Origin of the sequence: Janthinobacterium sp. 17J80-10 (genome assembly GCF_004114795.1) — a bacterium.
Taxonomy (GTDB): domain Bacteria; phylum Pseudomonadota; class Gammaproteobacteria; order Burkholderiales; family Burkholderiaceae_D; genus Paucimonas.
Window position 1 is genome coordinate 3,661,521 of sequence record NZ_CP035311.1, and the last position, 113,442, is coordinate 3,774,962.

The 113,442-nt window shown below is 60.6% G+C and carries 112 protein-coding genes, 1 tRNA gene and 2 pseudogenes (1 of these 115 cut by a window edge); 59 read left to right on the forward strand and 56 right to left on the reverse strand.

Going from position 1 to position 113,442, the window contains the following annotated elements:
- Nucleotides 1-516, reverse strand: the 5' portion of a protein-coding gene (locus tag EKL02_RS16260; protein WP_128903007.1) for an ANTAR domain-containing protein. It extends 129 nt beyond the left edge of the window; the window shows 516 of its 645 coding nt (coding positions 1-516); its start codon is at nt 514-516; its stop codon lies off the left edge, out of view.
- A gap of 99 nt (nt 517-615) precedes the next feature.
- Between EKL02_RS16260 and tsaD the strand changes: the two genes are divergently transcribed.
- Both tsaD and EKL02_RS16270 read left to right on the forward strand, forming a co-directional pair.
- On the forward strand, nt 616-1,644 hold the full coding sequence (tsaD, locus tag EKL02_RS16265; protein WP_128903008.1) for a tRNA (adenosine(37)-N6)-threonylcarbamoyltransferase complex transferase subunit TsaD: 1,029 nt from the start codon (nt 616-618) through the stop codon (nt 1,642-1,644).
- Between the two features lie 51 nt (nt 1,645-1,695).
- The gene (locus tag EKL02_RS16270) at nt 1,696-2,958 is read left to right on the forward strand and encodes a putative Na+/H+ antiporter (protein WP_128903009.1); all 1,263 of its coding nucleotides are present in this window, start codon (nt 1,696-1,698) and stop codon (nt 2,956-2,958) included.
- A gap of 1 nt (nt 2,959) precedes the next feature.
- Here EKL02_RS16270 and plsY read toward each other — a convergent pair whose 3' ends face one another.
- Entirely contained in the window at nt 2,960-3,565 is a 606-nt protein-coding gene (plsY, locus tag EKL02_RS16275; RefSeq protein WP_128903010.1) for a glycerol-3-phosphate 1-O-acyltransferase PlsY, read from the reverse strand.
- A gap of 37 nt (nt 3,566-3,602) precedes the next feature.
- Nucleotides 3,603-4,094 carry a Cys-tRNA(Pro) deacylase gene (ybaK, locus tag EKL02_RS16280; RefSeq protein WP_128903011.1) on the reverse strand — a complete coding sequence of 164 codons (492 nt, stop codon included), beginning with the start codon at nt 4,092-4,094 and terminating at the stop codon, nt 3,603-3,605.
- Between the two features lie 58 nt (nt 4,095-4,152).
- Here ybaK and EKL02_RS16285 point away from each other — a divergent pair, with 58 nt between their 5' ends.
- Nucleotides 4,153-5,142: an endonuclease/exonuclease/phosphatase family protein gene (locus tag EKL02_RS16285; RefSeq protein ID WP_128903012.1), complete on the forward strand. Its 990-nt coding sequence runs from the start codon at nt 4,153-4,155 to the stop codon at nt 5,140-5,142.
- Nucleotides 5,143-5,159: 17 nt separating this feature from the next.
- Here the strand turns inward: EKL02_RS16285 and xerD are convergent, their stop codons facing one another.
- The 4 genes from xerD to EKL02_RS16305 all read right to left on the reverse strand — a co-directional run bounded on the left by xerD (nt 5,160) and on the right by EKL02_RS16305 (nt 8,194).
- Nucleotides 5,160-6,107, reverse strand: coding sequence for a site-specific tyrosine recombinase XerD (gene xerD, locus EKL02_RS16290; protein ID WP_128903013.1), 948 nt, complete (start codon nt 6,105-6,107; stop codon nt 5,160-5,162).
- Nucleotides 6,107-6,601: a methylated-DNA--[protein]-cysteine S-methyltransferase gene (locus EKL02_RS16295; protein ID WP_128903014.1), complete on the reverse strand. Its 495-nt coding sequence runs from the start codon at nt 6,599-6,601 to the stop codon at nt 6,107-6,109. The genes xerD and EKL02_RS16295 overlap by 1 nt, the downstream gene beginning before the upstream one ends.
- Nucleotides 6,602-6,979: 378 nt before the next feature.
- Nucleotides 6,980-7,405, reverse strand: a complete 426-nt coding sequence (locus EKL02_RS16300) for a universal stress protein (RefSeq protein ID WP_128903015.1) — start codon at nt 7,403-7,405, stop codon at nt 6,980-6,982.
- A gap of 45 nt (nt 7,406-7,450) precedes the next feature.
- Entirely contained in the window at nt 7,451-8,194 is a 744-nt protein-coding gene (locus EKL02_RS16305) for a TerC family protein (protein ID WP_128903016.1), read from the reverse strand.
- Between the two features lie 152 nt (nt 8,195-8,346).
- Here EKL02_RS16305 and EKL02_RS16310 point away from each other — a divergent pair, with 152 nt between their 5' ends.
- On the forward strand, nt 8,347-9,243 hold the full coding sequence (locus EKL02_RS16310) for an AEC family transporter (protein WP_128903017.1): 897 nt from the start codon (nt 8,347-8,349) through the stop codon (nt 9,241-9,243).
- Here the strand turns inward: EKL02_RS16310 and queG are convergent.
- Nucleotides 9,203-10,324 carry a tRNA epoxyqueuosine(34) reductase QueG gene (gene queG / locus EKL02_RS16315; protein WP_128903018.1) on the reverse strand — a complete coding sequence of 374 codons (1,122 nt, stop codon included), beginning with the start codon at nt 10,322-10,324 and terminating at the stop codon, nt 9,203-9,205. The two genes, EKL02_RS16310 and queG, sit on opposite strands and share 41 nt — an antisense overlap.
- A 68-nt stretch (nt 10,325-10,392) precedes the next feature.
- Here queG and tsaE point away from each other — a divergent pair, with 68 nt between their 5' ends.
- Genes tsaE through EKL02_RS16330 form a run of 3 tightly spaced genes read left to right on the forward strand, consistent with a single transcriptional unit; the run spans nt 10,393 to nt 14,013 of the window.
- Complete coding sequence (tsaE, locus tag EKL02_RS16320; RefSeq protein WP_128903019.1) at nt 10,393-10,878, forward strand: tRNA (adenosine(37)-N6)-threonylcarbamoyltransferase complex ATPase subunit type 1 TsaE; 486 nt, start codon at nt 10,393-10,395, stop codon at nt 10,876-10,878.
- A complete protein-coding gene (locus tag EKL02_RS16325; RefSeq protein ID WP_128903020.1) occupies nt 10,842-12,179 on the forward strand; it encodes an N-acetylmuramoyl-L-alanine amidase in 1,338 nt (445 codons plus the stop codon). The genes tsaE and EKL02_RS16325 overlap by 37 nt, the downstream gene beginning before the upstream one ends.
- 58 nt (nt 12,180-12,237) lie before the next feature.
- Nucleotides 12,238-14,013 carry a methyl-accepting chemotaxis protein gene (locus EKL02_RS16330; protein ID WP_128903021.1) on the forward strand — a complete coding sequence of 592 codons (1,776 nt, stop codon included), beginning with the start codon at nt 12,238-12,240 and terminating at the stop codon, nt 14,011-14,013.
- Nucleotides 14,014-14,053: 40 nt separating this feature from the next.
- Here the strand turns inward: EKL02_RS16330 and EKL02_RS16335 are convergent, their stop codons facing one another.
- On the reverse strand, nt 14,054-14,704 hold the full coding sequence (locus tag EKL02_RS16335) for a VTT domain-containing protein (protein ID WP_128903557.1): 651 nt from the start codon (nt 14,702-14,704) through the stop codon (nt 14,054-14,056).
- Nucleotides 14,705-14,838: 134 nt separating this feature from the next.
- Here EKL02_RS16335 and mutL point away from each other — a divergent pair, with 134 nt between their 5' ends.
- The 3 genes from mutL (at nt 14,839) to EKL02_RS16350 (ending at nt 17,799) form a co-directional block, all read left to right on the forward strand.
- Nucleotides 14,839-16,713, forward strand: a complete 1,875-nt coding sequence (gene mutL, locus EKL02_RS16340; RefSeq protein WP_128903022.1) for a DNA mismatch repair endonuclease MutL — start codon at nt 14,839-14,841, stop codon at nt 16,711-16,713.
- Nucleotides 16,714-16,729: 16 nt separating this feature from the next.
- Nucleotides 16,730-17,695, forward strand: coding sequence for a tRNA (adenosine(37)-N6)-dimethylallyltransferase MiaA (gene miaA / locus EKL02_RS16345; protein WP_128903023.1), 966 nt, complete (start codon nt 16,730-16,732; stop codon nt 17,693-17,695).
- 27 nt (nt 17,696-17,722) lie between these two features.
- Nucleotides 17,723-17,799: transfer RNA gene (locus tag EKL02_RS16350), tRNA-Met, on the forward strand.
- Nucleotides 17,800-17,897: 98 nt separating this feature from the next.
- Here the strand turns inward: EKL02_RS16350 and EKL02_RS16355 are convergent.
- Nucleotides 17,898-18,791 carry a LysR family transcriptional regulator gene (locus tag EKL02_RS16355; RefSeq protein WP_128903024.1) on the reverse strand — a complete coding sequence of 298 codons (894 nt, stop codon included), beginning with the start codon at nt 18,789-18,791 and terminating at the stop codon, nt 17,898-17,900.
- 109 nt (nt 18,792-18,900) lie between these two features.
- Between EKL02_RS16355 and EKL02_RS16360 the strand changes: the two genes are divergently transcribed.
- From EKL02_RS16360 to EKL02_RS18620, 5 genes and pseudogenes are all read left to right on the forward strand, one after another.
- Complete coding sequence (locus tag EKL02_RS16360; RefSeq protein WP_128903025.1) at nt 18,901-20,154, forward strand: MFS transporter; 1,254 nt, start codon at nt 18,901-18,903, stop codon at nt 20,152-20,154.
- On the forward strand, nt 20,151-21,041 hold the full coding sequence (locus tag EKL02_RS16365) for an alpha/beta hydrolase (RefSeq protein WP_241687746.1): 891 nt from the start codon (nt 20,151-20,153) through the stop codon (nt 21,039-21,041). Before EKL02_RS16360 ends, EKL02_RS16365 begins: the two co-directional genes overlap by 4 nt.
- A 2-nt stretch (nt 21,042-21,043) precedes the next feature.
- Nucleotides 21,044-21,268, forward strand: a complete 225-nt coding sequence (locus EKL02_RS18615; protein ID WP_241687747.1) for an alpha/beta hydrolase — start codon at nt 21,044-21,046, stop codon at nt 21,266-21,268.
- A 243-nt stretch (nt 21,269-21,511) separates the two neighbouring features.
- Complete coding sequence (locus EKL02_RS16370; protein WP_241687748.1) at nt 21,512-21,898, forward strand: cupin domain-containing protein; 387 nt, start codon at nt 21,512-21,514, stop codon at nt 21,896-21,898.
- 227 nt (nt 21,899-22,125) lie between these two features.
- A pseudogene (locus EKL02_RS18620) lies at nt 22,126-22,385 on the forward strand (hypothetical protein); the annotation flags it as partial.
- 209 nt (nt 22,386-22,594) lie between these two features.
- Here the strand turns inward: EKL02_RS18620 and EKL02_RS16380 are convergent.
- A complete protein-coding gene (locus tag EKL02_RS16380; protein ID WP_128903026.1) occupies nt 22,595-23,230 on the reverse strand; it encodes an SAM-dependent methyltransferase in 636 nt (211 codons plus the stop codon).
- Nucleotides 23,231-24,282: 1,052 nt separating this feature from the next.
- Here EKL02_RS16380 and EKL02_RS16385 point away from each other — a divergent pair.
- The gene (locus EKL02_RS16385; RefSeq protein ID WP_128903027.1) at nt 24,283-26,976 is read left to right on the forward strand and encodes an EAL domain-containing protein; all 2,694 of its coding nucleotides are present in this window, start codon (nt 24,283-24,285) and stop codon (nt 26,974-26,976) included.
- 102 nt (nt 26,977-27,078) lie between these two features.
- Here EKL02_RS16385 and maiA read toward each other — a convergent pair whose 3' ends face one another.
- The 12 genes from maiA to EKL02_RS16445 are packed head-to-tail and all read right to left on the reverse strand — an operon-like array spanning nt 27,079 to nt 37,302.
- Entirely contained in the window at nt 27,079-27,747 is a 669-nt protein-coding gene (gene maiA / locus EKL02_RS16390) for a maleylacetoacetate isomerase (protein ID WP_128903028.1), read from the reverse strand.
- Nucleotides 27,748-28,467, reverse strand: a complete 720-nt coding sequence (locus EKL02_RS16395; protein WP_128903029.1) for an ABC transporter ATP-binding protein — start codon at nt 28,465-28,467, stop codon at nt 27,748-27,750.
- 7 nt (nt 28,468-28,474) lie between these two features.
- The gene (locus EKL02_RS16400; RefSeq protein ID WP_128903030.1) at nt 28,475-29,227 is read right to left on the reverse strand and encodes an ABC transporter ATP-binding protein; all 753 of its coding nucleotides are present in this window, start codon (nt 29,225-29,227) and stop codon (nt 28,475-28,477) included.
- On the reverse strand, nt 29,224-30,249 hold the full coding sequence (locus EKL02_RS16405) for a branched-chain amino acid ABC transporter permease (RefSeq protein WP_128903031.1): 1,026 nt from the start codon (nt 30,247-30,249) through the stop codon (nt 29,224-29,226). Before EKL02_RS16405 ends, EKL02_RS16400 begins: the two co-directional genes overlap by 4 nt.
- Nucleotides 30,249-31,169 (reverse strand): branched-chain amino acid ABC transporter permease, encoded by a 921-nt coding sequence (locus tag EKL02_RS16410; protein WP_128903032.1) that lies wholly within the window; start codon nt 31,167-31,169, stop codon nt 30,249-30,251. The genes EKL02_RS16405 and EKL02_RS16410 overlap by 1 nt, the downstream gene beginning before the upstream one ends.
- 34 nt (nt 31,170-31,203) lie before the next feature.
- Nucleotides 31,204-32,376, reverse strand: a complete 1,173-nt coding sequence (locus EKL02_RS16415; RefSeq protein ID WP_128903033.1) for an ABC transporter substrate-binding protein — start codon at nt 32,374-32,376, stop codon at nt 31,204-31,206.
- A gap of 40 nt (nt 32,377-32,416) precedes the next feature.
- Nucleotides 32,417-32,731, reverse strand: a complete 315-nt coding sequence (locus EKL02_RS16420) for a non-heme iron oxygenase ferredoxin subunit (RefSeq protein ID WP_128903034.1) — start codon at nt 32,729-32,731, stop codon at nt 32,417-32,419.
- A gap of 7 nt (nt 32,732-32,738) precedes the next feature.
- Nucleotides 32,739-33,212, reverse strand: a complete 474-nt coding sequence (locus EKL02_RS16425; protein ID WP_128903035.1) for an aromatic-ring-hydroxylating dioxygenase subunit beta — start codon at nt 33,210-33,212, stop codon at nt 32,739-32,741.
- A 2-nt stretch (nt 33,213-33,214) separates the two neighbouring features.
- Nucleotides 33,215-34,480, reverse strand: a complete 1,266-nt coding sequence (locus tag EKL02_RS16430) for an aromatic ring-hydroxylating dioxygenase subunit alpha (RefSeq protein WP_128903036.1) — start codon at nt 34,478-34,480, stop codon at nt 33,215-33,217.
- 37 nt (nt 34,481-34,517) lie between these two features.
- Entirely contained in the window at nt 34,518-35,216 is a 699-nt protein-coding gene (locus EKL02_RS16435) for a fumarylacetoacetate hydrolase family protein (RefSeq protein ID WP_128903037.1), read from the reverse strand.
- Between the two features lie 21 nt (nt 35,217-35,237).
- Nucleotides 35,238-36,284: a gentisate 1,2-dioxygenase gene (gene gtdA / locus EKL02_RS16440; protein ID WP_128903038.1), complete on the reverse strand. Its 1,047-nt coding sequence runs from the start codon at nt 36,282-36,284 to the stop codon at nt 35,238-35,240.
- Between the two features lie 31 nt (nt 36,285-36,315).
- Nucleotides 36,316-37,302 carry a 2Fe-2S iron-sulfur cluster-binding protein gene (locus EKL02_RS16445; protein WP_128903039.1) on the reverse strand — a complete coding sequence of 329 codons (987 nt, stop codon included), beginning with the start codon at nt 37,300-37,302 and terminating at the stop codon, nt 36,316-36,318.
- Between the two features lie 111 nt (nt 37,303-37,413).
- Between EKL02_RS16445 and EKL02_RS16450 the strand changes: the two genes are divergently transcribed.
- On the forward strand, nt 37,414-38,316 hold the full coding sequence (locus tag EKL02_RS16450) for a LysR family transcriptional regulator (protein ID WP_128903040.1): 903 nt from the start codon (nt 37,414-37,416) through the stop codon (nt 38,314-38,316).
- A gap of 8 nt (nt 38,317-38,324) precedes the next feature.
- Here the strand turns inward: EKL02_RS16450 and EKL02_RS16455 are convergent, their stop codons facing one another.
- On the reverse strand, nt 38,325-39,110 hold the full coding sequence (locus EKL02_RS16455) for a 1,6-dihydroxycyclohexa-2,4-diene-1-carboxylate dehydrogenase (RefSeq protein WP_128903041.1): 786 nt from the start codon (nt 39,108-39,110) through the stop codon (nt 38,325-38,327).
- A gap of 276 nt (nt 39,111-39,386) precedes the next feature.
- On the opposite strand from EKL02_RS16455, the gene EKL02_RS16460 reads away from it, so the two are divergent.
- The 14 genes from EKL02_RS16460 to EKL02_RS16525 all read left to right on the forward strand — a co-directional run bounded on the left by EKL02_RS16460 (nt 39,387) and on the right by EKL02_RS16525 (nt 53,292).
- Nucleotides 39,387-39,764 (forward strand): hypothetical protein, encoded by a 378-nt coding sequence (locus tag EKL02_RS16460; RefSeq protein WP_128903042.1) that lies wholly within the window; start codon nt 39,387-39,389, stop codon nt 39,762-39,764.
- Nucleotides 39,765-39,788: 24 nt separating this feature from the next.
- A complete protein-coding gene (gene miaB, locus EKL02_RS16465) occupies nt 39,789-41,141 on the forward strand; it encodes a tRNA (N6-isopentenyl adenosine(37)-C2)-methylthiotransferase MiaB (protein ID WP_128903043.1) in 1,353 nt (450 codons plus the stop codon).
- A gap of 7 nt (nt 41,142-41,148) precedes the next feature.
- Nucleotides 41,149-42,213 (forward strand): PhoH family protein, encoded by a 1,065-nt coding sequence (locus EKL02_RS16470; protein WP_128903044.1) that lies wholly within the window; start codon nt 41,149-41,151, stop codon nt 42,211-42,213.
- Nucleotides 42,188-42,652: an rRNA maturation RNase YbeY gene (ybeY, locus tag EKL02_RS16475; RefSeq protein WP_128903045.1), complete on the forward strand. Its 465-nt coding sequence runs from the start codon at nt 42,188-42,190 to the stop codon at nt 42,650-42,652. Before EKL02_RS16470 ends, ybeY begins: the two co-directional genes overlap by 26 nt.
- A 108-nt stretch (nt 42,653-42,760) precedes the next feature.
- Nucleotides 42,761-43,645 carry a transporter associated domain-containing protein gene (locus EKL02_RS16480; protein ID WP_128903046.1) on the forward strand — a complete coding sequence of 295 codons (885 nt, stop codon included), beginning with the start codon at nt 42,761-42,763 and terminating at the stop codon, nt 43,643-43,645.
- Nucleotides 43,533-45,230, forward strand: coding sequence for an apolipoprotein N-acyltransferase (lnt, locus tag EKL02_RS16485; protein ID WP_128903047.1), 1,698 nt, complete (start codon nt 43,533-43,535; stop codon nt 45,228-45,230). The genes EKL02_RS16480 and lnt overlap by 113 nt, the downstream gene beginning before the upstream one ends.
- A gap of 55 nt (nt 45,231-45,285) precedes the next feature.
- Nucleotides 45,286-46,188: a glycine--tRNA ligase subunit alpha gene (glyQ, locus tag EKL02_RS16490; protein WP_128903048.1), complete on the forward strand. Its 903-nt coding sequence runs from the start codon at nt 45,286-45,288 to the stop codon at nt 46,186-46,188.
- A gap of 10 nt (nt 46,189-46,198) precedes the next feature.
- Entirely contained in the window at nt 46,199-48,295 is a 2,097-nt protein-coding gene (gene glyS, locus EKL02_RS16495; RefSeq protein WP_128903049.1) for a glycine--tRNA ligase subunit beta, read from the forward strand.
- A 31-nt stretch (nt 48,296-48,326) separates the two neighbouring features.
- Nucleotides 48,327-48,893, forward strand: a complete 567-nt coding sequence (gene gmhB, locus EKL02_RS16500) for a D-glycero-beta-D-manno-heptose 1,7-bisphosphate 7-phosphatase (protein WP_128903050.1) — start codon at nt 48,327-48,329, stop codon at nt 48,891-48,893.
- 27 nt (nt 48,894-48,920) lie between these two features.
- On the forward strand, nt 48,921-49,685 hold the full coding sequence (locus EKL02_RS16505; RefSeq protein WP_128903051.1) for a lysophospholipid acyltransferase family protein: 765 nt from the start codon (nt 48,921-48,923) through the stop codon (nt 49,683-49,685).
- A complete protein-coding gene (locus tag EKL02_RS16510; RefSeq protein WP_128903052.1) occupies nt 49,682-50,578 on the forward strand; it encodes a SprT family zinc-dependent metalloprotease in 897 nt (298 codons plus the stop codon). Before EKL02_RS16505 ends, EKL02_RS16510 begins: the two co-directional genes overlap by 4 nt.
- A gap of 315 nt (nt 50,579-50,893) precedes the next feature.
- Nucleotides 50,894-52,201: an MFS transporter gene (locus tag EKL02_RS16515; protein WP_128903053.1), complete on the forward strand. Its 1,308-nt coding sequence runs from the start codon at nt 50,894-50,896 to the stop codon at nt 52,199-52,201.
- Nucleotides 52,202-52,318: 117 nt separating this feature from the next.
- On the forward strand, nt 52,319-52,864 hold the full coding sequence (locus tag EKL02_RS16520) for an acyloxyacyl hydrolase (RefSeq protein WP_241687749.1): 546 nt from the start codon (nt 52,319-52,321) through the stop codon (nt 52,862-52,864).
- An 8-nt stretch (nt 52,865-52,872) separates the two neighbouring features.
- On the forward strand, nt 52,873-53,292 hold the full coding sequence (locus EKL02_RS16525) for a VOC family protein (RefSeq protein ID WP_128903055.1): 420 nt from the start codon (nt 52,873-52,875) through the stop codon (nt 53,290-53,292).
- Between the two features lie 19 nt (nt 53,293-53,311).
- Here the strand turns inward: EKL02_RS16525 and rsmA are convergent, their stop codons facing one another.
- The 4 genes from rsmA to EKL02_RS16545 are packed head-to-tail and all read right to left on the reverse strand — an operon-like array spanning nt 53,312 to nt 58,811.
- Nucleotides 53,312-54,085 (reverse strand): 16S rRNA (adenine(1518)-N(6)/adenine(1519)-N(6))-dimethyltransferase RsmA, encoded by a 774-nt coding sequence (gene rsmA, locus EKL02_RS16530; protein ID WP_128903056.1) that lies wholly within the window; start codon nt 54,083-54,085, stop codon nt 53,312-53,314.
- On the reverse strand, nt 54,082-55,140 hold the full coding sequence (pdxA, locus tag EKL02_RS16535) for a 4-hydroxythreonine-4-phosphate dehydrogenase PdxA (RefSeq protein ID WP_128903057.1): 1,059 nt from the start codon (nt 55,138-55,140) through the stop codon (nt 54,082-54,084). Before pdxA ends, rsmA begins: the two co-directional genes overlap by 4 nt.
- Complete coding sequence (locus EKL02_RS16540) at nt 55,140-56,546, reverse strand: peptidylprolyl isomerase (protein ID WP_128903058.1); 1,407 nt, start codon at nt 56,544-56,546, stop codon at nt 55,140-55,142. The genes pdxA and EKL02_RS16540 overlap by 1 nt, the downstream gene beginning before the upstream one ends.
- A gap of 33 nt (nt 56,547-56,579) precedes the next feature.
- Nucleotides 56,580-58,811, reverse strand: coding sequence for an LPS-assembly protein LptD (locus tag EKL02_RS16545; RefSeq protein WP_128903059.1), 2,232 nt, complete (start codon nt 58,809-58,811; stop codon nt 56,580-56,582).
- A gap of 142 nt (nt 58,812-58,953) precedes the next feature.
- On the opposite strand from EKL02_RS16545, the gene EKL02_RS16550 reads away from it, so the two are divergent.
- Genes EKL02_RS16550 through EKL02_RS16565 form a run of 4 tightly spaced genes read left to right on the forward strand, consistent with a single transcriptional unit; the run spans nt 58,954 to nt 63,182 of the window.
- Nucleotides 58,954-59,982 carry a phosphotransferase gene (locus EKL02_RS16550; RefSeq protein ID WP_128903060.1) on the forward strand — a complete coding sequence of 343 codons (1,029 nt, stop codon included), beginning with the start codon at nt 58,954-58,956 and terminating at the stop codon, nt 59,980-59,982.
- Nucleotides 59,982-60,701, forward strand: a complete 720-nt coding sequence (gene murU / locus EKL02_RS16555; protein ID WP_128903061.1) for an N-acetylmuramate alpha-1-phosphate uridylyltransferase MurU — start codon at nt 59,982-59,984, stop codon at nt 60,699-60,701. Before EKL02_RS16550 ends, murU begins: the two co-directional genes overlap by 1 nt.
- On the forward strand, nt 60,698-62,038 hold the full coding sequence (locus EKL02_RS16560) for an aminopeptidase P N-terminal domain-containing protein (protein WP_128903062.1): 1,341 nt from the start codon (nt 60,698-60,700) through the stop codon (nt 62,036-62,038). Before murU ends, EKL02_RS16560 begins: the two co-directional genes overlap by 4 nt.
- Before the next feature lie 4 nt (nt 62,039-62,042).
- Nucleotides 62,043-63,182, forward strand: coding sequence for a UbiH/UbiF/VisC/COQ6 family ubiquinone biosynthesis hydroxylase (locus EKL02_RS16565; protein ID WP_128903063.1), 1,140 nt, complete (start codon nt 62,043-62,045; stop codon nt 63,180-63,182).
- Between the two features lie 2 nt (nt 63,183-63,184).
- Here the strand turns inward: EKL02_RS16565 and EKL02_RS16570 are convergent, their stop codons facing one another.
- The 6 genes from EKL02_RS16570 to panD all read right to left on the reverse strand — a co-directional run bounded on the left by EKL02_RS16570 (nt 63,185) and on the right by panD (nt 71,910).
- Entirely contained in the window at nt 63,185-65,860 is a 2,676-nt protein-coding gene (locus EKL02_RS16570) for an FAD-dependent oxidoreductase (protein ID WP_128903064.1), read from the reverse strand.
- Nucleotide 65,861: 1 nt separating this feature from the next.
- Nucleotides 65,862-66,344, reverse strand: a complete 483-nt coding sequence (locus EKL02_RS16575; RefSeq protein WP_164932051.1) for a cyclic nucleotide-binding domain-containing protein — start codon at nt 66,342-66,344, stop codon at nt 65,862-65,864.
- Nucleotides 66,345-66,521: 177 nt separating this feature from the next.
- Nucleotides 66,522-68,156: a diguanylate cyclase gene (locus EKL02_RS16580; RefSeq protein WP_206732413.1), complete on the reverse strand. Its 1,635-nt coding sequence runs from the start codon at nt 68,154-68,156 to the stop codon at nt 66,522-66,524.
- A gap of 212 nt (nt 68,157-68,368) precedes the next feature.
- Complete coding sequence (gene pntB / locus EKL02_RS16585; protein ID WP_128903066.1) at nt 68,369-69,790, reverse strand: Re/Si-specific NAD(P)(+) transhydrogenase subunit beta; 1,422 nt, start codon at nt 69,788-69,790, stop codon at nt 68,369-68,371.
- Between the two features lie 24 nt (nt 69,791-69,814).
- Nucleotides 69,815-71,398 (reverse strand): Re/Si-specific NAD(P)(+) transhydrogenase subunit alpha, encoded by a 1,584-nt coding sequence (locus tag EKL02_RS16590; protein WP_128903067.1) that lies wholly within the window; start codon nt 71,396-71,398, stop codon nt 69,815-69,817.
- Between the two features lie 152 nt (nt 71,399-71,550).
- Nucleotides 71,551-71,910, reverse strand: a complete 360-nt coding sequence (panD, locus tag EKL02_RS16595) for an aspartate 1-decarboxylase (protein ID WP_128903068.1) — start codon at nt 71,908-71,910, stop codon at nt 71,551-71,553.
- Nucleotides 71,911-72,385: 475 nt separating this feature from the next.
- On the opposite strand from panD, the gene EKL02_RS16600 reads away from it, so the two are divergent.
- The 9 genes from EKL02_RS16600 to bfr all read left to right on the forward strand — a co-directional run bounded on the left by EKL02_RS16600 (nt 72,386) and on the right by bfr (nt 78,490).
- A complete protein-coding gene (locus EKL02_RS16600; RefSeq protein WP_128903069.1) occupies nt 72,386-72,874 on the forward strand; it encodes an NUDIX hydrolase in 489 nt (162 codons plus the stop codon).
- The gene (gene mnmA / locus EKL02_RS16605) at nt 72,867-73,970 is read left to right on the forward strand and encodes a tRNA 2-thiouridine(34) synthase MnmA (RefSeq protein ID WP_128903070.1); all 1,104 of its coding nucleotides are present in this window, start codon (nt 72,867-72,869) and stop codon (nt 73,968-73,970) included. The genes EKL02_RS16600 and mnmA overlap by 8 nt, the downstream gene beginning before the upstream one ends.
- Before the next feature lie 165 nt (nt 73,971-74,135).
- The gene (locus EKL02_RS16610; protein ID WP_128903071.1) at nt 74,136-75,335 is read left to right on the forward strand and encodes a globin domain-containing protein; all 1,200 of its coding nucleotides are present in this window, start codon (nt 74,136-74,138) and stop codon (nt 75,333-75,335) included.
- 97 nt (nt 75,336-75,432) lie between these two features.
- Nucleotides 75,433-75,630, forward strand: a complete 198-nt coding sequence (locus tag EKL02_RS16615; protein WP_128903072.1) for a hemin uptake protein HemP — start codon at nt 75,433-75,435, stop codon at nt 75,628-75,630.
- 55 nt (nt 75,631-75,685) lie between these two features.
- Nucleotides 75,686-75,889 carry a (2Fe-2S)-binding protein gene (locus EKL02_RS16620; protein ID WP_128903073.1) on the forward strand — a complete coding sequence of 68 codons (204 nt, stop codon included), beginning with the start codon at nt 75,686-75,688 and terminating at the stop codon, nt 75,887-75,889.
- A gap of 118 nt (nt 75,890-76,007) precedes the next feature.
- The gene (locus EKL02_RS16625; RefSeq protein WP_128903074.1) at nt 76,008-76,745 is read left to right on the forward strand and encodes an energy transducer TonB; all 738 of its coding nucleotides are present in this window, start codon (nt 76,008-76,010) and stop codon (nt 76,743-76,745) included.
- Nucleotides 76,746-76,754: 9 nt separating this feature from the next.
- Entirely contained in the window at nt 76,755-77,480 is a 726-nt protein-coding gene (locus tag EKL02_RS16630) for a MotA/TolQ/ExbB proton channel family protein (RefSeq protein ID WP_128903075.1), read from the forward strand.
- Nucleotides 77,480-77,899 carry a biopolymer transporter ExbD gene (locus EKL02_RS16635; RefSeq protein WP_128903076.1) on the forward strand — a complete coding sequence of 140 codons (420 nt, stop codon included), beginning with the start codon at nt 77,480-77,482 and terminating at the stop codon, nt 77,897-77,899. The genes EKL02_RS16630 and EKL02_RS16635 overlap by 1 nt, the downstream gene beginning before the upstream one ends.
- A gap of 120 nt (nt 77,900-78,019) precedes the next feature.
- Complete coding sequence (bfr, locus tag EKL02_RS16640; protein WP_128903077.1) at nt 78,020-78,490, forward strand: bacterioferritin; 471 nt, start codon at nt 78,020-78,022, stop codon at nt 78,488-78,490.
- Nucleotides 78,491-78,550: 60 nt separating this feature from the next.
- Here the strand turns inward: bfr and EKL02_RS16645 are convergent, their stop codons facing one another.
- Nucleotides 78,551-79,159, reverse strand: a complete 609-nt coding sequence (locus EKL02_RS16645; protein WP_128903078.1) for a glutathione S-transferase N-terminal domain-containing protein — start codon at nt 79,157-79,159, stop codon at nt 78,551-78,553.
- A 156-nt stretch (nt 79,160-79,315) separates the two neighbouring features.
- Between EKL02_RS16645 and purB the strand changes: the two genes are divergently transcribed.
- Nucleotides 79,316-80,683, forward strand: a complete 1,368-nt coding sequence (gene purB, locus EKL02_RS16650; RefSeq protein ID WP_128903079.1) for an adenylosuccinate lyase — start codon at nt 79,316-79,318, stop codon at nt 80,681-80,683.
- A 211-nt stretch (nt 80,684-80,894) separates the two neighbouring features.
- Here purB and EKL02_RS16655 read toward each other — a convergent pair whose 3' ends face one another.
- Both EKL02_RS16655 and EKL02_RS16660 read right to left on the reverse strand, forming a co-directional pair.
- A complete protein-coding gene (locus EKL02_RS16655; protein WP_128903080.1) occupies nt 80,895-82,295 on the reverse strand; it encodes a sensor histidine kinase in 1,401 nt (466 codons plus the stop codon).
- Complete coding sequence (locus EKL02_RS16660; RefSeq protein WP_128903081.1) at nt 82,292-82,969, reverse strand: response regulator; 678 nt, start codon at nt 82,967-82,969, stop codon at nt 82,292-82,294. Before EKL02_RS16660 ends, EKL02_RS16655 begins: the two co-directional genes overlap by 4 nt.
- A 325-nt stretch (nt 82,970-83,294) precedes the next feature.
- On the opposite strand from EKL02_RS16660, the gene EKL02_RS16665 reads away from it, so the two are divergent.
- From EKL02_RS16665 to EKL02_RS18300, 6 genes are all read left to right on the forward strand, one after another.
- Nucleotides 83,295-84,695, forward strand: coding sequence for a porin (locus EKL02_RS16665; protein WP_128903082.1), 1,401 nt, complete (start codon nt 83,295-83,297; stop codon nt 84,693-84,695).
- 158 nt (nt 84,696-84,853) lie between these two features.
- Nucleotides 84,854-85,954: an ABC transporter substrate-binding protein gene (locus EKL02_RS16670; protein ID WP_128903083.1), complete on the forward strand. Its 1,101-nt coding sequence runs from the start codon at nt 84,854-84,856 to the stop codon at nt 85,952-85,954.
- A gap of 67 nt (nt 85,955-86,021) precedes the next feature.
- Nucleotides 86,022-87,689 carry an iron ABC transporter permease gene (locus EKL02_RS16675; RefSeq protein WP_241687750.1) on the forward strand — a complete coding sequence of 556 codons (1,668 nt, stop codon included), beginning with the start codon at nt 86,022-86,024 and terminating at the stop codon, nt 87,687-87,689.
- A complete protein-coding gene (locus tag EKL02_RS16680; RefSeq protein ID WP_206732514.1) occupies nt 87,685-88,749 on the forward strand; it encodes an ABC transporter ATP-binding protein in 1,065 nt (354 codons plus the stop codon). The genes EKL02_RS16675 and EKL02_RS16680 overlap by 5 nt, the downstream gene beginning before the upstream one ends.
- Nucleotides 88,750-88,837: 88 nt before the next feature.
- Nucleotides 88,838-89,932 carry an AbrB family transcriptional regulator gene (locus EKL02_RS16685; protein ID WP_206732414.1) on the forward strand — a complete coding sequence of 365 codons (1,095 nt, stop codon included), beginning with the start codon at nt 88,838-88,840 and terminating at the stop codon, nt 89,930-89,932.
- 13 nt (nt 89,933-89,945) lie between these two features.
- Nucleotides 89,946-90,122 (forward strand): hypothetical protein, encoded by a 177-nt coding sequence (locus EKL02_RS18300; protein ID WP_164932052.1) that lies wholly within the window; start codon nt 89,946-89,948, stop codon nt 90,120-90,122.
- 356 nt (nt 90,123-90,478) lie between these two features.
- On the opposite strand, the gene EKL02_RS16690 is transcribed toward EKL02_RS18300, so the two are convergent.
- Together EKL02_RS16690 and EKL02_RS16695 are read right to left on the reverse strand one after the other, a co-directional pair.
- Nucleotides 90,479-91,237, reverse strand: coding sequence for a class I SAM-dependent methyltransferase (locus tag EKL02_RS16690; RefSeq protein ID WP_128903086.1), 759 nt, complete (start codon nt 91,235-91,237; stop codon nt 90,479-90,481).
- 11 nt (nt 91,238-91,248) lie between these two features.
- Nucleotides 91,249-91,713, reverse strand: coding sequence for a MarR family transcriptional regulator (locus EKL02_RS16695; RefSeq protein ID WP_128903087.1), 465 nt, complete (start codon nt 91,711-91,713; stop codon nt 91,249-91,251).
- 194 nt (nt 91,714-91,907) lie between these two features.
- Here EKL02_RS16695 and EKL02_RS16700 point away from each other — a divergent pair, with 194 nt between their 5' ends.
- From EKL02_RS16700 to EKL02_RS16715, 4 genes are all read left to right on the forward strand, one after another.
- Nucleotides 91,908-92,432: a cytochrome b gene (locus EKL02_RS16700; protein ID WP_128903088.1), complete on the forward strand. Its 525-nt coding sequence runs from the start codon at nt 91,908-91,910 to the stop codon at nt 92,430-92,432.
- Between the two features lie 48 nt (nt 92,433-92,480).
- Nucleotides 92,481-93,044 carry a YceI family protein gene (locus tag EKL02_RS16705; RefSeq protein ID WP_128903089.1) on the forward strand — a complete coding sequence of 188 codons (564 nt, stop codon included), beginning with the start codon at nt 92,481-92,483 and terminating at the stop codon, nt 93,042-93,044.
- A 54-nt stretch (nt 93,045-93,098) separates the two neighbouring features.
- Complete coding sequence (locus EKL02_RS16710; protein WP_128903090.1) at nt 93,099-93,674, forward strand: YceI family protein; 576 nt, start codon at nt 93,099-93,101, stop codon at nt 93,672-93,674.
- Between the two features lie 70 nt (nt 93,675-93,744).
- Entirely contained in the window at nt 93,745-94,191 is a 447-nt protein-coding gene (locus tag EKL02_RS16715) for a MarR family transcriptional regulator (RefSeq protein WP_128903091.1), read from the forward strand.
- A 66-nt stretch (nt 94,192-94,257) separates the two neighbouring features.
- On the opposite strand, the gene secF is transcribed toward EKL02_RS16715, so the two are convergent.
- The 5 genes from secF to queA form a co-directional block, all read right to left on the reverse strand.
- Nucleotides 94,258-95,202, reverse strand: coding sequence for a protein translocase subunit SecF (secF, locus tag EKL02_RS16720; RefSeq protein ID WP_128903092.1), 945 nt, complete (start codon nt 95,200-95,202; stop codon nt 94,258-94,260).
- Nucleotides 95,203-95,321: 119 nt separating this feature from the next.
- Complete coding sequence (secD, locus tag EKL02_RS16725; RefSeq protein ID WP_128903093.1) at nt 95,322-97,181, reverse strand: protein translocase subunit SecD; 1,860 nt, start codon at nt 97,179-97,181, stop codon at nt 95,322-95,324.
- Nucleotides 97,182-97,209: 28 nt separating this feature from the next.
- The gene (gene yajC, locus EKL02_RS16730; protein ID WP_241687887.1) at nt 97,210-97,476 is read right to left on the reverse strand and encodes a preprotein translocase subunit YajC; all 267 of its coding nucleotides are present in this window, start codon (nt 97,474-97,476) and stop codon (nt 97,210-97,212) included.
- 163 nt (nt 97,477-97,639) lie between these two features.
- Complete coding sequence (gene tgt / locus EKL02_RS16735; RefSeq protein ID WP_128903095.1) at nt 97,640-98,767, reverse strand: tRNA guanosine(34) transglycosylase Tgt; 1,128 nt, start codon at nt 98,765-98,767, stop codon at nt 97,640-97,642.
- A complete protein-coding gene (gene queA, locus EKL02_RS16740) occupies nt 98,761-99,786 on the reverse strand; it encodes a tRNA preQ1(34) S-adenosylmethionine ribosyltransferase-isomerase QueA (protein WP_128903096.1) in 1,026 nt (341 codons plus the stop codon). The genes tgt and queA overlap by 7 nt, the downstream gene beginning before the upstream one ends.
- A 136-nt stretch (nt 99,787-99,922) precedes the next feature.
- On the opposite strand from queA, the gene recG reads away from it, so the two are divergent.
- The 4 genes from recG (at nt 99,923) to EKL02_RS16760 (ending at nt 104,452) form a co-directional block, all read left to right on the forward strand.
- Nucleotides 99,923-102,076: an ATP-dependent DNA helicase RecG gene (gene recG, locus EKL02_RS16745; RefSeq protein ID WP_128903097.1), complete on the forward strand. Its 2,154-nt coding sequence runs from the start codon at nt 99,923-99,925 to the stop codon at nt 102,074-102,076.
- Nucleotides 102,077-102,178: 102 nt separating this feature from the next.
- Nucleotides 102,179-103,126 carry a hydrogen peroxide-inducible genes activator gene (locus tag EKL02_RS16750; RefSeq protein WP_128903098.1) on the forward strand — a complete coding sequence of 316 codons (948 nt, stop codon included), beginning with the start codon at nt 102,179-102,181 and terminating at the stop codon, nt 103,124-103,126.
- Nucleotides 103,127-103,134: 8 nt separating this feature from the next.
- Nucleotides 103,135-104,013, forward strand: coding sequence for a 4-hydroxybenzoate octaprenyltransferase (gene ubiA / locus EKL02_RS16755; protein ID WP_128903099.1), 879 nt, complete (start codon nt 103,135-103,137; stop codon nt 104,011-104,013).
- A 109-nt stretch (nt 104,014-104,122) separates the two neighbouring features.
- The gene (locus EKL02_RS16760; protein WP_128903100.1) at nt 104,123-104,452 is read left to right on the forward strand and encodes a DUF883 family protein; all 330 of its coding nucleotides are present in this window, start codon (nt 104,123-104,125) and stop codon (nt 104,450-104,452) included.
- Nucleotides 104,453-104,537: 85 nt separating this feature from the next.
- Here the strand turns inward: EKL02_RS16760 and EKL02_RS16765 are convergent, their stop codons facing one another.
- The 12 genes and pseudogenes from EKL02_RS16765 to EKL02_RS16820 form a co-directional block, all read right to left on the reverse strand.
- The gene (locus tag EKL02_RS16765) at nt 104,538-104,960 is read right to left on the reverse strand and encodes a VOC family protein (protein ID WP_128903561.1); all 423 of its coding nucleotides are present in this window, start codon (nt 104,958-104,960) and stop codon (nt 104,538-104,540) included.
- Nucleotides 104,961-105,112: 152 nt separating this feature from the next.
- Nucleotides 105,113-106,828 (reverse strand): PHB depolymerase family esterase, encoded by a 1,716-nt coding sequence (locus tag EKL02_RS16770; protein WP_164932053.1) that lies wholly within the window; start codon nt 106,826-106,828, stop codon nt 105,113-105,115.
- 347 nt (nt 106,829-107,175) lie between these two features.
- Nucleotides 107,176-107,550, reverse strand: coding sequence for a YkvA family protein (locus EKL02_RS16775; RefSeq protein ID WP_128903102.1), 375 nt, complete (start codon nt 107,548-107,550; stop codon nt 107,176-107,178).
- Nucleotides 107,551-107,750: 200 nt separating this feature from the next.
- On the reverse strand, nt 107,751-108,335 hold the full coding sequence (locus EKL02_RS18625; protein WP_241687906.1) for a hypothetical protein: 585 nt from the start codon (nt 108,333-108,335) through the stop codon (nt 107,751-107,753).
- A gap of 19 nt (nt 108,336-108,354) precedes the next feature.
- Nucleotides 108,355-108,627, reverse strand: a pseudogene (locus EKL02_RS18630) (GFA family protein); the annotation flags it as partial.
- Nucleotides 108,628-108,726: 99 nt separating this feature from the next.
- Nucleotides 108,727-109,218, reverse strand: coding sequence for a GNAT family N-acetyltransferase (locus tag EKL02_RS16790; protein WP_128903103.1), 492 nt, complete (start codon nt 109,216-109,218; stop codon nt 108,727-108,729).
- Nucleotides 109,219-109,319: 101 nt separating this feature from the next.
- The gene (locus EKL02_RS16795; protein WP_128903104.1) at nt 109,320-109,955 is read right to left on the reverse strand and encodes a hypothetical protein; all 636 of its coding nucleotides are present in this window, start codon (nt 109,953-109,955) and stop codon (nt 109,320-109,322) included.
- 104 nt (nt 109,956-110,059) lie between these two features.
- A complete protein-coding gene (locus EKL02_RS16800) occupies nt 110,060-110,800 on the reverse strand; it encodes an alpha/beta fold hydrolase (protein WP_241687888.1) in 741 nt (246 codons plus the stop codon).
- 41 nt (nt 110,801-110,841) lie between these two features.
- Entirely contained in the window at nt 110,842-111,696 is an 855-nt protein-coding gene (locus EKL02_RS16805; protein ID WP_241687693.1) for an IS3 family transposase, read from the reverse strand.
- A gap of 11 nt (nt 111,697-111,707) precedes the next feature.
- Nucleotides 111,708-112,031 carry a transposase gene (locus tag EKL02_RS16810; protein ID WP_206732380.1) on the reverse strand — a complete coding sequence of 108 codons (324 nt, stop codon included), beginning with the start codon at nt 112,029-112,031 and terminating at the stop codon, nt 111,708-111,710.
- A gap of 138 nt (nt 112,032-112,169) precedes the next feature.
- Complete coding sequence (locus EKL02_RS16815; protein ID WP_128903106.1) at nt 112,170-112,496, reverse strand: hypothetical protein; 327 nt, start codon at nt 112,494-112,496, stop codon at nt 112,170-112,172.
- Nucleotides 112,497-112,605: 109 nt separating this feature from the next.
- Nucleotides 112,606-113,022: a DUF4279 domain-containing protein gene (locus EKL02_RS16820; protein ID WP_128903107.1), complete on the reverse strand. Its 417-nt coding sequence runs from the start codon at nt 113,020-113,022 to the stop codon at nt 112,606-112,608.
- Between the last annotated feature and the right edge of the window lie 420 nt (nt 113,023-113,442).

Here is a 113,442-nt window from a genome sequence, read left to right on the forward strand (position 1 = left end):
CAGGCCCTTGGCGCGCTCGATGGTCTTGCGCTCGGCCAGCTTGAGCTTGGTATCGGAGAGCTCGGCGCGCAGCTTTTGCTCGGCATTGAAGCGCGCCAGCGCCACGTCGAGCACGGGCTTGACGCGTTCCGCATGCAGGCCGGCCACCACGTAGGCCGACACACCGGCATCCATGGCCGCCTCCATGCTGGACTTGTCGTCATCTTCGGTAAACAGGACGATCGGCCGGCGCGCCTCGCGGGTCGCCACCACCACGTGCTCGAGCACGTCGCGCGCATCCGACTCGGCGTCGATGATGATCATGTCCGGCTGCAGCTGGGCGACCCGTTCCGGCAGGTGCATATCGGCCGGGAACACGGCGATGATGTTGTAACCAGCTTCGAGCAAGCCAATACGCAGAGCGCGCGCGCGCTCTGCCGCCGCCCAGGCGGCGTCGTTGTGCTCGTCTTCCGGCGGCACGACGCTATTGACCACGACAATGCGCAGCGATCGGAGTTCGTTGGATGAAGCCTGCATCTTTATAAATTACCAATAACCAGTACAACAGGGGAAAGCCGATCCCGGCATAATACGCTACAATCGCACGCAAGAATCGCACCAACCTCACCTCTTCCCATGCTTGTCCTTGGCATCGAATCCTCCTGTGATGAAACTGGCGTTGCGTTGTATGACACACAACGCGGCTTGCTCGGTCACGCCCTCCATTCGCAGGTCGCGATGCACGAGGCCTATGGCGGCGTGGTGCCGGAGTTGGCCTCTCGCGACCATATCCGGCGCGCCCTGCCGCTGTTGGAGCAAGTGCTGGAGCAAAGCGCCGAGCCGCTGACCGCCATCGACGCCATCGCCTATACGCAGGGCCCGGGCCTGGCCGGCGCGCTGCTGGTCGGCGCCTCGGTTGCCTGCGGCCTGGCGCTGGCGCTGGACAAGCCCATCCTCGGCGTGCACCACCTGGAAGGCCATCTGCTGTCGCCGCTTTTGGCGAGCGATCCGCCGGAATTCCCCTTTGTCGCGCTGCTGGTGTCAGGCGGCCACACCCAGTTGATGCAGGTCGACGGCATCGGCCGCTATACCCTGCTGGGAGAAACCGTGGATGATGCCGCCGGTGAAGCCTTCGACAAGTCGGCCAAGCTGCTGGGCCTGGGCTATCCCGGCGGGCCGGCGATTTCACGCATGGCCGAGTTCGGCGACCCGACCGCCTACAAGCTGCCGCGTCCGATGCTGCACTCGAAGAACCTGGATTTCAGCTTTTCCGGCCTGAAGACGGCAGTGCTGACGCTGGTGAAAAAGCACCCGGCCAACATCTGCGAGCAGGACAAGGCCAACATTGCGCGCGCCTTCGTCGATGCCATCGTCGATGTGCTGGTAGCCAAATGCATCGACGCACTGAAGCAGACCGGCATGAAGCGGCTGGTGATCGCCGGCGGCGTCGGCGCCAATGCGCAATTGCGCGCCGCCCTCAACGCCGCCGCGCAAAAGAAGCGCTTCCGCGTGTTTTACCCGGAGCTGCAATTCTGCACCGACAATGGCGCCATGATCGCCTTCGCCGGCGCGCAACGACTGGCGCGCAATCCTGCTGCCGCCACGCGCGACTATGCGTTCCAGGTGCGTCCGCGCTGGCCGCTGGACGAGTTGCCGCCAGCCTGAGCACCACCTATCTATGGGACAATGGCGGTCTCGTTTTTCAGGGATATCGCCATGCCTTCAGCCGAGCTGATCCAGTATGCCGGCGCCGCGCTTTTCGCACTGGCGGTGCTGCATACGTTTTCCACGAAATTTTTCGACCATCTGTCGCATGCCCACCCGCGCCACGCAGGCCTGTTTCATTTGCTGGGCGAGGTCGAGGCGGTATTCGGCTTCTGGGCGATGGTGCTGATCCTGTTCATGGCGGCCACCGCCGACCTTAACACCGCCATCGGCTACCTGGAGCGGCAAAATCTCACAGAGCCATTGTTCGTATTCGTGATCCTGGTCATGGCCGGCACGCGTCCCATCCTGCACCTGGCGCGGCGCCTGGTCGACTGGATTGCGGCGGCGCTGCCGCTGGCGCCATCGCTGGCCTACTACGTGACTTGCCTGACGCTCGTGCCCCTGCTCGGTTCCATCATTACCGAGCCTGCCGCCATGACGCTGGCCGCGCTGCTGCTGCGCGACCGCTATTACAGCCAGCCGATCTCGCCGCGCCTCAAATATGCGACCCTGGCGGTACTGCTGGTGAATGTATCGATCGGCGGCGTGCTGACGCCTTATGCGGCACCACCGGTGCTGATGGTGGCGGCAAAATGGGGCTGGGACTTTTCCTTCATGCTGGCCATGTTCGGCTGGAAGGCCGTGCTGGCCGTTGTCATCAATGCCGCGGGCGCCGCCTGGCTGTTTCGCCGGGAACTGGCCGGGCTGGCAGTGCCTTCCACAAATGCGGACCAACAATCCATGCCGGCGCTGGTAATCACCATCCACCTGCTATTTCTGGCAGGCGTGGTATTTTTCAACCACCATCCGGTCGTATTCTTTGGCCTGTTCCTGTTCTTCCTCGGTTTCACCGAAGCCTACAAAAAATACCAGGACACGCTGATGCTGCGCGAAGGCTTGATGGTGGCGTTTTTCCTGGCCGGCCTGGTGATCCTGGGCAGCCAGCAGCAATGGTGGCTGCAGCCCCTCCTGGCCGGCATGGATGCGACCGTGCTCTTTTTCGGCGCCACGGCGCTCACCGCCATCACTGACAATGCTGCGCTGACTTACCTCGGTTCGCTGGTGGAAGGCCTATCCGATACGGCCAAGTACGCGCTGGTCGCGGGCGCCGTCGCTGGCGGCGGCCTGACCGTGATTGCCAATGCGCCGAATCCGGCAGGCTTTGCCATCCTCAAGGGCAGCTTTGATGAAGAATCCATCAGCCCGCTGGGCCTGTTCGCCTGCGCGCTGCCGCCAACCATCGTCGCGATGCTGTGCTTTTTGCTGCTGTAAATTATTTTTTCTTGCTGCCGATCCGGCTTTCCTTGCCGGCCAGCAGATTGCCAATGTTGGCACGGTGCCGGTAAAGCAGCAGCGCACTCATCGCCAGCACCGCCAGCAGAATTTCATCGACGCCGAACAGCAAGCCATAGTAGAACGGCGCAAATACCGCCGCAATCAATGCCGCCAGCGAAGAATAGCGGAAGGCATAGGCGACGATCAGCCAGGTCGCCAGCGTTGCCAGGCCCAGCCAGCCATTGATACCCAGCAGCACGCCCAACGCCGTGGCCACGCCCTTGCCGCCGACAAACTTAAAAAAGACCGGCCACAGGTGGCCGACGAATACCGCCAGCGCAACCAGGGCAATGCCGCCATCGCCGAGACCATACTGCGGCCCGAACACCTGCGCCAGCCATACCGCCAGCCAGCCCTTGAATGCATCGCCCAGCAATGTCAGTACTGCCGCGGCCTTGTTACCGCTGCGCAGGACATTGGTGGCGCCGGGATTTTTGGAACCGTAGGTGCGCGGATCGGCCAGGCCGAAGACGCGGCTGACCACCACGGCAAACGACAGGGAACCGATCAGGTAGGCCGCCAGCGCAAATAACAAAACAGTCATTATTTCTCCTTGAAACTTTGATTAATTCTTCAAGCGCTCAATCTTCGAGCGCGCAATTCACCGGCTTGGCTTGCAGGCACGCCAGCAGCACTTGCGGATCCAGTCCCACCAGGTAACCGCGCCGGCCGCCGTTGATGTAAATCTTTTCCAGCGCCAGGATACTTTGCTCCACATACACGGGCATCGCCTTGCGGGTGCCGAAGGGCGAAGTGCCGCCGACCAGGTAGCCGGAGTGGCGGTTGGCCACTTCCGGCTTGCAGGGCTCGACCGACTTGCAGCCAATTTGCCGCGCCAGGTTCTTGGTGGACACCTTGCGGTCGCCATGCATGAGCACGATCAACGGCTTTGCCGTCTCATCCTGCATCACCAGTGTCTTGACCACGCAGTGCTCGTCCACCCCCAGCGCACGCGAGGACACTCCCGTGCCGCCATGCTCTTCGTAGGTGTACGGATGCTCGCTGAAAGCAATGCCCTGGCGGCGCAGGAATTGTGTCGCCGGCGTTTCGGAAACGTGTTCTTTTTTTGCCATGCCGTGTTACGCTAAACCCGTTCGCAGATTGTTTCGCAGATTCAAACCGGGGGCTATTATGCAACAAGAAATCCGCTTTGCGACCTTCAATGTATGCAATCTGGCGCCGCCGGGCATGACTTTCTACGACAACCTGCCGCCGTACACCCCGGAAGAATACGAGGACAAGCTGAACTGGCTGGCGCGCAAGATCGATGAAATCGATGCCGATATCATCGGCTTCCAGGAAATCTTTTCGCAATCCTGCCTCAGGACCGTGCTGGCGCGCACGCGCAATTACCGCGAAGCCCTGCATGCCGGCTTCGACCCGGATCCGGCAATCGAACCACTCACGCCCAGCGTGGCACTGGTGTCGCGCTTGCCGTTCGCAGCGCCGCCCGCCGCTTTCCATGCCTTGCCGCCTGCCCTGCTGGCAAGCCTGGCCAAACTGGACAGTCCCCTGACGCGCTTCACCCGTCCCCTGCTGCACGTGCAGGTGCAGGCAACGCCGCAATTGACCGTCAATGTCCTGGTGGTGCACCTCAAATCCAAGCGCCCGGACTATCTCGACGGCGAGGATGTGGCCGATCCGGCGCTGTTCGACCTGGCGTCGCTGCGCTCGCTCTACCGGCGTGGCACCGAGGCGCTGGGCCTGCGCCATGTCGTCGACGCCCTGATGCCGCAAGGCGGCCATGCGCCGCTGGTGGTCATGGGCGACTTCAACGACATCGCCGAGGCGGTGACGACGCAGCTGGTCACCGGTGCCGGGCGGCCGCCGGCGGAGGTGGACAGTTTCGGCCGGCGCCTGTTCGACAGTTACCGCATCCAGGCACGGCGCGATTTTTCGCGCGATGTCGGCTACAGCCACATGCACGAAGGTGTCTTCAACACCATCGACCATATCCTCGTGTCGAAGGAATTCCATCCGGACTGGCCGGATGCGCCGGGCGCGGTAACGGAAGTGATGTACCTGAACGACCACGTGCAACTGAACAGTGCGCAAGCTTCCGATCATGGCGCGGTGCTGATGCGGCTGGCATTGACCGACAGGGCGGTACCGCTTCTCTGAGGCAGCTTGTCGCGCGTTCAGCCGCGCGGATGGTGTTGCGCGTGCAATTGCTTCAGGCGCTCGCGCGCCACATGCGTATAGATCTGGGTAGTGGAAATGTCGGCATGCCCCAGCAGCAATTGCACCACGCGCAGGTCGGCGCCATGGTTGAGCAAGTGCGTGGCGAAGGCGTGACGCAAGGTGTGCGGCGACAGCGGCGCATTGATGCCGGCCTTGAGGGCGTGCTTCTTGATCAGTATCCAGAACATTTGCCGCGTCATGGCGCCGCCACGGCCGGTAACAAACAGCGCATCATCGCTCTGGCCATTCAGGATAGCCGCCCTGGCTTCTTTCAGGTAGCGCTCGATCCAGGCACGTGCTTCTTCGCCAAACGGCACCAGGCGGGTCTTGTTGCCCTTGCCGGTAATGCGCAGCACGCCCTCGTTCATGCCGACCTCGACCGACTTGAGCAATACCAGTTCGGACACGCGCAAGCCGCTGGCGTACATCAGTTCCAGCATGGTGCGGTCGCGCAAGCCCAGCGGCGTGGCGGTATCCGGCGCACCCAGGAGCGCCTCGACCTGCGCCTCGCTCAGGGTCTTGGGAAAGCGCGGCGGCTGCCTGGCCGACTGCATGTGCAGGCAGGGGTCGGCATCGATTCTTTTTTGCCGCAGCGCCATCTGGTAAAAGCGCTTCAGCACTGCCAGGCGCCGGTTGGCTGAAGTGGCCTTGGTATCGGCATGGCGGGCGGCGAAATAGGCGTGCAAATCCTCGGCTTGGGCGGCGTGCACATGACGGCCGCGTTCGATGCGCAGCCAGCCCGCGAACAGGCGCATGTCGCGCCGGTAGGCTTCGAGGGTATTTTTCGCCAGGCCGTCTTCCAGCCAGAGGCTGTCGCAGAATTCATCGATGGCGGCCAGATCGGCCGCCTCCAGGACAGGCGCCGCGGCAGGCCGGCCCCGGCGCGGAATGGGGACACCGGCCATCAGAGTTGCGCGCCTTCGTGCGCCAGCAGCCAGCGCTTGACGCCGACATGAAAGCCGGTCGCATCGCCATGATTGGAAAAACCGCCCAGGCCGCCGCTGGCAGTCACGCGGTGGCAGGGAATCGCCAGGGGAAACCAGTTCGCACCGCACGCCTGGCCGACCGCGCGCGGGGCCGAGCCGATCGCCCTGGCAACGGCGCCATACGTCAGCACCTGGCCGCGCGGAATGGCGCTGATCGCTTGCCAGACCTTGCGCTGGAAAGGCGTGCCCGCTTCCACCAGGGGCAAGTCAAATCGGAAATCGGGATCCTGCAGGTAGCACGCGATCTGGCGCATCGCCTTTTCGGCCAGGGCATTGACGGGCGCCTGCGCGGCAAAGGACGGTGGCAGGTAGACCAATTCCTGCACCCATTCTTTGCTGCAGCGGATGCCCATGAAACCGAAAGCGGCGGGGACAATGGCGGCAAACACTGTGCTGGTCTCTGGTGAATTCATGGCAAAAGAGCTTAGCGCAAAATCCACGGCAGCGGAACCGCCAATAAAAAGGGCGCGTCTTGCGACGCGCCCCAATCTTTGCTCTGACATTTCGGACCGCTTTGCCAGCGGCATTCTCAAAACGCCTGTCTCCTCGTCACACGGTGCAATCCGTCTTTATTATCGCTCCTGCGGTGCCGCTAGCGCTGGCACTGCGCTCCTTTGTTGCCTTCTTGCCAAAAATCAATTATCCGGCAGGATCATGCTGGGTGACCGAATGTGCGGTACCTAACACAAGAAAGCTACTGGGTTGAAACTTTATCAGCGAAAACCAAATCCGATCTGATAAAAATCAGAAGATTTAGAGTTTTACTTGGGTTTAATGCAACAATATTTGTGTTATTTCACCAGCAACACCGGCGCCCTCGCCAGATTCAAAATCTTCAATGACACCGACCCCAGCAGCAGGGTAGAAAGCTGGTTCTGGCCACGTGCCCCCATGACGATTTCATCGATCCCCTGTTCGTTGGCAAAACGGGCAACCACTTCGGCGGGGTCACCGACGAAAACATGCGGCATGTACGGAATGCCGGCATCGTCCAGTGTCTTGCTGGCAGAGGCGAGGGCCTTGGCGCCATCTTCCTGGTGCAATTGCCTGATCTGCGCAGCGTTGACAAAAGCGCTGACACCGCCATGTACCGGGTATTGCACGTTGATGAGGTGCAGTTCGGCCGTTTCCCGCCCGGTCTGGATTTTTTGCACCAGGTAGGCCAGCGCACGCAAGGCGCTAGGCGAATCGTCAATAGGAATCAGGATCTTGGACATTTGCCCTCCACAGTTAATAGCTTGGATTACTTGTTCTGGAATATATCAGGAAGCCTGGGGCGGCTGGCCCGGGCGTTTTCCCTCGGCCAGGTCGTCCAGTGCCGGTGCACGCCGCGCCTGCGTGCGGGCAGCCAGCGCTTTGCCGATGGCCACGACAAGAATGGCACCGACCACCGGCCCCACCCATTTCGCCAGCGGGAACGCCGCCATCACGGCATCGTGGACGGCCACGTCCGACACCAGCATGCCACCGGCAATCCAGCCAAGCAGGGCGCCGCCAGCCACAACCACGATCGGGAAGCGGTCCATCAGCTTGATCACCAGTTGGCTGCCCAAAAGGATGATGGGGATCGACAGCAAGAGGCCGAAAATCACCAGGCCCAGGTGGTCGCCTGCCGCGCCGGCAATGGCAATGACGTTATCCAGGCTCATCACCGCATCGGCGATGATGATGGTCTTGACCGCGGCAAACAGCGTCGTGCCGGCTTCGATGTTATGCCCACCCTCTTCCGGTTCCGGCTGCAAGAGCTTGGTGCCGATCCAGAACAGCAGCACGGCGCCGATAATTTTCAGGTAAGGGACCGCCAGCAGGCTGACAGCAAAAAAGATCAACACAATGCGCAAGCCGATGGCGCCCACCATGCCCCACAGGATGCCGAGCTTGCGTTCGCGCGCCGGCAGACGGCGGCACGCCAGGCCGATCACGACAGCATTGTCGCCGCCCAGCACGATATCGATGGCGACGATCTGCAACAGGGCGATCCAGAACTGCGGGCTGGTGAAATCCATGATTACCTTTCAAGTATTGCAATTGCATACATAATGCGAATCCGGCATTATGCGCTGTTCCGGGACCGCTGAAAATCATTGGCTTGCAGAAACATGGCATGCCGGGTATCTTTCCAGCTTCTTTTCTGTTGTTGCTCCCGCCTCCCGGTTTCATGTCCATCGCCTCCCTCCTGCTGCCCGACTTCACGCTCATCGTGCTCGGTTTTATTTTGTTCCGGGTGACCAACTGGGGCCAGGCATTCTGGAGCGGCGCGGAAAAGCTGGTGTATTACGTCCTCTTTCCCGCCCTGCTGTTTTATTCGACCACGCGCGCACCGCTGGATTTTTCCAGTACCGGCAAGCTCCTGCAGACGGCGATGCTGTCCCTGGCCGGCGGCATTGCGTTGGGCTGGCTTGGCAAGCCGCTGTTTCGGCCAGGGCCGATGCTGTTCGAGTCTGGTGTCCAGACCGCCTTCCGTTTCAATTCCTATATCGCCCTGGCGGTGGCCTCGCGCCTGGCAGGCGATGAAGGCGTCGGCCTGATGGCATTGATCATCGGTTTTGCCGTGCCGACCGCAAACATGGCGGCAGTCCATGCGCTCACCCGCAAGGATGGCGGCCTGCTGCGCGAAATGGCAAAGAATCCGATGCTGGTCTCGACCCTGTGCGGCGTACTGTTCAACCTGGCAGGCTTGCAGGTGCCGGAAGTGCTGGGCGCGAGTCTGTCGCGGCTGGGCAATGCCTCGATTGCGCTCGGGCTGATCATGGTCGGCGCCGGATTGCGCATGTCGGGGTTGCATGAAGCCAAGGGGATGGCGGCCTGGTTTACCACCGTCAAGCTGCTGGCGATGCCGGCGCTGGCACTGGTGATCGGCCATTGGCTGGCATTGCCACGCCTGCAGTTGCAGATCGCCGTCATGTTCGCGGCCCTGCCGACGGCGTCCAGCGCCTATGTGCTGGCGGCGCGCATGGGCGGCAACGGCCCCTTTGTCGCCTTCCTGATTTCGGCGGGCACCGTGCTGTCGATCCTTACCCTGCCGATGTGGCTGGCGCTGGCTGGCGGAGCTTGACCTGTCGGTGCTGCGCCAGCGCCCAGTCCACGTGCTCACGCACCACTTCCGAAGCATGCCCGATGCGCGCCTCGAGCGCCGCCACCATCGCCGGCTGAGGGCCAGCAGCGGCCGCGTTGCCTAGCGCAACCGCAATATTGCGCAGCCAGCGCTCATGACCGATGCGGCGGATCGGACTGCCTTCGAGGCGCTGGTTGAATTCGTCCTCGCTCCAGGCAAACAGTTCGACCAGGCTGGCGTCATCGAGGCCATTACGCACGGCGAAATCCGGCAAGACCGCGCGCTGGGCGAACTTGTTCCAGGGGCACACCAGCTGGCAATCGTCGCAGCCGTAGACGCGATTGCCGATCAGCGGGCGCAACTCTTCCGGAATACTGCCTTTCAGCTCGATGGTCAAATAGGAAATGCAGCGCCGCGCATCCAGCTTGTAGGGGCCGAGGATGGCCTGCGTCGGGCAGGCGTCGATGCAGGCATGGCAGGCGCCGCAATGGTCCGATACCGGCGCATCCACCGGCAGCGGCAAGTCGGTAAAAATCTCGCCGAGAAAAAACATCGAGCCCGCCTGCCGGTTCAGCAGCAGGGTATGCTTGCCGCGCCAGCCAAGGCCGGCGTGGCTGGCCAGCGCCACCTCCAGCACCGGCGCCGAATCGGTGAATACGCGATAGCCGAACGGCCCCGCGGCTTCCGCGATGCGATCTGCCAGGCGTTGCAGGCGGGATCGCAAGACCTTGTGGTAATCGCGTCCGCGCGCATACACCGACACCACGGCGGCACCCGGCTCTGCCTGGCGGCCATGCTCGCGTGCGCGCCAGCTTTCCGGCGCTTCTTGCGGCAGGTAATCCAGGCGGGCCGAAATCACCCGCACGGTGCCCGGCACCAGATCGGCAGGACGGGCGCGCTTCATGCCGTGGCTTGCCATATAATCCATTTCACCATGCATGCCGGCGTCCAGCCAGGCTTGCAGGCCCGCTTCTTCCTGCTTCAGGTCGATGCCTGCAATGCGCACCTCGGCCAGGCCCAGTTCGCGGCCCCAGGCGGGAATGGCTTGCGCGAGCGCGAAAAAGTCGGGTTGCGTGGTCATCTGGGCACAGGCCAATTGGGAAAATGAAAACGGAGCAATGTTGCGCTCCCTGATCCGGGATTCAAGAGATGCGCCATTTTAAAACCTTTCTGCATGACGAGGCCGGCACCCTGGCACTGGGCGAATCGCTGGCTCTGGCGCTGGCGCCGGGATTGACCATTTACCTGCACGGTGACCTCGGCGCCGGCAAGACCACCCTGACGCGCGCCCTGTTGCATGCGGCCGGCCACAGCGGCCATGTCAAAAGCCCAACTTACACCCTGGCCGAACCCTATACCGTCACCCTCGGCGGCAAGCCCGTCGAGGTGATCCATTTCGACCTCTATCGCATGGGTAGTCCGGAAGAGTTTCTGGATGCCGGTTTTCGTGAACATTTCAATCCTGACACCATATGCCTGGTGGAATGGCCAGAAAAAGCCGCTGGCGTGTTGCCCGCCCCCGACATTGAGGTGTTTCTTGGCATCAATGAAGACGGACGTGATGTAGAATTGCAAGCATTATCCGACCAGGGTAGCGCATGCCTCGAACGACTCCACTTCGCCCCCAACCTGTAAAACCAGCGACTCTTGCGTCGCAGAAGCGGCGTACTGTTCTCGGTGCCGGCGCCACCCTCCTGCTTTCCGTCCTGACACCCTTGCCGGCCCACGCCGCGCGCATTGTTGCCGTGCGTGTCTGGCCGGCCGAAGATTACACCCGTGTCACGCTGGAAAATGACAGTGACTTGAAAGTCAGCCACTTCCTGGTCAAGGATCCGGACCGCCTGGTGGTGGATATCGAGGGCGTCGAGCTGAACCCGACGCTCAAGGAACTGGTCGCCAAGATCCAGTCCAACGATCCCTACATCAAGCAGGTGCGGGTTGGCCAGAACCGTCCCGGCGTGGTGCGCCTGGTATTCGACCTGAAGTCGGCGGTCGACCCGCAGGTATTTACGCTGGCGCCGGTGGGCGCCTACCAGCACCGCCTGGTGTTCGACCTCTACCCGGTCAACCCGCCCGATCCGATTGAAGTATTGATTGCCCAGAGCAATGCCAAGGAAGCGGCGGGCAGCAGCTCGCGGCCGCAGGCCGAGCCTGTCCATGAGCCCAAGCCGGCTGAGCCGCGCATCGCCAGGGCAAAGCCGGAGGAACCGGCAGCGCCGCAACTCACGCGCATGATCACGATCGCGCTCGACCCTGGCCATGGCGGCGAAGACCCCGGCGCGATCGGGCGCGGCGGCAGCCGGGAAAAGGATGTCGTGCTGGCGATTGCCAAGCGCCTCAAGGCCAGGATCGAGGAGCAGCCCAACATGCGGGTGATGATGACCCGCGATGCCGATTTCTTCGTGCCGCTGCATGTGCGCGTGCAAAAGGCGCGCAAGGTGCAATCCGACCTGTTCGTCTCGATCCATGCCGATGCCTGGGTCGAACCGACCGCACGCGGCGCTTCGGTATTTACCCTGTCGGAAAAAGGCGCTTCGTCGACGGCGGCGCGCTGGCTGGCCAGCAAGGAAAATGCCGCCGACCTGATCGGTGGCGTCAATATCAAGGTGCATGACAAGCAACTGGCCAGCGTGCTGCTGGATTTATCGACCACCGCCCAGATCAATGACAGCCTCAAGCTGGGCAAGGCCGTGCTGCGAGAAATCGGCGGCATCAACCGCTTGCACAAGCCGCAAGTCGAACAGGCCGGGTTTGCAGTATTGAAAGCACCGGATATCCCCAGCATCCTGATCGAGACGGCATTCATCTCGAACCCGGAAGAAGAAGCCAAGCTGACCGACGACACGTACCAGGAACAGATGGCCGACGCCATCCTGACAGGCATCCGCAAGTATTTTGCGAAGAATCCGCCGCTGGCGAAAAACCGCCTGACGTAACAACCCTACCAACAACAAGCACCACACAAGCAACCATAAAAGAAACGAGGGAGAAAAATTGAATATCGCCACCACCCGGGTCGGGACCCGGCTCAGCATTGGCTTCGCGCTGGTCATGCTCCTGGCGGGCATGTTGACGGCGCTGGGGATCTTTCACATGGCGCAAATCCAGCATCGCCTGGAAAAAATCCTCACAGTCAATAACGTCCAGAGCCGTCTTACCGCGACGATGCAGGTCTCTGTGATGGACCGCATGGTTGCCTTGCGCAACATCGTGCTGGTCACCGATGCCAGCGAACTGGAGCAGGAAATCGAGCACATCCGTGAAATGAACAGGCAGTATCTCAGCGCTGAAGAGCAGCTGGAACAAATGCTTGCCGCCCCCGGAGAAGACGGCGCGGAAGGAAAGGCCTTGCTGGGGAAAATCAAGGAAGCCTCGTCTGCGGCCCTGCCATTGATGACCAAGGCCATGGAACTGGGACAGGCGCAGCAAACAGCCGAGGCGACCCGGATCTTGCTGGCAGAAGTGCGGCCGGTGCAAAAGCAATGGATTGCCGCCCTCGACGACATGGCCAAGCTGGTCAACAAGCAAAGCATCATGTACGGCTTCGACTCTGCCAACGAGTATGGCAAGACGCGCAACCTCATGCTGGCGCTGGCCGGCATCGCCCTGCTGATGGGCGTGGTCGCCGCTTTCCTGATTACCCGCAGCCTGCTGCGCCAGCTGGGCGGTGAACCTTCCCATGCCGTGCAGCTGGCCGAGCGCATTGCCGCCGGCGACCTGACCGTTGCCATCGACACCAAGGCCGGCGACCAGTCCAGCATGCTGCATGCACTGCGCGAAATGCGCGACAGCCTGGCGAGCCTGGTGGGCCAGGTGCGCAACGGCACCGATGCCATTGCCAGCGCCTCGCGCGAAATCGCCGCCGGCAACATGGACCTGTCCTCGCGTACGGAAGAACAGGCAAGCTCGCTGGAACAGACTGCGTCCTCGATGGAAGAACTCACCTCGACGGTCAAGCAGAACGCCGAAAATGCGCGCCAGGCCAACAGCCTGGCACTGTCGGCCTCGGACGTGGCAAGCCAGGGCGGCGCGGTGGTGTCGCAAGTGGTCGATACCATGGGCTCGATCAATGCATCGTCGAAAAAGATTGTCGACATCATTTCCGTCATCGACGGCATCGCTTTCCAGACCAATATCCTGGCGCTAAACGCCGCCGTGGAAGCGGCGCGCGCCGGCGAACAGGGGCGCGGTTTTGCCGTGGTGGCAGCCGAAGTGCGCACGCTGGCGCAGCGCTCGGCGGCGGCAGCCAAGGAAATCAAGGAACTGATCGGCGACTCCGTGGAAAAAGTCGATACCGGCGCCAGGCTGGTCGACCAGGCTGGCTCCACCATGCAAGCCATTGTCGACAGCATCCGGCGCGTCACCGACATCATGGGTGAAATCAGCGCCGCCAGCCAGGAACAGACTGCCGGCATCGAGCAGATCAATCTGGCCATCACGCAGATGGATGACGTTACCCAGCAAAATGCGGCGCTCGTGGAAGAGTCCGCCGCTGCCGCGCAAAGCATGCAATCCCAGGCCGACAGGCTGTCGCAGGTGGTGGGCGTCTTCAAGATCAATGGCGCGGCAAGCGCCGGCAGCGGCAAGCGCGCCCTGGCCAACGCAAAGGCGGCCAAGCCCCGATCGAGCGCGCCAGCGCTTGTCAGTGCGCCGGCAAAGGCAGTCAAGCCGGCCAGCCCGGCGGCAAGCGCCGCCGCCCGCGCCCCGGAGCCGGAACGCAAGCTGGCGCTGGCACGCGCCAAGGACAACGACGATTGGGAAGAGTTTTAAGGGCAGCCGCTGAACACGACTGCGCAACTGGCGCGGCGCCTCAGGATGGGCGGCGCGCCATTTTTTTGTAAAACTTCCACAGGCCGCCCAGAATCAGCGGCACCACTGCAGCACCGATACCGATCAGCACGATGGTATTGAGATGGTCGCGGATCAGCGGGATATTGCCGAAGAAATAACCGGCCGTCACCAGGCCCGCCACCCACAGGATCGCGCCAGTAAAGTTAAAGAGCTGGAACTTGGCGAAGGTCATTTCCGAGACGCCGGCGACAAATGGCGCAAAGGTGCGAACGATGGGCACGAAACGCGCCAGCACGATGGTCTTGCCGCCATGGTTTTCATAAAACATGTGGGTCTTTTGCAAGGCAGCCTTGTCCAGCCAGCGGTAATCATGCGTGAAGACCTTATGCCCGATGGCGCGCCCGATCCAGTAATTGAGGGTATTGCCGGTGACAGCGGCAATAATCAGCAATGTCATCAGCAACCAGGGATCCATATGCCCGGTCGCGCAAAAAGCGCCGGCGACAAACAGCAGGCTGTCGCCTGGCAAAAACGGCAAGACGACCAGGCCGGTTTCGCAAAATACGATGGCGAACAGCAGTACATAGATCAGGGTACCGTACTGTTCAATGACGAGGCCCAGTGATTTGTCGACATGCAGGATCATGTCGAGGAATTGCATGAAGTCCATAATCTCCCCTAAGTGCGGCGTCATGATACACCACCTTGCCGCAGCGGAAATTGCGCAGGACGCATTTACCAGCGTGCAAAATTACAAGCGCCGTGCCTGCAGTGCCCGGTACGCGCCCACGTTATAATCGCGTCATGAACGCACCGCAGATTGCCCCCCGCCCGATCCAGGCCTTGCCCGACCAGCTGATTTCGCAAATCGCCGCCGGCGAAGTCGTGGAACGCCCGTCGGCGGTGGTCAAGGAATTGCTGGAAAACGCCCTTGATGCCGGTTCGAGCCAGATCACGGTAAGGCTCGAGCAAGGCGGCGTCAAGCGCATTGCCATCACCGACAATGGCCGCGGCATCCCGGCGGAACAATTGCCGCTGGCACTGGCGCGCCATGCCACGTCCAAGATCGCCAGCCTGGCCGACCTTGAAAAAGTCGGCACTTTGGGGTTTCGTGGTGAAGCCCTGGCCTCGATTGCCTCGGTTGCGCAACTGACCCTGACCTCGCGCACGGCAGATGCCGAGCATGCCTGGCAAATCGATGGCGCCAGCCTGAAGGTCGCGCCTGCCTCGGGCGCTACCGGCACCACGGTCGATGTGCAAGACCTGTACTTCAATACGCCGGCGCGGCGCAAGTTCCTGAAGGCAGAACAAACCGAATTCGGCCATTGCGCCGAAGTCGTGCGCCGCATCGCGCTGTCGCGCCCGGACGTAGCGTTTTCGCTCACGCACAATGGCAAGACGGTCGACCACTGGAATGTCAGCGACCACGCCCGCCGCAGCGCCCAGGTGCTGGGCGAGGAATTCGCGCAGGCGCGCATGGCGCTGGAAGAAGCTGCCGGGCCATTGCGCCTGGCCGGTTATGTGGGCTTGCCGACGGCGTCGCGCGGGCGCGCCGACAGCCAGTATTTTTACGTCAACGGCCGCTTCGTGCGCGACAAGCTTTTGACCCACGCAGTGCGCGCGGCCTATCAGGACGTGCTGCACGGCGACCGCTATCCTTCTTACGCGCTGGCACTGGAACTGGATCCGGCCCAGGTGGACGTCAATGTGCACCCGGCCAAGATCGAAGTGCGCTTTCGCGACAGCCGCGCCGTGCACCAGTTCGTCTTCCATGCCGTTACGCGCGCACTGGCGCAGACTTCGGCCACCGCGGCAGGCAGCGTGCCGGCACCGCAGCCGGCAGTGTCCACTGCCCTGCCCTGGATGCGCGAGCAGCAGCAATCCTCCTTCCATGCCCAGTTTGCTGCTCGCCCGGCAGGCGGCCTGGGCGTTGCGCAAAATACGGCACAATACGGCGCCCTGTTTGCCCGTGACGGCGGCAATGCCGCGCCCGATGGCTTTGCCGGCCTGGCGGCCTCACCCTGGCCAGCGGCATCTACACCCGCGCCCTTCGCCGCGTTTGCCGCGGCGCCGTCTGCCGGCGCAGGCAATGACGATGCCCCCTTGGGATACGCGCTGGCGCAATTGCATGGCGTCTACGTGCTGGCGCAGAATGCCCGCGGCCTGGTGCTGGTGGACATGCATGCGGCGCACGAGCGCATCCTGTATGAACAATTCAAGACCGCGCTGGATGACGACGCGCTACAGGTGCAGCCGCTGCTGATTCCGGTGACCTTCCACGCCGACGCAGTGGAAGTCGGCACCGCTGAAGAAAACCGCGATACCCTGCGCTCGCTCGGCTTCGATATCGCCGCGCTGTCGCCCACCACGCTGGCGGTGCGCGCGGTGCCGGCCCTGCTGAAGAATGCCGATGCCCAGACCCTGGCACGCGACGTCCTGCGCGACGTGCGCGAATTCGGCGGCTCGCGCGTTTTGCTGGAACGCCGCAATGAAATGCTGGGCACCCTGGCCTGTCACACGGCGGTACGCGCCAACCGCGCCCTGACGCTGCCGGAAATGAATGCGTTGCTGCGCCAGATGGAACATACCGAGCGCGCCGACCAGTGCAACCATGGCCGCCCGACCTGGGTGCAACTGGCGCTATCCGACCTCGACAAGCTGTTCTTGCGCGGCCAATAGCCAGGTACACCCACCGATGGCTGCCGCTACTTCCCCACGCAAGCCGCTGGTGGTCGCCCTGATGGGGCCGACCGCCTCCGGCAAGACCGCCGCTGCGCTGGAACTGGCGCGCCACGTGCCTTGTGAAATCATCTCGGTCGATTCCGCCCTGGTGTACCGCGACATGGATATCGGCACGGCCAAGCCGACGGCAGCCGAACGTGCCAGCGTGCCGCACCACCTGATCGACATCCTCGACCCCACCGAAGCCTATTCGGCAATGCAATTTCGTCAGGACACGCTGAGGCTGGCAACGGAAATCCGCGCGCGCGGCAAGCTGCCGCTGCTGGTGGGCGGCACCATGCTGTACTTCAAGGCCTTGCAGGATGGCCTGGACGAGTTGCCGCAAGCGGACCCGGCATTGCGCGCTGAGCTGGATCGCGAAGCTGCCGAATTGGGTGTGCCGGCCCTGCATGCGCGGCTGGCAACGCTCGACCCGGAGACGGCGGCACGGTTGAAGCCCAACGATTCCCAGCGCATCCAGCGCGCACTGGAAATCATCACCCTCACCGGCCAGCCGATGTCGCAATTGCTGGCCAGGGCGCCAAAAATAGAATTGCCATTCGAGCTACTCTCGATTGCGCTGGAGCCGTCCGACCGCAGCGTCCTGCATGCCCGGATCGCAGCGCGCTTCGACGCCATGCTGACAGCGCCCGATGGCTTGCTGGAAGAAGTGCGGCGCCTGCGCGCGCGCGGCGACTTGCACCTGGGCTTGCCATCGATGCGCTGTGTCGGTTACCGCCAAGCCTGGGAATACCTGGATGGCGCATGCGACTACGCGGCCATGCGCGAAAAGGGCATCGCCGCCACACGTCAGTTGGCGAAACGGCAATTGACCTGGCTGCGCTCGATGCCGCAGCGGGTCGTGGTGGATTGCCTTGATGCGAACGCGACTGAACAGGTTTGGCAGCAAGTGGCCGCGGCCTTGCTTGACAAACCCTGAAAATCATCTCATACTAGAGGGCTAATTGGTGATATAGCTCAGTTGGTTAGAGCACAGCACTCATAATGCTGGGGTCGGTGGTTCAAGTCCACCTATCACCACCAGGAACACGGAAGGGTTACGCGCAAGCGTAACCCTTTTTTGTTTTGGCGCTTGTCTCGAATAAAATCAGCGACTTCAAATCGCATAGCGGATTCGATGTCTAACCTCGATATCTGAGCGCTTCGACAAATGCTGAAAATGCGGGGGACGCCTGGCGTCTGTTGGGATAGTACAAGTGGTAGCCCTGAAAATACGGGCACCAGCTAGTCAAAACCTGTGTGAGCCGTCCATCAGCCAGATATGGTGCAGCCAGCTCTTCAGGGACGTAGGCCAAGCCGATGCCATCGGCGGCAGCATTGAGCACGTGCATGATGCTGTTGAAAACCAGCTGCCCTTCGACCTTGACGGTAAATGCTTTGCCGTTCTTCTCGAACTCCCACGCGTAAATTGCACCGGCTGGCCGGTGCCGGATATTGACGCAAGCGTGCCTGGTCAGATCATGAGGTGTTTTTGGAATGGGATGCTGCTCGAAATAAGCCGGCGACCCCACCACGACCAATCGCCAGTCCGGCCCGATACGCACGGCGATCATGTCCTTGCTGATTGCTTCGCCCAGGCGTATGCCGGCATCAAACCGCTCTTCGACCACATTGGTGAAGCCGTAATCCACGTAGAACTCCAGCGTTACCTCAGGATAGCCTTTCAGGAATCCCGCCAGCATCGGCCTTACGCACAGTTCGATTTGGTCGTCCGTGCACGTAATGCGAATGGTGCCCCTCGGCTTGTCGCGCAATTCCCCCAGGGCTTCAACCTCTGCCGTGATCTGATCGAAAAGCGGCGCGATCGAGTGCATCAACCTTTCTCCCGCTTCTGTGGGCGCCACGTTGCGGGTGGTGCGCGCCAGCAGGCGCACGCCCAGTCTTTCTTCAAGTGAGCGGATCGTATGGCTCAAGGCCGAAGGGGTGACACCAAGCCTGGCGGCAGCCTTTGTAAAGCTCTGGTCCCGCGCCACAGCCAGAAAGGCCTGGAGATCGTCGACTTTGGTATGCGCCATTGATGAAATTTCCTCACAAGTACATGAAGATTGTACCCGCTAATCAAATGCTCATGAATCCTTCAAGATTGCCACCTGATCTTCGATGGCATCGCAAAAAAGACATTTCATGAGCGCTCAAGTAGTTGCAATCCATGCGGACAACAATTCCGCACATCATCAAGCCGGCAGTCAACCCGCTTTCTGGAGCGGCGTTTTAGCGATGACGCTCTGCGTGTTCGCGCTGGTGGCGTCCGAATTCATGCCCGTCAGCTTGCTGACCCCGGTTGCTGCCGATCTCAAGATCAGTGAAGGCCTCGCCGGGCAGGCGATTTCCGTGTCCGGCGTGTTTGCAGTGCTGACCAGCCTTTCCATTCCGGCACTCGCCTGCAAGACAAGCCGCAAGACGCTGCTGCTGTGGATGACAGGACTGATGTTTTTCTCGGGCCCGATCATCGCGCTGGCGCCGAACTATGCGACTTACATGGCCGGCCGGGTACTCATCGGCGTGGCCATCGGTGGATTCTGGTCCATGTCCGCGGCGACGGCCATGCGTCTGGTGCCGGCCCATCAGGTGTCCCGTGCATTGGCCATCTTCAATGGCGGCAATGCACTGGCAACCGTGGTTGCCGCTCCCCTGGGCAGCTATCTTGGTTCGGTCATCGGCTGGCGCGGGGCATTCTTTTGCCTGGCTCCGGTAGCGCTGGCTGCCTTTGCCTGGCTATGGTTCAGTCTGCCGTCCATGAAAGCAGACGTACGCACACCGGGTTCCGGCAACGTCTTCAGGCTGCTCAGGAATCCCGTGATCGCCTGGGGCATGGCTGCTGTCAGTATTTTCTTCATGGGACAGTTCACCCTGTTCACCTATCTGCGGCCATTCCTCGAAACGGTGACGCGTGTTGACGTCTCCACACTGTCGCTCATTCTGTTGACCGTCGGCGTGGCTGGTTTCATCGGCACCGCCCTGATCGGCGCATGGCTGAAGAAAAGTTTTTATGGAACCTTGATCGCCATTCCGCTCTTGATGGCCGTGATCGCCCTGGCCCTGACTGCTTTCGGTAGCTGGGTGGCGGGCACCACCGCACTTCTTGGCATCTGGGGCCTGGTCGCCACTGCGGCACCCGTCGGCTGGTGGAGCTGGCTGGCGAAAACGATGCCGGACAACGCAGAAGCCGGTGGCGGGCTGATGGTGGCAGTGGTTCAGCTGGCGATCGGACTGGGCTCCACTGCCGGCGGATTGTTGTTCGATCTGAGCGGCTACCGAAGCACCTTTGCGGTGAGCGCTGTTTTGCTGCTGGCTTCCGCTTTGCTGGCCTTCCTCGCTTCGCGTGCCGATCGCGCGCAAGACGTAATTCCTCAAATTCAGAATGGAGATGTGAAATGACTTTAAAAGCTTTCGGTGCCTATGCGTGCAGCAAGCCCCTGCCGGGTAACAAATTTATTCAAAGCGCCATCATTGTCTGCGCAGCGATGTTTTGCAGTTCACAACTCGTTTTTGCGCAAGCCCCCACACCGTCAATTAAGGAGAATGCGATGGGACTCACTCAAGAGTGGGATAAAACCTTCCCGAAAAGTGACAAGGTAGATCACCAAAAAGTGACATTCAAAAACCGCTACGGGATCACTTTGGCAGCCGACTTATATCTGCCAAAAAACCGGGGCGGCCAACGCCTGGCAGCACTTGCCATCAGCGGCCCGTTTGGTGCGGTGAAAGAACAATCCTCCGGACTGTATGCACAAACCATGGCAGAGCGCGGTTTTGCCGCGCTTGCTTTCGACCCATCCTATACCGGTGAGAGCAGCGGCGAGCCTCGCAACGTGGCCTCTCCTGACATCAACACAGAAGACTTCAGCGCAGCCGTTGATTATCTCGGTCTGCAGCCATCGGTCGACCGCGAGCGAATTGGCATCATCGGCATTTGCGGCTATGCCGGCATGGGCCTGAATGCGGCGGCCGTGGATAAGCGCATCAAGGCCGTCGCCACCACGAGCATGTATGACATGTCGCGCGTCATGTCCAAGGGGTACTACGACGCCCTTACGAAAGAGCAACGCACCCAGGCGCTGAACAAACTGAGCCAGCAGCGCTGGGTTGATGCCGAAAAAGGTTCTTCGACGCCAGGCGCGCGGATTCTGCCTGAGACCCTGGAAGGCGTCACCGATCCCGTCACGCGCATGTACTTCGATTACTATCGCACGCCTCGCGGCTTTCACAAGCGCTCGCCGAACTCGAATGGCGCCTGGACGGCGACCATGCCGTTGTCGTTCTGAATATGCCGCTGTTGACGTACATCGGTGAAATATCGCCGCGCCCGATCCTGCTGATCGCAGGTGAAAATGCCCACTCGCGCTATTTTAGTGAAGATGCATACAAGGCTGCAGCGCAGCCAAAGGAACTCATGATCATCAAGGCGGCCGACCACGTTGACCTTTATGACCGTATCAGTCTCATTCCTTTTGAGAAATTGACTTCCTTCTTTCGCGACAACCTGAAGTAGGTTAATAGAGGCGCCCTTTCGCTGTCGAAGCAAGTCGCCCTGTGCAGTCAAACTCCATAAGTGCAAGTACCTGACACACATGCATCCGGCATCACCATTTAAAATCTGCAAGGAGAAAAAATGAAGCTAACAACTGCATCAGTGCTCCCAGTCATTATGCTTATCGCCACTGCAGCTTATGCTCAAAGCGTTCAGCCGGGCGGGGTTTCCACGGCGGTTAGCGCCAAACAATCACAGGCCATCATGCGCGCTGGTTCTCAAGCCTCCAGCAAGGGACCGGTGGAATACTTTACCGGTAGCGTCCGGGTGTCTCCCCTGTTTCCGGCAAAGCCATCCACGCCCGTCAGCGGCGCCTATGTCAGCTTCGAGCCGGGAGCGCGGTCCGCATGGCATACCCACCCAGCCGGCCAGCATCTCATCGTGACCGCCGGTACGGGCTGGACGCAGGAATGGGACGGTTCCGTTACCGAGATTCGCGAGGGTGATGTGGTGTGGTGCCCACCGGGCGTGAAGCATTGGCATGGCGCTTCCCCTGACACGGCAATGACGCATATTGCCTTGACCGGAACACTCGATGGCAAAAACGTGGAATGGCTGGAAAAGGTCAGCGACGAACAATATCGAAAGTGACGAGAGAATAGCCAATAAAAATTTATGAAAAAAATTAATCAGAACAATGTGGGTTCTGCTTACATTGCTGGGCGTGCTATCGATGGGCGCATGCGCATACATTCAGCATCCTAAGTTTGGGCAACTTCCCGAGGGGAGCGGTTGAGCGTCATCCAAAAATCACCGAACCATGCTGAAGGCGAATTTCGGAACCTGATACCGACGCCCATCCTTACCGAAGATAGTGGATTTTTTAGGCCAGTCAGTACGACTGTCAGCCATGCCCCTTGAAGATGCAATGCTGTCCCAACATGCTGAGCCGTAAAATCGATCGCAGCCCGCATGAAGCAGCACGTGATGTGGCACGGGCTATTGCCAGTTGCGATTACGCGGCTTCAGCGGTGCGCACGATGAATTCCTGCTGGCTGCTACGGTGCAGAATTTGCGGCGCATGGCCCAATGGCTCTATAAAACTTGCGGCCTGAACAGGCAGCCATCCCCAGCATAAGAAAATCAAAGAAGAAGAATAAATCAAGCTCACTCTTTAATTCAATTCAACTGATACAGCAGCAAAACGACCTCATATAAACCCTTGCCTGATGACTATTTCAACAGAATTAGCCAACAACAGCCATCCAAGTCCTGGGTAGATCTTTAGCATACAAATCCGCCATGCCCTGGAGCGTTGCTCCAGGAATTTTCCTTCCGAAGCGCCTCTCAGCGCGGGTAGGTGAAGCCGGTGCGGATATCCATCGGTACCAGGCGAGTGCCCTCGCGCACCATCAGCCGCTGGGGCGGTTCGTCGCCTGCCAGCGCGCGCGGCCTGACGGACAGTCCTTCGCCCGTGCGCAACAGTGGATCGCAGCGTTCGTAAACGTTGCGGCAGCCCGTGGCATTGAGGAGCGCCTGCACTACAGGCACCTTCCACAGGTCGACGCCACCGGCATTGAACTGGCAAACCAGATAGCCTGCGCTGCCGCCATAGCTGTGCACCAGCAAACCCGGCAAGCCATCCTTTTCGCCATCGACCAACTGGACCAGCGCCTGCGGATCGGCGCTGCGAAGCGCATCGGCGCGGCGAAGCACGCTGGCCTGTACGCGCCGCTTTATCATCGCGTGGTCAACCGCCTCGTCCTCGCGCAACGTCCAGACGCGGGCGGCGATTTGCGATTTGGCGTTATAGGCCGCGCGTGCCAGGAACTGGCGAGCCGACGACTGAACGATCGCCGTGGCGCCCGGTTTGTTGCGCTCCCGCGGCTTGCCGTCGACCTTTTCGACGGCGGAGACGTAAATCCATGGGTCGCCCGAAAGCAGGCCTTTTTCCTTACCCTGTTTGATGGTGATGATGAGCATGCGCGGCTTTCGTTTGCAGGAACGCGATGATACAGCAAACCGCGGGCGCCCCCCTTTCGCTGCATACCGCTCCTGTCCAGTGCAGGTGAGACGAGGCGCAGCAGACTTAGGCGCACGATAGCCACCAACTTCCGAGCCTGCACGAGGCAGCATGAGTGTCCGCTTCGAGTCTTGGATTCAACTGGTCAAAAGCCAACGTTCGTCGTGACACCCCGGCATCTATTACGTCTCAAGCCGGACCAGGCGCTGGCCAGGTCGGAGCATCGGCAAAGTCTGTGACGGATACATCGACCAGCGCCAACGTCAAGTCGGGTAAATCGACCTCGATGTGGCATTTCAGCAATGATGCGACAGGTCCGTACACGGTGGAGGCAGTGGGTATATTGAAAGGAGGCGATGACTGGACCTGCATGGGCAAGAGATGCGATATTTTTTATGAGGGGAAGGACAAGCGATAGATGACGTTGTTAGCAATCGCGGGCATCCACTTAGGTGATAAAAATATGTAAAAAAGCGGGCTAATTCTCCGGAATCTTGGCTCACTGAATCAAAGCCAAGGGATAACAGAAAATGGACGATTGTAGAAAGCCGCTGATGCGTGGTGTGGAAAGATACCAACCTGCAAGATTGGTGCGTGTTCGCGACCAGGGCGGATGTAGTGAACGCGCATGCACGTTTGCGGCGTGCAGGCCATCCTTTTCGTCGCGCTGAGAATGACACAATTGCGCTGCCATTACCAGGCTGACAGGACATAGACGACGCCGATCTGGCGTCGCAGGAAGAACTTACAATCCGTGCAGTTGTCATATCCTGTTGCGATTAACCAGGACGAGCAAGCTGGCAACCATATCCCACTGCTGGACGGTCAATCGGACGGCTTGAACAGGCCGCGAAATGATTCGTTCAGCCGTCACCAGAAACGCTGTATAGTGTAGTCAATTAGACAAGTTCCAGAAGTGCTTTTATTTCTCGAGAGCACGCAAGCGGTTTCTCTTTAGGTGCAGAAGAATTGAATTACCTGCCTTGGTTGCAGTGTATTTGGAAGCATTAACATGGCAAGTTCGAAGTTGGCAGGGGAAGTACCAATCACGTGGCATCTCGGCAAAGGGGGCCCCGCCTCCAGCGTAAGCGATACCTTGCCGTTAAACCCCAGTACTGAAACTCCGCTGGCATCGCTGATCGATCTCCAATCCTTGCGGGCGCTGCTGAACGATTTTTCCGCCTTGGTCGGCATTGCGACCGCACTCCTGGATCTGGCCGGCAACGTCATCCAGTTTGCCGGTTGGCAAAAAGCCTGCACCGATTTTCATCGCCACAATCCACGTTCCTGCGCCAACTGTAACGAAAGTGACCTGTACCTGGCCAGCAACCTGAAAGAAGGCGATTTTATCGATTACAAATGCAAAAATGGATTGTGGGATGTCGTCACGCCAGTTTTTGTCGGCAAACAGCACCTCGCCAATCTCTATTGCGGCCAGTTTTTTTACGATGAGGACGTGATCGATGACGCTTATTTTGTCGCGCAGGCCGAACGCTTCGGCTACGACAAGGCAAGCTATCTGGCTGCAATCCATGCCATGCCGCGTTTTAGCCGCGAATTCGTGCGGCGCGTGATGGCGCATATCGTCAACCTGGCGTCTTATTTGTCCCACCTTTCGCTAACGAACCTGAAATTGAGCGAAAGCCGCGGTCAGATGGAGACGCTGCTCAACACCCTACCGGACCCAGTCTGGTTAAAAGATACGCAAGGTGTGTACCTGACTTGCAATCATGCCTTTGAACGCATCATTGGCGCACCCGCCAGCGCGATTATCGGCAAGACGGATTACGACCTCTTTCCGGCAACGCTGGCCGACTTCTTTCGCCAGAAGGATCAGGAAGCCATTCTGGCATCCGGGCCGAACACCAACGAGGAATGGGTAAACGTTGCCGGAAGCGAAAAGCAGGCATTAATGGAAACGACCAAAACTGCCTTGCCCGGAGCCTCAGGCCAGCCTATCGGCGTGCTCGGCATTGCGCACGACATTACCGAGCGCAAGCGATCGGAAGACTATCTGCACTTGATGTCCAAAGTGTTTTCCAACAGTGGCGAAGCAATCCTGATCACGGATGCCAACAAGCGGATCCTTGCCGTTAATCAGGAGTTTACCAAACTCACCGGGTATAGCGAGGCCGAGGCTCTCGGCAAAAATCCGAAGTTCCTGGCCTGCGGCGATACGCCCAGCGAGATCTACCAGGAAATGTGGGCCACGCTGGCTGAAAACGATTACTGGCAAGGCGAGCTGTGGGACAGGCGCAAAACCGGCGAAGCTTTTCCGAAACGCCTGTCTATTTCCGTCGTGCGGGATAGCGAAGGCAAGATCGTCAACTATATCGGCAACTTCGAGGACATCACCCAGCGCAAAGCTGCGGAAGACAGGATACGTTACCTGGCCCACCATGACGCGCTAACCGGCCTGCCGAACCGCTTTAGCTTGCATGAGCGCATGGAGCAATGCATCGCGTTCGCCAAGCGCGACGATCGCTCTCTCGCTGTCTTACTGATTGACCTGGATCACTTCAAGGCCATCAACGACACGCTCGGGCATGATGTCGGCGATCAGTTGCTGATCCAGGTGGCGAAACGTCTTCAACACTCTGTACGCGACAGCGATATCGTGGCGCGGCTGGGCGGGGACGAATTTGTGATGATCCTTTCCGGGATTGAAATGTCCACCGAAATTATTGAGGTCGCCGGCAAGATCATTGCGCAAGTCGCCGCCCCTTATTCCATTGGCAGCCATGAATTGCGCACCTCACCCAGCGTGGGGATCTGCTTCTATCCCGCCGACGCCACCGACACTGGCGAGCTGATCAAGAATGCCGATATCGCCATGTATCATGCCAAGGCGGTCGGTCGGTGCAATTACCAGTTTTATACTGAAAAAATGCGGGATGAAGTCGCACAGCGCGTGACCGTTGAACATGAGCTGAAGCTTGCGCTGAAAAATGGGCAGTTTGTCCTGCATTACCAGCCCCAAGTTGAACTGAGCAGCGGCAAAGTGACCGGCGTGGAAGCTCTTGTAAGATGGCAACATCCAGTGCGTGGACTAATTTCTCCTTGCGATTTCATTTCGATTGCTGAAGAAACCAAATTAATAATTCCGCTAGGAAAATGGATTTTGGAAGCGGCCTGCCATCAGCTGAAGCACTGGCACGAAGAAGGACTGTCTGACCTGCATGTCTCGGTCAACCTGAGTGCAATACAATTTCAAGATAAAAAGCTGCCTCAGATGGTCAGGCAGGCGCTGGCATCCTCCAATCTGGATGCCCGCTATCTGCACCTTGAGATTACGGAATCAATGGCGATGCAAAATCCTGACGAGAACATCGTCATGATGAAGACCTTGGCCAATATCGGTGTGAAACTTGCCATCGATGATTTTGGTACAGGGTATTCATCGCTGGCTTATCTGAAGATATTTCCAGTCGACATCATCAAAATTGACCGTTCCTTTGTCAAGGATCTTGAGACCGACGAAGACGATGCGGCTATTTGCGAAATTACCTTGTTACTGGCGCAAAAGCTGGGCGTGTTGGTAGTGGCAGAGGGTGTTGAAACAGCGCTGCAAAGCCAGTTCCTGTCGCGCCACGACTGCCAGTGGGTTCAGGGCAATCTCTACAGCAAGCCGCTTTCTGCCGGCCTGGTCGAAGAATACGTTCGAGAATTTGTTCCAGTTCACGCACACGCTGGCCATGGGACATGACAAGTTTCAGATTATCACGCGCCCACGTCTAGAAAATTCTATCGTTGATTCAAAAAAAGCCGGCGAACCGGCTGCGAAATACATCCTGTAATTACTACTGATTTATTCGCTGTCCGGCTGACGCCCCGGATGCGCATCCGCAAATGCCGGCAAGGCCTGGCAGGCGCGGTCGATTGCCATCAGGGTTGGGTACGGCGCCATGTCGACATTGAAGCGCTGGGCATTGAATATTTGCGGCACCAGGCAGCAGTCGGCAATCGTGGGCGTATCGCCAAAGCAGAATGTGCCGCGCAGAGGCGAAGCAGCCAGCTCGGTTTCCAGCGCTTGCAGGCCCAGCTCGACCCAGTGCTGGATCCAGTCATTCTTGGCTTCTTCACTAAGTCCCATCGGACCTTTCAGGTACTTCAGCACGCGCAGGTTGTTCAGCGGATGGATATCGCAGGCGACCGCCAGTGCCAGCGCACGCACATGGGCGCGATGCTCCGGCGTGGCCGGCAACAGCGGCACCTGCGGATATTTCTCTTCAAGGTATTCCATGATCGCCAGCGATTGGGACAACTGCACGCCGGGCTCCACCAGCACCGGCACCAGCGCATGCGGGTTCAGGGCCTTGAAGCCGGCGCCATACTGCTCGCCGCCGTTGCGGTTCAGGTGCACGGATGCATAGGTGTAATCCAGCCCTTTGAGGTTCAGGGCGATGCGCACGCGGTACGACGCCGAGCTGCGGAAATAATTGTGCAATACGCGTTCTTGGTTGGCTGCGGTAGACATTTACACTCCCAGATATTGTTCGATGACGTGCGGCGCGCTTTGCAGCGCCTTGGAATCGCCCTGCCACACTACTTGCCCCTTCTCCAGCACGTAATGGCGGTCGGTGAAGTCGAGCAAGGCGCGCACGTTCTTGTCGATGATGATCTGCGACAAGCCCTCGTGTTTCAGCTCCTTTAACGCCGCCCAGATTTCCGCACGGATGATCGGCGCCAGGCCTTCGGTGGCTTCGTCCAGCACCAGCAGTTGCGGATTGGTCATCAGGGCGCGGCCGATCGCCAGCATTTGCTGCTCGCCGCCGGAGAGTTGCGAGCCGAGGTTGTTGCGGCGTTCCTGCAGGCGCGGGAAAAATCCATACACGCGTTTCAGGGTCCAGGCGCTGCCGGCGCCGCTTGCGCGCGCCGGCGCACGGGCCGTCGCCACCAGGTTTTCTTCAACTGTGAGGTTGGGAAAAACCTGGCGCCCTTCCGGCACCAGGCCAAGGCCCAGGCGCGCGATGCTGTAAGACGGCAGCTTGTTGATCTGCTGCCCGCAAAAGCTGATGGATCCGGCCATCACCGGCAACAGGCCGAACAGGCACTTGATGGTGGTCGAGCGCCCCATGCCGTTGCGCCCCAGCAGGGTGATCGCCTCGCCCTGGTTGATTTCGAAGGACACGCCGAACAGCGCCTGGGCATGGCCGTAAGCTGCCTGCAAATCCTGCACTTTCAGTAAATTCGTCATCTGGCCCTCAATGCTCCGCTTCTTCACCGAGGTACACGGCCTTGACTTCCGGATGGGCGCGGATTTCGTCAGGGGTGCCGGTGAAAATGATTTTTCCATAGACCAGCACGCTGATGCGGTCCGCCAGCGCGAACACGGCATCCATGTCGTGCTCGACCAGCAGGATCGCGTACTGGCCCTTCAGGCGCTGGATCAGCGACACCACCGCGCTGGATTCCTGTACGCTCATGCCGGCCATGGGTTCGTCCAGCAGCAGGAACTTGGGCTTGGCGGCCAAGGCCATCGCCAGTTCCAGCTGGCGCCGCTCGCCATACGCGAGGTTATCGGCGAGCACGTCCGCGCGGTGTGACAACCCTGTCAGTTCCAGGGCTTCGTCGACAACGACGGCGAATTTTGCCCGGCCCAGCATCGGCTGCCAGAAGCGGAAAGCGTGCTCCTTGGCGCCGATGGCGGCGATCATGGTGTTTTCGCGCACCGTGAACTGCTCGAAAATCGAGGTGATCTGGTAGGAGCGCAACAGGCCGAGGCGCGCTCGCTCGGCAATATCCAGCGCCGTGACATCTTGCCCGGCAAACAGCACGCGGCCTTCGTCGGAGCGCAGCTCGCCGGAGAGCTGGTTGATCAGGGTGGTCTTGCCGGCGCCGTTCGGGCCGATCACCGCATGCACCTCGCCCGCGCGCACGTCGATGGACACGCCATCGGTGACGGTCAGGGCGCCGTAGCGCTTGAACAGCGATTGCGTGGATAAAAGGCTGGTCATGCTGCGGACTCCTTTGCTTGCGCCACCGGCTGCGCGGCTGTTGCGGCTGTTGCGGTAGCAGCGCCACGCTTGCGACGGCCATCGAATTTTTCCAGTACGCCAATGATGCCGGCCTTGCCCATCAGCGCCACCATCACGATCAGGGGCCCGAATACCGCCATCCAGTGCTCGGTGTACGCCTTCAATACTTCTTCGATGCCCAGGAAGGCCAGCACGCCCAGCAGCGGGCCGAATACCGAGCCGAGGCCGCCCAGCACCACCATCACGATCAGCTCGCCGGAAATCATCCACGACATGGTCGAGGGCGAGGCAAATGCGTTCAGATTGGCCAGCAGGACGCCAGCAATGCCGCACAACACCGACGACATTACGTACGCCAGCAACTGGTAACGCTTGCTCGGCAAGCCGACGGCGTTGATGCGGCGGGCATTTTCGCGGGCGCCGCGCAGCACCATGCCAAAAGGCGAGATGCGCAGCCTGGCCATCCACAGCAGCAGCGCCAGCAATACCGTGAAGGCCACCACGTAGACGGTCATGGTGTTGCCCAGGTCCAGGCCTGCCAGCTTGCTGGTGGATGCAATCGTGATGCCGTCATCGCCGCCATACTGCTTCAGGCTGACGAAGACGAAGTAGCCCATCTGCGCGAATGCCAGCGTAATCATGATGAAAGCGATGCCCGAGGTGCGCAGGCTGATGGCGCCCGTGACCAGGCCGACCAGGGCGCACACCACGATGGTGATGGCCAGGTGCGCCAGGCCGCTGTCGACTTCATGGAAGGCGGCGATGGCGACGCTGTAGGAACCCAGGCCCATGAAGAGCGAATGCCCCAGGCTCACCAGGCCGCCGTAGCCGAGCGCCAGGTTCAGCGCCGTGGCGGCGATGGCATAAATGATGATGCGGCCGAAAAACGTCAGGTAAAACGGCTGCTCGAGATAGCTGGCCGCAAACGGCACCACCGCCAGCAGCAGCAGGACGATGGCCGGCACGATCCGGGCCAGGCCGAAGGAAGATTTGGTTTGCATCAGGTTCTCCGGGCGGGAAACAGGCCCTGTGGACGCAGCGCGAGCACCACTGCCATCAGGATGTAGATCAGCATCGACGCCAGCGCAGGACCCGCGGCATTGGCAGCTTCGCGGCTCATCATGTCGCGCAACAGCGTCGGCAGGAAGGCGCGGCCCATGGTATCGACGATGCCGACGATCAGCGCCGCGTAAAATGCGCCGCTGACCGAGCCGATGCCGCCGATGACGATCACCACCAGGGTCGTGATCAGCACCGGCTCGCCCATGCCAACCTGTACCGACAGGATCGGGCCGGACATGACGCCCGCAAGACCCGCGAGCGCCGCGCCCAGGCCGAACAGGAAGGCATTCAGCAGCTTGATGTTGACGCCAAGGGCGCCGACCATTTGCGGGTTGACGGAACCCGCGCGGATCAGCATGCCCAGGCGTGTCTTGTGCATCAGCAGATGGGCGCCGACGGCCACGATCAGGCCCACCACGATGATGGCGAAACGATAGGCAGGATAGCTAATGCCCAGCAAATCCACCGTTCCCGACAGCATCTCCGGCACCGGCAGGAAGTAGGGCTGGACCCCCCAGATGATGCGCGCCATTTCATTGAAGAACATCATCATGCCGAAGGTGGCCAGCACATGGTCGAGGTGGTCGCGCCCGTACAGCCGGGACACGGCGATTCGCTCGAGCAGCATGCCGACGACGATGCAGCCTGCCAGCGCCGCCACCACCGCAAAGGTGAAGGATTCGGTGTGGTTGTAGGCGGTCGCGGCAAAATAGGCGCCCAGCATGTACAGCGAGCCATGCGCCAGGTTCACGAAACTCATGATGCCGAACACCAGCGTGAGTCCCGCGGCCAGGAGGAAAAGAAGGACTCCGAACTGGAGCCCGTTCAGGAGCTGCGAGAGGATGAGACTGAGGCTCACTTTGCTATCCTTGTTTCAGGGCTGATTTCGATGCTTACTTCAGCGCGCACTTGGCGCTGTAGGCATCGCCATGGTTTGCCAGCGCAACGCCCAATTGCTTGGTGACGACCTTGCCGCCTTCCTTGACCACGCTGAACGCATAGTAGTTCTGCACCGGCATGTTGTTGTTATTAAAGCGGAACGGGCCACGGACCGAAGTGATCTCGGCACCGGCAGCCTTGACGGCAGCGGCCAGGGCCTTCTTGTCATCCACCCTGGCGCCGACTTTTTTGAACGCCACATCCAGCACTTGCGCGGCATCGTAGGCTGCGGCCGCATACTGGCTCGGCGCCCGCTTGTACCTGGTTTCGAAAGCCTGGACGAACTTCTTGTTTTCCGGCGTATCCAGCACCGCATCCCACATCATGCCCGTCACGCTGCCCACGGCGGCGTCACGCAGCGCCGGCATGGTCGTGCCATCCACCATGAACACCGAGTACACCGGCAGCTTCGGCAAGAGCCCTGCCTGGCTCAGCTGCTTGACGAAGTTCACGCCCATGCCGCCCGGGTAAAAGGCAAACACGGCTTCCGGATTATTCGCCTGCAACTGGGCGATCTCGGCGGAGTAATCGGTCTGGCCTACCTGGGTATAGACTTCATCGATGATCTCGCCCTTGAAGTAGCGCTTGAAGCCGGTCAGCATGTCCTTGCCGGCCTGGTAGTTCGGCGCCATCAGGTAAGCCTTCTTGATGCCCTTGTCCTGCATGAACTTGCCCATGGCTTCGGGCGCGCCGTCATTCGGCCATGCGGTCGAGAAGACGTTGGCGGCGCAGTTGGCGCCTGCCAGCGGCGATGCGCCGGAATTGGTGGCGATGGCGACCGTGCCGGATTCGACGATCGGCTTGACGCTGGCCATGACAACGTTGGAAAAGCCGAGGCCGACGATGGCGTGCACGCGGTCCTTGTCGATCAGCTTGCGCACGATCTGGTTGCCCAGTTCGGGCTTCAACTGGTCATCTTCCTTCAGCACTGTGACCGCCTGGCCGCCGAGCTTGCCGCCGAGCTGCTCGACTGCCAGCATGAAACCGTCATACTGGTCCTGGCCGAGCAGCGCCACCGGGCCCGACATGGCGCCGGTCAAGCCAACCTTGACCTGGGCGGACGCGAGCGATGCGACACCCATCAGGGCGGTGGCGGCCAGCGCGGGGATGAATTTGGATAACTGCATGACGATCTCCTTTAATTATGATCTGGTGTTTGTTGCTGAATTACTCGAATGCCAGGAAGACGCGGCCGCCTTCAATCTTGACCGGATAAGTGCGGGTATTCTCGGTGATGGGCGCGCAGGTGGCGCGGCCATCGCGAATGTCGAATTTGCCCTGATGCAGCGGGCATTCGATTTCATGGCCATCCAGGAAACCGTCGCACAGGCGGGCATGGCCATGGGTGCAAATATTGTCGGTCGCGAAAATCTCGCCCTCGACCTTGTACAGCGCCACATCCTTGCCGGCGATTTCGACGCCGATCACGTCGTCTTGCGGCACGTCATCGGCGGCGATGACTTCAGTCCAGTTTTGGCTCATGTCTGTCTCAGATCGGGTAAATGATGGAATTGGGGATCATCTCGGTGTCATAAATGCACAGCCGCGATTCGAATTTCAGGCCTTCCGGGGTCTTGCGCAGGCGGTCCAGATAGCGGCCGACGCTGAAGACAGTGGATTCCTGGCTCAGCTTGGTGCGGAAGACCGCATAGTTGGCTTCGGCTTCGATGACGTCGCCCTCGACCTTGAGGATGCGCGGCAGGCCGACAACGTGGCGCTGGTAATACGGGTCGTGGAACAAGGTTTCGGTAATGCCGTAGACGCGGTCCTTCAGCATGGCGCGGCTGATCAGCGCCAGCGTGCAGAGCGGGAAGCCGCGTTCGTAATTTTCGCGCGGCTGCACCTTGTATTCGCATTCTTCAGAAAACAGGCTCACCCATTGATCCCAGTCTTCGCTGTCGATCGCGGCAGCGTAATCGGCATACAGCTGGGTCAATGCCTGATAAGTGGTGAAATCGATCATTGTCATACTCCCATGGCTTCACGCCAGTATTCGTACATGCCGCGGATCAGCGTCTCGGTGACCATGTGGTCGGTGTCGCCCACTTCGGTGCCGCCGAGTTCGGCCACGGCGCGGTGCGCCGGCTTTTGCTCGAAACCGAATTGCGACAGTTCGATCACTTCGCCGTCATCGGCAGAGACGAAGCCGGCAGGGCCGAACAGGTTGGCCTGGATCAGGCGGCGCTGCACCATTTCCGGGGTATCGTCCTCGAAAGCGAAATGGGTCCAGACGAAATCGAAGGAGCCGTTGCCGTTGGGCTGGATGTGGCGGGTCGAGACGCTGTTGACCTGCTGCTGGAAGATCACGCTGGGGAACAGCGTCATCATCACGGCGGTCGGGCCGCCCCACCAGTCTTCCTGGACGATGTCGAGCAGGCGCGGGTCGTTGACCTGCATGGATTCCTTGAAGCTGGTGACGCCGGCGGTGACTTCCTCGGACTTGACCTTGGCATTGTTGCGGGTCGAGATCATGGCGGCGTGGCGGTGGCGCGCATCCATCTTGAGTTCCGACTTGTTATCCGCGCGCCACAGGCCATAGGTGACGAACCAGGTATGCAGGAGCCCGGGGTGGTACGGGTCCTTGATGTTTTCCTGCATCAGCTTCCAGTTTCCGGGGATGCGCTGGCGGTTGTAGCCGAGGATCTTCAGCTGGCGGCCGTTGAACAGGCGGTCGAAGTACTTGATGATCTCCGGGCCCATGAAGTCTTCCAGCGATTCGATCTCGTGGTCGAACGAGGCGAACACGACGCCGCCGCGGGTGGCGACCTTCAGCTTGGTCAGGCCATGGTCTTCCACCTTGAAGTCTTTCGGCATGCCGCCGACGACCTTGCCGTCCTGCTTGACGCCGCGCCGGAAGGGCACGCCCTGCAGGTCGCCCTTGAGCGTGTAATTCCACTGGTGGTAGGGGCACACCAGTTCCTTCTTGTTGCCGTGGCGCTCGCGGCAGAATTGCATGCCGCGGTGGGCGCAGACGTTTTCCACCACGTGGATCGTGCCATCTTCGGTGCGCGTCATGATGACCGAGCGCTCGCCCACCACGGTGCGCTTGAAGTCGCCGGGGTTGGGAACTTCCGCTTCCAGGCCGACATAGCACCAGTGCTTGTTGTAGAACAGGCGGTCGAGTTCGCGCTTGTAGATTGCCGGGTCGGTATAGGCCCAGAAAGGAATGCGGCTGGTGCCCGTGCCTTCCCAGGCCGGATCAACCGGAAAAACGGAGGGATTGTTACGCATTGCTGTCTCCTCTAGTTCTGATAAATTGCAGGCCGTCTCAGGCGGCTACTTTGACGACGATTTCACCGAGGCCGGCGATGCTGCCGCGCATTTCGTCGCCGCGCTTGACTGCATTCACGCCTTCCGGGGTGCCGGTCATGATGATGTCGCCCGGCTCGATGGTTTCGTACTGCGACAGGTAGGCGATCGACTCGGCCACCGACCAGATCAGCTTGGCGATATCGGATGACTGGCGCGATTCGCCGTTGACGGTCAGGGCAATCGCCGCTTCATGCGGGTGGCCGATTTCAGCTGCGCGTTGGATGGCGCCGATCGGCGCCGATTGCGCAAACGACTTGCCGAATTCCCAGGGACGGCCCTTGTCGCGCGCATCCAGCTGCAAATCGCGGCGCGTCATGTCGAGGCCGACGGCATAGCCGTAGACGTGCTCGAGCGCCTGCTCGACGGGGATGTTCTTGCCGCCCTTGCCGATGGCGACCACCAGCTCGATTTCATGATGGAAGTTTTCCGTCATCGGCGGATACGGCACGGTGACGCCGGCTTCGCCCACGGCGACCGACGCGCAAGCCGGCTTCATGAAAAAGAAGGGCGGATCGCGGTCCGGGTCCTTGCCCATTTCGCGCGCATGGGCAGCGTAGTTGCGGCCGACGCAGTAGATGCGGTTGACGGGAAACTGCTCGCTGCGTCCGGCGACGGCCAGCGTATAGACAGGTGCGGGAGAAACGGCGTATTCCATGATCGGGTCCAATACGGTTGATTAAATTTTTTCTTCGCGCCACAGGCCCAGCGCTTGCTGGCAGGGACGGTCCGAGTAGCTGAACAGGATGGTGTCTTCTTTGGCGCGCAATTCCAGCGCGTGCCAGGACGGCACGACGAACACATCGTTGGGCGCAAATTCAAAGGTCTGGTCGCCGATCTGCGCTGTGCCGCCGCCTTCGAGACAGGCATACACGGTGCCGTCGGTGCTGCGATAGGGACGCGTGACGCAGCCCTTGGCCAGGCGCTGGGCGAAGGCCCCGATGGTCGGCATGGGAGATGCGCCCGTGGCCGGATTGACGAAACGGAATTTGTGGCCGAAGTGCGGATCGGCGGGCGTCTCGGCCACGGCCAGCAGCGAAGCGCGCGTCTTGGCGAACGGGTAGACAAAGACCTTGGTCGGCTGATCCGGGGTCTGGTAAAAATCGACCGGCACCATGTTGTTGCCAAAGCGCGCAAGTGCATCGCCTTCCGGACGGACGGCTTGCTGCGAAGCCGCCCTGCCCGGCTCGGCAAAGCCGGCGCCATAGAAACGCACGGTCGGGATGTCCAGGCCATCGAGCCAGACCACCGGCTCGTTGCCGAGGTTGCCGTGGTCATGGAAGGTCCACGACGGCGTGATGATGAAGTCGCCGCGGCGCATGGTGGTGCGCTCGCCGTCGACGGCCGTGTAGGCGCCTTCGCCATCGAGCACCAGGCGCAGCGCCGACTGGCTGTGACGGTGCGCGGGAGCGACTTCGCCCGGCAGGATCAGCTGCAGGCCGGCGTACAGGGACGAGGTGATCGCCGACTGCCCGCGCAGCGCCGGGTTTTCCAGGATCAAAACGCGGCGCTCGGCTTCCTCGGCCGTGATCAGGCGGCCCGCTTCCATGATCTGCTCGCGGATCTCGGCATAGCGCCAGCCGGCGGCGACGGCGTCGGTGCGCGGCGTCGGCGGCACCAGCGCGCCCAGCACTTCCCACAGCGGGGTCAGGTTGCTGGCGGAAATGCGCTGGTAAAACTGCTGGCGTTCATCGCGAACCGCCTGGGGCAAGGTCTGTGCATGCATTGGTTGGTCTTCCTCTTCTCGTCTTTTCTGTTCAGGTTGCGCTGGGATAGAAAGCGTCGGCGTAGACATGCTCGTGCGGGATGCCTTTTTGCCGCACCAGCATGGCTGCCGCATCCACCATGGGCGGCGCGCCGCACAGGTAGGCGCGCCAGCCTTCCAGGCTGTCCCAGTCCTGCGCCACGGCATCGGTCACCAGCCCGCTGCGATACGCCGGGTTGTCCGAGCCGGTGGCGACGACGACATGCACATGCAGGTTGGCATGGCGGGCCGCCAGGTCCTGCAGCCAGTCGAAGCCATAGATGTCGCGCGTCGAGCGCACGCCGAAATACAGGTGGATCGGATTGCTCATGCCGGCAGCGAGCGCGCCGCGCACGATCGACAGGACGGGTGCCAGCCCCGTGCCGCCGCCGATGCACAGCATTGGCCCGGCATGCTTCTGGCGCAGGTACGCCGTGCCCAGCGGGCCGGAGACGCGCACCGCATCGCCCACCTTCAGCTGTTGATCGATGTAAGTACTTACTCGGCCATTGGGCACGATGCGCACGTGGAATTCGAGTTCTTCGTCGCCAGCAATGCCGGCCATCGAATACGGCCGGATGTGCTCCGGCGAAAACTGCAGGGTGGCGTACTGGCCGGCAGAAAATGCCAGTGGCTTGGCCGGACGCAGGCGCAGACGCTTGATATCGTGGGTCATGTCCTCGATGGCCAGCACGGTCGCCTTGAGAATACGGGCGGGATGATTGACGACTTCATCCACATCAGGAATTTCAATAGTGCAACTTTCTGTCAGAACGCTCATGCAAGCCAGCACGTAACGGCCTTCATTCGGATTGGTCACTTTCGCTTCCGGCCCGGATTCGAGGATCTGGCCGTCGACCACCTTGCAGCGGCACGTGCCGCAGCGGCCCGACATGCAGCTGTACGACACCGGAATGCCGTTTTCACGCAGCGTTTCCAGCAAATTCGTACCGGCATTCACGGTCAATGTGCGGTCGAGAGGTTGTACGACGAGTTCCATGTCTTGCGGCAATCCTGCGTTGTGATCAGTTGAACAGGATTCTATTAACCGCACTAAAATTAATCTATAGAATATGGTGAATCTTATGTATCACTGAAATGAATATTACTTATGGACTTGAAAGACCTCGATTTGAACCTGCTGCTGGTATTTAACCAACTGCTCTTGCAGCGGCGCGTCTCCGCCGTGGGAGAAAAGCTTGGCCTGAGCCAGCCAGCCGTCAGCAATGCCTTGAAACGGTTACGCCTTTTGCTGAACGATGAACTGTTCCTGCGCACGTCCCGCGGCATGGAGCCCACGCCGTACGCGCTGCAACTGGCAGAGCCGATTGCGTATGCCCTGAACACCATCGAAACCAGCCTCAACCAGCGCGCCACCTTCGATGCCGCCAGCAGCAAACGGCGCTTCACGATCGGCATGAACGACATCGGCGAGATTTATTTCCTGCCCAGGCTGATGGACAAGCTGGCCAGCATCGCGCCAGGCGTCTCCGTCAACACCGTGCGCCATGCCTCGCTCAATTTGCGCGAGGCAATGGAGGCAGGCCAGGTGGACCTGGCCGTCGGCCTGTTGCCGGAACTGAAAGCGGGATTTTTCCAGCGCCGCCTGTTCAAGCAGCGTTATGTCTGCATGTTCCGCACGGGACATGCCCTGGACAAGGAGCAGATCAGCGCGGCGGAATTTTCCGGCGCCGAGCATGTGCTGGTGGGCGCCTCCGAGATCGGTCACGCCAGGATCGATGAAACCATTGCCGCCAGGGGCATCCGCCGCAACGTCAAGCTGACGGTGCCGCACTTTGTCGCGGTCGGCCATATCCTGTCGCGCACCGACATGGTGGCAACGGTGCCGGAACGCTATGCGCAGGAATGCCTGGCGCCGTTCGGACTGAAATCCGCGCCGGTGCCGGTGGAATTGCCGGAAATTGCCATCAGCCTGTTCTGGCATGCCAAGTACCACAAGGAACCCGGCATCCAGTGGCTGCGCGGCGTGATGTTCGATACGTTCGCCGATTGAGCGCAGGGTCAGCCCTGGTCGCCGCCGCCCACCGGCAGGATGGTGCCGGTGATGTAGGAAGCCTCGTCGGACGCCAGGAACAGGATGGCGCGCACCTGCTCGTCGATGGTGCCGTAGCGGCCCATCAGGGTGGATGCCTTGGTCTGGTCGATGATGCCCTGATACCAGACTTCTTCCTGCGGCGAAAGCTTGTTGGGGTTGCGCGGCACCTTGCGCGGCGGCGCCTCGGTGCCACCGGTAGCGACCGCATTGACGCGGATGCCATCGGCCGCGTGTTCCAGCGCCAGGCTGACCGTCATGGCATTGACGCCGCCCTTGGAAGCCGAGTAGGGAATGCGATAGATGCCGCGCGTGGCGATCGACGAGATATTGACGATGACGCCTGCCTTGCGCTCGATCATTGCCGGCAATACCGCACGGCACGACCAGAGTGTGGGAAACAGCGATCGGCGTACTTCCGCCTCGATCTCCGCTTCCTGGTATTCCTGGTAAGGCTTGGCCCAGATGGTGCCACCGACGTTATTGATCATCACGTCCACGCGGCCATGCGCGTCGAGCGCGGTTTGCACCACTTTCTGCGCGCCGGCATAGGTTTCCAGGTCGGCATGGACCGTCACGACGTGGCCGCCTTGCGCCGTGATTTCCGCCGCCACTTCCTGCAGCAGTTCAGAGCGGTCCGCCAGCACCAGCAGGGCGCCCTCTTCGGCGGCAGCCAGCGCCACGCCACGGCCGATGCCTTGCGCGGCGCCGGTAATGATCACAACTTTGTCGGTAAAACGGGTATAGGTACGCATGATGAGCAAGCCTCGCTGACAACAGCAAAATGGAATTGCTACGGACGATACCCCTGGCCAATTCACTGCGTCCAACACTGATTTGGTATTCATTTCATACCGGCAGGGTATAAACGATCGATTGCCTGTATGGCGAAGACAACATCTTTCACGCCAGGGAAATCTGCCAAATGCCGACGTGGCATTAATGGTACACTTCCACCCATCCGCGGGCCTTTTTCGCCGCCGCAAGCAATTGATTCTTTAGGGTTTTATTTCATCGCAACGGAGTTCGACATGAGGATTCAACGCTTTCTGACCGCCGGCCTGCTGGCGCTCCTGGCTACGTCCGCCTTCGCCCTGGAGCGACCGTTTCCGGCGATCGCCAAGCGCGGGGTGCTCAGCCTGGGCCCCTTCCCTGAAATCGTCCTGAACGGCAGGACGCGGCAGATGTCGGCGGGCGGGCGCATTTTCAACCAGCAAAACCTGATCCAGATGCCGGCTTCGGTCACTGGCAGCAACCTGGTCGTCAATTACACCGAGGATTTCCAGGGCAATGTCGACCGTGTATGGCTCCTGGACGAACGCGAAGCGGCGCAGACGCCGGCCCAGCAAAAAATCAACCCGGCCCAACCCGGTCAGCAGGTGCAAATCCTGATGGACCCGGTCCGGTAACACACCGTTTCACCACCAGATTCAATGCCAAAAAAAGTATTCATCAAAACCTTCGGCTGCCAGATGAACGAGTATGACTCGGACAAGATGGCCGATGTGCTTGGCGCGGCCGAAGGGCTGGTCAAGACCGATACGCCGGACGACGCCGACGTGATCCTTTTCAACACGTGTTCAGTGCGCGAAAAGGCGCAGGAGAAGGTCTTTTCCGACCTCGGCCGCGTGCGCGAACTCAAGCTCAAGAACCCCAACCTGGTGATCGGCGTCGGCGGTTGCGTCGCCTCCCAGGAAGGCGAAGCGATCATCAAGCGCGCGCCCTACGTCGATGTGGTGTTCGGCCCGCAAACCCTGCACCGCCTGCCGGACCTGCTGGCGCAGCGGCGCGCCAGCGGCCGCTCGCAAGTCGACATCAGCTTCCCCGAAATCGAAAAGTTCGACCACCTGCCGCCCGCCCGCGTCGAAGGCGCCACCGCCTTTGTCTCGATCATGGAAGGCTGCAGCAAGTATTGCAGCTACTGCGTGGTGCCCTACACCCGCGGCGAGGAAGTCTCGCGCCGCTTCGACGATGTGCTGACCGAGGTTGCCGGCCTGGCCGCGCAAGGCGTCAAGGAAATCACCCTGCTGGGACAAAACGTCAACGCCTTCCGCGGCGCCATGGGCACGGGTGCGGCGGATGGCGAAACCGCCGACTTTGCGCTGCTGATCGAATACATCGCCGAGATCGACGGCATCGAACGCATCCGCTACGTCACCAGCCATCCCAAGGAATTCACCCAGCGCCTGATCGACACCTATGCCAAGGTGCCCAAGCTGGTGAACCACCTGTACCTGCCGGCGCAGCATGGTTCCGACCGCATCCTGATGGCGATGAAGCGCGGCTATACCTCGCTGGAATACAAGTCGATCATCCGGCGCCTGCGCGAAGTGCGCCCCGACATCGCGATTTCCTCGGACTTCATCGTCGGCTTTCCCGGCGAGACCGAGGCCGACTTCGAGGCGATGATGAAACTCATCGACGATATCGGCTACGACAACAGTTTCAGCTTCATCTTCAGTCCGCGCCCCGGCACGCCGGCGGCCAACCTGGCCGACGATACGCCCTACGATGTGAAACTGGCGCGCCTGCAGCGCCTGCAGAAAGTCATCGGCGACAATACCCGCCGCTACAGCGACGCGCTGGTGAACACCACCCGGCGCATCCTGGTCGAAGGGCCGTCGCGCAAGGACCCGAACGAATTGCAGGGACGTACGGAATGCAACCGCGTGGTGAACTTTGACGGCGGCCCCCAGGCAGCGCGCCTGGTAGGTCAAATGCTCGACGTCAACATTACCGAGAGCTACTCCTATTCCCTGCGCGGTGCGCTGGTGCTGCAGGACTAAGGCAAACGTGAAAAAGACCCCGGTAGAACCGCAGTATTTCACCCCCCAACCGCTCGACAACCGGCGCCTTGCCAACCTGTGCGGGCCGATGGACGAGAACATGCGCCAGATTGCCGCGGCGCTCGACGTCACGGTGTTTCGCCGCGGCGAAAAATTCATCGTCAGCGGCGCCAAGGCGGCCGATGCGCTGGCCATCCTCGAGCGCTTCTACGCCCTGGCCGACAAGGCCATCTCGATCGACGACGTGCAACTGGCGCTGGTGGAACAGCGCGCCGGCCATAGCCAGGACTCGCGCCGCGCCGCGCGCGCATCCCGTGCGGATGCCGAAGCCGCCACCGCAGAAGCCGACGACGCCGCGATTGAAACCGCTGGCGAACCGCTGGTGCTCAAAACCCGGCGCCACGACCTGCGCGGCCGCACGCCCCACCAGAACCAATACCTCAAAGCCGTGCTGGAACATGACGTCACCTTCGGCGTCGGCCCGGCGGGCACCGGAAAAACCTACCTGGCAGTGGCATGCGCAGTCGATGCGCTGGAGCGCGACGCCGTGCAGCGCATCGTCCTCACCCGCCCCGCCGTCGAAGCCGGCGAGCGCCTGGGCTTCCTGCCGGGCGACCTGGCGCAAAAGGTCGATCCTTACCTGCGCCCGCTCTACGACGCCCTGTACGACCTGCTCGGCTTCGACCGCACGCAGAAGATGTTCGAGAAGCAGGCCATTGAAATCGCGCCGCTGGCCTACATGCGCGGGCGCACGCTCAACCATGCCTTCGTGATCCTGGACGAGGCGCAAAACACCACGCCGGAACAGATGAAGATGTTCCTGACCCGCATCGGTTTCGGCAGCAAGGCCGTCATCACCGGCGACGTCACCCAGATCGATTTGCAGCGCACCCAGAAAAGCGGCCTGGTCGATGCCATCCAGGTGCTCAAGAAGGTGCGCGGCATCGCCTTCACCCACTTCACCAGCGCCGACGTGGTGCGCCACCCGCTGGTGGGACGCATCGTCGACGCCTACGAAGCCGCCAACAAACCGGTTCGCATCAAGAATGACAAGAACGACCACAAAGCCTGAGCTTTCGCTTTCCGTGCAATATCCCGATCCGCGCCTGCGCGAGACGCTGCCGCGAGCGCAACTGCGGCGCTGGGTCCAGGCGGCCTTGCTTGCGCCGGCGCAGCTGACCGTGCGCTTCGTCGACGCAGACGAAGGCCGCGCGCTCAACCGCGAATACCGCGGCAAGGATTACGCCACCAACGTGCTGACCTTTCCCTACACGGAATCCGAAGACGAACCCACCTCGGCCGACATCGTGCTGTGCACGGATGTGCTGCAAAAGGAAGCTGCCGAACAGCGCAAGACCCTGCCGGAGCATGCCGCCCACCTGGTAGTGCATGGCGTACTGCATGCGCAGGGCTACGACCATGAAGACGACACGGAAGCAGCCGAGATGGAGCAGCTGGAAGTCGAGATCCTGGCGCGCCTGGGTTTTGCCAACCCTTATCTGGAAGCTTGAGCAGGGCGCCGCCTTGTCTTTCTCACAACCCTTGCCAACCCGCCAATTGTAGTCCCCACGGAATTTTGGTGTATTCTATTGAGTTCCAGAACAACGGCTCCCCGCCATATGCAAGAACACCCTAGTAGCGTCAGATCGTTCGACGCCAAACCGCACCGGTCCCTTTTCGAACGACTGACCGCACTGATTGCCCCCGAGCCCGACAACCGCACGGAATTGCTCGAAGTCCTGCAAGACGCCCACGAGCGCAACCTCATCGATGCCGACGCGCTGTCGATGATCGAAGGCGTATTCCAGGTATCCGACCTGTCTGCACGCGACATCATGGTGCCCTGCCCGCAGATGGACGTGATCGATATTGCCATACCCATCGAAGAATGGATGCCGCTGGTGCTCAAGGCCGGCCATTCGCGTTTTCCGGTGGTCGACGGCGACCGCGACAAGGTCGTCGGCACCCTGCTGGCCAAGGACTTGCTGCGCTATTACGCCGATGAATCCTTCGATGTGCGCCACATGGTGCGCCCCGCAGCGTTCATCCCGGAATCCAAGCGCCTGAACGTGCTGTTGCGCGACTTCCGCGTCAACCGCAACCACATGGCAATCGTCGTCAATGAATACGGCAGCGTTGCCGGGCTGATCACGATCGAGGATGTGCTGGAACAGATCGTCGGCGATATCGAGGATGAATTCGATATCGACAAGGAAGACGACAATATCCTGCGCGTGCGCGACGGCGAGCATGGCGCGCGCTGGCGCGTCAATGCCATCACCGAAATCGACCAGTTCAACGAAGCATTCGGCACCGCGCTTGCGGCCGAGTCGGTCGACACCATCGGCGGCCTGGTCGTCACCCACCTGGGCCGCGTGCCGCACAAGGGCGATGTGTTCGAGATCGGCGCGCTGCGCTTCCAGGTCTTGCGTGCCGACGCGCGCCGGTTGCACATCCTGCTGGTCGAAAAAATGCCGGCGCCGCCGGCCGACGCTGGCAACTGAGGCCCGCGTGACGGCCCGCGCTGGCGCCGCGCGCCGTCACGCCACTTCTCTCCTGCTGCCGGCCGCGCTGGCGGCAGGCGCCTGCAACGTTTTCGCCTTCGCGCCGTTTGGCTTCTGGCCGCTGCAGATCCTGTTGCTGGCAATACTTTTTCGCCTCCTGCATGGCGCCACTTCGGTGCGCCAAAGCGCGGCGCTCGGCATAGCCTATGGCTGGGGCTGGGCGGTGGCCGGCGTGCACTGGCTGTATGTCAGCATGCACCATTACGGCGGCATGCCATCGTGGATGGCGGCGCTGGCCGTGGCCCTGCTGGCGCTGTGGATCGGCCTGTTTGCGGCATTCGCAGGCGGCGCCACGCTATGGCTGCGCCGCCGCTGGCACCTCTCTGCCAACCTGAGCTTGCTGCTGGTGGCGCCGGCGCTGTGGGCGCTGGGCGAATGGCTGCGCGGCTGGATTTTCACCGGCTTTCCCTGGCTCGTCTCGGGCTACGCCCATAACACGGGCGCTCTGGCCGGCTTTGCGCCGGTGGTCGGCGTCTATGGCATCGGCTGGCTGGCGGCGCTGGCGGCCGGCGCCCTGGCCCTCTTGCCGGAAAACAGGAAGGCAGCGGCGCTGCCGGTGCTGCTGCTGGCAGCGGGCTGGGGATTGCAGGCGGTTTCCTGGACAGAGCCGCATGGCAGCCCGATTGCGGTGCGCCTATTGCAGGGCAACGTGCCGCAAGAGATGAAGTTCGAGCGCGAGCGCATCGCCGACACCCTGGCCGATTACGCATTCATGATCCGGCAACAGCCGGCCGACCTCATTGCCACGCCGGAAACGGCGCTGCCGCTGCTGTCGAGCCAGCTGCCGGAAGATTACCTGCCGCGCCTGGCGGCCTTTGCGCGCGACTCCGGCAGCCATGTCGTCATCGGCCTGCCCATCTCGGATGGCCCCGGGCGCTACGCCAACAGCGTGCTGGGCTTCGCGCCCAAGCCTGGCGCTGCCGGCACAGAAGCCCCGTACCGCTACGACAAGCACCACCTGGTGCCGTTCGGCGAATTCATCCCGCCGGGTTTTCGCTGGTTCGTCGACATGATGCGCATTCCCCTGGGCGACTTTACGCGCGGCACGCCGCTGCAAGCGCCCTTCCAGGTGAAGGACCAGTGGGTGCTGCCCAATATCTGCTACGAAGACTTGTTTGGCGAAGAAATCGCCGACCAGCTCGCAGCCGGCCATTTTGGCAAGATCCCGCAGGCCAGCGTGCTGCTGAACGTCTCCAACATCGCCTGGTTCGGCGACACCAACGCCCTGCCGCAGCATTTGCAGATTTCACAGATGCGCTCCCTGGAAACCGGCCGCCCCATGCTGCGCGCGACCAATACCGGCGCCACCGCGATCATCGACCACAAGGGGCGTGTAACTGCTCAATTGGTGCCGTTTTCGAAAGACGTGCTGGCCGCGCGGGTGCAGGGATACACCGGCGCCACGCCCTATATCCTGCTGGGTAACGGGCCGATCATGCTGCTGGCGTTGCTGGCGCTGCCCCTCGCCCGCTTCTTGCGCTGGAAAAAGGCTGGAAAGCCGCCGGAAGCAGGCAAAAACCGCTAAAATCTTGGGTTTTACCGATTTCATTTCTCCCCAAAGCGGGGAGGGAAAACCCACCATGCTCACATTTCAACAAGTCATACTGAAGCTGCAGGAATACTGGGATGCGCAAGGCTGCGCCCTCTTGCAGCCCTACGACATGGAAGTCGGCGCCGGCACCTCGCACACCGCGACGTTCCTGCGCGCGATCGGCCCGGAGCCGTGGCGCGCCGCCTATGTGCAGCCATCGCGCCGGCCCAAGGATGGCCGCTATGGGGAAAATCCCAACCGCATGCAGCACTACTACCAGTACCAGGTGGTGTTGAAGCCCGCGCCGGAAAACATCCTCGAACTCTATCTCGGCTCGCTGCAGGCGCTGGGGCTGAACCTGCAACAGAACGATGTGCGCTTCGTCGAGGACGACTGGGAAAACCCGACCCTGGGCGCCTGGGGCCTGGGCTGGGAAGTCTGGCTGAACGGCATGGAAGTCACCCAATTCACTTATTTCCAGCAAGTCGGCGGCCTCGATTGCAAGCCCACGCTGGGCGAAATCACCTACGGCATCGAACGCCTGGCGATGTACCTGCAGGGCGTGGAAAACGTCTACGACCTGGTGTGGACCGAGTGGGAAGAACATGGCGTCACCAAGCGCCTGACCTACGGCGACGTGTTCCACCAGAACGAAGTGGAGCAATCGACCTTCAACTTCGAGCATTCCAACACCGAATTCCTGTTTTCGCTGTTCGGCAACTACGAAGCCGAAGCCAAGCGCCTGATGGAAGTGCCCTTGGCGCTGCCGGCCTACGAAATGGTGTTGAAAGCCGCGCATACCTTCAACCTGCTGGATGCGCGCGGCGCCATTTCCGTGACCGAGCGCGCCGCCTATATCGGCCGCATCCGCAACCTGTCGCGCGCAGTCGCGCAGGCCTATTTCGAATCGCGCGAGAAGCTTGGCTTCCCGATGTGCGGCGACAAACAATAACGAGATTGCAATGAACCAGACCCTGCTAGTTGAACTCCTGACCGAAGAGCTGCCGCCGAAGGCGCTGGCCAAGCTGGGCGAAGCCTTCGCCGCCGGCATCGTCAACGGCCTGAAAGCGCGCGACTTCCTCGAAGCCGGCGCCGTCGCCACCGCCTACGCCACGCCGCGACGCCTGGCAGTCACCATTACGCAAGTGCGCGCCACCTCGCCCGACAAGGCCATCCGCGAAAAAGTGCTGCCGGTCAGCGTGGCGCTGGATGCCGAAGGCAAGCCAAGCGCGCCGCTGGGCAAGAAGCTGGCAGCGCTGGCGGCAGTCGCCAAGGTTGACGCGATCAGCCTGGAGCAGCTCGAGCGCGCCCAGGACGGCAAGGCTGAAAGCTTTTTCTTCAGTTATACCGCGCCAGGCGCGGCGCTGCACACCGGCCTGCAGGCTGCACTGGAAGAAGCCGTCGCCAAGCTGCCGATCCCGAAAGTCATGAATTACCAGCGCCCCGACGGCGCCGATGTGCAATTCGTGCGCCCGGTGCACAAGCTGATCGCCCTCTTTGGCGCCGAGGTCGTGCCGCTGGCGATTCTGGGTCTTGCCGCCGGCCGCACCACGCTCGGCCACCGCTTCCTGTCGCAAGGCGAAATCGCCGTGCCGAATGCCGAAAGCTATGCCGCGCTGCTGGAAGCGCAGGGCAAGGTGGTGCCGGGCATCACCGACCGCAAGGAAAAAATCCGCGCCGCCCTGCTGGACCGCGCCGGCCACGACAAGGTCCTGATGCCGGAAGCGCTGCTCGATGAAGTCAATGCCCTGGTCGAATGGCCGGTGGTGTACGAATGCCACTTCGAGGAAGAATTCCTTGCCGTGCCGCAGGAGTGCCTGATCCTGACCATGCAGACCAACCAGAAATACTTTGCCCTGACCGATGCCGGCGGGCGCCTGCGTTCACGTTTTCTGATCGTCTCGAATATTGAAACGGCCGATCCGCAGCACATCATCGGCGGCAATGAGCGCGTGGTGCGCCCGCGCCTGTCGGATGCAAAATTCTTTTTCGAGCAGGACAAGAAGAAAAAGCTCGCCGACCGCCTGCCGGGCCTGGCCAACGTCGTCTACCACAACAAGCTGGGCACCCAGGGCCAGCGCACCGAGCGCGTCCGGACGCTGGCCGGCGACATCGCCCGCGGCATCGGCGCCGATGCCGCGCTGGCCGAGCGCGGCGCGCTCCTGGCCAAGGCCGACCTGCTGACCGACATGGTGGGCGAATTCCCCGAACTGCAGGGCATCATGGGCACCTACTATGCCCGTCACGACGCCGAACCGGCCGAAGTCGCTCAGGCGATCTCGGAACACTACCAGCCGCGCTTTGCCGGCGACGCCCTGCCGGCAAGCAGCACGGGTACCGCGGTGGCGCTGGCCGACAAGCTGGAAACCCTGGTGGGCATCTGGGGCATCGGCCTCGCGCCCACCGGCGACAAGGACCCGTTCGCGCTGCGCCGCCATGCCCTGGGCATCTTGCGCATGCTGCTGGAAAAACGCCTGCCGCTGTCGATCAACCAGTTGCTCGCGCAAGCTGCGCAACTATTCGCCGGCAACGCGCAATTCAAGCAAGCCGACGCCGACATCCGGGTCTTCCTGTACGACCGCCTGCGCGGCCTGCTGCGCGAGCGCGGTTTCACCCAGAACGAAGTCGAAGCCGTGGTCGCGCAAGAACCGGATACGCTGGGCAATATCGTCGAGCGCCTGGAAGCGGTGCAAGCCTTCGCCGCCCTGCCCCAGGCAGAAGCGCTGGCCGCCGCCAACAAACGCATCACCAACATCCTGAAGAAATCCGAAGGCGCCGTCGGCGCCGTGCAGGCCGGCCTGCTGCAGGAGACCGCAGAGAAAGGCTTGCATGCGGCGATGACCGCGCTGGCGCCGAAAATCGATGCCGCTTTCGCCCAGGGCGATTTTGCCGGCACCCTTACGGCGCTGGCGCAGCTGCGCGATGATGTCGACGCCTTCTTCAACGATGTCATGGTGATGGCGGAAGACCTCGCCTTGCGCAACAACCGCATCGCGCTGCTGTCGCAACTGCACGGCATGATGAACCGCGTGGCCGACATTTCCAAGCTGGCGGCGTAATGGCCACCGGCCTTATCAGCGAACGTCAAGCATGAAACTGATCGTCCTGGACCGCAACGGCGTCATCAACCGCTACGCCGATGGCTACATCAAGTCTCCGGAAGAGTGGGAGCCGATCCCGGGGGCGCTGGAAGCGATCGCCCGCCTGAATCAGGCAGGCTACCGCGTGGTGGTGACCACCAACCAGTCCGGCATTGCGCGCGGCAAGCTTTCCATCGTCGCGCTCAACGCCATCCACCAGAAAATGCACCAGGCCGCGCAGATGGTCGGCGCCGACATCGACGCCGTGTTCTTTTGCCCGCACGCCGCCGAAGACAGTTGCGACTGCCGCAAGCCCAAGCCCGGCATGCTGCGCGCCATCGCCTCGCGCTACGAGCTCAGCCTGAAGGGCGTGCCGGTGGTCGGCGACTCGCTGTGCGACCTGCAGGCGGCATTCGTTTCCGGCTGCGCGCCTTACCTGGTCCTGACCGGCAATGGCGAACAGACCCGCGACAAGGGCGGCCTGCCGCCGGGCACCCTGATTTTTCCTGACCTGGCTGCGGCCGTCGATCACATTCTTGCGCAGGATGCGGCGCCTGCGCCCACCGGCACTCCCTGACCCCATTTTTGAAGATAGGCTGATTTTATGTCGCGCTTCTGGCTGTTCCTGCGTTCGCTCCTGTTTGTCTTGCTGATGGTGCTGGCCACCGTCATCTGGGCGCCATTCTGTTTCTTTTTTGCGCCGCTGCCTTATGCGCGCCGCTATTACTGGACGTCACGCTGGAACGTCTTCGTGATCTGGGCCGCCCGTGCCATTTGCGGCATTCGCTACGAAGTCAAGGGCTGGGAAAACCTGCCTGACGCCCCCGTGATCCTGCTGTCGAAGCATCAGTCTGCCTGGGAAACCATTTTTTACCTGGCCGCCATGCCGCGTCCGCTGGTATTCGTCTACAAGAAGGCGCTCGGCTACATTCCCTTCTTTGGCTGGGCCATTGCCCTCCTGCGCATGATCCCGATCGACCGCAGCAAGGGCCGCGACGCGTTCCAGCAAATCCTCGTGCAAGGCAAAAAGCGCCTGGCCGACGGCCAGTGGATCATCATGTTCCCGGAGGGCACCCGCATTCCCGTCGGCAAGCGCGGCAAGTACAAGGGCGGCGGTGCCCGCCTGGCAGTGGAAACCAATACCCTGGTGGTGCCGCTTGCCATGAATTCCGGCGAATGCTGGCCGAAGAATTCCTTCATCAAGAAGCCTGGACTGATCACGATCTCGATCGGCAAGCCAATCTCGCCGGAAGGACTGGACCCCACGCAATTGATGCAACAGGTCGAAAATTGGATAGAATCGGAAATGCGGGTGATTTCGCCCGCAGTGTATGCCCGCATGCCATCCCACCACGCGACTGAACCTTGAAACTGTTACGCCAGAGTTCACCAGATCCCCAGCAGCTCGCGCTGCAACTCGATTTTTTTGCTGCCGAAACCCAGCAGCCGACCGCACCCGGCACGGCTGCTCCGGCTGCGCCACCACCAGCGACACCGTTGGTGCAATCCATCACCGCACCTGCCGGCGCGCCAGCGCCAGGCAAACGTCGCATCCAGGTCGGTGAGCACCTGCTCGAATACACGCTGATTCGCTCCAAGCGCCGCACCATCGGCTTTTTGATCGGTGACGAAGGCCTGCGCATGACCGCCCCCAAGTGGGTCAGCATCGCCGAGATCGAGGGCGCCATCCAGGAAAAGCAACGCTGGATCCTGACCAAGCTGAACGACCGGCGCGAGCGCTCGGCGCGCCGCCTGCAGCCGCAAATGCAATGGCGCGATGGCGCCGCCCTGCCTTACCTGGGCGGCGATATCACTCTCAGGCTCGCCGCCGGCCGCACCGCCGGCATCGAATTTACCGAAACGACGCGCGAACTGACGGTGTGCCTGCCGGCCGACGCCGGCGAACAGCAATTGAAAGACCGCGTGCAAGGCTGGCTGCAAGGCGAAGCAAAACGCATCTTCGCCGAACGCTTGCCGCTGTATGCCGCCAGGCTGGAAGTCGCCTACCGGACATTTTCCCTGTCGTCGGCCACCACGCAATGGGGTTCGTGCACGGCGGATGGCCGCATCCGCCTGAACTGGCGCCTGGTGCACTTCGCCTTGCCGCTGATCGATTACGTCATTGCGCACGAGCTATCGCACCTGCGCGAAATGAACCATAGCCCGCGCTTCTGGGCCACGGTGCAATCGGTCTTCCCTGAATTCCAGTCCGCCAAAAAAGCCTTGCGCGACCATGCGCAGGAAACCCTGCCGATATTTTGAGGCGTCAAGCAGGCTTCACTAATATGTGAGAGAATTTAGGCGTGCGCTAGTTTTAGGCGCGGCAATTCGCCGATCCTGCCAACACCCCGGCCGCAGTCGACCAGTGGGGCGCCGCCAGCTTTGATCAGCCTGCGGACGCCTCGCTGCATTGCCTTTAGTCGCCATCCCTGCACACACTCCTGCCCGGTTTGCAGCCGCAGCGCCTGGGTGCAGCACGTTCCTCCCTCCCGCTGAATGTAATCCGCTGGGCCATTGGGTTTTGCCAATGCCGCCCTGGCAGCCGCATTTGACCACGAACTCCATACAAGGAAAGCAATGAGCACGCATCAAGACAATGCGGGGAACCTCAATTCTCCGGGCCGGGTATTGTTTGCCAGCCTGATTGGCACCACCATCGAATTTTTCGATTTTTACATCTACGCGACGGCAGCGGTCCTGGTCTTTCCCAGGCTGTTTTTCCCCTCGTCGGAGCCGACCGCCGCGACCCTGCAATCGCTGGCGACCTTCGCCATCGCTTTTTTTGCGCGTCCGCTTGGCTCGGCCGTTTTCGGCCATTATGGCGACCGCGTCGGCCGCAAGGTGACACTCGTGGCAGCCCTGCTGACCATGGGGATTTCCACGGTAGCCATCGGCCTTTTGCCAACCCATGCCTCGATCGGCGTGATGGCGCCAATCCTCCTGGCGCTGTGCCGTTTCGGCCAGGGCCTGGGCCTGGGCGGCGAATGGGGCGGCGCTGTGCTGCTGGCCACGGAAAATGCTCCGCCAGGCAAAAGCGCCTGGTATGGCATGTTCCCGCAACTGGGCGCGCCAATCGGGTTTTTCCTGTCCGGCGGCAGCTTCCTGCTGCTGGCCGAAATACTGACGGAACAACAATTCTTTGAATTCGGCTGGCGCATTCCGTTCCTGGCCAGCGCCCTGCTGGTGCTGATGGGCCTGTACGTGCGCCTGAAGATTACCGAGACGCCCGTATTCCAGAAAGTGCTGGACAAGCAGGAGCGCGTCAAGATACCAGTGCTGGCCGTGATGCGCGACCACACTCGCCCGCTGTTGCTGGGCACGGTGGGCGCGATGGCAACCTTCGTGCTGTTTTACCTGATGACCGTGTTTGCGCTCAGCTGGGGCACCTCGGCACTGGCGTATTCCCGCCATGACTTCCTGGTGGTACAGCTGTTTGCCGTGGTCTTTTTCGGCCTCGCCATCCCGATCTCGGCGGTGTTGGCCGACCGCCATGGCCGCCGCAAGACGATGATCCTGGTCACCGCCGCCATTGCCCTATTCGGACTGGTACTGTCCTCACTCTTTGTCGCCGGCAGCCTGCCCAAGGTCACGCTGTTCATGTCGCTCGGCCTGGCGCTGATGGGCCTGACTTACGGCCCGCTCGGTACCTACCTGGCAGAACTTTTTCCGCCCGAGGTCCGCTATACCGGCTCCTCGCTGACCTTCAACCTCGGCGGCATCCTGGGCGCTTCGCTGGCGCCCTATGCGGCAACTTGGCTGGCAAGCCACCTGGGCTTGCAGTATGTCGGCTATTACCTGGCGATAGCCGCCCTGCTGACCTTGGCCGCCTTGCTGCTGACGCAAAAATCCGAGGCGGATGCTGCCATGATGGCGAAAGCGGCCTGAAATCGCCAGTCTGAGGCAAACATCAAAAAAATAGAAACGTTATAATTTCTAATATGCAACGCGGCATGCAGCCGCGTTGCCCGGATCGTTCTCAATGCCGTTACAATCCTGACTATCATGAATGCAATCGCCTCCAAACTGGCTGCCATCGCTCTCGTCGCGGCCGCAACGCAGATGCCGGCCCAGGCCGTCGATTCCGTTTCCCTAGAGCTCGGCAACGGCAACAAGACCGACCTGGTGCGCGCAGGCGCGCAATGGAACTGGAATAACCGCTGGTGGCAATCCAACGGCACGCACATTGGCGGCTACTGGGATTTGAATGCAGGGCACTGGCGCGGCGACCGCCATCTGAATATTCCCGGCAATCGTCAAAGCATCTCGACCATCGGCGTCACACCGGTGTTTCGCTTTCAGAACGATCGCCTGCAAGGCTTGTATGGCGAATTCGGCATTGGCGCCAATTGGTTGAGCGGCTACTACGACAACAATGGCCGCCAGTTCTCGACCCGCTTCCAGTTCAGCGACCATATCGGCGTCGGCTACGTGTTCGCCAACAAGCTGGACGTGAGCTTTCGCTTCCAGCATTTTTCGAATGCCAGCATCAAGCAGCCGAATGATGGCGCCAATTTTTCCATCCTGCGGGTAAGCTACCCGCTCTTCTGACCATTCAGATGAAATATCTCCACACCATGGTGCGGGTCACCAACCTGGAAACATCGCTGCAGTTCTTTCGCGATGCGTTGGGCCTTGATGTTGTGCGGCAGCGTGAATATCCGCAAGGTCGTTTTACCCTGGTGTACCTGGCGGCCCCCGGCGACCACGCTGCGCAAATCGAGCTGACCTACAACTGGGATGCCGAAGTCTACACAGGCGGGCGCAACTTCGGCCACGTCGCTTATGCAGTGGACGACATCTACGCCACCTGTCAGCGCCTGATGGATCATGGCGTTCTCATCAACCGCCCACCGCGGGACGGCCACATGGCATTCGTTCGCTCACCCGACAATATCTCGATCGAGCTGTTGCAGGCAGGCGAGCCTCTTGCGCCTGCAGAGCCCTGGAGTTCAATGCCAAATACCGGCAACTGGTAATTGGCCCTCCCGATGGCGCTTACGCGCCGAGCCGCCGGGCCAGTTCGACAAACTGCGCCACCGGCACCGTTTCCGGCCGCGCCTGCGGATCGATGCCGGCATCGATCAGTTCAGCTTCGGTAAACATCCCCGCCAGACAATTGCGGATGACCTTGCGCCGTTGCGAAAACGCCTTGGTTACCACCTGCTCCAGCCGCGTCTGGTCGCAAGCCAGCGGATTTTGCAGCGGGATCATGCGCACGATGGCCGAATCGACCTTCGGCGGCGGATCAAACGCCGTCGGCGGCACCACGAACATGAGTTCCATGTGGTAGCGCCACTGCAGCATCACCGACAGGCGCCCGAAGGCCTTGCCGCCGGGTTCGGCGACCATCCGCTCCACCACCTCCTTTTGCAGCATGAAATGCTGGTCCTGCACCCGGGGGGCAACCTGCGCCAGATGGAACAGCAGCGGGCTCGAAATGTTGTAGGGCAGGTTACCCACCACGCGCAGCTTCTTTTCCGCCGGCACCGGGATGCTGGCAAAATCGAATTGCAGCGCATCGGCCGAATGCACGATCAGGCGCGCCGGGTCGAAATTCTTTTGCAGGCGCGCCACCAGGTCGCGGTCGAGCTCCACCACATGCAATTGCTGCAACGAGTCGAGCAACAACTTCGTCATTGCCGCCAGGCCGGGCCCGATCTCGACCATGGCATCGCCGGGCTGCGGATCGATCGCGCGGATGATGTCGTGCAGTACACCGTCGTCGGTCAGGAAATTCTGGCCGAAGCGTTTGCGGGGAATGTGTTTCATGACTTCCTTGAAGAGGCGGCAGCGGCCGCCATGTGCGCCGCCGTGCGGATCGCCTCGATCATGCTGCCGCAGTCGGCATGGCCGGGGCCGCGCGCAGCCAGGTCCAGCGCAGTGCCATGGTCGACCGACGTGCGGATGATCGGCAAGCCGAGCGTGATATTGACGCCGCGCCCGAAACTGGCATGCTTGAGCACCGGCAGTCCCTGGTCATGGTACATCGCCAGCACGCAATCGGCATCCTGCAGGTACTTCGGCTGGAACAGGGTATCGGCCGGATAGGGGCCGGTGGCATCGATGCCGCGCGCCTGCGCGGCTTGCAATGCCGGGGTGATGACGTCGATTTCTTCGCGGCCGAGATAGCCGCCCTCGCCCGCATGCGGGTTCAGGCCGGTCACCAGGATGCGCGGACTGGCAATGCCGAACTTGGTTTGCAGGTCGGCGTGAATGATGCCGATGGTGCGCAGCAAACCATCGATGGTGATCGCCGCCGGCACATCCTTCAATGGCAGGTGCGTGGTCGCCAGCGCCACCCGCAGCGGGCGCGGTTCAATGCCGCCGGCAGCCAGCATCATCACCACTTGTGCGGTGCCGGTCTTTTCCGCCAGGTATTCGGTATGGCCGGTAAAGGCAACACCGGCATCGTTGATCGTGCTCTTTTGCAGCGGCGCCGTGACCACCGCGTCAAACAGGCGCGCCTGGGCGCCGGCGATGGCGATATCCAGCGTCTGCAGCACGGCGCGGCCATTGCGCGCATCCAGGCGCCCCGGCACCACGACTTCGGCCAGCGGGCAATCGATGACGGCCAGCCGGTCCGCCGGAAACCGCGGCAAGCCGGCATGCGAGACCGCCATCCAGGACACTGCCGCCAGGCGCATTTCCGGGTCGATTTCCTCGGCCGCCTGCGCCAGGAATGCGGCGTCGCCGATCAGTACGCTGTTGACTTCAGCACGCAACTGCCACGCCGCCCGCAGGGAAATTTCCGGGCCGATGCCGGCCGGCTCGCCGACCGTGATGGCGATGGTCGGACGCCGTGGCGAAACTGCTTGCAGGGGCATTATTTTTCTTCGTTGCGATATTCGACGTAGGCGCGGTCGCGCACCTGGCGCAGCCACTCCTGGGTTGCTTCCTCCAGCTTGCGCTCGCGCAGGGCCTGGCGCGCGACAAGCCGCTTGCGTTCTTGCGAAACATCTTCGGTCTTGCGTTCGAGCACCTGGATCAGGTGGAAGCCGAAGGGCGACTCGATCGGCTCGCTGATCTGGCCAGGCTGCAAGGCATCCATCGCACGCTCGAATTCTGGCACCGTGTCGCCCGGATAAATCCAGCCCAGGTCGCCGCCCTTGGACGCCGTCAGGTCGTTGGAATGGGAGCGGGCCAGTTCCTCGAAGGTCGCGGCCTTGTTGTCCAGGCGCTGCTTCAGGTCTTGCAGCTTGCGCTGGGCGTCCAGCGAGGAAACAATCTGGTTGACCTTGATCAGGATATGGCGCACGCGTGTCTGCGTGATGGATGCCGGTGCCGCAGCAGTGCCGGTGCTGGCCCGCATGACACTTGGCGTGCGCTTGCCAATCAGCTTGAGGATATGGAAGCCGTTGGCGCTCTTGACCAGCGGCCCGACTTCGCCAGACTGCAAATTGGCGACCGCATCGACGAACAGTTGCGGCAGGCGGTCCTGGTTGCGCCAGCCGATTTCGCCGCCCTTCAGGGCATCGTCGGCATCGCTCGAAGCCGCTGCCACCTTGGCAAAATCGGCGCCGGACTTGAGCTGCTGGACAAGTTGCTCGGCACGCTGGCGACGCTGTTCGATCTGTTCCGGCGAGGCATTTTCCGGGATGCGCACCAGGATCTGCGCCAGGTTCCATTCCTGCTGCTGGCCTGTGCCGGCGCCTGCGGCCAGGTAGTTTTCGATTTCCGATTCGCTGATCTGGAGGCGGTTGTCGACTTCACGCTCGCGCAGCCGCTGCATGATGATTTCGCGGCGGATCTCTTCGCGGAATTTCGCAAACGTGATGCCTTCGCGCTCCAGCTGGTTGCGGAATTCCTGCAGGTTCATGCGGTTCTGCTCGGCGATGCGCGCAACAGCCCGGTCGAGCATCGTGTCATCGACCTGGATGTTCATTTCCTTAGCCAGCTGCAACTGTGCAACTTCAACGATCATGCGCTCCAGCACCTGGCGCTGCAGCTCGGCGCGCGGCGGCATGCCGCCTTGCCCCTGCCCCTGCGCAGCGATGCGCCGGGCGATCGACTCGGTGCGATCGTCCAGTTCCTTTTGCGTGATGACTTCATTGTTGACCACGGCAACAATGGCATCGATGGTGCGCACGCCAGCAGTGCCGGCCGCGACAGGCGCTACCGGACCCGCGCCTGGCTTGAACTGCGACCAGGCATTCGGCGTGGCGGCAATCGCCATGCACGACAGAATGCATGCAAGCGCGCTGCGGGAAAACGGTAGGCGGGTGTTTCGCATATTGTGCAGTGAATCCATAAGATTTGTTATGACCTAGCGGGAAGTGTTCGTCGGTTGGTTGATCATCTGGTAGCCTTGAATATTCTGACGCAGGGCATCGAGAGGGTTGGATCCGATGCGCGACAGGCCGTTCAGCTCGAGTTGGATAAAAAATCCCGTGGTGGCGGCATTCGACGCGGTCGGCGTGCGCTGGGCAACGACGCGAAAAATCCAGCAGTCCGCCTTGTATTCAAGGCCGAGTAGTGCTTCCGCCACCTTACCGTTTCGCAATGAATTATTCACATTGACGACGGCCGGCTGGTCGTTGCGCAGTGAATAATTGATGCGGCCGACGCCATACCAGCGCTGCGTCAATGGCCACTGCGCCGAAACGTCGAGCTGCTCGAGCGGCGACAGCAGGTTAGACACATCGCGCCGGTATTGCAGGTTCAGTACCCGCATCGGCCCTGGCTGCCAGCGCACGCCATAGTTATCACGCACCATGGTGCGCAGGCTCTGGCTGTACTGCATGTTGGCGTCGACGCTGATCTCTTTGGATACCCTGCCGGAGCCTGTCAGCAAAAGGTCGGAACGGGTCTGGCTATTCAACACGCCAGGCAAGGTGACCTTCTGGTCGGCGAGATAATAACGCTGACCAATTGCCAGGCGCGCCCGTTCGGCGCCGGAAGGCTCAATAAAGCGCGACACCAGTGCGGCCGTCAACTGATTGGCGTCGCTGACGCGGTCAGAACCAATGAAGCGATTTTCCGAAAACAGTTGCCCATAGTTGAAGTCGGCCAGGCCAGTGTCAAACAACGGGAACAAACTTTGATCGCGATACGGCGTATACACATAGAACAGGCGCGGCTCCAGCGTCTGGGTGACGGGCTTCCCCAAGAAACTGGCTTCGCGTTCGAAAATCAGACCGGAATCAAGCGAGGCGGTCGGCACCGCACGATTCAGGCTGCGCGGCGTGCCCGGCAATGGATTGTCGATCGCGTAACTGGATGCATGCAACGACACACTGGGCGTGATGAAAAAGCCGGGGCGGATGATCGGATAGGACAGTTTCGGAATAACCACCGCGCGATTGCCGACGACGGCCGTTGGATGCGCGAAACGCGTCGCATCGAAGACGGCTGACCAGTCAAACCCATTGACGTCTTGCTTGGCTGCGGAAAAAACAAACTGTGGCAGGCGATCGTAGGGCCGCGAAATCGGCACCAGGGGATCCTGCAGCACCTGGAAATTCGAGGCGGCAAGCGTGGCGGTCCAGAACGGACCGTTATAGGCCAGGCTCATGGCGCGGTTTAACAGGCGCTGCTTGCTGGTCGTGATCGTGCTGGCAAAGTCATCCGGATACTGGTCGTCCGAGGCGGCATTCAGATTCCAGTTGTAGGTCCAGGCCGGCGCAAATGTCTGGGTGTGAATCGAGGACAGCGCATAGCGGTCGGTTTTCGTTTGGCGGTCACCCGGCATATATTCGACCCGGGTGTCGCCTTTATAGGTCTCGCCGAGATAGCGCCCCTCCGCTCCCAGTTGCACGCCGCGCCGCGAAATGATTTTCGGGTACAGCGTCAAATCGCGGTTGGGGGCGATATTGAAGTAATACGGCACCGTGACCACAAGGCCACCCTTGTTGGTGCTGCCGATGGACGGCGGCAGCACGCCAGACTTGCGCTCGTCCGACAAGGGAAACGACATGGCCGGCGTGCCGAGGATGGGCACGCCCTTGAAATACACGACAGTGCCGCTGGCAAAGCCCGTATCGCGCTCGCGGTCCAGGCGCAGGCTGGAGGATTTCAGGTACCAGTCCGGATCGGGGCTTTCGCAGGTGCTGTAGGTGCCATTCGAAACAACCGCTTCGTCTTCCGACTGGAAGTCGATGCGCTCGGCGGTGCCATGGGCGTTGTTCTTTTGCAGCTTGTAGGTCGGCTGGGTGACAAAGCCTTCGCCGGAATCGATGCGCAGCCGGACCGACTCGCCGGTGTAATGGTCGCCCATGCGCTCCATGCGGATATTGCCGCTCGCATCCACCTCATCCTTGAGGATATTGTAGGTCGCGTGGTCGCCCAGGATGGTCGTCGTGCCCTGGATGATTTCGACATTGGTGTCGAACTGCACCTCGCGATCGGGACGCCCGGTCATGCGCTCGGCGCTGATGTTGACCGGCAGATCGCGCTCGCTGACCTGCGCCGCGGCGACGCCAGGCAAGGCTGCCGCCACGGTGGTTGTCACCACGCAAAAAATTACCGGCGAATCGGAAAAAGCGGGAAACCGGATCATGAAAAAAACAAAACCATGCTAGGGCCTGTTGACTATTGTTAGCGTTATCAGCATGCGTCATGCATGCAATAGCAGGGATTTTTTGAATCGAATCCCTTATTATATGGGAATCCGCTCCTACAACTGCATTCCTGCCCGTTCCATGTCGACATCAAATTCCCCTGACTTGCGTTTAATACAACTAAAACAGTGGATTGGCACGCTCGCCGAGCCCGCGCTGGCGCCCGATTCGCTGCGTGTCGCCTCGGCCGATGCCAGTTTCCGCCGTTATTTCCGCATCGACGGCGCCGGCAGCAATGCCACCTATATCGTCATGGATGCCCCGCCGCCCCAGGAAGACGTGCGTCCGTTCATCCACGTGGCGCAACTGTTCGGCCAGACCGGCGTGTCGGTGCCACAAATTCTGGCACAGGATGCCGAACAAGGCTTCTTGCTGCTGTCGGACCTCGGCAATACCACTTATCTGAACCAGCTCAATGCGGATACGGCGCACCAGTTGTATCTTGATGCCATCGACTCGCTGGTGCTGTTGCAAGTCCATAGCCAGCCGGGCGTACTGCCGGAATACGATCGGGCCCTGCTTTCACGCGAATTGCAGCTTTTCCCGGAATGGTATATCGGCAAGCACCTGGGCGCGACCCTGACTGCGGCCCAGCAAACCGACCTCGACAAGGTATTTGAAGTACTGCTGGCCAATAACCTCGCCCAGCCACAAGTGTACGTACATCGGGATTACCACTCGCGCAACCTGATGGTCCTGTCCAAAGGCAATCCTGGCATCCTCGACTTCCAGGATGCGGTCTATGGCCCGATCACCTATGACCTGGTGTCGCTGCTGCGCGACGCCTACATCCAGTGGGATGAAGAAATGGTGCTCGACTGGGCGATCCGCTACTGGGAGCGCGCGCGCCGCGCCGGACTGCCGGTGAATCCCGACATCGACGGCTTTTACCGCGATTTCGAATTCATGGGCGTGCAGCGCCACCTGAAAGTGCTGGGCATTTTCGCCCGCCTGTACCACCGCGACGGCAAGGATGGCTACCTGAAGGACCTGCCGCTGGTGATGGAATACACGCGCAAGGCCGCCGCCCGCTACCGCGAACTAATCCCGCTGATCCGCCTGCTCGACGTGCTGGAAGAGCGTGGCCCCAGAGTTGGGTATACCTTTTAATGAAAGCCTTGATTTTTGCCGCCGGACGCGGCGAACGGATGCGTCCGCTGACCGATGCCTGCCCCAAGCCGCTGTTGAAAGTGCGCGGCCGGCCGCTGATCGTCTGGCACATCCTCAATCTCGTGCGCGCAGGGATCACCGACATCGTCATCAACCATGCGCACCTCGGCCACATGATCGAGGAAGCGCTGGGTGACGGCAGCCAGTTCGGCGCGAAGATTGCCTATTCCCCGGAAGGCACGGCGCTGGAAACCGCCGGCGGCATTGCCCGCGCCCGCCACCTTCTGGGCGACGCCCCCTTCGTTGCGGTCGCCGCCGATATCTATTGCCCGCACTTTGATTTCAAGCAGGTCGTCGATGTACTGGAAGCCAACGACCCCTGGGGCAACCCGCATCCTGTCGACACGCGCGACATCGCCTGGCTCTACCTGGTCAAGAATCCTGCACATAACGCCAAGGGCGACTTTGCCCTGAATAATTTTACGATTGCCAATGACGGCGAAGCACGCTTCACCTTTTCCGGCATCGGCGTGTACCGTCCCGAAATGTTCGATGCCGTGACGCCGGGCGAGAAGGCGGCGCTGGCGCCTATCCTGCGCGAGTATGCCGCGCGCGGCAGGGTCGGCGGCGAAGTGTATCGCGGCGACTGGACCGATGTCGGCACGCCCGAACGGCTCGAACAATTGAATGCTCCCCTGATTCCTGCGAGGTCACAATGAAATCCTTTGCCGCCCGCCGCGCCGCGCTGATCGCGCACATGCAATCTCGCGGAGGCGGCGTAGCCGTCATCCCGACGGCGCCGGAAGTGCCGCGCAATGCCGATGCCGATTTCCCCTACCGCCACGACAGCTATTTCTATTACCTGTCCGGCTTCACGGAACCGGAAGCGGTGATCGTGCTGGTGGTCGGCAAGACCACGCAATCGATCCTCTTTTGCCGCGAAAAAAACCTCGAGCGCGAAATCTGGGATGGCTACCGCTATGGCCCCGACGCGGCGCGCACCAGCTTCGGCTTCGATGAAGCCCACCCCATCGCCGCGCTCGATGCGGAAATGCCGAAACTGCTGGCGAACGCCCCGGCCATCTTTTATGCGCTTGGCAGCGACAGCAAGCTCGATGCGCGCGTGCAAGGCTGGCTGCATGCGGTGCGCCAGCAGGCGCGCGCCGGCGTAGCCGCCCCCTCGGCAGCACATGACATCCATGGCCTGCTCAATGAAATGCGCCTGGTCAAGGACGCCGATGAAATCGCCACCATGCGCCGCGCTGCGGAGATTTCGTCGCAGGCGCATGAACGCGCCATGCGCGCCTCCCGCCCCGGCATGCGCGAATACCAGATCGAGGCGGAATTGCTGCATGAATTCCGCCGCCATGGTTCGCAATTTCCGGCCTATACCTCGATCGTTGCCGCCGGCGCCAACGCCTGCGTGCTGCATTACCGCGCCGGCGAGGCCATCATGAAGGATGGCGACCTGGTGCTGATCGATGCCGGCTGCGAACTCGACAGCTACGCTGCCGACATCACCCGCACCTATCCGGCCAATGGCAGGTTTTCCGGGCCGCAGAAAGAGTTGTATGAAATCGTCCTGGCGGCGCAATATGCCGCCATCGCCGAAACCCGGCCGGGCAAGCGCTTCCCCGACGCCCATGACGCCGCAGTCAGGGTGCTGGCGCAAGGCATGCTCGATACCGGCCTGCTCGACGCCAACAAGGTCGGCACGCTCGACGATGTCATTGCCAAGGGCGACTACCGGCAGTTCTACATGCATCGTACCGGCCACTGGCTGGGCATGGATGTGCACGATGTCGGCGATTACCGCGAACCTGGCGCACATGCCATCGAAGGTGAAAAGCCCTGGCGCATCCTGCGTCCCGGCATGGTCACCACCATCGAGCCTGGCATCTACGTGCGTCCGGCACAGGGCGTGCCGGAACAGTACTGGCACATCGGCATCCGCATCGAGGACGATGCGCTGGTGACTGAAGACGGCTGCGAGATCATGACTGCCGCCGCGCCCAAGACCGTGGCCGAGATCGAAGCAGTCATGCGCCAGGGGTAAGGCAATGACGGCCAGCGACTTCGACATCGCCATCCTCGGCGCCGGCCCCGTGGGACTGGCGCTGGCGTGCCTGCTGGTGGCGCGCGGCGCGGTGCCTTCGCGCATTGCCCTGATCGATGCCAAGACCCTCGAGCAGGTGGCGCACGACCCGCGCTCGATCGCGCTGTCGCATGGCAGCCGGCAAATCCTCGAGCGCATCGGCGCCTGGCCCCGGCTGGCCGACCCGATCCACCAGATCCATGTCTCGCGCCGCGGCCATTTCGGCCGCACCCTGATCGACCGCGAGGAATTCGGCGTACCGGCGCTGGGCTATGTCACCCGTTATGGCCAGCTGGTGACAGCGCTGTCGGACGCTGCCTATACGGCCGGCGCGCAAGTCATGCGCCCGGCCCATGCCGACGCCGTCACCGAAACCGCCGAGGGCGTCACGCTGCAACTGGAAAACGGGACGGAACTTTCCACCCGCATCCTGGTGCAGGCCGAGGGCGGCGTGTTCGGCGCGCAAACGGCAAAATCGCTGCGCCGCGATTACGGCCAGATTGCGATCATCGCCCATGTCAGGACTGCGGCGCCGATTGCGCATCGCGCCTTCGAACGCTTTACCGACGAGGGGCCACTGGCGCTGCTGCCGCAGGAGGATGGCTATGCGCTGGTGTGGTGCGCGCGCCCGGCCAGCACCGAGCGCCTGCTCGGCTTGCCGGATGCGGCTTTCCTGGGGGCGCTGGGCGAGGCCTTCGGCACGCGCCTGGGCCGATTTACCGATGTCTCGCAGCGCAACACCTTCCCGTTGGGCCTGAATGCCGGAGCGCCCGCATCGGCGCGCATCGTCGCCATCGGCAACGCTGCACAAACCCTGCATCCGGTGGCGGGGCAAGGCCTGAACCTGGGCTTGCGCGACGCCACCGTACTGGCAAAACTGCTGGCGCAGGATGCCTCGCCTGCCATGCTGGAACGGTTTGCCGCGGAACAGGGATCCGACCGCAACGTCACCATCCGCCTGACCGATGTGATGGCGCGCGTCTTTGCCGACACCCCGCAAACGCCTGCCGTGCAAGGCTTGCTGGGCCTGTCGCTGGGATTGTTCGATATTGTCAGGCCGGCCAAAAAAGCCCTCGCCGAACAAATGATGTTTGGCTGGCGCTAAGGCTAAGCTGCTGCAGATACTGCGCAAGCGAAGTAAGACCAGTCGCCGGCGCGAATCTGCGCTTCCGCACCGTCGAGGCGTTTGTGCGCCTTGACCGCCTTGCTCACCGGCTCGATCAGTTCCGGCCAGCCAATCAGGATGGCGCCGACCAGCACACCGTCGCGCAACACCAGCTTGCGGTAGCGATAGTTGGCGACATCTTCCTCCGACAGGCTGGTCTCCCCCTCTCCTACTTCGAATTTGCCGACCGACACCAGGTCAGCGCCGACCACCTTGAGCTGGGTCGACAGCACCGGCTCTTCATAGCTGCGCGTTTCGCCGAGTGCATTGCAGGCAGCCACCTCGGCCTGGCCGACGGCTACCGGCCACAAGCCGAGCACCTTGCCTTCGACCTCGGCGGCGTCGCCGGCTGCATACACATCGGCGATACTGGTGCGCATCTGCCAATCGACGACAATGCCGCGGTTGACATCGAGCCCGGCCACGCGCGCAAGCTCGATATTGGGCGCGATGCCGGCGGCGACCACGAACAGATCGGCGCGCCTCGGCGCGCTGCCATCGAGCTGCACCATCCGCAATCCATCCTCGCCGCGCGTCAGCGCCTTGATCTGCACTGCGGTGCATATGTGCAAGCCGAGGTTGGCGAGATAACTTTCCAGGAGTCGGCCGCCGCGCTCGTCGAGCTGGCGATGCAACAGCCAGCGATTGCGCTCGATCACGGCAACCTGCATGCCGAGCTTGTACAGGGCATAGGCTGCCTCCAGCCCGAGCAAGCCGCCGCCAGCGACCACGGCGTGCGTAGCGCCGCTGGTCTGCGCCTGGCTGCGCAGCCCCATGGCATCGTTGGCAGAGCGCAGCACATAGCAGCCGGGGCCGCCGTAGCCGGGCAGCTGCGGCACGAAACTGCTGCTGCCGGTGGCGAAGATGAGGCGGTCGTAGCGCAGGGTTTCGCCATCGGCAAGCAGCAGCTCACGTTTCTTCGCGTCGACTGAACGGACAGCGGTATTGAGCATGACTTCGATGTTGCGCTCGGCGTACCAGCTCTCCGGCATCAGGTACAGCCCCTGCATCGCCGAACGGCCATAGACCAGGCGCGTGATTGCCATGCGGTTGTACAGATGATGGTTCTCGTCGGCCACCACCACGATCCGGCATGCCGGATGGCGCCGGCGCAAATGGTCGGCGGCGGTCACGCCGGCGATGCCATTGCCAATCACCACCACCTGGCGGATCGCCGGATCGAAGGCGGCGGCGTTTGCCGAAATTCCCGCATCGCGCTTGTCCGGAACCAGCGCGATGGCGACTTCGCCTTTTTGAACCCGGGCGCGGCATGCCATGCGCGTATTGTCGGCATGGCCAAGGCGCGCCAGCGTGTTGCATTCGTCCTCGTCGGGCGGGGACAGATTATTCATGCCGCCAAGCACCGCTACCGGGTCGGCGCCGCACACGCCCATGCGGCAACCTGACTCGATGCGTGCGCCACAGCTTTCGACCAGTTCCAGCAGCGACTGCCCCTGCGTCGCCGCCACCTTCTGCAGCTCCGGCTCGATCACCAGCTGCATGCCGGGCTGTCCGGAGGCCTTGCGCAAGGCCGCCACCGCGCCCTGGCCGACCCCCGCCGCCTGGCTGGCCGACTTGCCGGCCAGTTCGCGGCGGAATACGCCCTCGGTGGCGAAGCCGTGCCAGATCCACATGGCGCTGGCAATCCACAACGGTACCCGGATCAGGTAAGGTGCGCCGACAGGCACCGCCCACTGCCCGCTCAGGGTGGAAAGCGCAGCAAACCAGCCCGAGGCGGCGAACCAGTAATAGATGTTGAAGGCAGCCGCGCCAAATAATACGTTCAGGCTGTTGACCGGCACCTTGAGGAAGGTCTCGCAGGTCTTGTACAGCGCCATGCCGACGCCGGCATACAGCAGGAAATGGGTGTAAATCGCACCGCCTTCCAGCGTTGCCGCAGTGGACGCCAACGGCGAGACGGCATTGGGCATGGTAAAAAAAGCCAGGATGAAACCTGGCAGCGCGGCCGCGAAAAAGCGCCGGTAACCCGCATGATAGCGATCGTCGTCGTACTGGTCGGCGAGGAATGCCACCTTGGGATTGAAATCGTAGCAATTCTTGGTGCATCCGACACAGGGCTGGCAATGGGCGTTGCCGATCAGCTTGAGCGGCGTCTGGCCGTAGATGCGCTGGATCGGCAGCAGCGGGCAAATGCTGCTGCACCAGCCGCTCTTCCCCTTGAAGACCAGGCCGCCGACAAAGGCTGCGCCCAGGCCGAACAGGATCAATGCGCCGCTGGCCACGCCATTCTGGTCGAACAGCCATTTGCGGCTGGAGACGAACAGGAAGAACAGGGCGATGCCTAGCACATAGCTGTATTCGCGGATGCGCGGCGTGTGCGCCAGGCCGCGGCTGAAGCCGAACAGGCGCGGCGTCTGGTTCAAGGCCGCCATCGGGCACAGGTTGCGCCACAGTCCCGGCGCAATCATGAACACCGCCGGCAACAGCGGCACGACCAGCATCCAGAACAGGGGCAGCGCCCACTTTGGTTGCGTTATCAGCAGCACCGCCATCGTCAGCGCCGCCAGCACTGTCAGGATGCGCAATACATGCCAGGCCCGCTGCGGCAGCAGCGGCGGAATCTGCAGGTAATTGGGAAAGCTGGTGCCTTCGCTCATCTCAGCGCCCTCCCTGCATGGCGATTATTGTCATCTCGCGCAAACGCAGGGAAACGATACGGCCCAGTTCCAGCAAAAGCTGCCGCGCCAGCTCCGGGTGGCGCACAGCAAGGCTGTCGAATGCGTCGCGCGAGAGCAAATGCACCTCGGCATCCGTGCGCGCACGCACGGATGCCGAGCGCGGCAAACCGTCGAGAAAGGCCTGTTCGCCGAATACCGACAGCGCATCAATGCTGGACACAAGCCGCTCGCGATTGTCGTCGCCGATGAACACGACATCCAGCTCGCCGCTGGCAACGATGTAAAGCGCCATCGACGTCTCTCCCTGACGCACCACACATTCGCCTGCTGCGTAGCGATGGCGCTGCGCGAAAGCCAGGATATGCTCCCAGTCTTCCACCGGAAGATTCGCCAGAAATACTAAGCTGTTCTTGACCGGGGCTTCCGCCTTGCCGTCGTAATTGAAAAAATCGGTGAATTTCACTCGCACCCCTCAGGCAGCTACCCATAGACCGGCACAGGCCATTGAAACGAATCGGCATGGTCTTGATTTGCATGCCGATATCGCCAACGCCCAACTTGATCGTTATCAAGTTGCTCATATTAGTCGATGATTGCAAGAATGCCAATGGTGCGCCGGACAAAGGATGCTCGGCAGGCGCTAGGGACGGGATTCGGATTCGGACTTGCCGCCCTGGCGCTTGTGCTGATACATGCGGCTATCGGCCAGGTGCAGCAACTGGCGCCGGTCGCCTGCCTCATGCGCATGCGCGGAACCGTAGCTGGCGCCGGCAAAGACAAAATCGTCCTTGCGCAACGCGGCCACCGCCTGTCCCAGCACATCCTCGAGCCAGTGAAGGTTGCCGCTGTGGCAGGTGATGGCAAATTCATCGCCGCCCATGCGATGCAGCAAGGCTTGCTGGCCCAGGCCGGATGCCAGGTGCGCCGCAAAGCGCTGCAGCAATTCGTCGCCGCGCGCATGGCCATGGGTATCGTTGTAATGCTTGAGGCCATCGAGGTCGATGATGGTCAGGCTGCCATCGTCCGGCAGCTTGTGCAGCTCCATCTCCAGCCTGAAGCGGTTCGGCAAGCCGGTCAGCGCATCGGTATGCGCCAGCTCGAAGTGCTTGCGCGCCGCTGTCAGCGCAACTTCCTTTTCATGATGCAGCTGGCCGAACTGGTAGGACAGCACCAGCGCCAGCAGGATCACCTCGACCGTCACCGCCAGCAAGCCGACGTGCTCGATATACACGGTATAGGCATCCAGCCGCGTGAGCGAAATGGCCGCCGCGCCGAGCACGAAAAAGGCGGCAATCGCCACCAGGTACAGGCGTGCCGAGCGGTTGCCCGCGCGCGCACAGGCGATGCCGGCGACCAGGCCATACGTGATGAAGACGCCGACGCCATAGCGGTCCAGTTCCAGCGACCAGTTTGGCCGCGCCAGCGCTGCAAGGATCGCCGCCGCCATGAGCGCCAGCATCGCGCATCCGGCCCGATAGAGGCGCGGGTGGTTGTCCAGGCGAATTTCCAGCAAGGCCATGACAAACACGATATAGGCGCAGTTGGAAAACAGGATGGCGAAACTCGACAGGTAGAACCAGCGCACGCCCAGCAGATCCGGAAACACCAGCAGGCACATGCCGTTCCAGATCAGGTTCCCGAGAATGAACAGGGCATACATGCGCTCGGCCATGCGCTGGCGCACCATGGACAGCGCAGCATAGTAAAACCCCAGGCCGATGAAAACGCCCAGGCACACCAGCACCAGCGCATTGCCGGCCTTGATGTTCTGGCGGTAGTGTTCCAGCGTGTCCAGATACGGTTCGGCCTGCGCCAGGAATACCGGCGAATCGAGTTGCGTAACGATGCGGTAGCGGCCCTTGACGAGATCCAGCTCGCGCCCGTGGCGCAGGAAAAACGGGTTTGGTTCCGGGCTTTGGATACCGCCGGACAGCGTCGCCACCAGCGCACCCTGCGCGTCGAATACCCGGTGATGAAAGACACCGATCAGGCTGGAGTTGCGCAAGTCGATGACGTAGCGCCCAGCGGCCGGCACGTCAACCTCGGCCTGGCGCCAGAAATTGCCGCCGGTGGCTGCCAGCCGCCCGACCGGCGTCAGGGCAGCCAACGCCGGATCGCCTGGTTGCCGGTACGTCCAGCCGGGCTCGGCGGCGTGCCACTGCCCGGGCAAGTCCACCGGCGCTGCGCCAAGCAGGCCTGGCCACAACAGGCCCAAGACCAGCCCGGCGCACAAGTTGCGCCACAATGCGCGGGAATAGGATAGCAATGGATTCAAGATGCGATGACTGCACACGTATCGCGGTCGCAAAGCGCAGCCGCCTGCCAAGCCTAAGCTCAGGCAAAACACATTGTAAAGTTACTTTTAAGCAAAAGCTAATTACAAATAGTTAATTCTGGCGGCGGCGTTATTCATCAACGGGAGCACGATCGCATGCGCGAAAAAAAACCGCGTGACACGCACGCGGCTGTTATCTGGCAAAAAGGCGGTCAGGCCGACTTCAGTGCCACCAGGACTTCATCCAGCATTTTCTTGGCATCGCCAAACAGCATGCGGTTGTTGTCCTTGTAAAACAGTGGATTGTCCACGCCCGCATAGCCGGACGCCATGCTGCGCTTCATGACGATGGAGGTCTTGGCTTTCCAGACTTCCAGCACCGGCATGCCGGCGATCGGGCTGGCCGGGTCTTCCGCCGCCGACGGATTGACGATGTCGTTGGCGCCGATCACCATGGCCACGTCGGTCTCCGGGAAATCGGCATTGACTTCATCCATCTCCATGACGATATCGTACGGCACGCGGGCTTCGGCCAGCAGCACGTTCATGTGGCCCGGCATGCGCCCGGCCACAGGGTGAATGCCGAAGCGCACATTGACGCCATTCTCGCGCAGGTGCTGGACGATTTCATTGACCACGTGCTGGGCCTGCGCCACCGCCATGCCATAACCTGGCACGATGATGACGTTCTTGGCTTCGCGCAGCAGCTCGGCGGTTTCTGCGCCGCTGACCGGCACCACTTCGCCTTGCGGCTCGGCTTCACCCTTGGCTGCCGCCGGCTTGCCGGCGCCGCCGCCGAAACCGCCGGCGATGACGCTGATGAAATTGCGGTTCATCGCGCGGCACATGATGTAGGAAAGGATCGCGCCGCTTGAGCCCACCAGGGCGCCGGTGACGATCAGCAAGTCATTCGACAGCATGAAGCCGGTTGCCGCCGCCGCCCAGCCGGAATAGCTGTTCAGCATCGACACCACGACGGGCATGTCGGCGCCGCCGATCGCCATCACCATGTGGATACCGAAGAGGAAGGCAATGGCCGTCATGACCACCAGCGGCAGCATGCCCGCTTCGATCGATTCGGCATGGACAAACTGGATGCCGAAGTAAATCACGACCAGCAAGCCGACCAGGTTCAGCAAGTGGCGCCCTGGCAGCAGCAGGGGCTTGCCGCCGATCCGCGCCGACAGCTTGCCAAAGGCGATGAGCGACCCCGAGAAGGTCACCACGCCGATCAGAATGCCGACATAGATCTCGATGTCGTGGATGGTCTTTTCAGCGCCGGCGTAATGGGCCGACGCCGCCGGGTCGATGTAGCTGGCGTAGCCGACCAGGGCTGCCGCCAGGCCGACCAGGCTGTGCATCAGGGCGACCAGTTCCGGCATCTGCGTCATCTTGACGGTGCGTGCAGCATACAGGCCGATGGTGCCGCCGGCCACCATGGCGCCGACGACCCAGGGGATGCCGGCAGCCGCCACGCGCGGGCCGAGCACGGTGGCCAGCACGGCAATCGTCATGCCGATGACGCCGTACAGGTTGCCGCGGCGCGAGGTTTCCGGGTGGGACAAGCCACCCAGGCTGAGGATGAACAGGATCGCTGCGCCCAGGTAGGCGACGATAGTGAGGCTTTCAGACATTTTGAGTTTCGCCTTTCTTTATACTTATTTGCGGAACATCGCCAGCATGCGGCGGGTCACGGCGAAGCCGCCGAACATGTTAATTGCGGTGAGCACGATGCCGATCACGGCCAGCCAGCGGATCCAGTCGTCAGGACGCCCGGCGCCGCCGTCCAGCGGTGGCGCAACCTGCACCAGCGCGCCAATGGCGATGATGCTGGAAATCGCATTGGTCACGCTCATCAGCGGCGTATGCAAGGCCGGCGTGACATTCCACACCACCATGTAACCGATGAAGCACGCCAGCACGAACACCGTGAAGTGGCCGATGAAGGCCGCCGGGGCAAACGCGCCGATAAGCCAGAACAGCGCTGCCGCAATGCCGAACGTGACGGCGATGCTGGTGGCCGAGGCCGGTGCGGCAGCGCCATGGCCGTGCGCCTTGGGCGGCGGCATGGCAGCCGGCTTGGCAGCCGCGGCAGGTGCCGCCGGCAGCTTGGGCGCCGGCGCCGGCCAGGTGACTTCGCCATTCTTGATGACGGTCAGCCCGCGAATGGCATCGTCCTCCATGTTGACGTCGATCTTGCCATCCTTGGTCTTGCACAGCTCTTCCGTCAGGCGCAACAGGTTGCTGGCGTACAGCGTGCTCGATTGCTTGGCCAGGCGGCTCGGCAGATCGGTGTAGCCGATGATGGTCACGCCATGCCTGACCACGGCTTCACCCGGCTCGGTCAATTCGCAGTTGCCGCCCTGCTCGCCTGCCATGTCGACGATCACGCTGCCCGGCTTCATGGATTGCACCATCTCGGCGGTGATGAGTTTCGGCGCCGGCTTGCCAGGAATCAGGGCGGTGGTGATGATGATGTCCGCTTCTCTGGCCTGCTTGGCGTACATCTCGCGCTGGGCTTGCTGGAAGCCTTCCGACATCACTTTGGCATAACCGCCGCCGCCGGAGCCTTCTTCTTCGTATTCGACCTTCACGAACTCGCCGCCCAGCGACTTGACCTGGTCCGCCACTTCCGGCCGGGTGTCGTTGGCGCGCACGATCGCGCCCAGGTTGGCGGCGGTGCCGATGGCAGCCAGGCCCGCCACGCCGGCACCGGCGATGAAGACCTTGGCCGGCGGGATCTTGCCCGCAGCAGTGATCTGGCCATTGAAGAAACGGCCGAAGGCATTGGCGGCTTCGATGACGGCGCGGTAGCCGCTGATACCGGCCATGGACGTCAGCGCATCCATCTTCTGCGCGCGCGAAAGCTGGCGCGGCAGCGCATCGATGGCCAGCACGGTCACGTTCCGGGCAGCGAGCTGCTGCATCAGGTCCGGGTTTTGCGCCGGCCAGATGAAGGAGACCAGCGTCGTGCCGGCGCGCACGAGGGCAAGCTCGTTGGCGTCCGGTGCGCGCACCTTGAAGACGATATCGGCGCCAGCCCACAACGCGGCGGCGCCATCGACAACTTGCGCACCAGCGGCACGATAAGCGTCATCGCTGAAATTGGCCGCGTCACCCGCGCCGGATTCGACGGTGACGGTAAAGCCCAGCTTGATGAGCTTTTCCACCACTTCCGGCACCGTCGCGACACGCTTTTCGCCGGGATAGGTTTCCCGAGGTATGCCGATCACTGAAGCCATAAGTATTTCCTCCTGATGATTTCATTTTAATTTTTGCCCCCCCGAATTCGCCGGGGGTCTGCCCCTAATGGCAGCAATCCCGCTGCGCCCTCTCAGGCGCAGCGGGATCGTGTGAATTCGCTGCTTGCGGCTGCCCTGGGGCGCCGCAAATATTATTTTTTCAGACCGGTCATGCGATTATTGTCATCAACGAAGACAATCTTCTGCTGATAGGTCGCAATTTCTTCGTCGCTCATCGGCGCGTAGGTGCAAATGATCAGCAAATCGCCCAGGTGCGCCAGGCGTGCCGCGGCGCCATTGAGGGAAATCTCGCCGCTGCCGCGCTTGCCCTTGATGGCATAGGTCGAAAACCGCTCGCCGTTGTTAACGTTGTACAGCTCGATCTTTTCAAACGGCTTGATATCGGCCGCTTCCAGCAATTCTTCGTCGATACCGCAGGAACCTTCATAGTTCAGGTCGCACTGGGTGACCGATGCGCGATGAATCTTCGCGCGTAACATAATACGTTGCATTTACTTCTCCTGACTGCCTTGCTACATCTTGCTGCCATCGCGCCTGCGAATTGACCGCATTGGAAAGAATGATACGAGCGCATCTGACGCCCGCGCGGATTTCGGCATCGTGCCGAAACGATGGGCTCCCCGAAAAACGAAAAACCAGCGAAATCTTACACGTAATCCCGCACCATCATCGGGAAAGGTACGCGAATTCCCTGAAAATTCCGTTAAACCGGCAAGCTCATTTTCTTTCCCGCATTAAAACATAATTTTATTGCAACGCTTCAATACTGACTTGTGACGCCCTATTTTCCAGTCACTTGCCCAAAAGAAGTTGCGAATAATCAATTTATTGCAAAATCTAAAATTTATTGCACTCATCATGCACCGCAATAAAATTCTTCCTGCCACGGTAAAATGACGCTTCTTCAAATCATGCCGCTCTTGCGCGCGCCGGTTCACGGCGCAGCGCTGCGCGGCCACGAACGTCATGAGTGCACAAAACTGGAAACCGTCCGTCACAGTCGCCGCCATTATCGAGCGCGACGGCCGCTTCCTGCTCGTTGAGGAAGAAACCAGCGACGGCATCCGCTTCAACCAGCCGGCAGGCCATCTCGATCCGGGTGAAACCCTGGCGCAAGCGGTCGCCCGCGAGACCATGGAAGAAGCCGCGCACGATTTCGAAGCCACCGCCCTGGTCGGCGTCTATATGGCGCGCTACCTGTCTTCCCGTACTGGCCTGGAAGTCACATACCTGCGCTTTGCATTTGCCGGCGAACTGGGCGCGGCTTACGACCAGCCGCTGGATGAAGGCATCCTGCGCACGGTCTGGATGGATTACGACGAGTTGCTGGCCAGCCGCGACAAGCACCGCAGCCCGCTGGTGCTGCAATGCATCGACGATTACCTGCAAGGCAAGCGCGCCCCGCTGTCGCTGCTGTACTCTCACCCGGATGCCATCGGAGCATTCAATGGCTAAGCGGGTGGTGATCGGCATGTCGGGCGGCGTCGATTCCTCCGTGTCGGCATGGTTGCTGAAGCAGCAAGGCTATGAAGTCATCGGCCTGTTCATGAAAAACTGGGAAGACGACGACGATTCCGAATACTGTTCGTCGCGCCAGGACTGGATCGATGCCGCCAGCGTGGCCGACGTGGTCGGCGTCGATATCGAGGCCGTCAATTTTGCCGCCGAATACAAGGAACGCGTGTTTGCCGAGTTCCTGCGCGAATACCAGGCCGGCCGCACGCCCAATCCGGATGTCCTGTGCAATGCCGAGATCAAGTTCAAGGCCTTCCTCGACCACGCCATGAAGCTTGGCGCCGACCTGATCGCCACCGGCCATTACGCCCGCGTGCGCGAAGCCGGCACAGGGGCCAACGCCGGCCGCTTCGAGTTGCTCAAGGCGCACGACGCCAGCAAGGACCAGAGCTACTTCCTGCACCGCCTGAACCAGGCGCAGCTGTCGAAAACCCTGTTCCCGCTGGGCGAAATCCCCAAGACCGAGGTGCGCAGGATCGCCGAAGAAATCAGCTTGCCCAATGCGGCCAAGAAGGATTCGACCGGCATCTGCTTCATCGGCGAACGCCCGTTCCGGGAATTCCTCAACCGCTACCTGTCCTACAAGCCCGGGCCGATGAAAACGCCCGAAGGCGACACCGTCGGCGAACATGTCGGGCTGTCCTTCTACACCCTGGGCCAGCGCAAGGGCATTGGCATCGGCGGCATGAAGAGCCACAAGAATGCCGCCGGTGACAGCGATCCCTGGTACGTGGCGCGCAAGGATGTCGAAGCCAACACGCTGTATGTGGTGCAGGGCCACGATCATCCGTGGCTGCTCTCCTCCAGGCTGGAAGCCGGGCAGTCCAGCTGGATCGCCGGCTCGCCGCCCGCGGACGGCGCCTTTTCGGCCAAGACACGCTATCGCCAGGCCGATGTCGCCTGCGCATTCCAGGCAGCCGGCGCTGCAGGCTTCGGCCTCGACTTCGACACGCCGCAATGGGCCGTCACGCCGGGCCAATCCGCCGTGCTGTACCAGGGTGACATCTGCCTGGGCGGCGGCATCATCACACGTTAAAAGAGTGGCAAGCAAGGGGAGCGCTCCCCTGCCGTGCCGCGAGATTAAACATGCATTTGAAAAGCACTTTTGATAGAATGGGTTTTGAAATGCCTGACCGCTCACCCGATGAGCTTGTTTTTTGTTATTTAAGATGCATTTAATATGCATCATATTGGAGAAAGTATGGTTTCACGCGCTTCACGCCCCTATATCGATGCCAGCGTCCCGGTCCTGCGCGAGCATGGCCTTGCCATCACGCGCACCTTTTACCGCAACATGTTTGCCGAACACCCCGAGCTGACCAACCTGTTCAACATGGGCAACCAGGCCAATGGCGTCCAGCAGCAGTCGCTTGCCTCCGCCGTGTTCGCCTACGCGGCCAACATCGACAATGCCCAGGCCCTGCAGCCCGTGGTCAAGCGCATCGTGCACAAGCACGCCTCGGTTGGCATTCGCGCCGAGCACTACCCGATCGTCGGCCGGCACCTGCTCGGCGCAATCCAGGAAACGCTGGGCGACGCGGCCACCGCGCCGCTGCTGGCGGCCTGGGACGAAGCCTATGGCGAACTGGCGGATGCCCTGATTGCCGCCGAGCGCGAGTTGTATGCGCAAGCCGGCACCGAGGCCGGCGCCTTGCGCGCAATGAAAGTCACGGGCGTGGAACGCCAGAGCGAAGACGTACTGTCATATACGCTGGCCGCTGGCGATGGCCAGGCGCTGCCGGCATTCAAGCCCGGTCAATATGTCAGCGTGGCCGTCAGCTTTGCCGACGGCAGCCGGCAGTTGCGCCAGTACAGCCTGTCGGATACGCCACTGGCGTCGCATTTGCGCATTTCCGTCAAGCGCGAAGCCGGCAACGCGCAGGCGCCGGCCGGCCAGGTATCGAACTGGCTGCACGAAAACGTCAAGGCGGACGATCTGCTCCACATCACCCATCCCTTTGGCGATTTTGCACCGGATGTGGCGTCGATTGATCCCGTGGTATTGCTGTCGGCAGGGGTCGGGATTACGCCGATGGTGTCCGCGCTGAACCACATCGCCCGGGTCAATCCGGCGCGCCACGTCATTTTCAGCCATGCCGCCCGTGACGCCAGTCATCATGCCCACCAGGCCGATATCGCCGCCGCCCAAAAGCGCATGCCCAACCTGCGGGTGGTGAGCTTCCACGAAACCCTGCTGGCTGACGCCCCTGCCGGCACGCATGCCGGGCTGATGGAAGTCTCCAGGCTGCCATCCTGGCCACGCACGGAAACCAATGTGTACCTGTGTGGCCCGTTGGGCTTCATGCGCGAGCAATGGCGCGCCCTGATCACTGCAGGCGTACCGGCGGCCCGCCTGCACCGCGAAGTGTTCGGGCCGGAGCTGCTCGACCACTTAGGCTAAGCAATGTGGAACAGGGATCTGCAAAGCGCTTGCATATTTCGGCGACTGCCCCCATAATCTAAATGCGAATCGTTATCATTCATATCAAGATTAACAAATGGACAGCGTTGTGGATCCCTTTAAGCAACAACAGACCGCCAGCCCGGCGCCCGCCCCAGCAGGCGCAACGGGTACGACCGTCCGTTTGCAGTCGCGCGACTTGTTTGCGCATGCGCGCGAAGTGGAAATCGACCATGGCGGCCGGATCTACAAGCTGCGCCTGACGCAACAGAACAAGTTGATCCTGACTGCGTGAATGCACGACCGGGTATTTCTGAAAAATTGCTTATCGAGCGTAGTGGGGTGAAAAGATGATCGTCTGTGTTTGCAACAATGTCTCCGACCACAAGATCCGCAAGGCGGCGGAACAAGGCATGTCCTCGCTGGCCGACCTGCGCACGCATCTGGATGTCGGCACCTGCTGCGGCAAATGCCACTCCTGCGCCAAGGAAGTGCTGCGCGAATGCCGCCAATCGGCAATCGCCTCGTTTTCCCTTGAGGCACTCGCTGCCTGAAAAGGCCGGCGACGTTTCCAGTATCATGAGAAGCAATACGGCACCGGCGGGCTTTATCCCTGCCGCCCCCGGCCCCGACCAACACTACTCGCGTGCAAAACCGCCGATTGCTTCCCCGATGACCACCAACGGACAGCGCCAGAACTGGCAGTTTTTCAGGCAGGCCGGACCGCTCGGGCTGGTGATACTGCTGCACGCCGCCTTTTTTTATGCCCTGCAAAGCGGCCTGGGACAACAGCCGCCGCGCCCCGAGCCCCGCGAAATCATTGCCACCCTGATTGCTGCACAGCCGGCACAGGCACCTGTCGTGCAAGCGCCGCAACCTCCCCAGCCGAAGCCGGAACCACCCAAGCCGCAAGTCAAGCCCAAGGCGGCAAAACCGGCACCGACGCCGCCTGTTCCCGTAGCCAAAACCGCACCCAGCCCGCAACCGACGCCCAAGTCGATCACGGCGCCGGCAGAGCCAGCTTCGGCAGCGCCAGCCGAAGCAACAGCCGCCACGGCAGCGCCAGCCAGCGCCGCGTCGGCCACGGCATCCGCTGGCCCGGCGGCGCCCGCCGCCCCCGTCCAGCCACGCACGGTGACCACCGGCGTCGAGTACCTGCAGCCGCCGCGCCCGGAATACCCGGCGCTGTCGCGGCGCATGGGCGAGGAAGGCACCGTGATGCTGCGCATCCTGATTACGGACCGCGGCCGGGCAGAGCGTGCCGACATCCACAAGTCCTCGGGCGTGCCGCGCCTGGACGAAGCCGCGCGCCAGGCGGCCCTGCGCGCCGTATTCAAACCCTATACGGAAAATGGCAGGCCCGTCCCGGTCTATGCGATTTTGCCGATCAGCTTTCAACTGGATAACTGAGGAATCATCATGCAAGCAAGCCCCTACGGATTGGCTAACCTGTGGCAGCAAGGCGATCTTGTCACCAAGAGCGTCGCTGTCCTGCTGATCGCCATGTCGATCGCGTCCTGGTACGTGATCGTCTCGAAGGCGCTGCAACTGCTGCAATACCGGCGCGCGGCCAGGGCCGCCGGCTACCAGTTCTGGGATGCCACCACCTTGCAGGACGGTCTGGCTACGCTGGGCAGCAACAATCCCTTTGCCGCGCTGGCAAACGCCGGCGTCGGCGCCATGCAGCACCATAGCGCCCACCAGGGGCACTTGCACGACGAATTATCGGTGAGCGACTGGGTGACCCTGTCGCTGCGCCAGGCCATCGATGAAGTCACCGGCAAGCTGCAGACCGGCATGGCCGTGCTGGCGTCGGTCGCCTCGAGCGCGCCTTTCGTCGGCCTGTTCGGCACTGTCTGGGGCATTTACCATGCCCTGGTGGCAATTGGCGCCTCCGGCCAGGCCAGCATCGACCACGTGGCCGGCCCGGTTGGCGAAGCGCTGATCATGACCGCGCTTGGTCTGGCCGTGGCGATTCCGGCATCCTTCGGCTACAACGCCCTGGTGCGCGGCAACAAGAATGTCACCGCGCGCCTGCACAAGTTCGGCTTCGACCTGCACGCCCTGTTCGTCACCGGCGCGCGCAGCAGCACAGGCAGGGATGGCGCAGGCAGCGGCAAGCTGGCAATCGTGGGAGCGGCATGATGGCAATGGGTTCCCTCTCCGACAGCAACGACGACGATTTCAACCCCGAGATCAATACGACGCCGCTGGTCGACGTGATGCTGGTGCTGCTGATTATTTTCATGATCACCATCCCCGTCATCAACCATACCGTCAAGGTCGACCTGCCGCACGCGGTCAACCAGAAGAACGAGCCCAAGCCGGATAACATCAACCTGGCAATCGATGCCCAGGGCAAGGTATTCTGGAACGCGGACCAGATCGACATGGGGCAGCTGAAGGTGCGCATCGACGCGGCGGCAAAACATGTGCCGCAACCGGAACTGCACTTGCGTGCCGAACGCACGACCCAATATGAAACGGTGGCGCAGGTAATGGCGGCAGCCCAGTCAGGCGGCCTCACCAAGATCGGCTTCATCACCGATCCGAATACGAAGTAATCCGCATTGACACGGCAGCGGGCGGCCAACGGCGCCGCAATCGGCCGCAACTAGTCGCCGCCGGTTTGCGTTATCATCCTGTTATTCTCAAACCGATTTCCCATTCTTGCCGAGGCGACCATGAAAGGCGATGCCAATATCATCAAGCTGCTGAATGCGCAGCTGACCAATGAATTGACTGCGATCAATCAGTATTTCCTGCATGCCCGCATGTATAGCCACTGGGGCTTGAAAAAGATTGGCAAGAAGGAATACGACGAATCCATCGGCGAAATGAAACATGCCGACAACCTGATCAACCGCATCCTGATGCTGGAAGGCTTGCCCAACCTGCAGGCGCTCAACAAAATCATGATCGGCGAAACCACGCCGGAAATGCTCGATTGCGACCTGAAGCTGGAACTGGCGGCCCATGCCACCGTCAAGGATGGCATCAAGGCTTGCGAAGCTGCCGGCGATTACGTCTCGCGTGAAATTTTCCAGGCCATCCTGGACGATACGGAAGAACACATCGAGTGGCTGGAAACGCAAATCGAGTTGATCAACAAGATCGGCTTGCCAAATTACCTGCAGTCGCAAATGGAAGAGTGAAGCGATACTGCCAATAAAAAACGGGGCTGCGCGCCCCGTTTTTTTATTATTGCGGCCGCATTATTGCGGAACAGTATCCTTGAACGCAGGACGCTCCGACAGTTTATTGTAGAGCCGTGCAAGCGTCGGATGCGCCTCGGCCCAATGGATTTCCGGGAAACGGAAGTTCAGCCAGCCGAGCGTGGCGCCAACGGCCACATCGGCAAGCGTATAGTGGTTGCCGGCGCAGTAAGGCTTGTCGCCCAGGCCAGTGGCAATGGCATTCAGACCCGCCTCCACCTTGCCCAGTTGCCGCGCGATCCAGGCCGGGCTTTGCTGCGCTTCCGGACGCAGGGTACGCTCCAGGCGCACCAGCACGCCGGCGTCCAGCACGCCATCGGCCAGCGCTTCCCAGCATTTGACCTCGGCACGCTCACGGCCCTGCCCCGGGATCAGCTTCCCCACCGGCGACATGGTCTCGAGGTATTCGACGATCACGCGCGAATCGAACATGGCGCCGCCATCTTCCATCACCAGGCAGGGCACCTTGCCCAGAGGATTGGATTGCTGGATGGCGGTATCTTCGCTCCAGACATTCTCGAGAATGAACTGGTAATCGAGCTTTTTTTCCGCCATGACGATGCGCACTTTGCGCACATAGGGGCTGGCAAGGGAACCGATCAATTTCATGGCGATGACTGGAAGGAATTCGGGCGCTGATTATACCATCGGCCGCCTTTCGGTCAGGCATGGCCGCCCCCCGCCAGCGCCCGCCACGAAGCGGCTTGATGCTGCCTGCGGATGGTAAAATGGCGGATTAATCGACTCTTTTCCCGCTGCCCTGCCATGCCACTCTCCGCGCTTTCCGCCCTTTCCCCGCTCGACGGCCGCTACGCCGCCAAAACCGACAAGCTGCGCCCCATCCTGTCCGAAGCCGGCTTCATGCACCATCGCGTCAAGGTCGAGATCGCCTGGCTGCAAGCCCTCTCGGCAGCAGGCTTTGCCGAGATCAAGCCGTTTTCCGCAACGGCCGGCGCCTTGCTGGACAAGCTGGCCGCCGAATTCTCCGAAGCCGATGCCGCCCGCATCAAGGAAATCGAAGCCGTCACCAACCATGACGTCAAGGCCGTCGAATACTGGCTGAAAGAGCAAGTCAAGGATGTGCCGGAGCTGGTCGCCGCCTCCGAATTCATCCACTTCGCCTGCACTTCCGAAGACATCAACAACACGTCGCACGGCATGATGCTGAAAGCGGCCCGCGATGGCGTGATGCTGCCATCCCTGAACGCCGTGATCGCCAGGCTGACCGAGATCGCCCATGCCAATGCGGATCTGCCGATGCTATCGCGCACCCATGGCCAGACTGCCAGCCCGACCACCCTGGGCAAGGAATTCGCCAACGTGGTGGCCCGCCTGCGGCGCGCCGTGAAGCGTATCGAGCAAGTGGAAGTGCTGGGCAAGATGAATGGCGCCGTGGGCAACTACAATGCCCACCTGTCCGCCTACCCGTCGTTCGACTGGCCGGCTTTCTCGAAAAATGTGGTCGAACAGCGCCTGGGCCTGGTATTCAATCCCTACACCATCCAGATCGAGCCGCACGACTACATGGCTGAAATGTTCGACGCCTTCGCCCGCGTCAACACCATCCTGCTCGACCTGAACCGCGACATCTGGACTTACGTCTCCCTGGGCTACTTCAAGCAAAAGCTGAAGGCTGGCGAAATCGGTTCCTCCACCATGCCCCACAAGGTCAATCCGATCGATTTCGAAAACTCGGAAGGCAACCTGGGCCTGGCCAACGCCGTGCTGAAGCACCTGTCCGAAAAGCTGCCGGTCTCGCGCATGCAGCGCGACCTGACCGACTCCACCGTGCTGCGCAACATCGGCGTAGGCTTTGGCTACACCCTGCTGGCTTACGACAGCTGCCTGCGCGGCCTGAACAAGCTGGAAGTCAACCCGCAGCGCCTGGCAGCGGATCTGGATGCCAACTGGGAAGTCCTGGCTGAACCGGTACAAACCGTGATGCGCCGCTACGGCATCGAAAACCCGTACGAGCAGTTGAAGGAACTCACCCGCGGCAAGGGCATCTCGAAGGAAGCCCTGCGTGACTTCGTCTCCGGCCTGGCCATTCCGCAAGACGCCAAAGACCTGTTGCTGGCCATGACGCCTGCCAATTACATCGGCATCGCCGCCGCGCTGGCGCACAAGATTTAAGGATATTCCCCGTGGCAAGCCGGCTTGCCACGGGTTGTGGGCGTGCACATATCCGGAGATTTTCACTCGTCAGAAATCAAAAACTTGAGCATCGTACGGCCGCGAATCCAAGGGTGTAGCGATCGATTGGGACGATTTTGATCCTGACCGCTTTTCTCCAATTTTCCCGCAGACGATTCTTTAGAGCCGCAAGCGAGTTCAGCGGCACGTTTTAACAGAGTGGGAGGCGCACCGTAACTAACAATCCACCACGCGGGGCGTCAGACAGCGTGATCGTTCCTGCATGGGCAACCACGATTTCGCGGACAATCGACAAACCAAGGCCGCTACCTAGCGTGTCGCCGCTATCGAGCCGGAAGAAGCGCAAAAAGACATTGTTACGTTGATCTTCCGGGATCCCTGGCCCGTTGTCGCTTACCGTCAGAAAAACCCCATCGCCTTGGGGGAGCACGGTCACCGTCACCTGGCCGCCATTCGGGGAGTAACGAAGCGCATTATCAACCAGGTTTGACACCATCTCGCGCAGCAACACGGCCTGACCGGATACGTTGGCGGGCGTATTGGCTTCCCCCTCGTATCCCAGATCGATCTGCTTACGCGTTGCCAAAGGCAGCAAATCCACCACGACATCGCGCGCCACGGCAGCCAGGTCGACACGCTGCGGCGGCATCACCAGGCCGTTGACCGGCTCCGCCCGCGACAGCGAAAGTAACTGGTTGGTCAGGCGAATGGCGCTGCCCAGGCTGTTATGAAAAGCCTCGACAGCCGGGCGCATTTCGCCGACCTCGCTTTGACGCAAAGCATACTCGGACTGCGTATTAAGCACGGCGAGAGGTGTACGCAACTGGTGGGCAGCATCGGCGATGAAGCGGCGGCGCGCCTCGACCATGCGCTCGATGCGGTCCATGTGCAGGTTGATGGAATCAACCAGCGGCACCACTTCGCGCGGCAGGTCACCGGCCTGGATCGGTGTCAGATCGTCGTCCGGACGATTACGAATCTCACTGCCCAAGCGCTCGACAGGCTTGACCGCCTGCCGGGTAGCAAGCAGGGCGACGATCAAGGCGACCACGACGAGCACGGCCTTGCGCCCGACTTCGCCGAAAAACAGGCTTTGCACCACTTCCTTGCGGGAGTTGGTCGTTTCGCCAAGGATGAGCAGCACCGGCTTGGGAAACTCGGTGCGATACAGAGGCTTCAACATCGCCCCCAGGCGCAGGGCCTGGCCCTTGTACATGCCATCGTAGAACACCGCGACATTGGGCTTTAGTGCCTCGGTCAACGGCAATCCGTCGTAACCGGTGAGCACTTTTTCGCCCGGATGGCCGACGCTGTAGAACACGCGGTCGGAACTGCCGGCTTCGAACAGTTCGAGCGCGGAATAGGGAATGTCGACGACGACCTCCGCGTCGGTGGCATAGATGCGTTCGGCGATACCTTTCAGCGAAGCCGATAGCGAGCGGTCATAGGCGTGGTTGGCGGCGGCCAGCGCATCGCGATAGCTGAACCAGGCATCGACCAGCAGCAAGGCCGATAACACGCCGACCAGCCAGACTGCCAGGCCACGCTTGAGGCTCTTGGCCGGCAAGCGGCTGCGCACGTGGGGGATCAAGCGCTTCTCTCGTCGGTTGCGCTGATCAGGTAGCCGATGCCACGCACTGTGGTCACCGCCACGCCGCTGCCCTCCAGCTTCTTGCGCAACCGTGACACGTAGATTTCGATGGCTTCCGGCCTGGCATCCTGCTCCATGCTGAACAGTTTTTCGAACAAGGCATCACGCGCCACCGGCCGGCCGATACGGCGGAGCAGAACTTCCAGCACCGCCAGTTCGCGCGGGGTCAACGACAAGGGGGTGTCATTTATCGTCGTCAGGCGGCTTACCGTATCGAAGGCCAGCGCCCCCAGGCGCACGACCGGCGTTTGCCCGGCCGATCGACGAAGCAAGGCTTTCAGTCGCGCTTCGAGCTCGCCGAGTTCGAAAGGCTTGGGCAGGTAGTCGTCGGCGCCCAGGTTGAGTCCGCGAATGCGGTCGTCGACTGAGCCACGCGCAGTGAAGATCAGCACCGGCACCTGTAAGCCGCGGGTACGCAGATTTTTCAGCACCTCAAGACCATCCTTGTCGGGCAGCGACAGGTCGAGCAGCACGCCGTCGTATTCGCCGGTCAGCAGGAAGTGTTCAGCGTGGTCGCCGCGGGCGGCGATATCCACCGCATAACCGGACTGGCGCAGGGATTTGGCGACCCATTCACACAGTTCCGGGTGGTCTTCGACCAGCAGGATCTTCATGTTTTGTCTCCGTATTGCCGACTTGAACCGGACTCACTGACGGTTTTGTTTCGCCGCCGATCTGCCGAATGAATCCGGGCGCGTTCAATCTTGACCACCCCTGCTCGTTGAAATTTAACCAGGGGTGATAGTCGCCCATCGTTGGGGCCACGACGAATAAGTGTAGCGTATTTGGGTGGATTTTCTCTTTCAGCTGGATGGGTGTTGCAGGCTGAGGCGCTTTTACGCATATCGAAAGCAAATCGAAAGCTTCCTCGTATTTAATGCATTCCCACCCGGCGTTGCCGGAGTGAATGTATATCAACAACCAATTTTCGGAGAGACAATGCGTTTCAACCCACTGACCCGTGCCATGCTGGCATGCTTTGCCCCAATGGCCATCGCCGGCGCCGTTCACGCTGCTCCGCTCGACGATCTGCGCGCCGAAATCGCCGCACAGAAAGCGCGTCTGGAAAAACTGGAGGAAGTGCTGCAAGCTACTGCCGCCACATCCAGCGCAGCCACCAAGAAAGCCGAGGAAGCGACCAGGAAGGCCGACGAGGCCAGCAAGAAGGCAACTGCCGCCGCCGAGCCCGCCAAGAGCAAGGGGCTAGCCATGCCGGCCGGATTGAGCATCTACGGCATCGTCGATGCCGGTGTCGAAATCGGCAACTATGGCCGTGGCAGCAAGGTCCGCGTGCAGAGTGGCCTCGGCTCGGCAAGCCGCATCGGCTTCAAGGGCGAGCGCGACTTCGGCGACGACCTGAGCGCCTACTTTCAGCTCGAAGCCGGCGTTTCCGTCGACAATGGCCAGAACACCGGCCATTCATCCAACGTCAGCAATCCTGGCCAGGGCGCTGCGTCGTCGGCCTCTGTCAACAGCACCGGCGTCGCCATTTTCTCGCGCAATACTTTCCTCGGCGTGAACAGCAAGACCTACGGCGACCTGCGTTTCGGCCGCGACTATGCGCCGATCTATTCGATCACCAGCATCGCTGACCCGTTCACCATCGGCGGCGCCACCGCCTTCCGCCTGTGGTCTTCCACAGCCGCCAGCCGATTCGACAATGCGCTGTTCTACGCAACGCCGAAACTGGCCGGCTTCCAGGGCAAGGTCGCCTACAGCGCCGGCATGGAGAACAATAGCGAGACCGATGTCGGTGTTACCGGCGGCGCCCCCGGCAACAGCAACACTGGCCCGAAGAGTGAAGGCAAGGGATGGAGCGCCAGTGTTACTTACGCCGACGGCCCGCTCTTTGTCGGCGCCGGCTATCTCGACTACGCCAAGATGGGCACCGTTACCGCCCCGGCCACCGAGAACGCGCACCGCACCTCGTGGAACCTGGCCGCGACCTACGACCTGAAGGTCGCCAAATTTTACGCCCAGTTCCTGCACGGCACAGATACCCAGGACGGTGCCGCCATCAACAAGACGCTGGATCGCAACGTCTGGTGGCTGGGTGCCGCCATCCCCTTCGGCGAGCGCCACACCGTGCGTGCAGTCTATAGCCGCCTCGACGACCGCATGAGCACCAACCGCGACTCCACTCACTATGGCGCCGGCTACGAGTTCGCCCTCGACAAGCAGACCGACCTTTATGTCTACTACGCCAAGGTCACCAACGAGAACGGCGGCCAGAACTCACTGTGCGCTGGTGGCACTTGCCAGGGCTTCGACAGCGGCTCCGGCCTGCCGGCAAACTTCTCGCCGTCGTCGCTGATGCTGGGTGCCCGTTACCGCTTCTAAGCAACATGCGCGGGGAAAGCGAAATAGTGAAAAAACGCTTTCCCCGTGAAAACGAAAGCGAATCGAAAGCTTCCGCAGTTATATTAGACCCTGAGCCATCCGGCCGGCACCTGACAAAGCCAGGACCGGATGCCAGAATCGAATCAAGGAGACAAATCATGAATACCACCCGTCGCCGCTTCCAGCGTGGCTTGCTTGCCGGCCTAATCGTCGCCGCCCTCAATGCCACCGTCGGCTTTGGCTCGGCCCACGCCCAAACCACCGCCGACGTGCCCGCCGCGCAAAAGGAAGGCAAGCTGGTCATCTACGGCGTCACCGACAATGAGCAGGCCAACCACCTGATCCGCGAATTCCGCAGCATGTACCCGGCGATCAACGTCGAGTACAGCAACATGAGCACCACCGAGCTATACAACCGCTTCATCTCCGAGTCCGCTGCCGGCAGTTCGGCCGACGTCACCTGGTCGTCGTCGATGGACTTGCAGATCAAGCTGGTCAACGACGGCTACGCGCAGCCGCACAAGTCACCCGAAACGGCCAAGCTGCCGGATTGGGCCAACTGGAAAAACGAAGCCTTCGGCACCACCTACGAGCCGATCGGCATCGTCTATAACAAGCGATTGGTCCCGGCCGCCGACGTACCGCAAAGCCACGCCGATTTCATCAAGCTGCTCAACACGCAGACCGAGAAGTACAAGGGCAAGGTCAATACCTACGACCCGGAAAAATCTGGTGTCGGCTTCATGCTCGTCACCCAGGACAAGCAGGTCAACGCCGCCGGTTTCGCCGAACTGCAGAAGGCACTCGGTGCCGTGCAGGTAAAAGTCCAGGCGTCTACCGGCACGATGATGGAACGCATCGCCTCTGGCGAAAACCTGATCGGATACAATCTCAACGCCGCCTACGCCTTGACCCGGGCCCAGAAGGACCCGTCGATCGGCATCGTGCTACCCAAGGATTACACGCTGGTTCTGAGCCGCGTCATGTTCATCGCCAAGAAGGCGAAGAATCCGAATGCCGCCAAGCTGTGGCTCGACTTCGTGCTATCCAAGAAGGGCCAGGAAATCATTGCCAGCAAGGCAGACCTCTATGCCATCCGTCCCGATGTCGAAGGCGCCACCACGGCCAGCGGCCTCAAGCGGGAACTCGGCAATGCCTTGCGACCGGTGGAAATCAATACCGGCCTGCTGACCTACCTCGACCAGGCCAAGCGTCTTGAATTCTTAAAACAGTGGAATAGCACGGTGAAGGGCAAGTAAGCCTTTGCTGATGCTCCTTCCCCTTGACGGGGAGGGAGCGCCCCCACTCCTTTCCCAAGGAAATCCCATGTTGCAAACACTGCCCCGACGGGCTGTGGTGGCTCTGCTCGCCCTGTCCGTTTTCTTCCCCATCGGCCTGGTGCTCTACCAGAGCGCGCTGTCCGGCCCATTCTTCATGCCGCACGCGCTGAGTCTGGAGTCCTATGCCTTCATCTTCAATGATCCGGATTTCTGGCAAGCCGCCAAGAATACGATGGCAGTAGCCATCGGCATGAGCGCCATCGCCATCCCGCTGGGCGCCATCCTCGCCTTCATCATGGTCCGCACCGACCTGCCCGGCCGCAAGTGGCTGGAGACGCCGATCATGATCCCGATCTTCGTCTCGCCGGTCGTCCTCGGCTTCGGCTACGTGGTGTCGCTCGGCCCGGTTGGCTTCTTCTCGGTGGGGTTTCAGAACATCTTCGGCAGCGTGCCTTGGAACATCTACTCGATGGCCTCGATCATTGTCATCGCCGGCCTGACCCACGTGCCGCACGTCTATCTTTACTCGTCGTCAGCCCTGCGCAATCTCGGCTCCGATGTCGAGGAAGCGGCCCGCTTGAGCGGCGCCAGCCCTTTCCGCGTCGCCCGCGACGTGTCGATTCCGATGGTGTCGCCGGCCCTGCTCTATGTCGGCGTACTGGTTTTCTTCCTCGGTTTCGAAATCTTCGGCCTGCCGCTGATCCTCGGCGATCCGGAAGGCCATCTGGTGCTGACCACTTACCTGTACAAGCTGACCAACAAGCTTGGCACGCCCTCCTACCATCTGATGGCGGCAGTCGCCACCTGCATCATCGCGGTGACGTTCCCGCTGGTGCTTCTGCAACGCTTCCTGCTCAAGTCGGCGCAACGCTTCGTGGCGATGAAGGGCAAGTCGGCCCGCCAGCGGCCACTGACGCTCGGCCCCTGGAAGTGGGTGGCACTGGCCCTGATCGTCGCCTGGCTGTTCATTACCGTAATCGTGCCGGTGGCCGGCATCGCCTTGCGTTCGGTAGTCAGCAGCTGGGGCCAGGGCATCAACCTGCTCGAAGTCCTGACCCTCGATCATTTCCGTGCCGTGTTCCAGGAAGATACGATGATTCGCGCCATTATCAATTCGATCCTGATCGGCACGCTGGGCGGCGCCCTGGCTGTTGGTTGCTACCTCGCCGTCGGGCTTGCCACGCACCGCAAAAATGACTTGATCTCGCGCTTCATCGATTACATCGTGCTGACGCCGCGCGCCGTGCCGGGCCTGATGGCCGGTTTGGCCGTGTTCTGGGTCTTCCTCTTCGTGCCCTTCCTGTCGCCGGCGCGGTCCACGCTGTTCTCGGTGTGGTTTGCTTATGCCATCGTCTGGCTGGCCTATGGCATGCGCCTGATCCAAAGCGCACTGATGCAGGTCGGCCCGGAACTCGAAGAAGCTGGCCGCCTGGTCGGCGCCTCCCGCGCCCGAGTCTCGCGCGACATTACCGTGCCGCTCATCCGCAATGGCTTGCTCGGCGCCTGGCTGCTTGTTTTCATGATCTTCGAGCGCGAATACTCGACCGGCGTCTATCTGCTGTCACCCGGCACCGAGGTCATCGGTGCGCAAATCGTATCCCTGTGGGCTTCCGGCGCCGTTGATGTGGTCGCCGCCCTATCCCTGATCAACATGGCGCTGGTCGGCATCGGCCTGACTGTCGCGCTGCGCTTTGGAGTGAAACTTCATGATTGACAAGACAATCCTCACCGTCGACAACCTCGTGTTGTCCTACGGCACCAACCCCATCCTCAAAGGCGTCTCGATGCAGTTGCGCCGTGGCGAAGTCGTCTCGCTGCTCGGCCCCTCCGGCTCCGGCAAGACCACACTGCTGCGCGCTGTGGCCGGCCTGGAGCAACCGCACCAGGGCAGCGTGAGCATCGCCGGCCGGTCCATTTATGATGCCGCCGCCAATTTCGACATTCCCGCCGAAAAGCGCGAGCTCGGCCTGGTTTTCCAGTCTTACGCGCTGTGGCCGCACAAGACGGTGTTTGACAACGTCGCCTATCCGCTCGTCCTGCGCAAGGTTGGCAAGAACGAGATCGTTCAGCGCGTCCAGGCCGCATTGAAGAACTTAGGCCTTGATCACCTGGCCGAGCGTTATCCGCACCAACTGTCCGGCGGTCAGCAGCAGCGCGTGTCGATTGCGCGGGCGCTGGTCTACAACCCGCCCGTGATTCTGCTCGACGAGCCGCTGTCCAATCTCGACGCCAAGATGCGCGAAGACGCCCGCGCCTGGCTGCGCAACCTGATCATCGAGATGCAGTTATCGGCGCTGGTCGTCACCCATGACCAGTCGGAAGCGATGGCCATGTCCGACCGCATTCTGCTGTTGAATGGCGGCGTCATCGAGCAGCAAGGCACGCCGACCGAAATGTACGGCAACCCGCAAACCTATTTTGTCGCTGACTTCATGGGCAGCAACAACAACATGCACGGCTGTATTGGTGAGATCAAAGGTGAAGAAGCGCGCATTGACCTCGACAACGGCATTTCAGTCTGGGGGCAGCGCCGCACCAATGCTGGCGTCGGCCAGGCAGCCAAAGCGGTAATCCGCGTCGAACAAGTCCATCTGGCCGACGCCAGCGGCCACAACCGGGCAGAAGTCGACCTGGTCACCTCGATGTTCCTTGGAGACCGCTACGAGTATGTCTTCCACGCCGGCAAGGATCTGCTGCGGGCCTGGGGCAAGCGCCACGAGGCGCCAGGCAAACGCTGGCTAGAGTTGCCGGGCGACGCAGTGTGGATTTTCTAACGATCTCCTTGTAGTTGCGTTGCTACGCATTTTCGCTTCACGCGGCGCCCTGCCTCCTTGCTTGGACAGGGCGTATCTTTTTACCTTAGTGCCGATTTTCGTGTTGACCGGAACCATGCCCTTTTCCCGTTTGCAGCAGTCCGCAATGATTGCCGCCAGTCTCGCCATTTCCGCGCTGGCCGGCTGGGCCGCCGCGGCCGTCCACTTACCGTTGCCGTGGATGCTCGGCCCGCTGTTCTCCATTGCCATCCTGCGCGTCGCCGGCCTGCCGCTGGTTGCGTTGCCCGGTGGTCGCCAGGCCGGGCAATGGGCTATCGGAACCGCGCTTGGTCTTTATTTCACGCCCGCCGTGCTCAGCGAACTTGGCCGTCACGCCCCGGCCATCCTGCTCATGGCCGGCAGCGCTGTGCTCCTCGGCATCGTGTCCGCCCGCCAGCTCGAACGCTGGGGGCAAGTCACTCCGGCTACCGCCCTCTTTGCCGGCCTGCCTGGCGGCGCCTCAGAAATGGTAGTGCTGGCCGACCGCCACGGCGGGCAGATCGACCGCGTTGCCGGCGCCCATGCCTTGCGCGTCATGCTGGTCGTCAGTGTCATTCCCTTTGTACTGCACCACAGCGCATACGAAGGTCACGAAACATTCATTGCCATAGCCCGTGCCGTCGACTGGGCGCGCTTTCCGATGCTGCTCGTCGTCTCGCTTGCCGGTGTCTTCGTATTTTCCAGACTGCGCATCGCCAACGCCTGGGTGCTCGGCCCACTGCTCTGTATCGGCGCGCTGACCGCCGCCAGCGTGACCCTTACCAGCCTTCCCGGTTGGCTGGTCAACGGCGGTCAGCTGATGATTGGTAGCGCACTCGGAAATCGCTTTTCACCCAGCTTCTTCCGCGCTGCGCCCCGTTTTCTTAGCGTCAGTGCTGGTGCCACCGTCCTGACGCTGCTTCTTTGTGCAGCCATCGTCAGCCTGCTGGGTTTAATGATTCCTATCCCTTTCGCCCCATTACTGCTCGCCGCCTCACCGGGAGGTATGGCGGAGATGAGCATTACTGCCCGCGAAATGCATCTCAGTGTTCCTTTAGTAACGGCCACCCACGTTTTACGAGTTGTACTACTAACAGTTTTTGCACCGTTGCTGTGCCGTTATTACCTTGCCTGGCGCAGTAACAATTTTTCATCTAAAAACTAGAGAGGAGATAATCTTGACTCAACAAGCTGCCAAATCCCATATCGTCAGCGCAGACGCTGTCGATTTAACGATTAATCAGGCTGGATCAGCTTCAGCTGAACATCAGGCAACATCTGCTATCTGTTTGCCGCCCATTGATGAAGCTGAATTAACGGAATTGGAGGACGTGGCTGTGCTCGGTTACAACTGAGACTGCGATACGCACATTGGATGCGTCAATCTGGATGCGTCAATCAAGCTTGTCGTGAGTTTGGCATCTGATTTGAATCATCCAGATTTTCTGGAGCATTATGCTATTGCGCTATTGCGATGGCTGACGTCTACAATTGTGCCTGCGGTGTCTTGCCCACTTTGAAGAAAGGGGGGCAACACCATGATGTAAGTCGGTTTGACAATGACGATCATCATCGCGGTCGCTAGTACCGGTGGCATATCCTGGAAGCCGGGCCAGGAAGGTATCAACCTCGGGTACAGTATGTAGACGTTCTACAATAAGTCGTGCGCTGTGGCGAAGGCCGTTGGGACGAGCAAACGGCTCTTCGGTAGTTATAACCTTCCGATGCGCATATTGATAGGCCAGGAGATGGCGCGATTGAGGTCTGCGTTGCCCCAAGCCTTGGCCATGTTGTTTGCGAACTTCATGAGGATTTCTTCTTTCCCGGCCTCCTTTGCATTTTGGACAGCGGACCAGGTCAGGAGATAACCCAGAAACTGGAACAGGTTCCATTCGAGATGAATTTCCAGGGAAGGAGCGGTAAGCTCTTCAAAAGGAAAGTTGATGGTCGTATAACCTGTATCGACAAGCTTCCGTTCCAGTGGCCAATAAGGACCAATCTCGTCGTAATAAAACTTCTGGAAGCAATCATTTAGGCCTGGTTCAAGCTTGAGCACGCCATAGCTAATCAGCGCCAGGATTGCCCCTGAAATGCCAATCCGACGAACTTCCTGATAAAAAGCCGGCAAGTTGAACCAGTGCGCAGCCTGGGCGGCGGTAATCAGGCTTACACTTTTATCGGCGAGGGGAAGTTGTTCCGCTGGAGCGCACTGGTAGTTGATTCGCTCGTTTGGGGTAACATTTGCTATCTGGTCGGCGCTTGGGTCAAGACCGATAACCCTGGCAAAGTATGGGGCGAGAAGTTGCGTCAATTGTCCATTGCCGCATCCAACGTCGACCGCGATCTGTTTATCCGGTGCCTCTGAAGCCAGGAAAGCTGCTACGCCAGGGGGATACTCCGGCCGAAAGCGTGCATAAGCTCGGCCGCCTTGGTCGAACCAGTTCCGTGCTGACGGTATTTCAGTCGACATTTGCGTGTGCTCTACTTGGCTTTAATGGCAGAGATACGGTCTGAGAATCCTTCACGCTCCAACGCTTTGGCCGCAGCTTCCAGCACTTGCCGAAGTGGATAGCCGATTTCTTCCTCCAGGCTGGCGATCGCGGCAAAGGTCACTGCCCAATGCCGCTCCAACTTGCCCACGAGAGTGCGCCCGACCGCAGTGAGCTGAATCCTACTTTTGCGCCCATCGTCGACAGCGTGGCGCGAGATAAGCCCATCGTTATCCAGGAGTGCAATGGTCTGGCTGATCGCTCCCTGGGTCAGATGAGTGCGCTCGGTAATGTCGGTGACGGTTTGCGCTCCGGCATTCAATGCCCGCAGTACGGGAGTGTATCGCGCCCGGTAACTCAGGCTCATCGCACGGTAGTGTTCGTCGGCGCCTTGCTCGACAAGTTCGCTAACGTAGCGCAGCAGTTCACCAAGGCCAGCCTTTTGTTTGGAGTCCATGCATCGAATAATACATTAGCACTAATGTAAATTCAATGTTGGCATTGTGCTGATTACGCTCATCAACACATGGGGTCGCAGTCGCGAGCTATGCGCTCCCCCACACAAATTTCGTCGGCAAGCACGCTTGCGATTTTTTTGCTATATTAGTCCTAATGCGAACTAATTTAAACCAAACAAATTTCTATAAAAACATGGAAAAATATACCAAGACCGCCATGGCCCTGCACTGGCTGGTCGCCCTGCTGATCGTTGCCGCGTTCGCCCTCGGGGTGACCATGGTGGATATTCCTGGCCTGACCCCGACCAAACTGAAATATTTTTCCTGGCACAAATGGCTCGGTGTGACCGTGCTGGGACTGGCCACCGTGCGCCTGCTGTGGCGCCTGACCCATGCGGGGCCAGTGTTGCCGATGAGCATGCCAGCCTGGCAAGTCAAGATCTCGGCCCTGCTGCATGGCTTGCTGTATGTGCTGATGTTTGCCATTCCCCTGTCCGGCTATTTCTACAGCCTGGCTGCCGGCGTGCCGGTGACTTACCTCGGGGTGCTGCCCCTGCCGGTGCTGATCGAGCCGAATCCGGAATGGAAGGTCGTGCTCAAGGCAGTGCACTACTGGCTCAACATGGGCCTGCTGGCTGCCGTGGCCGTGCATGTGGCCGCAGCACTGAAACACCAGTTCATCGACCGCGATGGCGTGCTCAAGCGCATGCTGCCCTGAGTCTGTCCTAACAATTTTCCGTCCACTTTCCCGAAAAGGACTCGCACTATGCAACCGCGCAAACTGATCCGCACCGGCAGCACCGCCCTGCTGTGCCTGGCACTGTCCAGCCTGGCCTATGCCGCACTTAAAGTCGATACCGCCAAGAGCAGCGTATCTGCCGTCTCCAAGCAGATGGGCGTGCCGGTCGAGGGCAAGTTCAAGAAATTCGCCGCGCAAATCGACTACAACGCCGCCAAGCCCGAAGCCTCGAAGGCCAATGTCGATATCGATATCGCCAGCTTCGACCTGGGCAGCGCCGAATTCAATGGCGAAGTGATGAAAAAGGAGTGGTTCAACGCCGCCCAGCATCCCAAGGCCAGCTTTGCCTCGACCAGCATCAAGCCGGGTGCCGGCGGCAAGCTCGACGTGGCCGGCAAGCTCACCATCAAGGGCAAGACTGCCGACGTGGCCTTTCCGCTGACCGTAAAAAAAGAAGGCGCCAACCAGATTTTTGAAGGCGCCGTGCCGATCAAGCGCCTGGCTTACAACATTGGCGAAGGCGAATGGAAAGACACCAGCATGGTCGCCGACGAAGTCACCATCAAATTCCGCGTCGTTTCGGCGCAATAGCAGCAAAGCCGCAAGCAACCTTTATCCAGCAACCTACTTCACAAGGATTCAAGCATGAAACTCAAGCACATCGCAGCAGCAGCACTGGCCTTCGCCTCGGTCTCGGCATTTGCCGCCCCGACCACCTACAACATCGAGCCAAACCACACCTACCCGAGCTTTGAAGCCGACCACATGGGCATTTCCTTCTGGCGCGGCAAGTTCAACAAGTCGACCGGCACCGTCGTGCTCGACCGCGCTGCCAAGACCGGCTCGCTGGATATCACCATCGATGCCGCCTCGCTGGATTTCGGTCACGCCAAGATGAACGACCATGCCAAGGGCAAGGATATGTTCAACATCGAAAAATTCCCGACCGCCACCTACAAGGGCAAGTCGATCAAGTTTGACGGCGACACCCCGGTGGCCGTCGAAGGCGAGCTGACCCTCCTGGGCGTGACCAAGCCGGTCACCCTGACCATCAACAAGTTCAAGTGCATCCAGCATCCGATGTTCAAGCGCGAAGCCTGCGGCGCCGACGCCAGCGGCACCTTCAACCGCGCCGACTTCGGCCTGGACTACGGCGTGAAGATGGGCTTCTCGCCGGAAATCAAGCTCGCCATCCAGGTCGAAGCCCTGAAAGCTGACTAAACCCGACGCCGGCGCTGCGCGCCGGCTTCATATCCAGGGCGTCCGGCAACCCGGGCGCCTTTTTACTCTTATGGCAGAACGTTTTTTCCGCAGCATCCGCCTGCTGGCGCAGTGCTACCAGACCTTCGAGCAGCTATCGAATGCCGACGTGCGCCGCACCAAACTGACGTCCTCGCAATTCGACATTGTTGCCACCCTCGGCAACACCGAAGGCATGACTTTCCGCGAACTGGGCGAACGTACCCTGATCACCAAGGGGACGCTGACTGGCGTGATCGATCGCCTTGAAGCCCGTGGGCTGGTCCGGCGCGTGGCGCAAACCGACGACCGGCGCTGCACGCTGGTGCAACTGACCACCGTGGGGCAGCAAGAATTCGAACGCATTTTCCCGAGTCACGTGCAGCACTGCCGCCAGCCTTTCCTTGATTACAAGGAAGAAGACTTTGCGGCGCTCGAACGCGAACTGGGCCGCCTGAAAGCCGCGCTGGACGTCGCCATCGCCAGCAGCAAGGACTGAAACAGGCCACAACAGGCAACAAAAAGCCGGCGCATGCGCCGGCTTTTTTTTCGACTACAGGCAGCGTCAGACCACTGCGCCGTCGGTTTCGTCCTTCGGCTTGACCGGCTTGATCAGGTCTTCACGGGTCACGCCCAGCCACATCGCCACGGCGGCGGCGACGAACACCGACGAGTAAATGCCGAACAGGATGCCGATGGTCAGGGCAATGGCGAAATAATGGATGGTCGGCCCGCCGAACAGCATCATCGACAACACCATCATCTGCGTCGAACCGTGCGTGATGATGGTGCGCGAAATGGTGCTGGTAATGGCATGGTTCAGCACTTCCGGTGTCGTCAGCTTGCCGAAACGGCGGTCGCGGAAGGTTTCGCGCACGCGGTCGAACACCACCACCGATTCATTCACCGAGTAACCGAGCACGGCCAGCACCGCGGCCAGCACGGTCAGCGAGAATTCCCACTGGAAGAAGGCAAAGAAGCCGAGGATGATGACAACGTCATGCAGGTTGGCGATGATCGCCGCCACGGCAAATTTCCATTCGAAGCGGATCGCCAGGTAAACAACGATGCCGACGATCACCATGCCCAGCGCCATCAAACCATCGTGGGCGAGCTCGTCGCCCACCTGCGGGCCGACGAATTCGACGCGACGCAATTCAACCGTGGCATCCTGCGCCTTCAGGCCGGCCATGACCTTCTCGCTCACCTGGGCAGAGCTGACGCCCTTTTGCGCCGGCAGGCGCACGATCACATCCTGCGCGGTGCCAAAGCTTTGCACCTGGATATCGCTGTACCCCTGCTGGGTGATCGTGGTGCGGATCGTATCCAGGTTGGCCGGCTTGGGATAGGCGATTTCCATGACGGTACCGCCGGTAAACTCGATCGACAGGTGCAAGCCCTTGTTAACAAGGAAGAACACTGCGATGACAAAGGTCAGCGCCGAAATCACGTTGAAAATCAACGCGTGGCGCATGAACGGAATGTCTTTTTTGATGCGGAATAGTTCCATTATTGACCCATCTTAGTCAGTTGTGGACAGAGTACCACTGCGTTTAGAAAATCTGTCCAGTTAGAATCAGTTGGGGACAGAGTACCGCTTCGCTTAACTCTGTCCCGCAATTTAAACTATTAAGCTTCCGGTTTCCAGACCTGGCCGATGGACAGGCTGGAGAGCTTCTTGCGACGGCCGTACCAGAGGTTGGTAATGCCGCGCATGACGAACACCGACGAGAAGATCGAGGTCAGGATGCCCAGGCAATGCACGACTGCAAAGCCGCGGATGGCGCCCGAACCGAAGATCAGCAGCGCCAGGCCGGCGATCATGGTGGTCACGTTCGAGTCCAGGATGGTGGCCCACGCATGGTCGAAGCCGGCGGCAATCGCCGACTGCGGCGAGGCGCCGGCGCGCAGCTCTTCGCGGATGCGCTCGTTGATCAGCACGTTGGCGTCGATCGCCATGCCCAGGGTGAAGGCGATCGCCGCCATGCCCGGCAGGGTCAGCGTCGCCTGCATCGCCGACAGCACGGCCAGCAACAGCAGCAGGTTGATGCTCAGCGCCAGCACGCTGAAAAAGCCGAACAGGTGGTAATAGATCACCATGAAGACGGCAATGGCGGCAAAGCCATACAGCACCGACTTGAAGCCCTTTTCGATATTGTCGGCGCCCAGCTGCGGGCCGATGGTGCGTTCCTCGATGATTTCCATGGGCGCAGCCAGGGAACCTGCGCGCAGCAGCAGTGCCAGGTCGCTGGATTCCGTGGAGGAACCGGAGCCGGTGATCTGGAAGCGCGAGCCGAGTTCATCGCGGATGGTTGCCACCGTCAGCACCTCGCCCTTGTTCTTTTCAAACAGGACAATGGCCATATCCTTGCCGATCTTGCCACGGGTGGCTTCGCGCATCTTGCGGCCGCCATCGCCATTCAGGTCGATGGCCACGGCCGCCTGATGATTCTGGTCGAAGGTAGCGGAGGCGTTGGCGATATAGTCGCCTGTGATGATCGGCTCCTTGTACAGCACCACCGGGACGCCGCGGCCAACCTTGAAGAGTTCCGAGCCCAGCGGCACGGCTGCGGTTTCCTCGGTGCCGCGCGTGATCGACTCGTCAACCATGCGCACTTCCAGGGTCGCGGTGCGGCCGATGATGTCCTTGGCGCGCGAGACATCCTGCACGCCCGGCAACTCGACCACGATGCGGTCGGCGCCCTGGCGCTGGATCACCGGCTCGGCCACGCCGAGTTCATTGACGCGCTTGGACAGGGTCGAGATATTCTGCTTGAGGCCATCTTCCATCGTGGACTTGATGGCTTCGGGGCGCAGGGCCACTTGCAGCTTGAAACCGTCGGCGGTGGCCGCCTCGGTAAAGAGCACGTCGCCAAAATCCTTTTCCAGCGCGGCGCGCGCCAGGGCGCGGGTCGGCTCGTCACGGAACGCCACTTCAATGGTATTGCCATTGCGGGAAATGCCGGCATGCCGCACATTCTTGTCGCGCAGGACGCTGCGCACGCTCGCTTGCAAGCCCTGCACGCGCTTGTTCAGCACCGCCTTGGTGTCGACCTGCATCAGGAAGTGCACGCCGCCGCGCAAGTCCAGGCCCAGGTACATCGGCATGGCGCGCAGGCCCTGCAGCCATTTCGGCGTGTTGGGCAAAAGGTTGAAGGAAATCAGGAATGCCGGGTCCGCCGGATCCGTATTCAATTCCTTTTCCAGGAAAGCCTTGGCCTTGAACTGGGTATCGGTATCGTGAAAGCGCACGCGCACCGTGCCTTGCGTACCGCTCTGCTCGAACACCACGCTATCGGAAGCGATGCTGCCTTTTTGCAATGCCTGGCCGACCCGCTCGGCAGTGCTCGGGGTCAGTTTCATGGTGGCCTTGCCGCTGCTGATCTGCACGGCCGGCGATTCACCAAAGAAATTGGGCAAGGTGTACAGCACGCCAAACAGCAGCGCGATGACGATGATGATGTACTTCCAGACAGGATAGCGATTCATGGTGCTCCAGCGTTCGGTGACGAAACTATTACAGTTCCTTGACGGTGCCCTTCGGCAGCAGGGTCGCGACCGCGCCCTTTTGCACGACGATTTCAGTGCCGTTGGCCACTTCCAGGGTGACGTAGGCATCGGTCACCTTGGTAACCTTGCCGACCAGGCCGCCGGCGGCGATGACTTCATCGCCCTTGGCCAGCGCTTCGATCATGGTCTTTTGTTCTTTCTGGCGCTTCATTTGCGGGCGGATCATCAGGAAGTACAGCACTGCGAACATGATGATGATCGGCAAAAAGCTCATCAAGCTGGACTCCGGACCGGCAGCGGCGGCTTGTGCATAAGCGTTGGAAATGAACACGTTTGACTCCAGTAGTTAATGGTAAATAAGAATGACCCGGCATTTTAGCACCGTAAAAGCGCTTTGCCGGGGCCAAATGTCAGACTGGCCAGATGCGTGCGCAAGCTCAGGCGCCGTGGGCGCGATCGACGGCAAAACGCACGAGAAACAACGAAAATTCCCCTGCCTCGATGGCCGCGCGCATGTCACGCATCAATTGCAGGTAGTAATAGAGGTTATGGATGGTATTCAGGCGTGCCCCCAGGATTTCACCGGCACGGTGCAGGTGGTGCAAGTAGGCGCGCGAGAAGTTGCGGCAGGTGTAGCAGCCGCACGTCTCATCCAGCGGCGCCGTATCATCCTTGTAACGGGCATTCTTGATCTTGACATCGCCAAAGCGGGTAAACAGCCAGCCATTGCGGGCATTCCGCGTGGGCATGACGCAATCGAACATGTCGATGCCATTGGCCACGCCCGCCACCAGGTCTTCCGGCGTGCCCACGCCCATCAGGTAATGCGGCTTGTGGGCCGGCAGGCGCGGGCCGACATGGGCCAGGATGCGCAACATGTCTTCCTTGGGCTCGCCCACGGACAGGCCGCCGATGGCCAGGCCGTGGAAACCGATTTCTTCCAGCCCCGCCAGCGACTCATCGCGCAAATGCTCGAACATGCCGCCCTGGACGATGCCAAACAGGGCATTGGGGTTTTCGCCACGGTCGAATTCATCGCGGGAGCGCTTGCCCCAACGCAGCGACATGCGCATCGAGTCGGCCGCTTCCTTTTCAGTGGCCGGCCGGCCGTCGATTTCATAGGGTGTGCATTCATCGAACTGCATGACGATGTCGGAATTGAGCGACTTCTGGATTTGCATCGACACTTCCGGCGACAAAAACAGCTTGTCGCCATTGATGGGCGAGGCAAATTTCACACCTTCTTCGGTGATCTTGCGCATTTCCCCCAGCGAAAACACCTGGAAGCCGCCGGAATCGGTCAGGATCGACTTGTCCCACCCCATGAAATCATGCAAGCCGCCAAACTTGTCGAACACGTCGGTGCCGGGACGCAGCCACAGGTGGAAGGTGTTGCCGAGGATGATTTCAGCGCCAATCTCGTGCAATTCCAGCGGCGACATCGCCTTGACCGTGCCATAGGTGCCAACCGGCATGAAGATCGGCGTTTCCACCGTGCCGTGGTTCAGGGTCAGGCGGCCGCGGCGGGCCTTGCCATCGGTCTTGAGCAATTCGTATTTCAGCATATTTTTTTCAACGTGAGCAGCATGGCATCGCCATAGCTGAAAAACCGGTATTTCTGCGCAATCGCGTGCAGGTAGGCAGCGCGGATCGTCTCGTAGCCGGCAAACGCCGAAACCAGCATCAGCAGCGTCGACTTCGGCAAATGGAAATTCGTCACCAGCCGCGTGACGGTCTTGAAGGCATAACCGGGCGTAATGAACAAGCGCGTGTCGGCGCTGCCGGCCTGCAGGCTGCCCGATTGCGACGCCGATTCCAGCGCGCGCAGGCTGGTGGTGCCCACTGCCACCACGGCATGGCCGGCTGCTTGTGTAGCGCGCACGGCGTCCACGGTTTCCTGGGAAATCGTGTACCACTCGCTATGCATCTGGTGCTCGGCCAGGTTTTCGCTGCGCACCGGCTGGAAGGTGCCGGCGCCCACGTGCAGGGTGACAAAGGCCATCTTCACGCCCCTGTCGCGCAGGCGCGCAAGCAGCGCCTCGTCGAAATGCAGGCCGGCGGTGGGCGCAGCGACCGCGCCCGGCTGCCGCGCGTAGACAGTCTGGTAACGCTCCTCGTCGACTTCATCGGCGGCATGCGCGATGTACGGCGGCAGCGGCAGGCGGCCGTGCGCCTCCACCAGCTCGAACACGTCGGACGGGAAGGACAGGGTATAAAACTCGCCGGCGCGCTCGCCCACCGTCACCTCGAAGGCATCGGCCAGGCGGATCGTGCTGCCCGGCTGCGGCGACTTGGAGGCGCGTACCTGGGCGTGGACGGTTAAGTTGTCGAGAATGCGCTCGATCAGCACCTCGACCTTGCCGCCGCTTTGCTTGACGCCAAAAAAACGCGCCTTCAATACGCGGGTATCGTTAAACACCAGCAAATCGCCTGGCGCGAGCAAATCGACAATTTCAGCGAATTGCCGGTCCACCAGGCGGCTGCCGTCGACCTCCAGCAGGCGCGAGGCGCTGCGCGAGGCCAGCGGCAGTTGCGCAATCAGCTCGGGCGGCAGGTCAAAATCAAAATCGGAAAGTGAATACATGCTGCAAACAATGACGGGGAACAGGGCCGCATGGCAAAATGCCATGACAACTGCCGCAGCGTCAAATGACGGCGGCAACACGGACAAACCCGCTATTTTACGCTGTGCCGCCGACTTTACGGCCTGACTACCCCAAATGCCCGCACCGAAACCCGGACCGACTGCCAAATCCGCCGCCAGGCCAGGCGCTGCCGCGCCGGCCGCCCGCAAGGCAGCCGGCAAGAAAGCCGCGTCCCCCAACAAGCTCGCCGACAAGCTGGCGCGGCTGGGCCTGCAGACGGCAAATGACCTGGCGTTGCACCTGCCGCTGCGTTACGAGGATGAAACCCAGGTCGTGCAAATTGCCGAAGCCGGCTTCATGGGCGGCGGGGTGGCCCAGGTCGAAGGCATCGTGACTGCGTGCGACGTGCAATTCCGCCCGCGCCGGCAACTGGTCGTGACGATTGCCGACGACAGCGGCCCGCTGGTCATGCGCTTCCTGAATTTTTACGGCAGCCAGACCAAGCAGCTTGCGGAAGGCACGCGGGTGCGCGCGCGCGGCGAAGTGCGCCACGGCTTTTTCGGCGCCGAGATGGTGCACCCGGCCTACAAGGTCATCAACGAAGGCGCGCCGCTGCCCACCGCCCTGACCCCGGTCTATCCGGCCGGCGAAGGCCTGTCGCAGGCGCTCCTGCGCCGCGCCATCCTGGACGCCCTGGCGCAAATCGACTGGCACGACACCCTGCCGGAACCCCTGCGCGCCTCGCTCAAGCTCATGTCATTCGAAGCCGCGGTGCGCCTGCTGCACAACCCGCCGGCCGACGTCGACGAGCATGCCCTGGAAGAGCGCTCGCACCCGGCCTGGATCCGCATGAAATTCGACGAGCTGCTGGCGCAGCAGCTATCGCTCAAGCGCGCCCAACTGGCCCGCCGCAACAAGGGCGCCGCGCCGCTGACGCGCACGGCCGAGATTTCTGCGGAATTGCTTGCCGCGCTGCCCTTCAGCCTGACCCCGGCGCAGCAGCGCGTGCTCGATGAAATCCGCGCCGACCTGCGCCAGCCCTTCCCCATGCAGCGCCTGCTGCAGGGCGATGTCGGCAGCGGCAAGACGGTGGTGGCGGCGCTGGCGGCGGCACAAGCCATCGACAGCGGCTACCAGGCGGTGCTGATGGCGCCCACGGAAATCCTCGCCGAGCAGCATTTCCACAAGATCGCCGCCTGGCTGGAGCCGCTCGGCGTGCCCGTGGCCTGGCTGACCGGCAGCCTGAAGAAAAAAGAAAAACAGGCGGCCCTGGCAAAAATCGAATCCGGCCATGCCCGCCTGGTGATCGGCACGCACGCCCTGATCCAGGACGGCGTGCAGTTCGAGCAGCTGGGCCTGGTGGTGGTGGACGAGCAGCACCGCTTCGGCGTCGGCCAGCGCCTGGCGTTGCGCAACAAGGGCCTGGCCGACGCCGCGGCAACGGATGACAGCAATGGCGGCGCCACCGTGCCGCACCAGTTGATGATGTCGGCCACGCCCATCCCGCGCACGCTTGCCATGACGTATTACGCCGACCTCGAAGTATCGGTGATCGACCAGCTGCCGCCCGGGCGCACGCCCATCGTCACGCGCGTGGTCGACCAGAACCGGCGCGAGGAAGTCATCGCGCGCGTGCATGCGGCGGCGCAGGAAGGCCGCCAGGCCTACTGGGTCTGCCCGCTCATTGAAGAGTCCGAAGCGCTGCAATTGCAGACCGCCACCGACACCCATGCCGCGCTGGCCGCAGCCTTGCCGGACCTGCGCGTGGGCCTGGTGCACGGGCGCCTGAAACCCGCGGAAAAACAAATGGTGATGGATGCCTTCATCCGCGGCGACACCCACGTGCTGGTCGCCACCACCGTCATCGAAGTCGGCGTGGATGTGCCCAATGCCTCGCTCATGGTCATCGAGCATGCCGAGCGCTTCGGCCTGTCGCAGTTGCACCAGTTGCGCGGGCGCGTCGGCCGCGGGGCGGCGGCCAGCGTCTGCCTGCTGCTGTACCAGGGCCCGCTCGGCCCCGTCGCCCGCCAGCGCCTGATGACCATGCGCGAAACCACCGACGGCTTCGAGATTGCCCGGCGCGACCTGGAAATCCGCGGCCCCGGCGAATTCCTCGGCGCGCGCCAGTCGGGCCAGGCGCTGCTGCGCTTTGCCGATCTTGAAACCGACCAGTGGCTGGTAGAAAAAGCGCGCGAGACTGCGCACATGCTGCTGCAAAATGATCCCGCCACGGTCGCCAGGCACCTGGCGCGCTGGCTTGGCGAAAAAGAAGAATTCCTGAAAGTGTAGTGCCGGCCCAGGCCCGCCGGAAGAAGCCGCAAGACAGTAGCGAATGCGATTCTGCGTTATCCTTGCATTTGCAAAACGGGAAGTACCCAGGGAAGCCGCCAGATGACCTTAACCGAATTGAAATACATCGTCGCCGTTTCGCGCCACAAGCATTTCGGTCATGCCGCCGAAGCCTGCTTCGTTGCCCAGCCCACCCTGTCGGTGGCAATCAAGAAACTGGAAGACGAGCTGGGCGTGGTCATCTTCGAGCGCGGCGGCACCGAAGTGTCCGTGACACCGCTGGGCGCGCAAATCGTCGCGCAGGCCGAACACGTGCTGGAACAGACTGCCGCCATCAAGGAACTCGCCAAGCAGAACAAGGACCCGCTTTCCGGGCCATTCCGCCTCGGCGTCATCTATACCATTGCCCCCTACCTGCTGCCGCAACTGGTCAAGACCATGATCGAGCGCGTGCCGCAGATGCCCCTGATCCTGCAGGAAAACTTCACCACGCGCCTGATCGAATTGCTGCGCCAGGGCGAACTCGATGCCGCCATCATGGCGCTGCCCTTGCCCAGCGCCGGCCTGCAGACGCAAGCCCTGTACGACGAACCCTTCGTGGTCGCCACACCCAGGCACCACCCCTGGGCCAGGCGCGAAACGATTGCCGCAGAAGACCTGAAATCGGAAACCATGCTGCTGCTCGGCGCCGGCCACTGCTTCCGCGACCAGGTACTGGAAGTCTGCCCGGAAATGGCGCGCTTTTCCACGGCAGGCGACGGCATTGCCCGCACCTTCGAAGGCTCGTCGCTGGAAACCATCCGCCACATGGTGGCCTCGGGCATCGGCCTGACGGTGCTGCCGGCCGCGTCGGTGCCGGCGGCGAGCGCGCCGGACGGCATGCTGCAATACGTCCCCTTCGCCGAGCCCGTGCCGTCGCGCCGGGTGGTGATGGCCTGGCGCAAGAGCTTCACCCGCCAGGCCGCGCTCGAAGCCGTGCGCCAGGCCATCCTTTCCTGCAATCTGGCCGGCGCGACCATGCTGCCCGACGCCAACATCACTGAAAGCTAGTACCGGCAATGCACACCGCCACGACGACTGAAAACCGCCTGCAACTCTACCTGCGCCTGGTGCGCATGAACAAGCCGATCGGCATCCTGCTGCTGCTGTGGCCGACCCTGATCGCCCTGTGGCTGGCCGCCGACGGCCATCCCGACTGGCGCCTGGTCGTCATCTTCAGCATCGGCACCGCGCTCATGCGTTCGGCCGGCTGCGCCATCAACGATTATGCCGACCGCGACTTCGACCGCCACGTCAAGCGCACGGTCGACCGCCCCATCACCTCCGGCAAGGTCAGCGGCCGCGAAGCGCTGGCCGTCGCCGCCGTGCTTGCCATCGCCGCATTCCTTTTGATCCTGCCCTTCCTGAACCTGCTGACGCTGCAACTGTCGGTCGTCGCCGTGGTGCTGGCCGCCACGTATCCGTTTTTCAAGCGCTTCTTCCCCATACCGCAGGCTTACCTGGGCATTGCCTACGGCTTCGGCATCCCCATGGCCTATGCCGCCACACTGGACAGCGTGCCCGCCACGGCCTGGCTGCTGCTGGCGGCCAGCGTGTTCTGGACCCTGGCGTATGACACCGAGTATGCGATGGTGGACCGCGACGACGATATCCGCATCGGCATCAAGACATCCGCCCTGACCTTCGGCCGCTTCGATGTCGCCATCATCATGCTGTGCTACGCGGTGGCCCTGCTGACGATCCTGGCCATCGGCTGGCACGCCGGCCTGCGCGGCTGGTTCATCGCCGGCTGGGCCATCGCCGTCGGCTGCGCCATCTACCACTATGGCCTGATCCGCGGACGCGAGCGCATGCGCTGCTTTGCCGCATTCCTTCACAACAACTGGCTCGGCGCCGCCCTCTTTGCCGGGGTCGCCCTGGATTACGCGTTGCGCTGACAGACAGGACGCCGTCTTCCGCAATCCCCCCTCATGCTTTGACGCTGCGCAAACCGCACGGGCATCCCATGCTTACACTCAAAGCTTCACTTTGACGGGGGATACAGACATGGAATACGGCTCACAAACGGCAAATACCGCTGATTCGCTGGCTGGCGACCTGAAGAATGCCGCGGCAGATGCGGGCGATGCCCTCAAAAATACCGGGCAGCAGCTTGGCGACCAGTTGGGCGAACGCTACCAGGGCGCGCGTGCAAAATTCCAGAAAACCATGGGCACGGCCAAAACCAACCTGTCCGCAATGGAAGAAAAAGTCGGTGCACGCACCCGCGATGCCGTCGACACCACCGACCAGTTCGTCAAGGAACATCCCTGGCAATCGGTCGGCATCGGCGCAGTCGCCGGGCTGGTGATTGGCTTTCTGATGATGCGACGCTAGGCGCATACGCGCGTCTGGAGTACGGCCCGTTCGAACGGGCGGGCCGCCTTTCCACCCTCTGCCAGGAAATCTGGCTGGTGCTGCGTTATTCCGGGACAGGCCATTGCGGATTCCAGGCCACTTCCCAAAGATGACCGTCCGGGTCTTGAAAATAGCCGGCGTAGCCGCCCCAGAAAGTATCTTGCGCCGGCTTGATGATGGCGGCGCCGGCATTTGCTGCCTGCAGCATGACCGCGTCCACCTCGGACTTTGAAGAAACATTGTGCGCAATGCTCAAACCCGGGGCACCTCGCGCCGTCAATGGCAACCCAGCTTCCTTCAAAAGACTCTTGCGCGGATAAAGCGCGAGCTTCAGTTGCGCCTGCAAATCAAAGAAGGCGACGGCGCCATCCTCAAACTCCGTACCAATTTTGCCTTGCGTCACTAGACCCAAGCCATCGCGATAAAATCGAAGCGATCGCTCCAGGTCATCGACACCGAGTGTCAGCAGGCTGATGCGAGGTTTCATATAGACTCCAGCAATACAAGTTTTTAAGCCCGTCTCTGCAGGTAAGAATATCGCCATTTTTGTTTTTTTCAAATCAAAAAAGGCGGACCGTGCGGTCCGCCTTTTCAGTCAAGCCTGTCCGGTTGTAGAAAGCGACCGGACCAATGGCGTGATTACGGTGACGAGGGGCAGTCGCCCACGATGTAATAGCCTGCCGAGGTTTGTGCCAGCTTGCTGGTATAGAACGTATTGTTCAGGCCCATCCTGGTATTGGAACCATTGGCATGCGCATAACCGCTGACGACATACGCGCGGCCAGCCTGCACGTGCGCATAATTGCTGGCGGTCGTTGCAGTGCAAATCCACGAGGACTTGGTCGTCACCACCAATGCCGCCGATGCGCCGCTGGTGCCGGACGAATTGGCTGCCTGCACGGTGAAGGTATATTGCGTTTTCTCCTCCAGGCCCGTTGCGTTGAAGCTCGTCGTCGCGCCGCCTGCCGCTGCAACCGATGCCACGACCGTGCCGGCAGAACCGCCAGTACGGGTAACGGTATAGCTCGTCGCGCCAGCGACATTGGACCAGGTCAGAGTGATTGCACTGGCCGTGATGGATGCGGCCGGTGCGGTGACATCGGAAGGCGGCACCAGGGTAATTGGCCCGATCTGGAACGAAGCCGTGCAAGGCGCAGCCGAGACGCCGCCGACATTGTCGGTGGCGGCAACCTTGGCGGTATAGCTGCCATTGGCAAGCGCAGCATATTGCTTGCTGAAGCTTGCGCCGCTGCCTGCCGCATTATCGGTCGACGGCGACGGGCCGCTGATCGTCACGCTGTAGCTGGCAATCGAACCGTTATCCGTCGCAGCGCCGTTGATCGTCACAGCAGTAGCCGTGGGCGAGGCAACCGAAGCAGAACAGCTAGCGACAACCGGCTTGGGATCGCCGCGCTCGACGCGCAGGTTATTGTCAAAGAAAAACTTGGTGACATAAGCGGGATAATTGACGTGAGTATAGTCAACATAGGTTCCGCCACCACTGCCGCCGGGACCGGCCGGCCAAGCATGACCCATGCCGGTTGCCTCGATATAGGAAACCCGCAGGTGGCTGGCACTGTCTTGCCATAAGGTACCCGTGCTTTTCACATCGGTGAAGGTACCTGCGCCGGTCGTGGCGCCGTAGGCGATCTTCATGCCATCGCGGTTGGTCCAGTCATGGGTGGGATCGACAACGCCATCGGACGAGCCATTGACGACCGAGGTGATCTGGGTTTGCAGGGCAGTGCTGTAGCTGCCGGCAATCTGCTTGCAGGTGTCAGCCACTTGCTGCGGCGTGCGGGTCGATTTTGAACCCACGCCGGCATTGCCCGGCGTGTAAAGCGCCGGTCCGGCATTGATGCCCATGCCGGCAAAATAATCGGGGGCCACGCATCCCAGGTCGACGACCAGTCCACCGCCGGACGACAAGCCGGTGACGTAAATCTGGGTAATGTCGATATCCAGTTCAGGGCGGGCTCTCACCGCATCGACCAGCTTCAGCAGGATGGCTTCATCACGCGTCGTGCGGCTATGGTTGCCGCCGAACCAATCCCAGCACCCGGCATAAGTGCGCGTGGCAGTCGTGCCGGAAGGCACGGTCGGCGCAATCACGACCATGCCGTATTGTTCGGCCGTGTCTTCCCAGTTGTATTTCCGGTTAATCACGTTGCCCGCGGCGGTCATCCCGCAGCCATGCAGGGTGAGCATCAGTGCGCGGCCCTTGCCGATCGTGGCAGGCGCAGTATTTTTGGGCACATAGGTATAGGCATCCTGCAGTCCGAACAGGTTGGTTTCCTTGACCCAGGTACCGCTGCCCGGGGTTAATGCATGGGCAGAGACTGCCAGAGTGCTCAACAAGAGCGATACAGCAACTGTTTTAAAATTCCTGCGCATTGCGACGATCTCCTTAAATTGGTTGCGTTGTGGTAACAGCGCGAATTGATCTTTTTATTAGCAGCAAGATCTTATTCATTGAGCGAATATCTGTTATTCAGCCCGGAGATATTATTAGTGCGATGACAAGAATTGGACTGGCAATACCGTATTTTTACGGTACCCGGAGTGGCTGGCAATTCAGCCAGCACGGATTCATGCGCTGCATGATGGCGATCAATGCCGATTTTTTCGGGAGCTATAAAGGGATGGTGGACGCAACTGGATGACTGCTTGTATGCGCGCCAGCATACCCGGCTGGATGCCGGTTATCGAAACAGGTAGTACGAGGCACCCGCCAGAAGCAGCAGCCAGATGCAAATGATGACAGCCGCCGCAACTTTACTGCGAGGCCGGCTGAGCGCCGCCGCGGCCTTTTCGCGCGCAGAGGCAAGCACGTGCGGCGGCAAAAGACGCACCACGATCAGCAAGCCGAGCGGCACGATAAGCACATCATCAAGGTAGCCAAGCACTGGAATGAAGTCGGGTATGAGATCGATCGGGCTGAGCGCATAAGCGGCAACCGCGAGCGCCAGGATGCGGACGGCCAACGGCGTTTCCGGATCGCGGGCGGCAAAATAAACGGCGACGACATCCCGCTTGATGCGTCGGGCCCAGCCGATTGCTGAATCGAGCAGTGTCATAAGTCTCCGGCGCACGCTAAAGGAAAAAATGCGGTAGCCGCCGCCATAAAAGTAACAGGACAGATGCGCAATTTTATTATCATTCCGATGTCATCGGATACGGTCTTTCTAACGCCGCGCCAGTCCGAGTCGGTGAGGCGACATGCTGCGCGTGCTAACGGCTGCGGACTCGCCTGCGTAACCAAGCGTGGCTTGCACAGTCACGGCTTGCCGCGCTCCATATGAAATTTGTGCAGAATGCGATGCAGCACTGGTGCAAGCAGTATTCCTGCGACAAAGATGACAACCAGCCCGCAGTAGAGGGCATACATACCTGCGAAAAGCTTGCCATAATCAGTGCCTGGCGGATCGACCGGCCCCATGCCGCCCAGCAGCATTGCAGAATTTAAAAATGCGTCTATCCAGGAGAGTTGCTCAAAGCCGTGGTAGCCAAGCATACCGACGAAGAGGGACGAGCAAATAAGGGCAAGAGCCATCCCCCCGCTTCTGGCAAGACGGGTAAAAAATTGACCGCGCGGAAGAAGCGGCTGGCTATGATGCTCGAACATCCCTCGTCCTCCATGATCTGTTGAAAATCGCCATTCGCTAAACGAACAGGCCCCCACCATTGGCCGCGAAGCGGCAGCTTTATGGTGTTTTCCCGGGCTGGGTGACGAGGGATTCCTTTTCATCCTTTGCAGGTGAAAACGAATCAATGTACTGCGGCAAATCGTCATCAATCCTCCACCAGTTACATTTCGATCCAGTATGAAAATGCGCTTCAGGTTGAGCCAATATTGGCTCATTGATCAAGCCAACTCTAATCCGAAATACGCCAGGCAAAGATTCTCGATAACTATAAATCGGCGACCCGCATACCTTGCAGAAGCAGCGTTTTTTACCGGGAGAAGATTCGAATTCGGTAATGAGCTCCTGGCCCGTTGTCATATGAAACGCGGAGGACAAGACAGGCGAATTCGTCGCAATTGGCGTCCCCTGTGCTTTCCGACACTGTCCGCAGTGGCAGATTTGTATTGGTTCAAATTCCGCAGCAATCGAAAACTGAACGCCTCCGCATAAGCAGCTTCCTGTGTACAAATTTATCTCCTGTCATTCATGTATAACGTAGAGCTAACAAAAACGCACATTTGCCGCGAAGCGGCAGCTTTATGTGGGGTGTCCGGGTTGAGTGCCGCGTTAAAAATCACTCCCCAAGTTTTTAATATAGACATCATAAGGGACTCCATGAAGGGCAGGTGCCTCGCGCGCCCACGCAAAACCCATCCGTAGATACATATTTAGCGCAACCTCCATCATTGGCGACGTATGAAGCGCTATTACCGAGGACTTATCTCGTTTAGCACGTTCAACACACGCGTTCGTTAGGCTACGCCCCGCGCCTTTACCTCTATTATTCGGATTTACAACCAGCATACGGATAATCGGCCATCTCGGATCAAAAAAATCTGCCTTGGGCCGGTGCGGGCCGATATACGCGACAGCGCCACAAATTTCATCATCCTCTTCCGCAAGGATAATTTCACCAATGCCGGATAACAAAGACATCCTCTGTATATTCTGAGAGAACACATCCCAGTCTATGTATTGAGCCTTGTATTGCGCAAAGGCAGAAAGTGCCAGTGCATTCACAACTTCGGCATCATCTGGCTGAAAATCTCTTATCTGCATCTCTGGTGTTTAACGCCGCGTTGACCAACATGCGCCATGGGCCGCGAAGCGGCCATCTCTTTGGCGCTTGCCTGGGTTGAACAACGAGTTAGATTTGTGCATCATTGAGCGTCGCCAAATGGAGAAAGTGGATCCGGCACCTTGTACTTACCATCCCTGCTACGAAGAACATAGAAATTTACTCGCGGAGCTGCAGGTGTACAAACAGCTTCTTCTCTTGTAATGCCGACCCGGCGTTCCTTAATATAAATTGGCACGTAGGTGTTTATACGTTGCGGCTTAATTTTTATCTTACGTGTCGTTTCCACGTCGCACCCCTCACCTTGATAAATGTGAGTAACCAAGTCAGTGAGAATAGGAACAATATTGTTCCCACGTTGCTCATAAAGGCTCAATTTTTTGATGTCATAGAACGACACACTAGACGAGCCACCCCAGCCCTCAGTCAAACCAAAGACCACTGAACCATATTTAACCGGATAAGTTCGGTTCATAATTTCAACATAGTTGATCTTATAAGCGTCACTTTGCCAAGTATTTTTGAGTGATAACCGTGCCTTAACCTTTTTAGATTCAACGTTTAAAATCACGAGCTCAACGTCATAGCTTGTTACATAGTTCACCTCTGGCTTTTGAAACGCAAAGGAAGCAATGCCTGTATGTGATCCGTCAGACAGCAAAATGCACGAGCTCAAGTTTTCATTCAATTCCTTCCCATGAAATAATTTCTCTTTCACGGTTTGAAACGGCTCTTGATCGCAACCGTGTGCGTACACATGGTTCGAGAAAACAAATGCGAAGAAAAATATAAGCGTGCGCATATTGCAAATCTAACGCCGAGCTAAAGGGCGGCGGCACTATTGCCGTCCCGGTTGAGCGACGAGTTAAAAGTTGTTGTCGCCTCCATTGCAAAATTTCCAACTATTTTACCTGCTTCGATAGGTATAGCCTGCAACAAAAGATGGGGCGCCTTTAACTCGATAATTTTCATTGTGGGTACCAAGGCTTGCATATAGCGTGAAGCTGACTTCGAAACAATTCGGTCTTCGGCGGCCCGAAGATAGAGAATCGGAACTTCCACTTCCCTCATTTTTTGTGAGAAATCTATTCCGAGAACTGCACACAGGCGCGCACGTAATGTACTTGTAGGAACACGAGATAAGACCTGCCGCAAAGTACTACGTAGATCAGCTGTCGAAAACCGCCCGAACAGAAAAGGCGCACTTAAACTGGTGAGATGATAGGGAAACGGCAATCGCTTAACTAAGCCCTTTAAAGGACTTAGCCAAGGCACAGGATTACGGGCAAAAGTACAGCAGAGAACCAATCCTTTTAAGCCAGCCGGTTTTGAAGCGGCCAATGAAATAGCGATAGGCCCAGAGAACGACTCACCAAGCAAAATATATGGTTCATCCGTAGGCAGCGCGGCCCGAGCATAGGCTTCAAGCTCACGATAACCTAGCGGTTGGGTTTCAGGATAGGAAACAACGATGGTTCGGCATTCTTCTTTGAGAGCGGAAGCCAATCCAGCAAACATCGCGCCGGTGCCATCCATGCCAGGAAGAAGAACAATAGCGACCATATGCAATACTTTGATCCTACCCACAAAAAGTAGACAGTGAATTACGCATATTGCGCATAATAGTCTGCTTCATGTTGTCTTGGGCTTTTGTAGTTGTTGGCAGAATGCCGTCGCACACCATTGTAGAACAGCTCGATATATTCAAAAACGCTGGCATAGGCTTGCTCCTTGTTGCATGGTGGCTCCGCATAGATCGATTCGACCTTCAGACGTGCAAAGAACGCTTCCATGGCGGCATTGTCCCAGCAATTGCCCTTGCGGCTCATACTCGGGCGAATACCGTGGTCATATAGCAACCCCTGATATTCAGACGACCGGTATTGCACCCCTCGATCGGAATGCAGGATCAGTCCAGGCTTCACCTGGCGCCGCGTCACTGCCATGTTAAATGCTTTGCAAATCAGATCAGTGGTCATGGTGGCGTCCAGCGCCCAGCCGATTATCTGACGCGAGAACAAATCCATGATGACCGCCAGATACGCATATCCCTTATCCAGCTTGATGTAGGTGATATCCGACACCCACTTTTCGTTCGGTGCAGCGGCGCTAAAGTCGCGTTTCAGCAAATTGTCACTGACATAATTGATGGCATTGGCCGATGGGAAGAATTTAAAGTTCTTTCCATTGCGTGCCTTGAGACCTGACTCGGCCATCAGCCGGGCAATATGATTGACGCTGCAGGCGATGCCAGACTCCTTAAGTTCCACCGCAATACGCGGCGCTCCATAGCGCTTCTTGAAGCGATCAAAAGTATGAACGACGGCGGCATGGACATGGGCTCGTCGTACAGCCTGCTCGCTCGGCTCGCGATGTAGCCACTTGTAATAGCCAGATCGGCTCACGCCCATCCATCTGCACATCTTGTCCACCGCGTGGTGCTCGCGTTGCTCTTTCATGAAGGCGTACTTCATCGCTTTTGGTTCGAGAAGTACGCAGCCGCTTTTTTTAGGAAATCGCGCTCCTCCTTGAGGTCGGCAATTTCGCGTTTGAGCTTGCGCACCTCTTCGCTTTCCTCCTTCGAATAGTCAACGCCCTGCACGCTGTTGAACTGCTTATCCGACAGGCGCTTGTACTGCTGCCGCCAGTTATAGATCTGACCGGGATGAATACCCAGTTCTCGGGCAACCTCGACCGCAGAAGTGCCTGGATCATCCGAGCGCCGAACTGCCTCGCGCCGAAAGTCCTCGGTATAGTGGTTGTACTTGTTTTTTTGCTGTTTGTTTTTCGTCATAGGGACACCTCACTGGCTTATTTTATGAGATGTCTACTTTTCATGGGTAGGACGGCGGTATAACGCCGAACTAACCGGCCCGCAACACGCGCCGCGAAGCGGCAGTCCTTTGTTGCGGCGTCCGGGTTGAGTGACGAGTTAGGCATCTTTAAGTACCGTTTGGTATTTCCAACCGCGAGCCTTCGTAAGTCTTTCGTCATATCGATCCTGTCGATCGGTTAATCTCATACTTGCCGCAGCCAGAGCCATTAGTTCAAGTACGCGCCAAGACTCCAGTTCTGATTTCTCGAACGCCGCCTCCAGCGCATCGAGCGCGAGCTCGAGTTCGTTGTGTTTCAGGTACCCGTCGAACTCGGCAATTTCATCTGCAGATATAGCTTCTGCTGCTTCTGATAAATGCGCTCTGGCGTCGAGGAGGAACGCTTCTGTTCGTTTCCAAGACTTTCGAAGTTCGTCTGTAGCCATGGCTGATGCCTAACGCCGAACTAACCAGCACGCAGCATGTGCCGCGAAGCGGCAAGTCCTCTGCTGCGGGTCTGGGTTGAGTGACGAGTTAGAAAGCACCCGCGCAATGTCAGTCATCAGAGTGATCATAAATGTCTAAACTCAAGGTAATGCCACGTGCTGATAGCTGCCCGAGAACCTCTGGAGAGAACTCAAGTCCATCATTGGAAGATCCCATGAATACACCACAGAAGAAGTCCATTGCGTACTTTGATCTAAGCTGATCCCAGACGGCGAGATCTTGGGTTAGTTTACTAAGAAGTTCCGTAATCTGTGCAGGTATGTCTTCAGGATGCTTGTCCTCAGCCGAAAGGCTCCACCGCCCAGTTTTTTCTATGTAACGATTTCCCGTCTTTCGACCAATGCGCTCATCGCCTTTTGAGTAAGCAACAGTCGGCTCACTCCCTAAAAGGTCTGTTATTTCAGTAGGGACAAGGTCATCTCCGAAGATTCGAAAGGCGACGATGGAGTGGTCTGCAATTCCCATGCGTTCTAACGCCGAGCTAACGGGTGGCGGGATTTACCGCCATCCCGGTTGAGCGACGAGTTAGACCAGGCTTTCTGCAATTTTTTCTATATACAATATATGCGAGTTCATATGCCATCATCGAGTCTAAAAGTCCCGCATCCCCTCTAAGATTAGGGGGGTACTTATATTCAAAGTCCGGCCCTTCGAGTGTCGAGCTTCGTTGTTCGAAGGCATCTAGCGGTCGATAATCGAAATATGATTTAAGAGCGTTGCTGCATTTTTCATTTGATCGGGCGGGTTCCGCCGCTAAATCCTCAATTTTCTGTGTTTGAGCGTCAACGACTTGCATTCCTTCATACCAACACAAGCGAACATTAGCGTCGCATTCATTAAAATTGCATGTCGATGGAAGCTCGCGCTGCTTTGGTGGCAGATTCC

Coding starts and splice junctions, on each gene's coding strand:
- tsaD (WP_128903008.1), top strand. CDS start 616: ATGCTTGTCCTTGGCATCGAATCCTCCTGTGATGAAACTGGCGTTGCG.
- EKL02_RS16270 (WP_128903009.1), top strand. CDS start 1,696: ATGCCTTCAGCCGAGCTGATCCAGTATGCCGGCGCCGCGCTTTTCGCA.
- plsY (WP_128903010.1), bottom strand. CDS start 3,565: ATGACTGTTTTGTTATTTGCGCTGGCGGCCTACCTGATCGGTTCCCTG.
- ybaK (WP_128903011.1), bottom strand. CDS start 4,094: ATGGCAAAAAAAGAACACGTTTCCGAAACGCCGGCGACACAATTCCTG.
- EKL02_RS16285 (WP_128903012.1), top strand. CDS start 4,153: ATGCAACAAGAAATCCGCTTTGCGACCTTCAATGTATGCAATCTGGCG.
- xerD (WP_128903013.1), bottom strand. CDS start 6,107: ATGGCCGGTGTCCCCATTCCGCGCCGGGGCCGGCCTGCCGCGGCGCCT.
- EKL02_RS16295 (WP_128903014.1), bottom strand. CDS start 6,601: ATGAATTCACCAGAGACCAGCACAGTGTTTGCCGCCATTGTCCCCGCC.
- EKL02_RS16300 (WP_128903015.1), bottom strand. CDS start 7,405: ATGTCCAAGATCCTGATTCCTATTGACGATTCGCCTAGCGCCTTGCGT.
- EKL02_RS16305 (WP_128903016.1), bottom strand. CDS start 8,194: ATGGATTTCACCAGCCCGCAGTTCTGGATCGCCCTGTTGCAGATCGTC.
- EKL02_RS16310 (WP_128903017.1), top strand. CDS start 8,347: ATGTCCATCGCCTCCCTCCTGCTGCCCGACTTCACGCTCATCGTGCTC.
- queG (WP_128903018.1), bottom strand. CDS start 10,324: ATGACCACGCAACCCGACTTTTTCGCGCTCGCGCAAGCCATTCCCGCC.
- tsaE (WP_128903019.1), top strand. CDS start 10,393: ATGCGCCATTTTAAAACCTTTCTGCATGACGAGGCCGGCACCCTGGCA.
- EKL02_RS16325 (WP_128903020.1), top strand. CDS start 10,842: ATGCCTCGAACGACTCCACTTCGCCCCCAACCTGTAAAACCAGCGACT.
- EKL02_RS16335 (WP_128903557.1), bottom strand. CDS start 14,704: ATGGACTTCATGCAATTCCTCGACATGATCCTGCATGTCGACAAATCA.
- mutL (WP_128903022.1), top strand. CDS start 14,839: ATGAACGCACCGCAGATTGCCCCCCGCCCGATCCAGGCCTTGCCCGAC.
- miaA (WP_128903023.1), top strand. CDS start 16,730: ATGGCTGCCGCTACTTCCCCACGCAAGCCGCTGGTGGTCGCCCTGATG.
- EKL02_RS16355 (WP_128903024.1), bottom strand. CDS start 18,791: ATGGCGCATACCAAAGTCGACGATCTCCAGGCCTTTCTGGCTGTGGCG.
- EKL02_RS16360 (WP_128903025.1), top strand. CDS start 18,901: ATGAGCGCTCAAGTAGTTGCAATCCATGCGGACAACAATTCCGCACAT.
- EKL02_RS16365 (WP_241687746.1), top strand. CDS start 20,151: ATGACTTTAAAAGCTTTCGGTGCCTATGCGTGCAGCAAGCCCCTGCCG.
- EKL02_RS18615 (WP_241687747.1), top strand. CDS start 21,044: ATGCCGCTGTTGACGTACATCGGTGAAATATCGCCGCGCCCGATCCTG.
- EKL02_RS16370 (WP_241687748.1), top strand. CDS start 21,512: ATGCGCGCTGGTTCTCAAGCCTCCAGCAAGGGACCGGTGGAATACTTT.
- EKL02_RS16380 (WP_128903026.1), bottom strand. CDS start 23,230: ATGCTCATCATCACCATCAAACAGGGTAAGGAAAAAGGCCTGCTTTCG.
- EKL02_RS16385 (WP_128903027.1), top strand. CDS start 24,283: ATGGCAAGTTCGAAGTTGGCAGGGGAAGTACCAATCACGTGGCATCTC.
- maiA (WP_128903028.1), bottom strand. CDS start 27,747: ATGTCTACCGCAGCCAACCAAGAACGCGTATTGCACAATTATTTCCGC.
- EKL02_RS16395 (WP_128903029.1), bottom strand. CDS start 28,467: ATGACGAATTTACTGAAAGTGCAGGATTTGCAGGCAGCTTACGGCCAT.
- EKL02_RS16400 (WP_128903030.1), bottom strand. CDS start 29,227: ATGACCAGCCTTTTATCCACGCAATCGCTGTTCAAGCGCTACGGCGCC.
- EKL02_RS16405 (WP_128903031.1), bottom strand. CDS start 30,249: ATGCAAACCAAATCTTCCTTCGGCCTGGCCCGGATCGTGCCGGCCATC.
- EKL02_RS16415 (WP_128903033.1), bottom strand. CDS start 32,376: ATGCAGTTATCCAAATTCATCCCCGCGCTGGCCGCCACCGCCCTGATG.
- EKL02_RS16420 (WP_128903034.1), bottom strand. CDS start 32,731: ATGAGCCAAAACTGGACTGAAGTCATCGCCGCCGATGACGTGCCGCAA.
- EKL02_RS16425 (WP_128903035.1), bottom strand. CDS start 33,212: ATGATCGATTTCACCACTTATCAGGCATTGACCCAGCTGTATGCCGAT.
- EKL02_RS16430 (WP_128903036.1), bottom strand. CDS start 34,480: ATGCGTAACAATCCCTCCGTTTTTCCGGTTGATCCGGCCTGGGAAGGC.
- EKL02_RS16435 (WP_128903037.1), bottom strand. CDS start 35,216: ATGGAATACGCCGTTTCTCCCGCACCTGTCTATACGCTGGCCGTCGCC.
- gtdA (WP_128903038.1), bottom strand. CDS start 36,284: ATGCATGCACAGACCTTGCCCCAGGCGGTTCGCGATGAACGCCAGCAG.
- EKL02_RS16445 (WP_128903039.1), bottom strand. CDS start 37,302: ATGGAACTCGTCGTACAACCTCTCGACCGCACATTGACCGTGAATGCC.
- EKL02_RS16450 (WP_128903040.1), top strand. CDS start 37,414: ATGGACTTGAAAGACCTCGATTTGAACCTGCTGCTGGTATTTAACCAA.
- EKL02_RS16455 (WP_128903041.1), bottom strand. CDS start 39,110: ATGCGTACCTATACCCGTTTTACCGACAAAGTTGTGATCATTACCGGC.
- EKL02_RS16460 (WP_128903042.1), top strand. CDS start 39,387: ATGAGGATTCAACGCTTTCTGACCGCCGGCCTGCTGGCGCTCCTGGCT.
- miaB (WP_128903043.1), top strand. CDS start 39,789: ATGCCAAAAAAAGTATTCATCAAAACCTTCGGCTGCCAGATGAACGAG.
- ybeY (WP_128903045.1), top strand. CDS start 42,188: ATGACAAGAACGACCACAAAGCCTGAGCTTTCGCTTTCCGTGCAATAT.
- EKL02_RS16480 (WP_128903046.1), top strand. CDS start 42,761: ATGCAAGAACACCCTAGTAGCGTCAGATCGTTCGACGCCAAACCGCAC.
- lnt (WP_128903047.1), top strand. CDS start 43,533: ATGTGTTCGAGATCGGCGCGCTGCGCTTCCAGGTCTTGCGTGCCGACG.
- glyQ (WP_128903048.1), top strand. CDS start 45,286: ATGCTCACATTTCAACAAGTCATACTGAAGCTGCAGGAATACTGGGAT.
- glyS (WP_128903049.1), top strand. CDS start 46,199: ATGAACCAGACCCTGCTAGTTGAACTCCTGACCGAAGAGCTGCCGCCG.
- gmhB (WP_128903050.1), top strand. CDS start 48,327: ATGAAACTGATCGTCCTGGACCGCAACGGCGTCATCAACCGCTACGCC.
- EKL02_RS16505 (WP_128903051.1), top strand. CDS start 48,921: ATGTCGCGCTTCTGGCTGTTCCTGCGTTCGCTCCTGTTTGTCTTGCTG.
- EKL02_RS16515 (WP_128903053.1), top strand. CDS start 50,894: ATGAGCACGCATCAAGACAATGCGGGGAACCTCAATTCTCCGGGCCGG.
- EKL02_RS16520 (WP_241687749.1), top strand. CDS start 52,319: ATGAATGCAATCGCCTCCAAACTGGCTGCCATCGCTCTCGTCGCGGCC.
- EKL02_RS16525 (WP_128903055.1), top strand. CDS start 52,873: ATGAAATATCTCCACACCATGGTGCGGGTCACCAACCTGGAAACATCG.
- rsmA (WP_128903056.1), bottom strand. CDS start 54,085: ATGAAACACATTCCCCGCAAACGCTTCGGCCAGAATTTCCTGACCGAC.
- pdxA (WP_128903057.1), bottom strand. CDS start 55,140: ATGCCCCTGCAAGCAGTTTCGCCACGGCGTCCGACCATCGCCATCACG.
- EKL02_RS16540 (WP_128903058.1), bottom strand. CDS start 56,546: ATGCGAAACACCCGCCTACCGTTTTCCCGCAGCGCGCTTGCATGCATT.
- EKL02_RS16545 (WP_128903059.1), bottom strand. CDS start 58,811: ATGATCCGGTTTCCCGCTTTTTCCGATTCGCCGGTAATTTTTTGCGTG.
- EKL02_RS16550 (WP_128903060.1), top strand. CDS start 58,954: ATGTCGACATCAAATTCCCCTGACTTGCGTTTAATACAACTAAAACAG.
- murU (WP_128903061.1), top strand. CDS start 59,982: ATGAAAGCCTTGATTTTTGCCGCCGGACGCGGCGAACGGATGCGTCCG.
- EKL02_RS16560 (WP_128903062.1), top strand. CDS start 60,698: ATGAAATCCTTTGCCGCCCGCCGCGCCGCGCTGATCGCGCACATGCAA.
- EKL02_RS16565 (WP_128903063.1), top strand. CDS start 62,043: ATGACGGCCAGCGACTTCGACATCGCCATCCTCGGCGCCGGCCCCGTG.
- EKL02_RS16570 (WP_128903064.1), bottom strand. CDS start 65,860: ATGAGCGAAGGCACCAGCTTTCCCAATTACCTGCAGATTCCGCCGCTG.
- pntB (WP_128903066.1), bottom strand. CDS start 69,790: ATGTCTGAAAGCCTCACTATCGTCGCCTACCTGGGCGCAGCGATCCTG.
- EKL02_RS16590 (WP_128903067.1), bottom strand. CDS start 71,398: ATGGCTTCAGTGATCGGCATACCTCGGGAAACCTATCCCGGCGAAAAG.
- panD (WP_128903068.1), bottom strand. CDS start 71,910: ATGCAACGTATTATGTTACGCGCGAAGATTCATCGCGCATCGGTCACC.
- EKL02_RS16600 (WP_128903069.1), top strand. CDS start 72,386: ATGAGTGCACAAAACTGGAAACCGTCCGTCACAGTCGCCGCCATTATC.
- mnmA (WP_128903070.1), top strand. CDS start 72,867: ATGGCTAAGCGGGTGGTGATCGGCATGTCGGGCGGCGTCGATTCCTCC.
- EKL02_RS16610 (WP_128903071.1), top strand. CDS start 74,136: ATGGTTTCACGCGCTTCACGCCCCTATATCGATGCCAGCGTCCCGGTC.
- EKL02_RS16615 (WP_128903072.1), top strand. CDS start 75,433: ATGGACAGCGTTGTGGATCCCTTTAAGCAACAACAGACCGCCAGCCCG.
- EKL02_RS16620 (WP_128903073.1), top strand. CDS start 75,686: ATGATCGTCTGTGTTTGCAACAATGTCTCCGACCACAAGATCCGCAAG.
- EKL02_RS16625 (WP_128903074.1), top strand. CDS start 76,008: ATGACCACCAACGGACAGCGCCAGAACTGGCAGTTTTTCAGGCAGGCC.
- EKL02_RS16630 (WP_128903075.1), top strand. CDS start 76,755: ATGCAAGCAAGCCCCTACGGATTGGCTAACCTGTGGCAGCAAGGCGAT.
- EKL02_RS16635 (WP_128903076.1), top strand. CDS start 77,480: ATGGCAATGGGTTCCCTCTCCGACAGCAACGACGACGATTTCAACCCC.
- bfr (WP_128903077.1), top strand. CDS start 78,020: ATGAAAGGCGATGCCAATATCATCAAGCTGCTGAATGCGCAGCTGACC.
- EKL02_RS16645 (WP_128903078.1), bottom strand. CDS start 79,159: ATGAAATTGATCGGTTCCCTTGCCAGCCCCTATGTGCGCAAAGTGCGC.
- purB (WP_128903079.1), top strand. CDS start 79,316: ATGCCACTCTCCGCGCTTTCCGCCCTTTCCCCGCTCGACGGCCGCTAC.
- EKL02_RS16660 (WP_128903081.1), bottom strand. CDS start 82,969: ATGAAGATCCTGCTGGTCGAAGACCACCCGGAACTGTGTGAATGGGTC.
- EKL02_RS16665 (WP_128903082.1), top strand. CDS start 83,295: ATGCGTTTCAACCCACTGACCCGTGCCATGCTGGCATGCTTTGCCCCA.
- EKL02_RS16670 (WP_128903083.1), top strand. CDS start 84,854: ATGAATACCACCCGTCGCCGCTTCCAGCGTGGCTTGCTTGCCGGCCTA.
- EKL02_RS16675 (WP_241687750.1), top strand. CDS start 86,022: ATGTTGCAAACACTGCCCCGACGGGCTGTGGTGGCTCTGCTCGCCCTG.
- EKL02_RS16690 (WP_128903086.1), bottom strand. CDS start 91,237: ATGTCGACTGAAATACCGTCAGCACGGAACTGGTTCGACCAAGGCGGC.
- EKL02_RS16695 (WP_128903087.1), bottom strand. CDS start 91,713: ATGGACTCCAAACAAAAGGCTGGCCTTGGTGAACTGCTGCGCTACGTT.
- EKL02_RS16700 (WP_128903088.1), top strand. CDS start 91,908: ATGGAAAAATATACCAAGACCGCCATGGCCCTGCACTGGCTGGTCGCC.
- EKL02_RS16705 (WP_128903089.1), top strand. CDS start 92,481: ATGCAACCGCGCAAACTGATCCGCACCGGCAGCACCGCCCTGCTGTGC.
- EKL02_RS16710 (WP_128903090.1), top strand. CDS start 93,099: ATGAAACTCAAGCACATCGCAGCAGCAGCACTGGCCTTCGCCTCGGTC.
- EKL02_RS16715 (WP_128903091.1), top strand. CDS start 93,745: ATGGCAGAACGTTTTTTCCGCAGCATCCGCCTGCTGGCGCAGTGCTAC.
- secF (WP_128903092.1), bottom strand. CDS start 95,202: ATGGAACTATTCCGCATCAAAAAAGACATTCCGTTCATGCGCCACGCG.
- secD (WP_128903093.1), bottom strand. CDS start 97,181: ATGAATCGCTATCCTGTCTGGAAGTACATCATCATCGTCATCGCGCTG.
- yajC (WP_241687887.1), bottom strand. CDS start 97,476: ATGAGCTTTTTGCCGATCATCATCATGTTCGCAGTGCTGTACTTCCTG.
- tgt (WP_128903095.1), bottom strand. CDS start 98,767: ATGCTGAAATACGAATTGCTCAAGACCGATGGCAAGGCCCGCCGCGGC.
- queA (WP_128903096.1), bottom strand. CDS start 99,786: ATGTATTCACTTTCCGATTTTGATTTTGACCTGCCGCCCGAGCTGATT.
- recG (WP_128903097.1), top strand. CDS start 99,923: ATGCCCGCACCGAAACCCGGACCGACTGCCAAATCCGCCGCCAGGCCA.
- EKL02_RS16750 (WP_128903098.1), top strand. CDS start 102,179: ATGACCTTAACCGAATTGAAATACATCGTCGCCGTTTCGCGCCACAAG.
- ubiA (WP_128903099.1), top strand. CDS start 103,135: ATGCACACCGCCACGACGACTGAAAACCGCCTGCAACTCTACCTGCGC.
- EKL02_RS16760 (WP_128903100.1), top strand. CDS start 104,123: ATGGAATACGGCTCACAAACGGCAAATACCGCTGATTCGCTGGCTGGC.
- EKL02_RS16765 (WP_128903561.1), bottom strand. CDS start 104,960: ATGAAACCTCGCATCAGCCTGCTGACACTCGGTGTCGATGACCTGGAG.
- EKL02_RS16775 (WP_128903102.1), bottom strand. CDS start 107,550: ATGACACTGCTCGATTCAGCAATCGGCTGGGCCCGACGCATCAAGCGG.
- EKL02_RS18625 (WP_241687906.1), bottom strand. CDS start 108,335: ATGAGCCAATATTGGCTCAACCTGAAGCGCATTTTCATACTGGATCGA.
- EKL02_RS16790 (WP_128903103.1), bottom strand. CDS start 109,218: ATGCAGATAAGAGATTTTCAGCCAGATGATGCCGAAGTTGTGAATGCA.
- EKL02_RS16800 (WP_241687888.1), bottom strand. CDS start 110,800: ATGGTCGCTATTGTTCTTCTTCCTGGCATGGATGGCACCGGCGCGATG.
- EKL02_RS16805 (WP_241687693.1), bottom strand. CDS start 111,696: ATGAAAGAGCAACGCGAGCACCACGCGGTGGACAAGATGTGCAGATGG.
- EKL02_RS16810 (WP_206732380.1), bottom strand. CDS start 112,031: ATGACGAAAAACAAACAGCAAAAAAACAAGTACAACCACTATACCGAG.
- EKL02_RS16815 (WP_128903106.1), bottom strand. CDS start 112,496: ATGGCTACAGACGAACTTCGAAAGTCTTGGAAACGAACAGAAGCGTTC.
- EKL02_RS16820 (WP_128903107.1), bottom strand. CDS start 113,022: ATGGGAATTGCAGACCACTCCATCGTCGCCTTTCGAATCTTCGGAGAT.